This is a genomic window from Flammeovirga agarivorans (assembly GCF_012641475.1).
Classification (GTDB): Bacteria; Bacteroidota; Bacteroidia; order Cytophagales; family Flammeovirgaceae; genus Flammeovirga; species Flammeovirga agarivorans.
On sequence record NZ_JABAIL010000010.1, the window covers coordinates 1 to 115343 of the forward strand.

82 protein-coding genes (1 of these 82 running past the window's edge) are annotated in these 115343 nt (G+C 34.1%); 35 read left to right on the forward strand and 47 right to left on the reverse strand.

The window, feature by feature from the left end; translation table 11 throughout:
• Positions 1-11: 11 nt before the first annotated feature.
• Positions 12-6290: a T9SS type A sorting domain-containing protein gene (locus tag HGP29_RS23075; RefSeq protein ID WP_211093391.1), complete on the forward strand. Its 6279-nt coding sequence runs from the start codon at positions 12-14 to the stop codon at positions 6288-6290.
• 37 nt (positions 6291-6327) lie between these two features.
• Here the strand turns inward: HGP29_RS23075 and HGP29_RS23080 are convergent, their stop codons facing one another.
• Entirely contained in the window at positions 6328-6474 is a 147-nt protein-coding gene (locus tag HGP29_RS23080; protein WP_168884820.1) for a hypothetical protein, read from the reverse strand.
• A gap of 249 nt (positions 6475-6723) precedes the next feature.
• Here HGP29_RS23080 and HGP29_RS23085 point away from each other — a divergent pair, with 249 nt between their 5' ends.
• Both HGP29_RS23085 and rfaD read left to right on the forward strand, forming a co-directional pair.
• On the forward strand, positions 6724-8694 hold the full coding sequence (locus tag HGP29_RS23085) for an OmpA family protein (RefSeq protein ID WP_168884821.1): 1971 nt from the start codon (positions 6724-6726) through the stop codon (positions 8692-8694).
• Positions 8695-8784: 90 nt separating this feature from the next.
• The gene (gene rfaD / locus HGP29_RS23090) at positions 8785-9756 is read left to right on the forward strand and encodes an ADP-glyceromanno-heptose 6-epimerase (RefSeq protein WP_168884822.1); all 972 of its coding nucleotides are present in this window, start codon (positions 8785-8787) and stop codon (positions 9754-9756) included.
• Between the two features lie 41 nt (positions 9757-9797).
• On the opposite strand, the gene HGP29_RS23095 is transcribed toward rfaD, so the two are convergent.
• From HGP29_RS23095 to HGP29_RS23120, 6 genes are all read right to left on the reverse strand, one after another.
• Complete coding sequence (locus HGP29_RS23095) at positions 9798-11630, reverse strand: glycoside hydrolase family 13 protein (RefSeq protein WP_168884823.1); 1833 nt, start codon at positions 11628-11630, stop codon at positions 9798-9800.
• A gap of 120 nt (positions 11631-11750) precedes the next feature.
• The gene (locus HGP29_RS23100) at positions 11751-12590 is read right to left on the reverse strand and encodes a SusF/SusE family outer membrane protein (protein ID WP_168884824.1); all 840 of its coding nucleotides are present in this window, start codon (positions 12588-12590) and stop codon (positions 11751-11753) included.
• Between the two features lie 257 nt (positions 12591-12847).
• Complete coding sequence (locus tag HGP29_RS23105) at positions 12848-16309, reverse strand: alpha-amylase family glycosyl hydrolase (RefSeq protein ID WP_168884825.1); 3462 nt, start codon at positions 16307-16309, stop codon at positions 12848-12850.
• Between the two features lie 200 nt (positions 16310-16509).
• A complete protein-coding gene (locus tag HGP29_RS23110; RefSeq protein ID WP_168884826.1) occupies positions 16510-18489 on the reverse strand; it encodes a SusF/SusE family outer membrane protein in 1980 nt (659 codons plus the stop codon).
• A 33-nt stretch (positions 18490-18522) separates the two neighbouring features.
• On the reverse strand, positions 18523-20175 hold the full coding sequence (locus HGP29_RS23115) for a RagB/SusD family nutrient uptake outer membrane protein (RefSeq protein WP_168884827.1): 1653 nt from the start codon (positions 20173-20175) through the stop codon (positions 18523-18525).
• Positions 20176-20186: 11 nt separating this feature from the next.
• Positions 20187-23168 (reverse strand): SusC/RagA family TonB-linked outer membrane protein, encoded by a 2982-nt coding sequence (locus HGP29_RS23120; protein WP_168884828.1) that lies wholly within the window; start codon positions 23166-23168, stop codon positions 20187-20189.
• 633 nt (positions 23169-23801) lie between these two features.
• Between HGP29_RS23120 and HGP29_RS23125 the strand changes: the two genes are divergently transcribed.
• The 6 genes from HGP29_RS23125 to HGP29_RS23150 all read left to right on the forward strand — a co-directional run bounded on the left by HGP29_RS23125 (position 23802) and on the right by HGP29_RS23150 (position 34792).
• On the forward strand, positions 23802-24830 hold the full coding sequence (locus HGP29_RS23125; protein WP_168884829.1) for a LacI family DNA-binding transcriptional regulator: 1029 nt from the start codon (positions 23802-23804) through the stop codon (positions 24828-24830).
• A gap of 194 nt (positions 24831-25024) precedes the next feature.
• On the forward strand, positions 25025-28243 hold the full coding sequence (locus HGP29_RS23130) for a two-component regulator propeller domain-containing protein (RefSeq protein WP_168884830.1): 3219 nt from the start codon (positions 25025-25027) through the stop codon (positions 28241-28243).
• Entirely contained in the window at positions 28191-28856 is a 666-nt protein-coding gene (locus HGP29_RS23135; RefSeq protein ID WP_168884831.1) for an ABC transporter ATP-binding protein, read from the forward strand. Before HGP29_RS23130 ends, HGP29_RS23135 begins: the two co-directional genes overlap by 53 nt.
• A 21-nt stretch (positions 28857-28877) precedes the next feature.
• Complete coding sequence (locus HGP29_RS23140) at positions 28878-33713, forward strand: hypothetical protein (protein ID WP_168884832.1); 4836 nt, start codon at positions 28878-28880, stop codon at positions 33711-33713.
• Positions 33714-33715: 2 nt separating this feature from the next.
• Positions 33716-34087 (forward strand): DUF1523 family protein, encoded by a 372-nt coding sequence (locus HGP29_RS23145; protein WP_168884833.1) that lies wholly within the window; start codon positions 33716-33718, stop codon positions 34085-34087.
• Between the two features lie 12 nt (positions 34088-34099).
• Entirely contained in the window at positions 34100-34792 is a 693-nt protein-coding gene (locus HGP29_RS23150; RefSeq protein ID WP_168884834.1) for a YceI family protein, read from the forward strand.
• A 61-nt stretch (positions 34793-34853) separates the two neighbouring features.
• Here the strand turns inward: HGP29_RS23150 and HGP29_RS23155 are convergent, their stop codons facing one another.
• From HGP29_RS23155 to HGP29_RS23165, 3 genes are all read right to left on the reverse strand, one after another.
• The gene (locus HGP29_RS23155; protein ID WP_168884835.1) at positions 34854-35309 is read right to left on the reverse strand and encodes a CBS domain-containing protein; all 456 of its coding nucleotides are present in this window, start codon (positions 35307-35309) and stop codon (positions 34854-34856) included.
• 224 nt (positions 35310-35533) lie between these two features.
• The gene (locus HGP29_RS23160) at positions 35534-36283 is read right to left on the reverse strand and encodes a LytR/AlgR family response regulator transcription factor (RefSeq protein WP_168884836.1); all 750 of its coding nucleotides are present in this window, start codon (positions 36281-36283) and stop codon (positions 35534-35536) included.
• Positions 36283-37350: a sensor histidine kinase gene (locus tag HGP29_RS23165; protein ID WP_168884837.1), complete on the reverse strand. Its 1068-nt coding sequence runs from the start codon at positions 37348-37350 to the stop codon at positions 36283-36285. Before HGP29_RS23165 ends, HGP29_RS23160 begins: the two co-directional genes overlap by 1 nt.
• Positions 37351-37582: 232 nt before the next feature.
• On the opposite strand from HGP29_RS23165, the gene HGP29_RS23170 reads away from it, so the two are divergent.
• The 3 genes from HGP29_RS23170 to HGP29_RS23180 are packed head-to-tail and all read left to right on the forward strand — an operon-like array spanning position 37583 to position 43345.
• Positions 37583-38710, forward strand: coding sequence for an efflux RND transporter periplasmic adaptor subunit (locus HGP29_RS23170; RefSeq protein WP_168884838.1), 1128 nt, complete (start codon positions 37583-37585; stop codon positions 38708-38710).
• A gap of 30 nt (positions 38711-38740) precedes the next feature.
• Entirely contained in the window at positions 38741-41959 is a 3219-nt protein-coding gene (locus HGP29_RS23175) for an efflux RND transporter permease subunit (protein WP_168884839.1), read from the forward strand.
• A 54-nt stretch (positions 41960-42013) separates the two neighbouring features.
• Entirely contained in the window at positions 42014-43345 is a 1332-nt protein-coding gene (locus tag HGP29_RS23180; RefSeq protein ID WP_168884840.1) for a TolC family protein, read from the forward strand.
• A gap of 277 nt (positions 43346-43622) precedes the next feature.
• Here HGP29_RS23180 and HGP29_RS23185 read toward each other — a convergent pair whose 3' ends face one another.
• A complete protein-coding gene (locus HGP29_RS23185) occupies positions 43623-44975 on the reverse strand; it encodes an MATE family efflux transporter (protein ID WP_168884841.1) in 1353 nt (450 codons plus the stop codon).
• A 61-nt stretch (positions 44976-45036) separates the two neighbouring features.
• The gene (locus HGP29_RS23190; protein ID WP_168884842.1) at positions 45037-45615 is read right to left on the reverse strand and encodes an NUDIX domain-containing protein; all 579 of its coding nucleotides are present in this window, start codon (positions 45613-45615) and stop codon (positions 45037-45039) included.
• A 132-nt stretch (positions 45616-45747) separates the two neighbouring features.
• Between HGP29_RS23190 and HGP29_RS23195 the strand changes: the two genes are divergently transcribed.
• Both HGP29_RS23195 and HGP29_RS23200 read left to right on the forward strand, forming a co-directional pair.
• The gene (locus tag HGP29_RS23195; RefSeq protein ID WP_168884843.1) at positions 45748-46191 is read left to right on the forward strand and encodes a PH domain-containing protein; all 444 of its coding nucleotides are present in this window, start codon (positions 45748-45750) and stop codon (positions 46189-46191) included.
• Between the two features lie 25 nt (positions 46192-46216).
• Positions 46217-46711: a hypothetical protein gene (locus HGP29_RS23200; protein ID WP_168884844.1), complete on the forward strand. Its 495-nt coding sequence runs from the start codon at positions 46217-46219 to the stop codon at positions 46709-46711.
• A 62-nt stretch (positions 46712-46773) separates the two neighbouring features.
• Here HGP29_RS23200 and HGP29_RS23205 read toward each other — a convergent pair whose 3' ends face one another.
• Positions 46774-49107 carry an amylo-alpha-1,6-glucosidase gene (locus HGP29_RS23205; RefSeq protein WP_168884845.1) on the reverse strand — a complete coding sequence of 778 codons (2334 nt, stop codon included), beginning with the start codon at positions 49105-49107 and terminating at the stop codon, positions 46774-46776.
• Positions 49108-49554: 447 nt separating this feature from the next.
• On the opposite strand from HGP29_RS23205, the gene HGP29_RS23210 reads away from it, so the two are divergent.
• Positions 49555-52857, forward strand: a complete 3303-nt coding sequence (locus HGP29_RS23210) for a glycoside hydrolase family 38 N-terminal domain-containing protein (protein WP_168884846.1) — start codon at positions 49555-49557, stop codon at positions 52855-52857.
• 163 nt (positions 52858-53020) lie between these two features.
• Positions 53021-53686, forward strand: coding sequence for a DUF2461 domain-containing protein (locus tag HGP29_RS23215; protein WP_168884847.1), 666 nt, complete (start codon positions 53021-53023; stop codon positions 53684-53686).
• A gap of 62 nt (positions 53687-53748) precedes the next feature.
• Here the strand turns inward: HGP29_RS23215 and HGP29_RS23220 are convergent, their stop codons facing one another.
• Positions 53749-54051: a hypothetical protein gene (locus HGP29_RS23220; protein WP_168884848.1), complete on the reverse strand. Its 303-nt coding sequence runs from the start codon at positions 54049-54051 to the stop codon at positions 53749-53751.
• A 475-nt stretch (positions 54052-54526) separates the two neighbouring features.
• On the opposite strand from HGP29_RS23220, the gene HGP29_RS23225 reads away from it, so the two are divergent.
• Entirely contained in the window at positions 54527-55369 is an 843-nt protein-coding gene (locus HGP29_RS23225; protein WP_168884849.1) for a 1,4-dihydroxy-2-naphthoyl-CoA synthase, read from the forward strand.
• Positions 55370-55448: 79 nt separating this feature from the next.
• On the opposite strand, the gene menD is transcribed toward HGP29_RS23225, so the two are convergent.
• The 3 genes from menD to rsmG are packed head-to-tail and all read right to left on the reverse strand — an operon-like array spanning position 55449 to position 58782.
• On the reverse strand, positions 55449-57146 hold the full coding sequence (gene menD, locus HGP29_RS23230) for a 2-succinyl-5-enolpyruvyl-6-hydroxy-3-cyclohexene-1-carboxylic-acid synthase (protein WP_168884850.1): 1698 nt from the start codon (positions 57144-57146) through the stop codon (positions 55449-55451).
• 17 nt (positions 57147-57163) lie between these two features.
• Complete coding sequence (locus HGP29_RS23235; protein WP_168884851.1) at positions 57164-58138, reverse strand: polyprenyl synthetase family protein; 975 nt, start codon at positions 58136-58138, stop codon at positions 57164-57166.
• A gap of 5 nt (positions 58139-58143) precedes the next feature.
• Positions 58144-58782, reverse strand: a complete 639-nt coding sequence (gene rsmG / locus HGP29_RS23240; RefSeq protein ID WP_168884852.1) for a 16S rRNA (guanine(527)-N(7))-methyltransferase RsmG — start codon at positions 58780-58782, stop codon at positions 58144-58146.
• Positions 58783-59231: 449 nt separating this feature from the next.
• On the opposite strand from rsmG, the gene HGP29_RS23245 reads away from it, so the two are divergent.
• On the forward strand, positions 59232-59630 hold the full coding sequence (locus HGP29_RS23245; protein ID WP_168884853.1) for a hypothetical protein: 399 nt from the start codon (positions 59232-59234) through the stop codon (positions 59628-59630).
• A 134-nt stretch (positions 59631-59764) separates the two neighbouring features.
• Complete coding sequence (gene ruvC / locus HGP29_RS23250; protein WP_168884854.1) at positions 59765-60340, forward strand: crossover junction endodeoxyribonuclease RuvC; 576 nt, start codon at positions 59765-59767, stop codon at positions 60338-60340.
• Positions 60341-60363: 23 nt separating this feature from the next.
• On the opposite strand, the gene HGP29_RS23255 is transcribed toward ruvC, so the two are convergent.
• A complete protein-coding gene (locus HGP29_RS23255) occupies positions 60364-62916 on the reverse strand; it encodes a SpoIIE family protein phosphatase (RefSeq protein WP_168884855.1) in 2553 nt (850 codons plus the stop codon).
• A gap of 14 nt (positions 62917-62930) precedes the next feature.
• Positions 62931-63767, reverse strand: a complete 837-nt coding sequence (locus HGP29_RS23260) for a PstS family phosphate ABC transporter substrate-binding protein (RefSeq protein WP_168884856.1) — start codon at positions 63765-63767, stop codon at positions 62931-62933.
• 196 nt (positions 63768-63963) lie between these two features.
• Between HGP29_RS23260 and HGP29_RS23265 the strand changes: the two genes are divergently transcribed.
• Positions 63964-64524, forward strand: coding sequence for a 1-acyl-sn-glycerol-3-phosphate acyltransferase (locus HGP29_RS23265; RefSeq protein WP_168884857.1), 561 nt, complete (start codon positions 63964-63966; stop codon positions 64522-64524).
• A gap of 44 nt (positions 64525-64568) precedes the next feature.
• Here HGP29_RS23265 and HGP29_RS23270 read toward each other — a convergent pair whose 3' ends face one another.
• Together HGP29_RS23270 and HGP29_RS23275 are read right to left on the reverse strand one after the other, a co-directional pair.
• Entirely contained in the window at positions 64569-64748 is a 180-nt protein-coding gene (locus HGP29_RS23270) for a hypothetical protein (RefSeq protein WP_168884858.1), read from the reverse strand.
• A 177-nt stretch (positions 64749-64925) separates the two neighbouring features.
• Positions 64926-66542, reverse strand: coding sequence for an ABC-F family ATP-binding cassette domain-containing protein (locus tag HGP29_RS23275; protein ID WP_168884859.1), 1617 nt, complete (start codon positions 66540-66542; stop codon positions 64926-64928).
• A 311-nt stretch (positions 66543-66853) separates the two neighbouring features.
• On the opposite strand from HGP29_RS23275, the gene HGP29_RS23280 reads away from it, so the two are divergent.
• The gene (locus HGP29_RS23280; RefSeq protein WP_168884860.1) at positions 66854-67108 is read left to right on the forward strand and encodes a hypothetical protein; all 255 of its coding nucleotides are present in this window, start codon (positions 66854-66856) and stop codon (positions 67106-67108) included.
• Between the two features lie 7 nt (positions 67109-67115).
• On the forward strand, positions 67116-67436 hold the full coding sequence (locus HGP29_RS23285; protein ID WP_168884861.1) for a DUF3467 domain-containing protein: 321 nt from the start codon (positions 67116-67118) through the stop codon (positions 67434-67436).
• A gap of 39 nt (positions 67437-67475) precedes the next feature.
• On the opposite strand, the gene HGP29_RS23290 is transcribed toward HGP29_RS23285, so the two are convergent.
• The 3 genes from HGP29_RS23290 to HGP29_RS23300 form a co-directional block, all read right to left on the reverse strand.
• Positions 67476-67808 carry a tRNA-binding protein gene (locus tag HGP29_RS23290; protein ID WP_168884862.1) on the reverse strand — a complete coding sequence of 111 codons (333 nt, stop codon included), beginning with the start codon at positions 67806-67808 and terminating at the stop codon, positions 67476-67478.
• The gene (locus HGP29_RS23295; protein WP_168884863.1) at positions 67808-68713 is read right to left on the reverse strand and encodes a hypothetical protein; all 906 of its coding nucleotides are present in this window, start codon (positions 68711-68713) and stop codon (positions 67808-67810) included. Before HGP29_RS23295 ends, HGP29_RS23290 begins: the two co-directional genes overlap by 1 nt.
• Positions 68714-69187: 474 nt before the next feature.
• Positions 69188-69973, reverse strand: a complete 786-nt coding sequence (locus tag HGP29_RS23300) for a tRNA pseudouridine synthase A (RefSeq protein WP_168884864.1) — start codon at positions 69971-69973, stop codon at positions 69188-69190.
• A gap of 138 nt (positions 69974-70111) precedes the next feature.
• On the opposite strand from HGP29_RS23300, the gene HGP29_RS23305 reads away from it, so the two are divergent.
• Positions 70112-70633: a GNAT family N-acetyltransferase gene (locus tag HGP29_RS23305; protein WP_168884865.1), complete on the forward strand. Its 522-nt coding sequence runs from the start codon at positions 70112-70114 to the stop codon at positions 70631-70633.
• Here the strand turns inward: HGP29_RS23305 and HGP29_RS23310 are convergent.
• Both HGP29_RS23310 and HGP29_RS23315 read right to left on the reverse strand, forming a co-directional pair.
• A complete protein-coding gene (locus tag HGP29_RS23310; RefSeq protein WP_168884866.1) occupies positions 70619-71497 on the reverse strand; it encodes a MaoC/PaaZ C-terminal domain-containing protein in 879 nt (292 codons plus the stop codon). The two genes, HGP29_RS23305 and HGP29_RS23310, sit on opposite strands and share 15 nt — an antisense overlap.
• Positions 71498-71576: 79 nt before the next feature.
• Positions 71577-71840 carry a rhodanese-like domain-containing protein gene (locus HGP29_RS23315; RefSeq protein WP_168884867.1) on the reverse strand — a complete coding sequence of 88 codons (264 nt, stop codon included), beginning with the start codon at positions 71838-71840 and terminating at the stop codon, positions 71577-71579.
• Between the two features lie 209 nt (positions 71841-72049).
• Between HGP29_RS23315 and HGP29_RS23320 the strand changes: the two genes are divergently transcribed.
• Positions 72050-73267, forward strand: a complete 1218-nt coding sequence (locus HGP29_RS23320) for a hypothetical protein (RefSeq protein WP_168884868.1) — start codon at positions 72050-72052, stop codon at positions 73265-73267.
• A gap of 97 nt (positions 73268-73364) precedes the next feature.
• Positions 73365-73907: a sugar O-acetyltransferase gene (locus HGP29_RS23325; protein ID WP_168884869.1), complete on the forward strand. Its 543-nt coding sequence runs from the start codon at positions 73365-73367 to the stop codon at positions 73905-73907.
• A gap of 56 nt (positions 73908-73963) precedes the next feature.
• Here the strand turns inward: HGP29_RS23325 and HGP29_RS23330 are convergent, their stop codons facing one another.
• The gene (locus HGP29_RS23330; RefSeq protein ID WP_168884870.1) at positions 73964-74860 is read right to left on the reverse strand and encodes a Dyp-type peroxidase; all 897 of its coding nucleotides are present in this window, start codon (positions 74858-74860) and stop codon (positions 73964-73966) included.
• A 316-nt stretch (positions 74861-75176) separates the two neighbouring features.
• Here HGP29_RS23330 and HGP29_RS23335 point away from each other — a divergent pair, with 316 nt between their 5' ends.
• On the forward strand, positions 75177-76061 hold the full coding sequence (locus HGP29_RS23335; protein ID WP_168884871.1) for a lysophospholipid acyltransferase family protein: 885 nt from the start codon (positions 75177-75179) through the stop codon (positions 76059-76061).
• Between the two features lie 60 nt (positions 76062-76121).
• On the opposite strand, the gene HGP29_RS23340 is transcribed toward HGP29_RS23335, so the two are convergent.
• The 14 genes from HGP29_RS23340 to speD form a co-directional block, all read right to left on the reverse strand.
• Positions 76122-78152 (reverse strand): glycoside hydrolase family 97 protein, encoded by a 2031-nt coding sequence (locus HGP29_RS23340; protein ID WP_211093392.1) that lies wholly within the window; start codon positions 78150-78152, stop codon positions 76122-76124.
• Between the two features lie 43 nt (positions 78153-78195).
• Positions 78196-79035: an endonuclease/exonuclease/phosphatase family protein gene (locus HGP29_RS23345; RefSeq protein ID WP_211093393.1), complete on the reverse strand. Its 840-nt coding sequence runs from the start codon at positions 79033-79035 to the stop codon at positions 78196-78198.
• Positions 79036-79207: 172 nt separating this feature from the next.
• Positions 79208-80278: a putative glycoside hydrolase gene (locus HGP29_RS23350; RefSeq protein ID WP_168884872.1), complete on the reverse strand. Its 1071-nt coding sequence runs from the start codon at positions 80276-80278 to the stop codon at positions 79208-79210.
• A gap of 33 nt (positions 80279-80311) precedes the next feature.
• Positions 80312-81400 (reverse strand): carbohydrate-binding family 9-like protein, encoded by a 1089-nt coding sequence (locus HGP29_RS23355; RefSeq protein WP_168884873.1) that lies wholly within the window; start codon positions 81398-81400, stop codon positions 80312-80314.
• Between the two features lie 64 nt (positions 81401-81464).
• A complete protein-coding gene (locus tag HGP29_RS23360; protein WP_168884874.1) occupies positions 81465-82889 on the reverse strand; it encodes a glycoside hydrolase family 125 protein in 1425 nt (474 codons plus the stop codon).
• Positions 82890-82893: 4 nt separating this feature from the next.
• Positions 82894-85482 carry a beta-mannosidase gene (locus HGP29_RS23365; RefSeq protein ID WP_168884875.1) on the reverse strand — a complete coding sequence of 863 codons (2589 nt, stop codon included), beginning with the start codon at positions 85480-85482 and terminating at the stop codon, positions 82894-82896.
• Between the two features lie 50 nt (positions 85483-85532).
• Positions 85533-86774 carry a PNGase F N-terminal domain-containing protein gene (locus tag HGP29_RS23370; protein ID WP_168884876.1) on the reverse strand — a complete coding sequence of 414 codons (1242 nt, stop codon included), beginning with the start codon at positions 86772-86774 and terminating at the stop codon, positions 85533-85535.
• A gap of 41 nt (positions 86775-86815) precedes the next feature.
• Entirely contained in the window at positions 86816-87559 is a 744-nt protein-coding gene (locus tag HGP29_RS23375) for a copper homeostasis protein CutC (RefSeq protein WP_168884877.1), read from the reverse strand.
• Positions 87560-87609: 50 nt separating this feature from the next.
• Complete coding sequence (locus tag HGP29_RS23380; protein ID WP_168884878.1) at positions 87610-89862, reverse strand: GH92 family glycosyl hydrolase; 2253 nt, start codon at positions 89860-89862, stop codon at positions 87610-87612.
• A 276-nt stretch (positions 89863-90138) separates the two neighbouring features.
• Complete coding sequence (locus tag HGP29_RS23385; RefSeq protein WP_168884879.1) at positions 90139-92028, reverse strand: SusD/RagB family nutrient-binding outer membrane lipoprotein; 1890 nt, start codon at positions 92026-92028, stop codon at positions 90139-90141.
• A 17-nt stretch (positions 92029-92045) separates the two neighbouring features.
• Positions 92046-95129, reverse strand: coding sequence for a SusC/RagA family TonB-linked outer membrane protein (locus HGP29_RS23390; RefSeq protein WP_168884880.1), 3084 nt, complete (start codon positions 95127-95129; stop codon positions 92046-92048).
• 361 nt (positions 95130-95490) lie between these two features.
• Positions 95491-96279, reverse strand: a complete 789-nt coding sequence (locus tag HGP29_RS23395) for a DeoR/GlpR family DNA-binding transcription regulator (RefSeq protein ID WP_168884881.1) — start codon at positions 96277-96279, stop codon at positions 95491-95493.
• A gap of 211 nt (positions 96280-96490) precedes the next feature.
• Entirely contained in the window at positions 96491-97384 is an 894-nt protein-coding gene (locus tag HGP29_RS23400; protein WP_168884882.1) for a 4-hydroxy-3-methylbut-2-enyl diphosphate reductase, read from the reverse strand.
• A 102-nt stretch (positions 97385-97486) separates the two neighbouring features.
• The gene (gene speD, locus HGP29_RS23405; RefSeq protein ID WP_168884883.1) at positions 97487-97888 is read right to left on the reverse strand and encodes an adenosylmethionine decarboxylase; all 402 of its coding nucleotides are present in this window, start codon (positions 97886-97888) and stop codon (positions 97487-97489) included.
• A 25-nt stretch (positions 97889-97913) separates the two neighbouring features.
• On the opposite strand from speD, the gene HGP29_RS23410 reads away from it, so the two are divergent.
• The gene (locus tag HGP29_RS23410; protein WP_168884884.1) at positions 97914-98660 is read left to right on the forward strand and encodes a M15 family metallopeptidase; all 747 of its coding nucleotides are present in this window, start codon (positions 97914-97916) and stop codon (positions 98658-98660) included.
• A 215-nt stretch (positions 98661-98875) separates the two neighbouring features.
• On the forward strand, positions 98876-99286 hold the full coding sequence (locus HGP29_RS23415; RefSeq protein ID WP_168884885.1) for a hypothetical protein: 411 nt from the start codon (positions 98876-98878) through the stop codon (positions 99284-99286).
• A 59-nt stretch (positions 99287-99345) separates the two neighbouring features.
• Here the strand turns inward: HGP29_RS23415 and HGP29_RS23420 are convergent, their stop codons facing one another.
• From HGP29_RS23420 to HGP29_RS23430, 3 genes are all read right to left on the reverse strand, one after another.
• Positions 99346-99915: a chalcone isomerase family protein gene (locus HGP29_RS23420; protein WP_168884886.1), complete on the reverse strand. Its 570-nt coding sequence runs from the start codon at positions 99913-99915 to the stop codon at positions 99346-99348.
• Between the two features lie 122 nt (positions 99916-100037).
• Positions 100038-103094 (reverse strand): ATP-binding cassette domain-containing protein, encoded by a 3057-nt coding sequence (locus tag HGP29_RS23425; protein ID WP_168884887.1) that lies wholly within the window; start codon positions 103092-103094, stop codon positions 100038-100040.
• A gap of 180 nt (positions 103095-103274) precedes the next feature.
• Entirely contained in the window at positions 103275-104183 is a 909-nt protein-coding gene (locus HGP29_RS23430; protein WP_168884888.1) for a hypothetical protein, read from the reverse strand.
• A 178-nt stretch (positions 104184-104361) separates the two neighbouring features.
• Between HGP29_RS23430 and HGP29_RS23435 the strand changes: the two genes are divergently transcribed.
• Positions 104362-104955 carry a hypothetical protein gene (locus tag HGP29_RS23435; protein ID WP_168884889.1) on the forward strand — a complete coding sequence of 198 codons (594 nt, stop codon included), beginning with the start codon at positions 104362-104364 and terminating at the stop codon, positions 104953-104955.
• On the opposite strand, the gene HGP29_RS23440 is transcribed toward HGP29_RS23435, so the two are convergent.
• Positions 104952-106034 (reverse strand): complex I subunit 1/NuoH family protein, encoded by a 1083-nt coding sequence (locus HGP29_RS23440; protein ID WP_168884890.1) that lies wholly within the window; start codon positions 106032-106034, stop codon positions 104952-104954. The two genes, HGP29_RS23435 and HGP29_RS23440, sit on opposite strands and share 4 nt — an antisense overlap.
• Before the next feature lie 248 nt (positions 106035-106282).
• Here HGP29_RS23440 and HGP29_RS23445 point away from each other — a divergent pair, with 248 nt between their 5' ends.
• Together HGP29_RS23445 and ispF are read left to right on the forward strand one after the other, a co-directional pair.
• Entirely contained in the window at positions 106283-108850 is a 2568-nt protein-coding gene (locus HGP29_RS23445; protein ID WP_168884891.1) for a DUF5686 and carboxypeptidase-like regulatory domain-containing protein, read from the forward strand.
• Positions 108851-108899: 49 nt separating this feature from the next.
• Positions 108900-109379 (forward strand): 2-C-methyl-D-erythritol 2,4-cyclodiphosphate synthase, encoded by a 480-nt coding sequence (ispF, locus tag HGP29_RS23450; protein ID WP_168884892.1) that lies wholly within the window; start codon positions 108900-108902, stop codon positions 109377-109379.
• Positions 109380-109420: 41 nt separating this feature from the next.
• Here ispF and HGP29_RS23455 read toward each other — a convergent pair whose 3' ends face one another.
• Both HGP29_RS23455 and HGP29_RS23460 read right to left on the reverse strand, forming a co-directional pair.
• Positions 109421-111235: a MutS-related protein gene (locus tag HGP29_RS23455; protein WP_168884893.1), complete on the reverse strand. Its 1815-nt coding sequence runs from the start codon at positions 111233-111235 to the stop codon at positions 109421-109423.
• Between the two features lie 105 nt (positions 111236-111340).
• Complete coding sequence (locus HGP29_RS23460; RefSeq protein WP_168884894.1) at positions 111341-111673, reverse strand: hypothetical protein; 333 nt, start codon at positions 111671-111673, stop codon at positions 111341-111343.
• Between the two features lie 212 nt (positions 111674-111885).
• Between HGP29_RS23460 and HGP29_RS23465 the strand changes: the two genes are divergently transcribed.
• From HGP29_RS23465 to HGP29_RS23480, 4 genes are all read left to right on the forward strand, one after another.
• Positions 111886-112293 (forward strand): hypothetical protein, encoded by a 408-nt coding sequence (locus HGP29_RS23465; protein WP_168884895.1) that lies wholly within the window; start codon positions 111886-111888, stop codon positions 112291-112293.
• Between the two features lie 82 nt (positions 112294-112375).
• A complete protein-coding gene (locus HGP29_RS23470; protein ID WP_168884896.1) occupies positions 112376-113707 on the forward strand; it encodes a porin in 1332 nt (443 codons plus the stop codon).
• A 140-nt stretch (positions 113708-113847) separates the two neighbouring features.
• Positions 113848-114924: a BamA/TamA family outer membrane protein gene (locus tag HGP29_RS23475; protein WP_168884897.1), complete on the forward strand. Its 1077-nt coding sequence runs from the start codon at positions 113848-113850 to the stop codon at positions 114922-114924.
• A 124-nt stretch (positions 114925-115048) separates the two neighbouring features.
• On the forward strand, positions 115049-115343 hold the 5' portion of the coding sequence (locus HGP29_RS23480; protein WP_168884898.1) for a hypothetical protein. The gene runs 179 nt beyond the window's last position; the window shows 295 of its 474 coding nt (coding positions 1-295); it begins with the start codon at positions 115049-115051; the stop codon falls past the right edge of the window.

A 115343-nucleotide genomic window follows, 5' to 3' on the forward strand; every position in this document is an offset into this window, starting at 1 on the left:
GTAGTTCGTCATTGTTCGCTTCAAAAGATATCAGTTTCTCTGACTTCCAACCTGCTGATGCCGGTACATATGATTTATATGTGACTTCTACGACACATGCAGGACAAGAATACAACTTATACCAAGTCAACCTGACTTATACGTTAGGCGACAGAGATTCCGCTTACATTAAACAAGTCATTGCTGATTTAGGGAAAACGATTGATAATCCTTCTGATGAATTCAGAAACTGGACTATCGATGGAGTAAGTTATGTAGTAAATGATTATGGTGAAGTTACTTCATTAGACATTAGTGGTAATGACCTTACTTCTACTCCATCAAGTTTACTAAATCTCACCAACTTAGGCACTTTAGATGTAAGTGATAACCAATTGTATTTTGACGACTTAGATGTTCTAAATGCAATGGGTGTGGCTAGCTTCATTTACAGTGGACAAACAATCGATCCAATCCAAGAGTTAGATGAAACTGTTAAAGGCGGTGAAGGCTATACTTCTTCATTAACTGACGCTCCAACATATTCAGACATATCATACCAATGGGTATTTAATGAATCTGGGTACTCGAATGTACTGGACTTAGATATCGAAACAATGACAACTGAAGACGTTGGTAACTATCAGTTATTTATCTCATCTACCAACTACGATGGATTAGAGATTAAATTTGCTGATATCGATATCATCTTCTCTAATGGTAATCTAGATTCAACTAAGGTTCATGATTTACTAACTGAATTGGGAATCTCCTTCAACGAAGATGATCCATTCAGAACATGGAATAACGATGGAATTATCACAGGAATTGATAACAATGGTTATGTAACTGATATCGATTTATATGGTAAAGGTTTAACAGAAGTTCCTTCTACTTTAGCTGCTTTCGACAATTTACAAAACTTAAATCTTGAGGATAACAATATCTACTTTGATGAATTAGATGTTTTACTAAGTTACAGTGGGGATATCAACTTAACGTATACTGGACAAAGTGTTACACCTTCTGTGATCAATGAAGTAGTAAAACATGGTGACAACTACAATTCATCTATTACTCAAGATTACGTGGATGTCTACTACGATTGGAAAAAAGGTGGTTCTTCTGTTTACTCTACAAAAGACATCACATTTACTGATTTCCAATCTGCTGATGCTGGAACATATGACCTATATGTCACTTCGATGACACACTCAGGGCTTGAATTCAACTTATATCAAATCAACCTTACTTACACATTAGGCGATAGAGATTCAGCCTATTTAGAACAAGTAATTACAGATTTAGGTAAAACGATAGATAATCCTTCTGATGAATTCAGAAACTGGACAGTCGACGGTGTAAGCTATGTAGTGAACGCTTATGGTGAAGTCACTTCATTGGATATTAGTGGTAACGACCTTACTTCTACTCCATCAAGTTTACTGAATCTTACCAATCTTACTACATTAGATGTTAGTGACAACCAGTTGTACTTCGATGATTTAGATATTCTTAGTGCAATGAGTGTAGCAAGTTTTGTTTATGATGGTCAAAGTATCGATCCTATTCAAGAACTTGATGCTACTGTTAAAGGTGGTGAAGGGTATACATCTTCATTAACTGATGTACCTACTTACTCGGATATTACTTATCAGTGGGTGTTTAATGAGTCTGGATATTCAAATGTTCTTGATTTGGATATAGAAAGTATGACAAGAGAAGATGAAGGCAACTACCAATTATTTATCTCGTCATCTAACCACGATGGACTAGAAATTAAATATGCTGACATCGATATTACATTTGCATTAGGAGACCGAGATTCGACAAAAGTTCATGATTTATTGACTGAACTTGGAGTTTCATTTGAAGAAAATGATCCGTTCAGAGATTGGTTAACAGGCGGTATTATCGATAATATTGATGACAATGGTGCCGTAGGTGATATTAACTTAAGTAATCTTACCTTAACTCAAGTTCCTTCATCATTATCAGCATTTGAAGATTTACAGAACTTAAGCCTTGATGACAACAATATCTACTTTGATGAATTAGATGTATTACTTGGCTTCAGTGGTGACATCAATTTGACTTATGATGGACAAAGTGTTACTCCAACTGTGATCAACGAAGTTGTAAAACATGGTGACAACTATAATTCATCAATTACTCAAGATTATGCTGATATCTATTATGATTGGAAAAAAGGCGGTTCTTCAGTTTACTCTACAAAAGACCTCTCTTTCACAGATTTCCAACCGGCTGATGCTGGTACATATGATTTGTATGTAACATCAACCACTCACTCAGGACTTGAGTTCAACATATACCAAGTTAACCTTACTTACACATTAGGTGATAGAGATTCTGTTTACCTAGAACAAGTAATTACAGATCTTGGTAAAACTATCGATAACCCTTCTGATGAGTTCAGAAACTGGACAGTCGACGGTGTAAGCTATGTAGTGAACGCTTATGGTGAAGTCACTTCATTAGATATAAGTGGTAACGATCTAACTTCTGTACCTTCAAGTATTTTGAACTTAATGAATCTTGAAACTCTAGATGTTAGTAGCAACCAATTGTACTTCGATGATCTGGATTACCTAGGTACTATGGGGGTAACGAACTTCTATTATGGTAGTCAATCTATTGATCCAATTCAAGAGTTAGAAGAAATTGTAAAAGGTGGTGAAGGTTATACTTCTTCTTTAACAGCAGCACCTACCTACTCTGATCTAACATATCAATGGGTATTTAGTGAATCAGTACATTCAAATGTTCTTGATTTAGATATCGAAAGTATGACAAGAGAAGACGCAGGTAATTACCAATTATACATCTCTTCTTCCAACTATGATGGTTTAGCAATTATGTTTGCTGACATTAATATTACTTTCGCACTTGGTGATCAAGACTCAACAAAAGTCCATGATTTACTCACTGAACTTAGTATCTCATTTGAAGAAAATGATCCTTTCAGAGATTGGAATTCAGATGGTGTAATTGTAGATATTGATGATAATGGTTTAGTATTAGATATTGATTTGTATGAAAAAGGTCTAGAGACTGTACCTACTACATTATCTGCTTTTGAAAACCTTCAATATTTAAGTTTAGACAACAACCACCTTTACTTTGATGAGTTAGACAAACTAACTGGTTATGAAGGTGCTTATGTTACATATGAGAACCAATCGATAAAATCAACAACAATAATCAATGAAACTATTAAGCATGGTGATAGCTATAACTCTGCTATTGTTCAGAACTATAGTGATGTTGATTATGACTGGAGAAAAGGAGAAGGTACACTGTTTACTTCTAAAGATATCTCAGTATCTGATCTACAACCTGATGATGCCGGTTCATACGATTTGTATGTAACTTCAAGTACTCACCCAAGTCAAGAGTATTACTTATATCAAATCAACCTGAATTATACATTAGGTGATAGAGACTCTGTGTACTTAGAAAACTTTATTGCTGATTTAGGTAAAACAATATCCAACTCGTCTGATGAGTATAGAAATTGGATTGTAGAAGGTGTTACTTTCTCGGTTGATGACTATGGTTATATTACTGCTCTTAATGTAAGCGACAATAACTTGTATGAGATTCCAAGTAGTATTGAAAACTTCATGAATATAGCAACTTTAGACGCAAGTAATAACAAGTTATACTTCGATGACCTAGATTATCTTAATGGATTAGGTATTGCAAGCTTGAATCATTCAGGACAAACATTCGATACTGTAAATACAACTGAGACGGTTAAACATAGTTATGACTTTACTACTTCTGTTTCTCAAGAATATGGAGATGTTTATTACCGTTGGACTAAAGATGATGAGAATATTGTAACTGAAACATCAAAAGATATTTCAATTACTGATATGAGGTTATATAAAGCAGGTGTTTACGCAGTGTATGTTACTTCTAGCATTCATGGTGATCAAGAATATAAAATTGCAGAATATACCATCAACCATGAATTAGGTGATAGAGATAAGAGCAACCTTGCAACATTGATCGATGCTTTAGCAGTTAGTTACGATAACACTCAAGATTTCAGAGATTGGTTAGGTAATGAAACTACATTTGATTCATCTGGATATGTTCTTGGCTTAGATTTATCATCATTGGAAATCGAAAGTCTACCAAATGATTTAACTCAATTTATTAGAATTGAAAGTGTTGATCTTAGTGACAACTACTTCTTCTATGATGATTTAGATATTCTTTATACTGTAGATTACGAGGTGACTTACTCTCCTCAAAACTACGTACAACAAGAAGCGTCTTATGAAGTAATCCAATATTCTGCTCTTTCTAATGATGAAATGGCTGTTACGGATTATGAAGGTGAATTAAATTACCAGTGGTATTTTGAGGATGAAGTTTATGGTGAAAGTGGTACTTTACTTGAAGTTGAAAACTTTGATTCATCTAAAGAAGGTCAATATCAATTAAAAGTAACATCACCTACATCATGGGATGGTTTAGAAATCCATGTAGCTAATATTAATCTTCAGTATAAATCATTAATCTCAGAGGCTGATTCGTTAGCATTATTTGAGTTATATACTGAAATCAATGTAGATTTTGATCCTAACGAAAGAATCGTCAACTGGCCTAGAATGGATTATGAACCATCAACAGGTGCAATTATTGAATTGAACCTACATGAATTAGAAGGATTAACAACACTTCCTTCTATTATTGGTCAGTTTACATCACTTAAAACATTAAAATTATATGACAATGAGTTAGTCTCATTACCACAAGAATTGTGGAGTCTAACTTCATTAGATTACTTAGATTTATCAAATAATAATTTAGGTGATGAAGATATCTCTAGTTTAAATAATTTATCTGCTTTAAGAACTATTTGGTTAAGTGGTAACTCTTTCACTAGCATTCCGAATATTTCTAGTCTGAATGATTTATTATTCTTTATTGCGGATGATAACAACATAACAGAGATTGATAACGAGTTCACTTCAAATACAAATTTACTGCACTTATCACTTGCGGGTAATGGTATTCAGGTGATTGACATGGACTTCTCAGGTATTTCTAACTTGAAGAAAATTGATTTCTCAAGAAATGAAATCACAGAATGGAATAACAGTCTACCAACCAACTTAGAAGAATTGATTTTATATAGTAACCTATTAAATGATATCTCTTCTATTCCTTCGAATCTACATATCGAAATTGCAGACAATTACTTATTCTATAATGATTTGGAAGGTTTAGATTCTTCTTACGTAAGTTACTCTCCACAGAATTATGATATCTATTACGAGAACATCGCTTTAGTTGAAGGTGGTCAGTACAGCGTAAGTCTTCCAATTGCAACTACATCAGACTTCAGTAATTATATCTTTACTTGGTATAAAGATGGTGTAATCCAAGAGCAGTTTACTTCTAGTGACCTTGAATTCACTAATATGTCTCAGGGTGATGTGGGTATCTATTCTTGTTTCATTACTCATACTTACTGGGAAGAACTAAGTATTAAAGTAGCTGAAATAGGTATTGGATTTGACTGTGGTAGTGAATTGAATGTGGAGGTATCTCCTACTACTGAAACTCTTTTCTGTGCTGGTGATGATATAGTAGTTACTATTGAAGCCGGTTCTTCTGACACTGATGTTTCTTACTCTTGGTATTTAGGAGACGAGTTACTACCTCTATTAACTTCATCTAACATTACTATTCATGAAACAGGTATGTACTCTGTAAGAGTAAGAAATAGCAATGGTTGTGTTGCTTTCTCAGATAGTATTCAGGTGGTTCAAACATCTCCATTGATTGCTCCAGAGATTATTGCAGTAAATGATTCATTAGCTATTGCCGAAAGTGATTCAACACTTTCTTATTACTGGTACTTAGATGGTGAAATTATGGAAGAAACATTCACACAGATTTTACCTACTACATTTGGTAGTTATACTGTTGAAGCAGTGAATGAAAGTGGTTGTTCAATCTTCTCAGCAGAATACGTAATTAATAATGATCAGATTACGGATCTTGAAGATGAACTAATCGAAAAAGTACTTCCTTTTAATGTTTATCCTCAACCTGCTAATGAGTATCTGTTTGTACCAATTGAAGGTATTGGTCAAGTAGAACAAGTAGTTGCATTTGACCTGACGGGTAATCGTATTGAATTAAGTACTGATATTCTTACAGATAAGATGAAAGTAAATACTTCTAGATTAAATAATGGTGTTTATGTTATTACAATTAGCACCACTGATCATGAAGTCTATCATAAAAAGATTCTAATCAACGAATAACAAAAAAGGCTCAGTTTAAACACTGAGCCTTTTTTATTTATTTTGAATTTTGAAAAGTAATCGGCTTAACCGCAGAAGACTTTTGTACTGTTATATTAGCATCTTCTCCATGCTGCATTGCGTTGAGCATCGAAACTAAACCGATAAGAAAAAGAAGGCCTAATATTTTAAGTAATGTCTTCATGCTGAATTTTAGAAAGTTTATTCTTTACTGTTAATACATTTATGTACGGGACATTGACATAAAACATTTAAGATTTTAACAAATTATTTAAATACCCCTATTTTATTCTTCATAAAGTACAATTACAGTCTTTATAATTTTCATATATTATATAAATGAATAAGACGATAAACATTATTCTTATAGTTTTATTCAACACATCTTATTAAATTGAAGGTTAAAATTTAGTTCAGCATTAGACTTAGAAAAATGCATAAATATTATTTCAGCACACTGTTATTCCTCATTCTTTCAGTCACGTCATTTGCTCAAAACATCCCATTTGATAAAACACATTATCCCAATCAGAAGAAAGAATTACGTAATGCTCTAATGAATATTGACATTGCCGATGCATATCGTCAACAATACCATAAATATGACAGTGCTTTAAAGTATTATTATCTCGCTAATAATTTTAATGATCGGAATGCTGTATTAAACCAAAAAATTGGGATCACTTTCTCACTATTAGAACAATTAGATAGTGCTGATATCTATCTATGTACTAGTTTATCATTAGATAAAAATAATTTAAGAAGTATTTTCATTGCTGCTGATATTGCCCATAAAAATCAGAATTGGGATAAAGCGATCGAACTATATGAGCGTTATATTAATGAATATGATAATATTGCGTTTCCTACTAAAAAGGAGGTAAACGTACTTTTGCAACAAGCTAAGAATGGAAAAGTCGATAATAAAAATGTAGACATTATTAATTTAGAAGAGCTAAACTCTAGATATAATGAACTTAACCCACTCTTACTACCCAATACAAATCAAATATTTTTCACTTCAAACCAACCTTCAAAAAATTCTGTATTATCAAAAGTAGATGGATCATACTTTCAAAATATCTTTTATTATAATTACGATAAGAATGATTCGGCTACAGTAAAGATTGTTGATAATTCGATTATTAACCCTGAAGGTAACAGTAGTGTAAGTAGTATTTCTAAAAGTGGTAAAACGATGGTTATCTATCATGGTTTTAACACAGGCGTTGTCTATTACTCTAGGTTTAAAGATTTTAATGGCGAATCCTTACCCTATAATAAAACGAAAATGCCCAGTCCAATAAACTCTTACTTTCATCAACAAGGAGAAGGTACATTCACTCCAGATGGTAAAGGGTTTTATTTTTCAGCAAAGCGAGATAAGAAACAGAAGCATTACGACCTTTATTATACTACAAGAGAAGGGAAAAAGTGGAAAACACCACAACCACTTTCTACTATTAATTCAACATTTGATGAAATTGCGCCCTATTTTTCAAATAATGGCGATACATTATTTTTTGCTTCCAACTCAGAAAAGAGTATTGGTGGGTATGATATATTCTATAGTGTATTAAAGAATAACAACTGGTCTTCCCCACAAACATTACCAACTCCAATTAATAGCCCATTTGATGAGGTTTTCTATTCAGCCGATACTACAGGAGAAACCGTTTATATTTCATCAAATAGAATTGGTGGTAAAGGTGGTTATGATATCTATAAAATATCACCCAAAGTGGAAGAAATGGTTTCAGAAGAACTTAATGACGTTTTTGATCATCAACTGATGTATGCTCAATTAACTATCATTGATATTGATACCAAAATGCCACTTTCTGGAGTTCAATTACAATTATATAATTCAGAAAATAACAGCTTATTAAGGAATAAAATCTCAGATCAAAGAGGTATTGTGCAACTTGTTGATCTCCCAAAAAATGTAAGCTTGGGAGGTAATCTCATCAAAAAAGGATACAAATTCTTTTCTAGAAATTTCATCATTACTGAAGATTCAGCACTAAGGGTCATTGAACTTGAAAGTATTAAAATGGATCAAAAGGTTGAACTTGAAAATATTTTCTTCGATACAAATTCGAGTGTCATTAAAGAGAATTCCTTTTCAGAATTAAATGCTTTATTGAACTTCCTGCAACTTAACCCTTCTATCAATATTCAGATCGAAGGTCACACTGATAATACCGGAACAGATAATGGTAACATTCAACTCTCAAATGATAGGGCTTCTGCTATCTTAAGGTATCTAGAACAAAATGGTATTCAAGCCAACCGATTAACTTCAAAAGGCTTTGGAGACAGCATGCCTATTGCTGATAATTCGACCGAAGAAGGGAAAGCACAAAATAGAAGAACAGAATTCAAAATCATTAAAACGAATTGATATAAGAAACTTTATCCTTTTTTGGTATCTTCGCGTTGAAAGCAAAACAATTGTTTTCAATCACATTATAGCAAAATAAAAATATACATCATGATTGTAGTAACAGGTGCTGCCGGATTTATTGGTAGCTGCATGATTTCTAGATTAAATCAAGATAATTTCAATCATATTATCGCTGTTGATGATTTTTCATTCCCAGAGAAGAATAAAAACCTTGAAGATAAAACAATATTAGAAAAAGTTGAAAGAGAAGAATTCTTTGAATGGTTGGATAAAAACCATTTGGAAGTAGAATTTATCTTTCACTTAGGTGCAAGAACTAGTACAGCGGAATTTAATAGAGATATCTTAGCTCATTTAAATACTGAGTATACTAAGAAAATGTGGGAAGCAACTATAAAATACGCTATTCCATTAGTTTATGCATCTTCTGCTGCTACTTACGGTTTAGGTGAACTTGGCTATGAAGATAGTGAAGAGATCATTCCAAACCTTAAGCCTTTGAACCCTTATGGCGAATCAAAAAATGATTTTGATATTTGGGCACTACAACAAGAAAGAAAACCAATGTTCTGGGCTGGATTGAAATTTTTCAATGTATATGGTCCAAACGAATTTCATAAAGAAAGAATGGCTTCTGTTGTTTTCCATGCATTTAATCAAATTGGAAAGACAAATGCAATGAAGTTATTCAAATCTCATAATCCTGATTATAAGGACGGAGAACAGCAAAGAGATTTCGTTTATGTAAAAGATGTCGTTGAAATGATGATGTTCTTAATGCATGATAGAAAATCTGAGCATTCAGGTATCTATAATGTTGGAACAGGAGAAGCTCGTACTTTCCTAGATCTAACAAAAGCTACATTTAAAGCTATGGGAATAGAAGAAAATATCTCTTACATTCCTACACCGGAAGATATCCGCGATAAATACCAATATTTTACTGAAGCCACAATGGAAAAGATTCGTAAAATTGGTTACGATAAGCCATTCACTTCTTTAGAAGATGGTGTCGAAGATTATGTCAAGAATTATTTAATGTCTACAAAAAGATATTAAAAGATGAAGCCTGGTACTTTAAAGATGAGTACCAGGCTTTTTTATTTCAATTCGATAATCATTCCTGTTTTAGGTTGTATTGTCAATATAGGTAAATCGTCAATATTTCGATCACTTATCACATCATAGCCCTTCTTAGCCCCTTTTATCATACTATTAAAATTAGCTGTAGATACAGTTATACTCTTTGTCTCATTATTATTTAATAAAACCATCACTGTATCATCTTTAAAAGCTCGGAAGTACACATATACATCGTTTTCAGGAATAAAATGTACCAGCCTACCATTATGAATAACCTGACATGTTTTCCTCCAGTGTAAAATCCTTTTTATATAACTGAACATTTCCTCTTCAGATTTTGTTCTTCCTTCTTTTGTAAAGGCTGAACGTTTATCCCCCTTCCATCCACCTGGAAAATCCAAGCGCAAGGAGGAATGATCTGATTCCAACCCCTCAAATAACAGTTCAGTTCCATAATAAATCTGAGGGATTCCTCTTGTGGTTAAAAGAAACGTCAAAGCCAATTGAACTCGTTTCGGATCTTTTAAATTTGACATGACCCTATTCACATCATGATTATCTAAACATGTCATTAAGTTATAAGGGTTTTTAAAAAGATGGTCTTGTGCCAGGTGATTTGCCAACCGTCGCATCGGAGTATCCCATTCTGATTTTGAATCCCCTTTTGCAAAGGATTCATTTGCCATAAAAGTTAATGGCATATCAGTCACAGAAGGCAAAGAAGAATCATATCCATCAAAGTTCTTGGCTCCTCCTGCAAAATAAGCAACAACTGGAGTTTCTCTTACCAAAACTTCCCCCACAATATTAAAATTAGGATATTCTTCAAGTATTGCTTTTGTCCAAGTGCTAGTAAATGCCTTGAAGGCATAACCGAAAGTATCCATTCTAATACCATTTATCCCTGAAAATTCAATCCACCATATTGAATTTTGAATTAAATATTCTGCTAAAAATGGATTATTTTGATTAAGATCGGGCATATCTTTTGTAAACCAACCTTCAACATTTGCCTTAAAATCTTCGTCAGAAGTATAAGGATCATGTTGTTTAGTAACTTGATAATTAGTTCCAAAAAATGAACTATCCTTTTGTCCTTCGTCCCAATAATACTGGTGATTTAACCAGTCTAAAGAAGGCAAATCAGACATCCACCAATGATCAATACCAATATGATTGAAGACCAAATCCATGATTACCTTCAGACCCAATTGGTGACATAAGCTTACAAGACTTTTATATCCTTGATTTGTACCTAGCCTAGGATCTACTTTATAAAAATCAGTGATACCATATCCATGATATGAATATTTCTGAGCATTATTCTCTTGAATGGGATTTAGCCATAGTGCAGTTACTCCCAAGTCAACAAAGTAATCGAGATGATTTCTTATACCTTTTAAGTCCCCTCCATGCCTTCCAAATGGTGCATTTCGGTTTACTTTTTCTTTCATCCCATCTACATTGTCTATAGAAGGGTCTCCATTAGAGAAACGGTCTGGCATAATCAAATAAACTACATCAGATGTATTGAACCCCACATTTTTGCACTGTTCCTCTTGCCTATCTTTAAGATGATATTCTTTCTGGTCAACTTGTTTCCCATTTTTACTAAAAGAAATAAGAAAGGTATCAGGTAAACGATGATGACTTAAATCTAAATACAGCAACAAGTAATTGGGGTTATCTAGTTTTTCAATTTTAGATAACAGAACGTTACTTTCTTCAATAGAAGGAGATGTGTTTGCTATATTTCTCCCATATATCATGATTTGAAGAGATGAATTCTTCATCCCTTTCCACCAAAAAGGTGGTTCTATCTTTTCTATTGCATTACATGGAGTTGACATAATATTGAATATAGAAAATAATCACTAGAATAATTATGTTAATCCATGTACTTGAGCATCAAATTAGAAATAAAAAAGCCCATGTTTCCATGAGCTTTCTATTTATTAATTTATCAAAAATTAGTTTTTCACAATAGTAAAAGTACCTACAGCTGAATCACCTGATTCATCTACAGTTAAAGTAATAGTATAATTTCCTGCTTCAGCTACAGCAATGTTATCTCCATTATGTACTAGACTTTCCTCTGTACCACCTAAGTTTACATCCCAAGCATCATCTTTTCTAAACTTAATATCACCTACAACAAGATCTAAAGTAATAAAGTAATTTTCACCTTCTGCATCATACAGTAAATCTTGGTCAGCATCCCAACCATCTGGTGTTGCAGAACCAATAAGTCCCCAAATACCATCATTTTCATGTGGAGTTCTATCTGCAGGTTCTTCGTCAACTGGCTCCTCATCAGCTGGCTCTTCGTTCGCTGGTTCCTCATCAACTGGTTCTTCTTCAACATAAATTGGAGTTACCATGATATCATATTTATCAGATTCCGTCTCAATACCACCTTCAAAAGTACTAATTACTGAAATTTGTAATGCAGTAGCTCCTGGCTCGCTTCTCATTTCTTTGATAGCAGCATCCATTTCTCCAACTGTTACAGCCGCAGATAATTCAGAAGTTTCCTTTAATACAGTATAATCATCATTGTAGTACAAAGTTAGCTTATAGCTCGATGCATCAAGATCTCCATATTTAGCTGCTGTCCAAGTATACGTCTCAAATACATTATCTTCTTCACCGGCAACAAGTTCTGCAAGTGTAGTTGAAGGTGCATTCAATTCAGGTGTTTCAGGTAATAAACTCTCTAAAACATCTTCGACTTTATCTTCTGAACAAGATGAAAAAATAGAAAGAATTGAGCATAGTAGTACAGCCGAAAAAAAGTTTAGCTTTTTCATTTTCATATTATTTTGTATAAATAAAAAGTAGTAAATAATAAATGTTAGTGCGCACAAAAAAAGTGAAAATATATAGCAATTGCCATCACCTTTATATGTAAATATATATAAATAACACACGCAAAACAAGTGCAAAAACAACTGATTAACAGTGTTATATGAATAAAATTATTTCAACCGGTTGCATAGAGTAAATAAAAAAAATCCCAATAATATATCAATATACTACTGGGATTTTATATACATATTAATAAGAATTATACTCTCATTAACTTCTTCACTATTCTACCTTTTGAAGTAAATATTTCGATATAATACATTCCTTTTGAATAATATGAAAGATCAAAATTCAACTCATTATTATTCACAATTTGAGCACCTTTTGAAAGGACTCGACCCGCATTATCTCTAATTTGGAATTCTACTTCTCCGTTAATTGCTTCTCCTCTTACTGTAGCTATTGAAGTTGTAGGATTTGGAAATGCAACAACAGATTTACTTAATTCATCTTCAACAGAGGTTACTTCAAACTCAATGCTATAAGTTAATGCATTAACATTTGCTCTGATCGTTGCCGTTCCTGTTTTAGTCACTTCAATATTGTCTCCATAAGAAGACTCCTTTAACTTTCCCTCAGAGGCGTACCCCCATTGACCACCATTCCAGCTTTTGTCATCAATGAATTTAATAAGTTCCCCTTTAGTTAAGGCAGCACCTTCGTATATGAATCCACCATTTCCATCGGAAGTCATTTCAATCGCCTGACTAGGCTCCCATCCGATTCCCAAAACATCACCTACAATGTATAGTGTTCTATTATTATCTTCGAAATCAAGGTAAAACGGTCCTTCAGAAGTGTTGTTATTATCCTTAACAGTTAAAGCTAATTGATAAGGAACATCTGAAGATGATAAACCAAAGAATTCTACAGGAGTAAAAGACGCTACATATTTATCTCCTTCTTTTGTCATTGTAGTGGTTTTCTTATTAGAAATATTACCACTACCATGACTATCTAATACAACACCTGCTTCTAATGTGATAGTCGCACCAAAGCTTTTATCACTACCGCTTGGATCAAAGATCACCTCGATTTCTTCGTCTTCTTTAAAACCGTAAGGGTTTACTTCAATAATACGGCTAAATCCTTTTACAAGGCCATCTGCAGGCACTTCTACAGCTCTAGAAGTTAATACCTTAAATTCTGATGGCTTCAAAACAAAAGTTCCTTTAGCATCTACTTGCTCTCCATTATTAAAGTAGCTATACCAGTTACTTCCGTCTCCTGAGTAATCGTAAGTATAAGACTCTTCACCTAATGAGAAGTTACCTACAACTTTAACCGTTAAACCTGAAGTAACGCCTTTCAAGGAGATTGTTTTAAGATCGCCAGATAAAGATAAACTTACATTATCACCTTCAAGTGATGATAAATCATAGTCATGTCTTAGTTTAAGCAATGCTGCATATACATCATATAGTTCTTTACGAATAGCATCATTCTTAGTATCAAATTCAGAGATTAAAGGCTTCTCTGATGTTCTATGACTATCACTTACCTCACCTTCATACTCATATTGATTAATAGATACATTATATCCTAATTCACCAAATTGCCAGATTAACTTAGGGCCAGGTACCATAAAGAAGAAAGCAGAAGCTAATTTTGCTCTATCAATACCATTTTCTAGTTCAGTTAAGTCATAAACCTGTGATACGGTACCATAATTTTCAGAATCATAGATAAGTCTTTCCTCATCATGTGATTCCATATATGACATAACACCATGAATAGGCATTCCTCTTGATGCAGGAGATTGCCAATTTAAATCTTTATTTCCACCTTTAACTACGTCTCTAAAATCATGGTTCATATTACCCCACATAGAGATATCTTCAGCAACTAGTACTTTTTCTTCTTCGTTATCGGCAAGATGTTCGAAAACCACAAGAGCGTTAGGGTTTCTCTTTTTGATTTCAGTGTTCATACGTAATAATAGATCAATTCTGTCTTGATCGTAGTTACTACCCCACTCATCGTCACCTGTCTTTACGTTATTACCAAATCCTTTGGTAAAGTCAAAACGATAACCATCTACCTTATAATATTGCATCCAGTGAGCATTTACACTATCAACAAGTGCTTTAGTATAGTCACTTTCATGATCAAAATCTGCACCCCATTGTAAACCTGGGTTTGTAAAGTTTGATTTCTCATTGAACCAAGGGTTCTCTGCACTTGGGTCAGCATAATCACCTTCTTTATTGTACATTCTAACCATTGGTGATGAATGGAAAGAGTGGTTTAATACCAAATCAATAATTACACTGATACCTCTTGAATGTGCTTCATCAATAAATTCCTTTAATTTATTTTTTGGTCCATAATATTTATCTGGAGCAAAATAAAAGTTAGGGTTATAACCCCAAGAAGAATTACCTTCAAATTCGTTTACAGGCATTAGGTGAATTGTATTTGCACCTAACGATTTTATATAATCTAATTCAGCAATTGCTGATTCATAAGTAGCTTCAGTAGTAAAATCTCTAAATAACAACTCATATACTACAGCATCTTCGATTGCCACTGGAGTAAAGTTTGTTGTTTTCCAAACATATTCTTCTTCATTGATAATAAATGTAGATGCTCTAAATGATGTCTTGCCAGTTGGGTAATCAATTAGATTGGGGTATCTATTATCATCAATGTATTTATCATCAGGATCTGAAACTTTTTCAGTATATGGATCGGCAATAATAATTGTCCCGTCGATAAAATATTGATAAATGTATTCAGTATCTGGATCAAGATCTGTAAATGTATACCACCAGTAATTCTCATCACCTTTTTCTACTTTCATTGGGTAAGCTGTTTTATCTCCCCAATTGTTAAAGCTACCAATTACGTTTACAAACTTCTTAAGTTTTGCTGGATCTTGAAGTACCAAAGTCACTTCAGAACCACTCTTATTGACACCTAAATTAGTTGCATAGTCTGGTCTATCTTGAACTGTTGGTGTAGAACCTACATAGAACTCTAATTCTTTTGTATCCACAAGCCCATCAGAAGATGCAGAGGCTTCGATTGTCAATTCACCTGCAGCCGCTGATGAAATTGTATAAGACAATGAAGTTCCTGTTTTTGAGATTTTCTCAACTCCATTTACTTTAATTTTTAAAGCAGTGCTTGTTGGTGATGAAATATTGATGATAACTTTATCACCTGACAAAAATACGTCACTTGCTTTAGGAGAAGTAATTTCAACAGATACACCAAGCTTTTTAATTGGGATAACTAGGTCTCCTGTCTTACTTCCTCCATCTTTTGTTTTGATTAAGCAGCCAATGGCATCAATAGCAGTTGGAGCTGATGCACTGTTTAATAGCTCTGCAAAATTGTTATAAGTCGATGATCCTTTTGTAACAGGAAAAGAGTAAGTAAAAATATTATCTGATTGCTTTGTTAGTTTAGCAGACTCATCAGATGCGGCCCATTCACCGTTTGTTAAGAAATCTCCAACATCTTCACTCCATCCCCAAAGATAAAGATCAGAAATGCCGGCAACATCAGTACCTGAAACATCAAAAGTTACAGTTACATTTTCAGTCAGTACATCTGCTGTGCTTGGATCTAAAGTCACTTTTTGTGCAAAAGTAGAACTACAGATCAACAAGAAGCTTACAACGAAGCCAAATGTTTGTAGTAGAAGTTTCTTCATAAATTTAAAAAAAGACGGGGTTTTCATTTTCATATTCCTTTAAAAGTACAAAGTACACTACAGAAAACAAAATTATTAAATAGCTGATTTTAAGCGATTTAATTGCAATCCATTGCGCAACCGGTTGAATTTTTATTAACAAAAAAGCCTTTTCCAGATTTCTCCAGAAAAGGCTTTAATATTATTTATTAAGATTCTTCTTAATTTGATACTCTTGAGTGTGTACCACTGTCAGTATTAGAATCAAATGTACAAGTAATTGTATAATTACCAGGTGTATCAATTGTGATACTTGCTTGGTTACTACCACCAACTAATACATCATCATCACTGTCAGATTTACCCATTTGGTAATCCCACGAATCATCCGCTCTAAACTTGTATTCACCTTGTGCTAAGTAGCCAGTGTAAGTCCAAGTTCCAGCACCAGAGTCATATACCATATCAGTATCTGGATCCCATCCGTTTGGAGTTGCTGATCCAATGATACCCCAATATTGATCATTTGGTAAAGTCATCTTAACTACTGAGTAAGTTAAAGCACTGAAGTCTGCGATGATCTCATACCAACCATCCTCTGAAACAGGAATGTTTGATCCATCTAATACAAGGTTACCACCTGATCCACCGTAGTTACCAGCCCAATCATAGTTTGGTCTAAACTTGATCTCACCTGAAACTAGTTTCACTTGGATTTTGTATTCTGAACCAGAAACTAATGTCATTTCTGTATCAGCATCCCATCCTCCAGGAGTAGCAGAACCGATGATTGACCAGATTTGGAATGGATTTACAGAAAGTGTCACTTCATCAGAAGCGCCAGTATCACCATCACCAAATACAGCTACTACTTTAATATTCACATCACCAGCAGTACCAGGAGTACCTCCTGAAGCTAATGCACCTTTGTTTAAGTCTGAAGTTTTTAATACTGCTTCTAAGTCAGTACCTCCTACTTGAGCAAGAACATTATCACCAACTTGAACTCTATAGTTAATTGGAGTTTCAGTACCTCTTACAGAAGCAGACCAAGTAACTGTTGTAGCTGGAGCATTGAAATCATCAGCACTTAACGTAAATGAATCGCCAGTACCAGGGCTTGAGATCACTGGAGTTGTGATAGGCTCTTTACCTAAGATTGAATATACAGGTTCAGCTGGGTTGATCAAAGTCATAATCATTTTTACTGAACCGTCACCTGTCATACCAGTAGATCCTTTAAACTCAAGTAAGTTACCTTCACCTGCACCAAAGAAGTGATCGTCATTACCTTTAAAGAAATATTGTTTAGCAGGATCCATTGTAACAGCAGCTTCCCATCTTACCTTAGATTTAACATAACCTAAAGTTGCAACTTCATTACCGTCTCCATCAACAACCATCCAAGTCATTGGAGTAATTGAATATGTCAACCCTGTAGAGCTCATTGATACATAGTAGTCACCTGCAGCTGGAGTTTCGATGTTACCTGCCGTTGGCTCAGTATCTAATTCTCCTGATAATTTATCAGCAGCAGCAGTTTTCAAACCATAATTTGTACCATCCCAACCTGGACCAGTTGCAAATTTGAAGTTATTATTCAAGTTAAGGTAGGCAATGTAAGTACCTGAGTTAGCCTCAACTTCAACCACTACAGTCTTTTCGTTATCAGGGTTCCAATCTTGGTGGTCACCAGGAACACCTAGTTTGTTACCAGTAATAACTGGTTGGTAATATGGAGTTGCTTTAAAAGCAATTTTCTCAGAAACAGTTGTATAAGCACTCTCTGTAGAGTTATTATCTGACATATATGCTGAAATCCAAGTTTCAACATCATGCTCCACTTCTGGAGTTAAACCTAATGAAGCCATCGCTCCATTTAGCTCTTCTACTTTTGGAGCTCCTGTAGTGTCACTCTTAGTGATTGTTGCAATCACTTCTTCACCATCTGCATCAGTTGCTTTTACTAAGATGTTATATTTAACTTCTGTAGTAATACCAAATTTTGCTGGAGTCCATACATAGTTAGCAAATACGTTTGCTGCTGAATCTTCAACTAAAAGATACTGTGCACCTTCAGTTGGACCATCTGTAATAACTGGAGAGGTAAAAGTAGACGAATCTCCTAATACTGGTTCTCTCAAATCTTTACAACTAAATGCGATAGTTAATAAAGATATATATAAAAATATTTTTCTCATTTTTCTATAACAAATTAGAAATTGATGAATTTCTTAATAACCAGGGTTTTGCTCTAAAGTTGGGTTTGCTCCAATCTCGTCAGCAGGAATTGGGAATAAGTTTTTGTAAGAACGTACACTTGTACCTGCCTCGCTATTTCCTTTATAAGGCCATACATATTCAGATGAAGTTAAAAGACCAAATCTGATTAAGTCTGTACGTCTATGGCACTCCCAATATAATTCTCTAGCTCTTTCGTCGATTACATCTTCGATAGCCCAGTTAGTACCAATATCTCCTTGTCCTGATCTTTGACGGATGTCGTTAATATAACCTGTTGCAACTGTAAGGTCACCAGTACCTCCTCTTTTCACTGCTTCAGCATACATTAACATTGCATCAGATAATCTAAACATTGGAAAGTCAATATCTGGGAAAGATTTATCTGAACCAATAGTACCATCAGTAGTAAGGTTCTTGTATTTAACAATACCTACACCACTCTTGAAATCAAAGATATCGTCATTCTCAGGACGCATTAACTCTCTATTGAAAAGAGCTCTTGAATCTGTAGTAGCGAATTTAGCTGCAAATTCTTCAGTAGTTCTATGACCACCCCATGCACCTGATGTACCATAGTTAGTCTCTAAACCAGACCAGTCAGTCCAAAGAGAACCTGATAAGATAAACGTCATTGCACCCCAAGATTGAGTACTTCTACCATCACATGGAATTGAGAAAATAATCTCGTCAGATAAATGGTTATCTGCTCTAAAGTTAGCAGTGTAATCTGCGTTTAAAGAGTACCCTCCATTATCAATAACTAATTTTGCATACTTTGCAGCTTCAGTATAATCTGCAGCAGTACCTGATGGGTATCTATCAGGAATAGTTGAAGAGTTATCATAGTCAAAAGTATATACATTTTTGTTTAAGTATAACTTTGACAATAACATATATCCAGCGTACTTACCAGCTGTACCATAAGGAGCTTGTTCTAATAACTTCTCATCACCAGAACCATCAGTCACTTCCAATAATTCATCAACGATGAATTGGAATACTTCAGCTTTCTTCTTTTGTGGAGGGTTAAAGCTACCTACAGGGTCTGCTTCAGTAACAAATGGAATGTTACCAAATAAATCAATCGCATGCCAGTAAGATAAAGCTCTTAAGAATCTTGCTTCAGCTCTATATTGTTTTACTTGGCTAACAAATGCAGCATCAGCAGATAAACCTCTTGCTGATAACTTTTCATCTGTAGTTTCTCTTAAGAATTCATTAGCATAAGAAATTCCTAAGAAAATTCTACTGTACAATGCTGATACATACGTATTTGAAGCAGCATAGCTTAATGTAGTATAACCAAATGATAAGTCATACTCATTTTGCCAACAGTTGTTTGCTTCATCAGTAGGATATTCAGTAGCATAGAATAAACCTCTTAAGTATTGACCGTGTCCTTCGTCAATACCTTGAATATCACCATCACCAGCAGGACCTTTTTGACCAGATAAAGCTAAGTTGCCATAAACTTTACCTAATACTTTGATATAGTTGTCAGCATCTTTATAAACGTTATCACTTACTTCGATACGATCATCGATTGGTGTAGTATCTAGGTCATTTACACAAGAAGTAGTAAATGCAGAAGCTACCAATACAGAGCCGACTAATACTTTATTAAATATATTTTTAACTTTCATTTTTGTCTATTTTAGAAACCAAGGTTTACACCTAATAAGAATGTTGTTGGACGTGGATAAACGTTGTTGTCAATACCACCATCAACTTCTGGGTCTAAGCCGTCATATTTTGTAGCTACTGCAATGTTGTTTACAGTACCATACACACGAAGGTTGATGTTACCTTCTGCAACATTTTTGAAGTTGTATCCAACCATTAGGTTATCTAATCTTAAGAATGATGCATTTTGTACATAGTAGTTAGAGTACTTCTGTAAAGTTGTACCAGTCTGGAAACCAGTATATAATGCATCTCTTGTTACGTTGTTCCAAGTACCATTTTGGAATACTCTATCTAACACACCATTTACAGAGTTAACGTTGTTATAAACGTAGTTATCTAATCTGATTCTACCGTTTAAGCTAAAGTCCCACTGTCCGTATGATAAGTTAGTATTGAAGCCCATGAAGATATCTGCATTTGAATCTTTGTAACGGTATCTATCACCTTCAGTAATTTGACCATCACCGTTTCTATCAACATAAACACCTTCTAATGGCTTTCCTTCGCTGTTGTAAACTTGCTCTAAGACAAAGAATGAATTTGAAGGATAACCTACGCTATGTACTTGAATATTAAGACCTGTACCACCAGCGATACCACCTGTATAAACACCATCATAATTTGGATCATCAGATGCTTGAAGCTTAGTAATTTTGTTTTGGTTATATGTAACATTAAATCCTAAGTTCCAGTTTAACTTTGAGTTGCTGATTACTTTTGCATTGAAGTTGAATTCAACACCTTTGTTTTCAAGGTCACCAATGTTAGCAAGTACTTGGTTGTTCAAGTTTGAACCTGCAGGTACTGGTGTTACGTTAAGTAAGTCAGTTGTTTTACGGTAGTAACCGTCAATGCTACCTGTGAATCTATCATCAGAGAAACCAAAATCGATACCTGCGTTGTAAGTAGTTGTTGTTTCCCACTTGATGTTTGCGTCATAACCATTTGGTCTATAAGTCTGTGAGAAAATTGGAGAACCGTCAGGGTTTGTACCAATTTGAACGTTAGCAGTTGCTGTACTTTGAGTGTAGATTGGTAAATATGGGTAATCACCTTGACCAATGTTTTGCTGACCAGTTTGACCATAACCTAATCTAAGTTTCATTGAACTAACAACATCTGAAGTTTCTAAGAAACCTTCTTTCTTCATGTTCCAGCCTAAAGCTACAGCTGGGAATAAACCCCATCTAGTATCAGGAGAGAATCTTGAAGTACCATCATTACGAACTGTAACAGTTAATAAATATCTATCAGCATAAGAGTAGTTCAAACGACCAAAGAAAGAAACTAAGTAGCTTTCAGTTTTGTATGGAGTTAATGGAGTTTTCTCAATTGTACCATCACCGTTTGTAGCATAATCACTACCCTCTCTGTAGAAATGTTGCCATGAGTAACCTAACATCACATCTAATTTTGAATTGATTGACGAAAGGTCTTTAACATATTGTAAAGTAAAATCTAATAATTCGTTCTTTTTAGTTTGATCAAATTGAGATCTGTATCCGATGTCTGGGTAAGTCCACTTAGCACTATCAGCTTGGATGTTACTACCATCTGACCAAGAGTAGTCATAACCAACATTTAAGTTCGCTTTTAATTCTGGTAAGAAAGGTAATTTGTAATCTAATTGTAAGTTACCAATAGATCTCTTTACATCTGATGTATTGTTAGTTAAATCTAACATTGCAACTGGGTTACTTGGAGCAAGTACAATTGGGTTATCTGATGCATCTAACCAAGTAAAATAACCGTAATCCCAAGGTGAACCATCTCTAACTGGTCTTGTAGGGTCGAAACCAACAGCTGATCCTACAGCACCTGTGTCTGCAAATTTGTTTTTGATGTACATACCTTTCAAGTTTAAGTTTACTGAAAGCTGATCATCAAAGAATTTTGGAGTTAATGAGATGTTACCTGTGAATCTCTCCATTTTAGAAGTTTCAAGGATACCATTTTGATCTGTGTAACCTACTGATACTCTATAAGGAAGAACATCTTTTGCAGTAGTACCTGCAACACTAATATTGTGATCGGTAGAAACAGCTGGCTTTAAGATTTCACTTTGCCAATCAGTATTTGCTTCTCCTAAATCGTCAGTTCTTGAAGGTAAGATTTCACCTACTAAGTTTGCGTATTCACCTGCATTTAAAACATCAATTTTACCTCTTGGAATAGCTACTGAAACGTTACCAGTGTAATCAATTTTCATTTTTCCACTTGCACCTTTCTTAGTAGTAATGATGATTACACCATTTGATGCTCTTGAACCGTAGATTGCTGTAGCTGAGGCATCCTTTAATACTGTGAATGTCTCAATGTCATTAGGGTTAACTGAGTTTAATGGGTTTTGCATACCTGCAACACCATCGTTATCAATTGGCACACCGTCAATTACAATTAATGGATCATTTGATGCAGCTAAAGATGAACCACCACGAATACGGATAGTTGATCCTGCACCTGGAGCACCACCTGATGAAGTGATGTTTACACCAGCAACTTTACCATTAAGTAAGTCTTGTGGTGAAGTAATTGCTCCTTGGTTGAAGTCATTTGCATTTACAGTTTCAATCGATCCAGTAGCATCTTCTTTCTTTACACTACCATAACCAATTACAACTACTTCTTCTAGTTGTTCAGCATCTACTTCCATGAAAACATCGATTGTAGCTGCATTTCCAACGTTGATTTCTTGAGACTTATAGCCAATGTAAGAAACCACCAAATAATCTTCACCTTCTCCAATTGTAATTTTGAATTTACCATCGAAGTCTGTTGTACCACCTTTAGTCGTACCTTTTACTAGAACAGCCACACCTGGAAGAGGATCGCCGTTCTCATCTACTACTGTACCGCTAACAGATCTCTCTTGTGCAAAAGTTACAAGAGAAAACAATAGAAGCAGCATAGTTGTAGCTAAACGCCATGTAGAGTTAATGCTCATTTTCATACTTAAACAGTTAGACAAATAGACAAGTATTTCTAAGACAGACCTAGTAGAGTTGATTGATTAATAAAATTTGAATCTTTTTCATTTTCATTTTAAATACGCTTCATACAATTACTACAAAGCAATCTTAGAATAATACAATTATCAACTTTTTATTTTTCTTCGTTGACAATGCAAAATAATCACTTCTGTTATACTTACAAAGAAATATTTTTTCACTTTCATTAAATTTTTGACTGTTAATATGAGTTTCAAACCCTTAAATCTTTTAACAGTTTAAATTTAACGATCAGAATCTTAATATAAATTATTGCGATTTTTATAAAATATAATTTCATAATTTATGATTTAATCAAAATAATAATCTTAACAATGAAAGTTTCCATGCTTAACACAATTTTAATTAATAGTAAATAATACACATCCTGCAATAGAAATAAGGGTGAAAATTACAGTCAAAAAAAAATTCCATCGAAACTAAAAAAAACACAACAAAAAAATCAAAGTGCAATTTTCAATCGGTTGCGCTATTTTTTGTGAAAAATTGAAAATAAGTAGGGCATTTCGTTAGTATTCCATATATTTTCAAAAAACAATACAATTTTCAACTCAACTTTTTGAGAAAAGCATAGCATGAGAAAAGCACAATACACGATGCAAGACATCGCTAACCAACTTGGCATTTCGAAATCTACTGTTTCTAGAGCTCTAAAAAATCACCCAGACATTAGTCAAGAAACTAAGGACGCTGTTAATAAACTTGCTGAAGAAATGGATTATCAACCTAACTCTTTGGCATTAAGTTTAAGACATAAAAAATCTTTTGTTTTAGGTATCATTGTTCCAGAGATTGTACATGACTTTTTCGCAAATGTAATTTCTGGTGTACAATCTGTTGCTTATGAGGAGGGGTACAATGTAATGATATGTATTTCCAATGAGAGCCCAGAGCAAGAGAAAGTTGATGTTAAAGCCATGTATTCTAGTAGAGTCGATGGTTTACTCATCTCGTTAACTAAAGAAACAAAAGATTTAGCTTCACTTCAAAGCATTATCAATAAAGGTGTTCCTACAGTAATGTTTGATCGAGTAGCTGAAGAGCTTGAAGTAAGTAAAGTGATTACTGATGATTTCCAAGGCGCATTTATGGCTACAGAACATCTCATTAATCAAGGATGTAAGAAAATTGTACATCTTAGTGGGCCAAATAACCTTGCTATTAGTAAATTAAGACTAAAGGGCTATATGGCTGCTTTAGACAAAAATAATATTGCTGTTGATGAATCTCTGATTGTTCCTTGTCCGAAAGGCGACCTCGATGAAGGAAAGGAAGTAACTAAAGGCATTCTCAATAGTGGTTTAGACTTTGACGCTATCTTCGCTAATAATGATGTAAGTGCAATTGGAGCAATGAATGCTCTTAAAGAAGAAGGTAAAAAAATACCAGAAGATGTTTCTGTTGTAGGATTTGGTGACTGGAGATTATCTCAATTATTAGACCCACCTTTATCATCAATTGAACAGTCTGGCTTTGATATTGGCCTTCAGGCAGCAAAATTATTATTTGAACAGATTAAAGCAGAAGAGAAAGACATAGAGTTCTCTCCAAGAACGGAAGTCGTTCAAAACAACCTTATAAAAAGAGCATCAAGTTTACATTAATCAACTTGATTTACTCGTCAAAAGTCTTGTAGATATCTATTCTGCAAGACTTTTTTTATTGATAAAATTAAGTATAATTTAGTCTTTATTCCACTTTATGCAATAATCAATTATCTTAGATGTTTAGAGGAGATCTTTACTTAAATAGCGATAAATTGCTTTCCTCTTCTATTCATTGATGATCTGTATACATTATGTATAAATATATTTTTATAGTATTACTTTTTGGATATTACGCTACATCTGCACAACAATACAATATTACTTCTTTCAATATACATGATGGATTAAGTCAGAACTATTGTAAAGTATTAGAAAAGCTAAGTAATGGTGCTATCCTTATTGGAACAAAAGATTCAGGAGTCAATATAAACATTGGTACAACCTTTAAGTCTTTTGATGTTAGTGATGGACTTTCCAATAATCATATTAATGACCTTGTGGTTGACCCTCAAGACAATATTTGGGTAGCCACCAACAATGGCATTAGTTGTGTGAGAGACAGAGAAATTTCTTCTTACTTAGAAGATGACATTGAATCATATATTATTGAAGACATTACTTATGATAACCATCTAGAAACTATTTGGGGTATAACTGTCAATAAGAAAGTTATCCGACTAAGTAAATACTATAAAAAAGATGAGTTAAAGATAAATGATAGGGTTGCATACACAGCGATAGAAGCTGATGAAGATGGACATGTTTGGATTGGTTCAAAAAGGAATGGCATCTATATCTATAAAGGAGACTCCTTAGTAGACAAAATCGCTCTAAAATCAACTATTAACTGTATAGAACATTTATCAAACAAAAGAGTTGCAGTTGGTACAAATAATGGCGTAATCATCTTTAATAAAAGAAATCTTAAAAAAGGTGCATTTAAAATCCTAAATAACATAAAGGTTAGTGCATTAACAGAAGATAGCGATAAAAACCTATGGGTCGGCACTCCTTATAATGGAGTTTATAAGACCAAAGGCATTAAAGTTTTACAAAGTATTTCAACAGACAATGGTTTAAGTCGTCAGATTTTTGATATTCAAGAAGATGATGATGGCGGGATGTGGTTTGCAACTAATAATGGACTTTTTAGATACAACAACGATATCTATACCCTTTACAGTAAAAACTTTACCATTAGTACTGATATCCTTAAAACTTATCAAACACGTGACAAAACCACTATTTTAGGTTCAGAAAGAGCATTGCATTTCATCAAAAATGATAAGCTTATTCGAAAAGAGATCTTACCCTTAAATGTCCGCCATTTAGACATTATGGAAGATCACAATAACCATTTATATATTGGTACTGAGCATGGTGTCTATGAATTTAAAAATGATAAATGGGAGAAGCTTACCTCAAACTATATCAATAAAAACTTCCACTACCCTTCTACATTTTTTGAAAGAGACAAAAAAGTATTTGTTGGTGCTCTTAATCATATATTTGAGATCGATGGAGATTCACTGATTGAAGTCACAAATTATGAAGATAAATTAGAGAACTATCAAATCACAAAGGTCGTTATTTCGCCAGTAGACTCGACAGCTTGGATTGGTACAGCAGGTAAAGGTCTTTTTCATATAGACAAAGAATGGAACCTAATTAAAGCATTCCAAAAAAGAGATAAATCTATACCAAGTTTAGAAATCAATGATTTGGTTTTTGATCAAGAAGGTAATCTTTGGATCGCTACTACTGATAGTGGTTTATGTAAAATCAGTAATGGTTTAGATAGAGCCATTAGTTTTCAAGATCAAAAGCTATCTATTACCAATATCCGTACTATTCAGATTGACAAACAAGGAAATGTTTGGGCTGGTAGTAACAGAGATATCAATCACCTAATTAAGATTGATAATGATATTGTTAGAGTGGAAAGGTATGGAACAGATGAAGGTTTTAATGCCTTGGGCTATTCAGAAGGAAGTGCCTCTAGAGATTCAGAAGGAAATTTATGGTTTGGCACTCAAGATGGCGGTGTAAAGATCACTCCTTCCCATCATGTTTATTCTGAGAAGACCCCACAGATTGTATTTGAAAATGTAAAGGTATTTTCAGAAGATATTCCATGGACTGATTATTCTGAAGGGATTGCAGCAGGTAGTCATTTACCTATCAAAGCAGTTTTACCAACTGAATACAATCACTTAACTATTAATTTTGTGGGCGTCTCTCAAAATGTCCCCAAAAAGATTAAATACCAATGGAAACTCGTTGGATTTGATGATATTTTCTGCCCTCCTACTTCTAGTAATGTTGCTATTTATCCTAAACTCCCTCCAGGGGATTACCAATTTATAATAAGAGCTATCAATGCCGGAGGTATCGCTTCTCCAGATAACACTGAGTTTACATTTACTATAGATAAGCCTTTTTACAAGAAAAGAGGTGTAATAGCGCTGATCTTACTTCTAATTATCGCCTTAAGTGTATATGTTTTCTATTCCTACATGAAAACAATCAGGATTCAAAAAGAAAACTTACAAAGAAAGGTTGACGAAAGGACTTCTGATATTCTTAAACAAAGAGAAAAACTTGAGACCGCAAAAAATGAGATAGAAAAGAAAAGTCAAGAACTTACCGAAGCTAATGAAAGAGTTTCTGACAGTATCAAATATGCTGCAACCATCCAAAATGCTTTAATTAGTTGTGATGAGCAGTTTGTGCATCTTTTCCCTAAATCATTTAATTTAAGCATCACAAAAAGTGAGGTAACAGGTGACTTTGTTTGGATGCATGAAAACGATCAATTCATTTATCTATTACTAATAGATTGTACCAATCATGGTGTCCCTGCGGCATTAATTTCTATCGTAGGAAATCAACTTTTAGAACAGTTAATTATTGAGAATCCATCTATCAAAGGTGCAGAGTTATTAATGAAATTAGACACTTCACTGAAAGATGCTCTGAAAATCTCTGAAAACACCTTGATTAGTGATGGAATGGATATCGCATGCTGTAGATTTGAAAAGGGAACGAGAAACTTGAACTTTTCGGGGGCAAGACGACCATTAATTATAATTGAAGATGGTGAATTACAAAGCATTAAAAGTAATTTTTGTAGTATAGGAATAATATTTAATGATGTTACGCCATCTTTTGATAACTTTGACTTTGAATTAAACGAAAACGCGATTATCTATCTTTTCTCTGATGGTTTTGCCAATCAGTTTAACGCTGCAGGAGAAAAGTTTAAGAAATCAAATTTCAAAAAATTGTTGACTGAAGTATCTCATCTTCCTTTGGCAGAACAATGCTCAAAGTTATATCAGGTATTTCATGAATGGAAAGAAGGTGTTGAACAAGATGACGACATGATGGTTGTCGCTTTCAAATACGAAACAAATTATGCTGAAAGTAAAAGGGATCACAAAATCATACGCGAAGTTGAGCGTCCTTAAAGGGATTGATTTAGAGATTCATAATAACGAAATCGTATCTATTATGGGAGCATCAGGTGCCGGTAAAAGTACTCTTTTACAAATTATGGGCACTTTAGATACACCAAATGATGGAGCTGTATGGATTGATAACACTGAAGTGACCAAACTAAGCGGCGATGATTTAGCAAAGTTTCGTAATGAGAAAATAGGATTTGTTTTTCAATTTCACAACCTCTTACCTGAATTTACTGCATTAGAAAATGTATGTATGCCTGCTTTAATCGCAGGAAAGCAATTGCATGAAGTAGAAGAAAAAGGAAAACAGCTGATGAGGCAATTGAACGTTGGTGATCGTTTTGATCATAAACCAACGGAAATGTCAGGTGGTGAGCAACAAAGATGTGCTATCGCAAGGGCATTGATCAATGACCCTTTAATCATTTTTGCTGATGAACCAAGCGGAAACCTGGATTCAAATAATGCAGAAGGATTACATCAGTTATTTATAGATCTTAGAAATAATTTTAATCAGACTTTTGTGATTGTAACACACAATCATGAATTAGCTAAAATGGCCGATCGTCAACTTTGGATGAGAGATGGAAAGATAGAGTTGATGGAACAAGAATAAAAAAACATCTCATCTGACTTAATGAGCAACGATAACTCAAAAAATACTCAACAAAACACAGAAGAACCAGAAAAAACGGTTACTAAAAAGAAGAAGTCGATCGGAAGAATGATCGCTAATGCTTTGCTATACCTTTTTGTTTCTATCATTGGGTTATTAATGCTGTTATTTGGTGTTGTACACTATGCCTTGAATCACTATGCCGAGCAGATCGTTGGAGAATATCTACTCCAAAAGGGTATACCTCAGGCGACAAATAATAAGTATTCTGTAGCATATGAAGACATTAATGTTCAACTTATCGCAGGATGGTCTATTCATGACTTTTTATCTAGTGGTTCTATCACATTAAACGATGTAATACTAGAAGCAGATAGTGCTTTCTTGGTAAAAAATGACAGTTTACCCATTGGAAAAAAAGATAATGTAGTTGGGATTAATGCAAAAAGAATCACACTTCAAAATATTTCATTACTAAGAGCTTTATTTCAAGAAGAAGTTTATATCGGAAATATCGTATTTGATAGTGTCACAACAGAAATTCATAAATACAAAACTGAAGAACAAGCCAAAAACAAACCTAAAAAGCCGGAAGGAGAAAAATTTAAAGGCTTACAAGATTTTTTTGACAAGGAGAAAAAACAATTTAAAAGGTATCGTATTGGCAATATTGAAATCAATAAATCACATGTTCAATATTACGATCATACAAGAAAATCTGACCAAGAAATAACGATTGGTGAAATCAATACCAATATCAATGATATTTACTTAGACTCAGCAACTTTAAGGCAAAGGTTGTTACCTATTCATATCGGTTCCTTTGTGATTAATACTAAAGACGTTCGTCTCGAATTAGATAATGCTCCCTTAGGAATCAGTTTAAGAAAATTAGAGTTTTCTACGTTAGATAGTTCGTTTACTGTTTTCAATACCTCCTTATATAAAATCAATAATAGTGATCCTGCACTTCAAGGAGCAACTATACCTTTAATTTCGTTAGAAGGTATTGACATTCCTGCTTTCTTCGATGATAGTACCTTCTACGCTCGTAGATTCAATATTTCTCAACCAAGAGTAAACCTTGATCTTACAAAGAGTACTACAAAAAAGAAATCTTCGAAGAAAACAAAAATTAGTCTACCCCCTATCCTAAAAAGCATCTCTATAGATCAATTTTATTTAGAGAATGCCAATGTACCTTTTGAAACCACAAAACTTGGAAAAAGGGAGGTTCATGATTTTAGTACAAGCCTTAAATATCTATACCTAGACAATTACACCTTAAACCGTACAATTCCTGCCGAGTTTGATTTCTTTGATGTTCGATTAGGTTATCAGAGCTGGCGACTACCAAATGATCATTACGCCAAGGTTGGCGGCTTATATTATCATTCCAAAAGGCAGAAATTATACTTGTACTCACCGGCATATAAACCAAGAAGACAGGTGCCAGACTCCACTTATCATGCTTATGTCAATGCCAACGCAAGAAAAGCTACTCTAAAAAATTTAGATTATAAGAAATTCTTAAAGCAACCTCTTGATAGTATTTTTCACTATCAAAATTTTATTGTGGATGCACCTAGTGTAGAATATTGGGTACCTACTCATCCACAAAAGAAGAAAACAAAAACAAAAGAGGCTAGTCCTCTATATTTGGGTTTAGATAAAGCTCTATTTACTAAAGGTCGTTTTAAATTATATTCAAATAAGGATAGTGTTTACAGAAATAGTGTCTCTGTTGAAAATATAAATTTCAAATTAGACAGTCTTTATCTCCCATTACATGATCCATTAAAATTTGACATCGCTAATGCTGATCTTAAGTTTTATGATTTACAGTTAAAGAATTTAGGTGGATATAATTTTTTATTGGAAGAGACGAAATTCTCTACTTCTGATAGTAGTGTAAGCTTACACCACATCAATATTGCCAACCATGATGTTCAATCAAAAATCTTACAAATTGATAGTCATATTGATGATATTGAGATCAATGATATTGGTTGGAGGAACTATTTAGCAACAGATTCACTTGTCCTTGGTACTTTATTTATCGATATACCAAGTTCAGAAATGCACCTTCCTCTGAAAGAGGTGAATGATCAATTGGAGAGTGTTTCAAAACAAAAGGCAAACTCTAGTGACGTCACCAAAAAGAGTCCTTTAAAATACCTAAGAGTTAATGATTTTGTTTTCAGAAAAGGTCCAATCTCAGTTTATAAACCAGATAACTCGCTTCTTGTAAAGAGTACTTCTACCGCTTTAGAAATAGAAGACTTCGAATTAAAAGATAAAAAAGTAGATTGGGAAGAATTACATTTCGTCCTCAATGGTCTATATGTCCCTATTCCAGAAATCCATCACCAAGCAAGAATTAATGAAATACGCATCAACGCTGAAAAACAAGAGTTGATTCTTGATGCTTTAGCCATTGTTCCTACTAGAGAAGAAATAAAAAGAGAAAATCACATTCTCTGTGGTATCAACGAAATTAAAGTAACTGGCTTGGACTACCATATGCTTCTAGATATCCAACAAATAGATGCCGATAGCATAAATATTGAAGGGTTCAGAGGTATTGTCTCTATAGATAATAGTTTAAATCAAACAGAAGAAAAAGTTGAGGAAGAAATCAAAAAAGACTCTACTCAGAACAACAAAGAAACGCTAAAATATGTCGGAATTAAATCTATAAATCTTAATGCCGATGATCTATCTGTATTGATAAAAAATAAAGAAGGAAAATCAAGTTATGCTACTTTCTATGGCGGAAAGTTTATTCTGAGTGATGTAAAATCACAGCCTTCTCCTACAAGAAATATAGATAAAATATTACCAGAAGATGTATTTATAAAATTTAAAGGGTTACAATTAGAGGGTGAAAATACCTCTTTCAAATTTACATCCTCTTTAATCATTGCCGATACTAAAGGTGATAGCTTGATCTTAAAAGAAACGAATATTACTCCACAGCTAGGCTATCAAAATGTGAGTCAATTGGATTCTGCCATGGCTTTACAAGTTGGTGATTTGGCAATAAAAGGTGCAGGCTTTAAAGATCTGATCTACAATAAAAAAGTAGATATTGATTCTGTTTTAGGGAAGAATATTTATGTAATGACTCCCGCAAAATCAAAACAAAAGAAAGTAGTTGAAGGTGAAAGTATTGCCGAAAGAGTTTTTCCAAAAGAACAAATCAATGAACTATTGGAAAAATTCACCTCTATCCACATTGGCTATATTGATATAGATCAGAGCCAGGTGAGTTTTAGAACTCCAAAGAAAGAAAAGTCTTTCTCTCGACTTATGAAAAGACAAGAACAGTCTGAAGTTTTAAAAAGAGCTAAGGTCAATGAGAGTAAATTCAATAGAAAATACGAACGTATTTTAGGGAAGAAAAAGCTGAGTAATCAAGAGAAAAAAGACAGAATAAACAGTCTTCTACAAGACACCTTAGGCTTCACGGTCGAAGTCTACCCTCTAGTCCCATCCATTGTTGATACTAGTTTAGTTAATAAACAAAATAAGTCATTACTAATTCGTTCAAATGAAAATGACATAAAGGATATTCATCTGACAATAAAGGAAATCAATGTCAATGAGGAAACAATGCAAACGGATAATCAGTATATTCAAATTGAAAATATTGATGCCTCATTAGGGAAAAATAATGTAATGTTGGGGAATGGGATGTATTCTATCGCATTTGATTCCTTGAATTTCAACACACATTATGAAAACATATATCTGAAAAACTTTGGTCTTATCCCTGCATATTCAAAAAAGGATTTTGGTGTCTATAGTGAATTTCAAACGGACCGTATTGAGATATCTATTCCGGACCTTTTATTTAGAGGCTTCCATATTCAAGAATTTCTATATGGAGACACTTTACACTTAAATGGGTTAGAAGTAGACCAATTGTCTTTATCAGCTTATCGTGATAAATCGGTACCCATCGATCCGTTTAAGAAAGACCCTAAAATGCCTCATGAAATCTTCGAGGACGTACCTATGATCTTTAGTTTGGATACTGTAACGATCACTGATAGTAGTATCGATTATGAAGAATTTAAAGGGGATATCGGCGATTCCAGAGTAGCCACTGATTCTACAGGCGGTAAATCAGGGCAATTCCAACTGAACGACTTTACAGGACAAATTTTCAATATCACTAATGATACGGCAAAATTAGTAAAGCAACCTTTTACAGAGATGTTTGTAAAGGGTACCTTAATGGATCAAGGAGGCGAATTAAAAATGTATTTTAGGATTCCTCCTCTCGACTCTTTGGGCACATATTACTATGAAGGTCAAGTAGGTGAAATGGATTTGATTAAACTGAATCCATTAATTGAAAGGTTAGAATTAGTTAAAGTAAAAGATGGACATCTAAAAAGGATGTATTTTAAAGTACTTGCTAATGATTCTATCGCTCTTGGTAACATGCAGTTTAGGTATAAAAACCTAGAAGTGGATGTATTAAAAGACAAGGAAAAGAAAACTGGTGAGTTAAAAAGAAATGCATTTTTCAGTTCAGTTGCCAACCTGTTAATTAGAGAAGAAAACCCACGTTTTCCTTCCATGAAGCAGGGGCATATTTATTTTGAAAGAAATCAGAAAAAGTTCATCTTTAATTATTGGGTGAAAACAGTATTATCTGGGATTGCTTCTACTCTATCTCCACTAATGGAACCTAATTTAAAGTACGAAACAGATGGTTCATCTAAAGATGTACTTCGAAAAAGAACTCCTGATGAGATCAAAGAGTTGAAGATGGAAATCCGTTATATAGAGAAAAACACAAAACGTAAAAACCGTCTTAAAGGACCTTTAAAACAAGTTTACTAACAATGAAAAAATATCTTTACATTGGTATAGCCGTAATCGGTTTATTATTTCTAATCTGGATCTTTCCTAAGGTAAACAGAAGAACTATTACTGCAACTGTTACGAAAACGGAGAGAAGTATTGGTAACCTCGATCAAAATAAAGATCGATTAGGTAAGTACTTAGTTTATACAATGGATGACAAAGGTAAAGCTCATGTATTTGAAAATGTAGATACATGGCTTTGGTTCAAGTTTAATTCCTCAGATGTATATGCCAAAATCCAAAGTAATAAAAAATACAACTTCAGTGTTGTAGGATTCAGAATTCCTATTTTTTCTATGTATCCAAACATTATCACAATTGAAGAAGTGTCTGGATTACCAAACAACTAAATTAAATTACAAATGAAAAATCAGTTCAACGTTATCGCTATTGCCTTCCTTATCGCATTAGGAATGGTGGCTTGTGGTGAGAAAAAACAAGCAAAAGAAGAACACAGCCATGATCATGACCACGCACATGCAGGTCACACTCACAGCCATGATGCAGTAACATTTGCAGATGGTAACTACTCTGTAGATTTATCAAAAAGTTATATCAGATGGGTAGGTTCTAAAATAGTTGGAGATGAGCACTATGGTAAACTAAGCCTAAAATCTGGTGAAGTAGCAGTTGCTTCAGGCAGTATGGCAAAAGGATCATCTTTTGTGATTGATATGAACTCTATCGTAGTAGAAGACATCCCTGCAGACAATAAATTAAATGGTAAATTAAAAGGCCATTTAGAAGCTGACGATTTCTTTGGTGTTAAGAAATTCCCTACGGCTCAGTTTGATATTAAAGAGGTAAAATCTGTTCAAAAAGGTAAAGTTGAAGTTACTGGAGATTTAACAATCAAAGGAATTACAGAAACAATTACTTTCCCTGCTCAATTAATGTCTCATGATGGCTCTATCCATGCTATGGCTGATGTTACTTTTGATAGAACAAAATATGGTATTAAATACAAGTCAGGTTCTTTCTTTGATGGTTTAGGTGATAAGGCAATCAATGATGAGATCCAATTAGAAGTTCACTTGTTTGCTGATAAAAAATAAGTAACAGAAAAAATTCTAAAATAAAAAAGGGAGTAAGTGATTAACTTACTCCCTTTATTTTTTACCAGGTTGTTGACTGTAAATCACAAGCCGCCCTTAGAATATCGCGTCTTGAAACTTGACCAATCAGTTTCCCACCTTTAACAATTGGATATCTTCTAAACGATGAGTTCTCAAAAATCATTGCTACTTCTACCACATCTTTATCTGATGATATGGTTGTTACAGCTTTTGTCATGTAATCTTGAACAAGGCCTTGACTAGCTGGATAGTTTAAGTATCTACTTTCTAGGATAATATGCAAGCAATCTTTTTCTGAAAGCATCCCTACAAGATCTCCACTTTCATTCACCACTGGAGCTCCAGAAATCTTCTCTTCTACCAATACTTGCATGGCTTCTTCGATGTTTTGTTCTGGTTTAAAGACAATTAGCTTTTTTGTCATGTACTTCTCCACCGATGGATATGGTTTTACGTCATGTGGATCTTCAATTAAGCGTTTTGGAGTAAAATTCATAATGTTTTGGATTTACTGAGTATAGTTAATTAAGAAATAAAGGGTAAAAATTTCCCTCCATTTAATATTATTTATTCTAGTAATATACACATTATCAAGGAATAATACTAACATACATAAGAAATCATCACATATGTAATAAAAGCAGAATCTGTAAAAAGTTTGATTTTAGACTAAGGAAATTTGATATCACCGAATACTAACCATCTAATTTTTATGTGTGATTATTCAAAGATTTTCATCAGTTGTGCCTTGTAACTTTGCCCCACAGGCAACTCCACATCACCTAATCCTAAAATATTACCTTCCAATGTTTCGATTTCTTGTACATTGACAATGTAAGATTTGTGAATTCTAATAAAGTCTTTCGATGGTAACTCATCTTCTAACTTTTTTAATGACGTTAACGCCATAATTGTTTTATCCTGGGTATGAAAAGCCACATATTCTTTTTGTCCCTCCATATACCTTAGCTTATCGTATTTAACTCTATATAGTTTATAGTCAGCTTTAATACTTATACTATCAGATTTAGTTGTTACTACATGAGAACTTATTTCAGGATTGGGTTCCATTTGTAATATTCCAGATGACTGGGTATTCAATAACTCAAACTGATCACTGACTTTATTTACGCATTGAAGGAATCTTGGAAAAGTAATTGGCTTTAATAGATAATCGAAGGCATTTAGTTCGTACCCTTTTAGTGCATACTCTGAATACGCTGTTGTAAACACAATCATTGTGTTTTTTAATTGCATGCTTTCCACAAATTCAATACCTGTAAGATTAGGCATTTGAATATCCAAAAACATTAAATCCACATCATTCGATTGGATAAAGGTCATAGCTTCCAAGGCGTTTTTAAAAACACCGAGAAGTTCTAGTTGTGGAACCTTAGACACATAGTTTTGGATAAGACTTCTCGCTAAGTGTTCATCATCTACAATGATTGTTTTTATCTTATTCGCCATTATTGAAACGATATCTTTAGTATAATTTTGAATTCATCTCCATCATTGACAATATCTAAAGTATGCTGATTCTTATAGATCAAGCTTAATCTCTTTTTGACATTCTCAATACCGATCCCACCTCTTGATGGGTCATTATTAGGTATTACTTCAGGAGATATCGAATTATGAACCTCAAAGATTAATTCCTTATGATCTTCTTTTAGATGAAGATTAACAAACCCATCATTGTGCTCTTCTAATTTACTGTATTTAAAAGCATTTTCAACAAATGGTTCTAATAACACAGGTGATAATAGTCTTGATGGATTCTTAATATCTATATCAAATTGTATATTTTGTTCCCCTTCAGTCTTTAAATTCTGAAAATCTATATAGTTATGAAGGTAAGAGATCTCTTTACTTAACTCTACCCGATCCTCATTGCAATCATATAGTAAGTACCTTAGCATTTCTGATAGCTTTGCGATGTTATCTGGTGCTTGAGGCATTTGCATATAAGACATCGTATAGATGTTGTTCAAAGCATTAAAGAGGAAATGAGGATTAATTTGCGAGCGTAGAAATTTCAATTCTGCTTGCATTTTCTCTTCTCTTAAGACCATCTCTTTTTCTTTACGCTCTTCATCGTACTTACTGACTGTTAAAACAGTACTGATCATAATGCTCATCAGTATAAAAACACTACCAAAACCAAAAGGGTAAATCCATTGGTACTCTAATTTGCCTGATAGCTTTTCTCTTAGGTATTCGTATTCTTGAAAAAAGGATTCTTGATCGAGGTAAGGAAAAATAAACTCACTGATTGCCAAATATGCTTTAATTGAAATGATATAAAGAAAGATCAATGAGATGACATAAAAAAGCTTATTACGTCTTTCTATAAAAAGCTTTGGTATTAAGACGAGACTATTGGTCAATATTACAAAAAGAAACACAGAGATGGACAAAGTTGCTCTTAGTAATGCAAACCAAGGTCCTATCCAATAATCAAAAAAGAAGAAGAAGGCAAATAGACCTATTGTTATAAGAGGGAATGAATAACTATTCTTTATTTTTTCTAGCATGTTCAATAAACTTTCCTCAAAAAAAATAAGACTAAAATTAAAAAAATAACTCTATCAACATAGATAGCTTTTTCATCTATGAATAGCCTTATTTTATCAATAAACTATAAAATTGAGAAAAAAACACTGTTGATTGAAGATATAAATCCATTCGTTGAAAAGATTATTTGATAGGATATATGTTTCGTTATTTCACCATTGAAAAATCAAATCATTAATTTATCTATCAATCATGTCTCGTAAGCACATTGTAACGGTCGTTGGTATCATTCTCTTAATTGGAGGTACAACTTTTATATCCAAAACATTAATCGACAACAAACCCAAACCTCAGAAAGCAGAGAAAAAAGAGAAAGTGATCTCTATAAAAGCTGAAAAGGTTCAATATGCTGATGTAAATAATAACCAAGTATTTCATGGTAGAGTAAATGCTGCTCAAACGTATATCCTTTCATCTGAGGTGGCAGGCAGAATATTACCTACTAAAGTTTTATTAAAAGAAGGAAATACATTCTATAAAGGTCAACAGCTTGTACATGTATTTGATCAAGATATTAAAGCCACATTAAAATCTCAGAAATCTAGCTTTATGAATACAATGGCTAGTGTTCTACCCGATATTAAGATTGACTATTCTAACGAATATGACAAGTGGTATAGCTTTTTTACTTCGGTGAAAATTGATCAACCTCTTCCTGAATTACCAAAGATCAATTCTGATCAAGAAAGATTTTTCCTAGCTTCTAGAAGTCTTATTACAGAATATTTCGCTATTCAACAGGCTGAAATCAACTTAAGAAAATATGCTGTCTATGCTCCTTTCAATGGTACATTTAAAAGTGTAAGATTAGAATCGGGATCTATCGTTTCTCCTGGTTCTGAAATTGGCGTAATCTCAAGAACAGATTTATTGGAAGTAGTTGTTGAAGTAGAGCCAGTAAATGCAAAATGGATTAAAAAGGGAGATAAAGTTACAGTAACTACTGAATCAAGAGATCCCTCTAATATCATAGGTATTGTTAGTAGAAAATCAAAGATTGTTGATCCTCAATCACAAACGATTAAGGTATTTGTTCAAGTAAGACCAAAGTCTACTTCAGAAATTTTTGAAGGACAATTTGTGAAAGTTGAATTTAAAGGAAATACCATTGAGAATGTTGTTGAGTTACCAAGAGAAGCAGTCATCGATGAGAAATTCATCTTTACAGTACAAGACAAAAAACTTCATCAAAAAGAGATCGAAGTGATCAAAATAAATGGCGATTCCTACTACATCAAAGGAATTAATGAGAACGAGATGATCGTTACAGAATCTGTATTTAATGGCAAAGAAGGTATGTCGGTAAATATCAGAAGCTAATCAAATTTTCAATTTAAAAAGTATTACAAAATGAGAAAACTTGTTGAAGCTTTCGTTAGAAGACCTTTTTATGCTCATATGGCTTTATTGCTTATCACATTATTAGGTGGTATTGCAATCTACAATATGAAAAAAGCTTCTTTCCCATTATTAGAATCAAGAATAATTACTGTTACCGTAGCTTATCAAGGTGCTTCACCAAAAGAAATGGATGAAGGGGTAACTACGCTAATTGAAAACCAGATCAAAGGTATTCCTGGTATAAAGGAAACCACTTCTGTATCTGCAGAAAACCTAGCTACAGTTACTGTTACAACAGAGGCAAAAGCAAATATCGATGAAGTACTTACTGATGTAAAGAACGCAGTAGATGGTATTTCTAACTTCCCTGCCGGTGCTGAAAAACCTGCTGTTTCTAAGAAAAGAGAAACAACAAGTGCTATGTATGTGGACTTGAAAGGTGATGATCTAAGAACATTAAAGCAATATGCTCAACGTATTGAAGATGATTTTCTTGCTTCTGGAAAGATCTCACAAATAGCTATTTCGGGTTACCCTAATACTGAAATCTCTGTAGAAGTAAATGAAGATTTATTACGTAGATATAATATCTCAATTAATGATATCAAGGATGCTATTTCTAATAACAACTTGGATATCACTGGTGGTACAATTAAAAATTCTAGAGAAGAAATTTCTGTACTTGCAAGATACCGTTCTGCAAAAGCTGAAGATATTGAAGATATTGTTGTTCGCTCAACTACAGATGGTAGAGTAATCAAAGTTCGTGATTTAGCAGAGGTTAAATTTCAATTTGAGGATGTTCCTAACGCTGTTTGGAATCAAGGTCAGCGAAATATTTCGATTGCACTTTCGAAATTAAATACTGAAGACCTTCAAGAAATTTCTAAATATGTACATGAATACATTGATGAGTTTAATGAAAAACACGATGATGCAGAGTTGTATGTAAGTTTCGATTTCTTATCAGTAGTAAATACTCGTCTTGATACACTGATTGAAAATGGTTTAATGGGTATTGTCCTTGTGATCATTACACTTTCATTATTCTTAAGTTTTAGACTTTCGTTATGGGTAGCATGGGGTATCCCTAGTTCATTCTTAGGAATGTTTATTTTCGCTTCGCTTATGGGAGTGACCTTAAACATGATCTCCTTGTTCGGTATGATCCTGATTATTGGTATCCTTGTAGATGATGGTATTGTTATCGGCGAAAATATATTTACCCATTATGAGAGAGGTAAGTCTCCTATTAGAGCCGCTATTGATGGTACCATGGAAGTAATTCCTGCCGTTTTAACATCAGTATCTACAACCATTATTGCTTTCTTCCCATTCCTTTTCCTAGAATCAGGATTAGAGATGATGTCTGAAATGGCCTTAGTAGTTATTCTATGTTTAGCATTCTCATTAGTTGAAGGTATGTTCTTACTACCTGCCCATGTTAGTAATCCTAAAGTATTAACACCGAGAAAAGATAAGAGCAAGTTTAATGCTGTCCGAGAAAAACTTGATAAAATCATCTTCTCTTTTAGAGACAAAGTATACGTTCCTGCATTAAGATTCTTATTGGATCACAAATGGTTTGGTATTTCTATTCCAATTGCTGCCATCATAATCACAGCAGGTTTAATTGGAGGTAGAAAAATTGAAATGACTTTCTTCCCAGCACCTCCGGGTGATTTCTTCAATATTGATTTAGCTTTAAAACCAGGTATTCACCAAGACTCTACTAAGGCATATTTAATTCGATATGAAGATGCTGTTTGGGAGGCTAATGAGACATTAAAACAAGAATATGATACTGATTTCAACTTTATCAAATCTTCGTTTGTAAGTATTGGTAATGCATTCAACGGTGCTGAAAGAGGTACACATACAGGACAAGTTTTCGTCATTATGGAGGATCTGACAGACTCTCCTATTGATGCCAGTGCGATTAAATCTAAGATCCATAATATTATTGGTGAGGAACCGACAGCAAGGAAACTCTCAGTGGGTGCCAATAATATGTGGGGTGCTCCAGTATCAATCTCATTACTAGGATATGATTATGATGAAATTGAAGGTGCATCAGAATTCTTAAAAGATAAACTAAACGAACATGCTGCCCTTTACAATGTAATGGACAACAACCAAATTGGTGGACAAGAAATTCGTTTAGAATTAAAACCTAAAGCATATGCACTAGGGTTCACAGAATCATCTCTTATGATGCAGGTTCGTAATGGTTTCTTTGGTGCTGAAGCACAACGTCTGCAAGTCAATAAAGATGAGATTAGAATCTATGTTCGATATAAAAAGGACAACAGAAATACTTTAGGTGACCTTGAAAGAATGCGTATCAGAACAGCAGATGGAATGTATCCATTGTCTCAACTGGCTGATTTCAATGTTACTAGAGGACCTGTTGCTATTAACCATTACAATGGTGAAAAAGAAATTAGAGTAGAGGCCTTCCTATTGAATGCGGGTGATCCTGTAGTTCCTATCATCGAAGACATGGAAAAAGAGGTATTACCTCAATTAAAACAAATGTTCCCTGATGTAAGAACAGAGTATCAAGGTCAGCTTAAATCTTCTAAGGAAGATTCTGAAGAACTAGTAAATACTTACCTAGTGGCTTTCCTTTTGATTATTATGATACTTATGCTTCACTTTAGATCATTTACTCAAGCAATTATGATCTTAATGATGATTCCATTAGGAGTAATTGGTGCGATTTGGGGTCATGGTATTGAAGGGCAGACTATCTCAATGTTCTCAATGTTAGGTATGGTAGCCTTATCGGGTACAATCATTAATGATGCGGTAGTATACCTATCCAAATTCAACCAAGATTTATTGGACGGTTATACATTTGATGATGCCTTAGTTAATGCCGGTAAATCTCGTTTCAGACCAATCTTACTAACGACCTTAACCACAACAATTGGTTTATACCCAATGATCTTAGAGACATCAGTACAATCTCGTTTCTTAGTACCTGTTGCTGTATCATTAGCTTATGGTATTCTGATTGGAACTATGTTCATTCTACTGATCATGCCTGTATTGGTAAAAGTGGTCAACGATATCAGAAGAGGTAAGAAATGGTTATTCACTGGTAAAAAACCATCAAGAGAGGAAGTAGAGAATGTTTTTACTGAAATCGCTGCCGAAAAGGCAATGGAACAAGTAAATGAAGCATTATCAACAGATAAAAATGATCTAGTGTCATCAAATTAATTTGCATTGGGTGGTTGAAAAATACTGCCCAATGTTATAAAAGATACATCAATAATGAGAACTATATATTTAAGTTTGTTGCTTCTTGTTCTTCAAGTCTTTCCTTCATTAGGGCAAGAAAAAGAAGAGGACACAACAACAGCTAAACAACAAATTACTTTAAGTCTTGCTGATGCCATCAGTATGGGACTTGAAAACAACTACGACATTAGAATTGCAGCTCAAAATGTCGAGATCTCAAAAACAAATAACACTTTAGAAAATGCGGGGCTCTACCCAACAGTTTCTACAGATGTAGACTGGAACCACAACTGGTCCCATGCAGCTCAGTCCAACTTAGGTATCTTATCTCCAACGGTAAATTCAAACTTTACTATTTTTAATGGTTTTCAAGTTTGGATTACTAAAGAGCAATTAGAAGAGCTTCAACACTATTCTGAAGGGAATGCTCAAGTAGTGATTGAAAATACCATTAAGGATATTATTGTGGCTTATTTTGAATCCCTTTTAGAACAACAAAGGTTAGATGTAGCCAATCAACTTGCTGAGTTATCTAAAGAAAGATTTGATTACACTGAGACACAAAAATCTTTAGGACAAGCTGTTACTTATGATGTTCTTCAGGCACAAAATGCTTGGCTAGAAGATCGAAGAACAGCATTGGAGCAAAAGAATAAACTTCAGGTGAAACTTCGTGATTTAAACTTTATCATGGGTGTACCAGAACCAGAGCAAGTAATGTATAACCTTACTGAATCATTCGAAGCTGTAGAAAAGGACTATATTCTTGCTGATCTTATTGAAAGAGTGAATGCTGATAACACTACGTTAAAGAATAACTATATCAATCAGATTATCAAACAAAAGGATATTGAGTTAGCTAAGGCTGCATTTTTACCTAGCTTAAAAGGTTCGGCGAATATCAAATATACAGAGAACTATGGTGGAGCTCAGGGTATTCCAAACTTTAACATTGACGGTATCAGTGGTATGGTGGGTGCTACATTATCTATCCCAATATATATGGGTGGAAGTAGAAGAAGAGCGAAACAAATTGCTGTAATCAATACTCAAATTGCTGAGATTGAAACACAACAAATGTCTCATAGTCTGAATAACCAAATGATGCAGGTTTATGACACTTATGTACTACAGAGAGAAATCCTTGAATTAACTGTTGAGCAAGTAAATACTGCACAGTTGAACCTACAAATGTCAACAGAAAGATATAGAACTGGTCAGATCAATTCATTTAACTTAAGAGATGTCCAAATACAATACCTTGATGCTCAAAATTCAAGGTTAACAGCCATCTTTAATCTTATCTCTACAAACACTGAGATAGTTAGGTTAACAGGAGGTATAATTGATGCTTATTCTGAATAGTAAGTGGTCCACACCAATAAAGAAAAAAGGAATAGTTTTTACTCAACTATTCCTTTTTTTATGCGTATAAATAATTAGTGAAGAGTCTTTATATTTATTCTTAAAATTAGAAAACATGAAATATAATCATGATATTTTATAATAAGCTCAAAATTGATTGCTCCTAACACTAATAAATTGTATATTTATCAATAAGACATTTAAAGGCAGTCTTGGATGTACAGGTGCATAGTATGCCAAGTGCTGTTTTAAGCCATTCTATTTTGAATGGCTTTTTTTATTGCTCATTCACAAGGTTCCTAGCCCACTTTCCAGTTCTTTTTCTCCAAAGATATAAACCTAATCTGACGTACTCTTCTATTGATACAATTACATATACCCACTCTAAAGGAAGTTCTAAATAGAAGGCTGCAAACACTCCTAATGGAATTGAAAAAAGCCATGTAGTAAACAGTCCTAACGTTGTGGTAAACTTTGTATCACCTCCACTTCTTAATACTCCTGCGGCAGTGATATAGTTCGTCATCTTGATCGGGAACAAAAAGGCAAAAATGTAACATAATATCTGCGTTAGATCTTTTACCTCAGGAGTCACCTCATATACTTTGATATATAAAGGACTAATCAGTACAACAAATAGTCCCATCAAAATACCTAGAAGGAATGTATTAAAGGAGAGCTTATCACCATATATCTTTGCTTTTCTTATGTTATTCTGCCCCAGCTGATATCCTATTACAATTGAAGCAGCGGAAGCTAAACCTGTAAAGAAACCAAAGAACAGAACTTGCAATGGTATGGTCATTGTCATGGCGGCAATATCTACAGTTCCCATTTGGCCGTAAATCATTGAATAACCTGTTTCTCCTGCAGCCCATGAAATTTCACCCAATACTAATGGTGCGCTCACACTAAGTAATGGCATCAGTGATGATTTGTCCCAATGTAAAATATGCTTCCATCGAACATCTCCCGGAAAACCTTTAGAACGCACAATATAGATTAAAGCAAAGGTCTCAAACCACATAGCAATAATCGTTGCCCAAGCAGCACCTTCCATGCCTAAACCTTCAAAACCTAGTCCTCCAAAGATCAATATATAATTGAGGATTGTGTTCATGACAATCTTCCATAAACTAATCTTTAAAACCAGTTTTGCCTCACCGATAGATCTTAAAGATGAACTATATGCAGCACTTAGCATTACTGCAGGAAAACCTAATGCAATAATTTGTTGATATATCCCTCCTAATGCAATTACTTCTTTATCGGAAGAAAATAAACTTAAGATTTCCGATGGGAAAGCAATACTTAAGAACATCCCAAGTACTGTAACTAGTGTGCCTATTTTTATTAGATCACCCAACAAATAACTGATTTGCTGCTTCTCTCCTTTGCCCCAAAATTGGGCAACAAAAACTCCCGCACCATTGGCTGTTCCTATAAGGGCCACCATAAATATAAATGATAAACGGCTCCCCAAACCAACAGAAGCAATTACGGTTTCACCAAGTTGACCCACCATAATTTGGTCTACCATACTTAGTGCATATTGTAATACACTTTGTAAAGAAATCGGCAATGCAACTTTCCAAACTTCTTGATAAAATGATTTCTGCGATCCTTTCAATTGACTACTATTTAATATGCGGCAAAATTAAAAAGAATGTATCGATACTAAATCTAGTTTTTCAATTATTAAGAGTAGCTTCCAATAATAACCACTGCACTCCAATCAACGTTTTGGCATCATCAATCTCTTTATTGGAATACATTTCTTTTAGCTCTGAAAAAGAATATTTTACAATTCTTATATCTTCTCCTTCTGTAAGCAGTCCACCACCTTCTGCTACTTTCTCTTTCAATTCACTATAAAACATCACTACTTTTTCAGAACATCCTCCTGGCGTAGAATAAAAGGTAGAAATGTATTTTGGAGTTGTAATGCTGTACCCTACTTCCTCTTCTACTTCTCGAATCGCCGCTTGTTCTGCTGTTTCACCATCATCTACCAAACCCGCTACACATTCGGTTAGTACTCCTTTACCATTTCTAATAGTAGGAATTCTTATTTGTTCAACAAACCAGTAATTATCTTCTTCTGGGTGATATAAAAAAATTGCAATTGCATCGTTTCTTTCAACTACCTCTCTCGTTAATATTTCAGATGTTGACCCATCAAATTTAGTATGTTGAAAAGTAACTTTATCTACACTTAAAAAGCCATTGTAAGCTCTTTTTCGGTCAATTACATTAATATTTATCTCCATAATTTTTCAATTCAATAACACAACAGACAATAATTCCTTAAATATTTAAAAATTGGTTCTCAGAAAACATCCTTGATCGTAAAACTCAACGTTTAATAAATGTAAATACTATCTCACATAACCTTAAAAACCATGAAGTTCAAAAGTAAAATAGATATTTATGCTAAACTATTTTGGAGTGTAATTTTCGCTTTAATTTTATTCTCTCTCGCAGTCGTAATTGATAAAGGAAGAGGAGCACCTATAATCTATACCCTTATTCCTATAGTAATTATCGGCCTATCGGCTGCACTTTGCATATGGATTCTATTAACAAGCTACATGAATATATATAAGAGCAATCAACTATTATCATATAAAGCGGGTCCATTAAGTGGAAATATTGATATTAAAACCATAAGAAAAATTAAATTAAATACTCGATTATGGTCAGGTATCAAGATTGGATTGTCATTTAAGAAAGGATTAATTATTTATTATCAGAAATACAATTATATTTATTTTACCCCTAAACAGGAAGATGAATTTTGTACTATGCTAAAGGAGATTAATCCTGATATAGAAATCATCCATTAAAAACATCTAATAACTTATTATTCAAATGAAAAAAATTATAGCAGTACTGTCTGTATTCTTATTGTTTTCCTCGTCTTTGTTCGCTCAAAATCTTCTATTAGACAAAGAATATACCTATAAGATGGATTATAAGGCTTTCAAAAAGCTTTACAAAAAAGAAGAAGACCGTGATAAAAAGAATTTTATCATCTATAATGGTCTAAAAGGATATAAAAAGAACATGGCTAACTATTATGTAGCTTATAAATGTAAGTTCGATTCTCAGAAACGTTTAGTAGGTTTTGATATTGAATTCATTGGTAAGAGCAAAGAAGGCGTAAGAGATGCTTCTGTATCTTATATGCAAGAATTAGTTAGTGCACATGGTTACAAAGAAGTAACTGCCGGTAGCAATAAGATCAATTATAACAAAGATAACTTTTGGTATAAGCAAAAGACTTTAGGTTATGATTACATCGACAAGCGTAAAAAAGCTTGGGTAGCAAAATACCAGATGTCTGTTTATGGACAAGGAAAATAATCTCAAAAAAACACCCCTCACAAATAGAATTGTGAGGGGTATTTTTTTATAGACAAAATCAATTACTGTTTTTGGAATGTTTGTTTCATACATTCATATTCTCTGTCCATATCAGGCTTACAAAACTCGGTACCTTTAAATATTTCATCTGAAGTCTCCTGACGTTTTTGCAAGGTCTCGTCAAGATGTTCTTTTTTCAGTTCTCTTTGCTTACCATCTGGGTTGAATACTGTTAATGTAAGTTCTTTACCCTCTCTAGTAATTTCAACTTTCTCACCAGATTTTACATCTATATCTACAGGCTGGAATAATGCATGATCAAATTTGATTGTCACATCTTTTCCATCCAAAGTATAAATGTATTTTTCAATGCCATTTTTAGTGTAATATACACCATCTAAATAGGCATTTAAGATTTTCTCCTTGTATTCAATTTTATTGATTTTTGATGGGAATCTAGGAGCCAAAACTAAAGTATTTTCAATGGCATTTGGTCTAATACCTAAGAAGTATTGATACCACACTCTCAATTGTTCTGCATTTGACCAAGCTTGCATATACGTACCCGTTAATTTCGGGTAAGTCTCTCCTTTATGTGGGAAAGCATCTGCATTTTCATTCATAGAACCTACAGCACCCATATCTAATGATTGAGCGTTCATGTTCTCAAACAATTGGAAAGCAATATCAGGTTGTCCACTTTCAATCATACGTTGCATAGCGAAACCGTTGTTCCATTGCCAAATAGTACCGTTATGGTATGCCGCATCTTTATGGTAATGTTCCCAAGCCAAGTGATATGGATGGAAATTAGGATCTTCTTGTGATAGAGAAGCTACACCCCAAGGATAAACTAAATGTTCCCAGATTTCTCTTGTCAACTTCATTTTTGCAACATCATCCGTCATGAAGTCCATTGCAAATAATTGGTTGGGTCTAAATTGGAAGTCTGGTTTATCATCATGGTCGATACGGTCTGCCATATAACTATGCTCCTTATCAAAGAAATCATGGTTAAAATTAGCTCTCATTTTTTCAGCTAATTTAGACCAACGCTCACTATCACTCTTATGATTTGTTACTTTGGCAAAATAAGCCGCTGCATTTAATTGTTGATACCATAGTGCTTGAATATCATTTGCAAAGCTACCTCTTGGTGAATACGGCTGATGATCTGGTTCTCTTCTAGCATCCATCCATGTATCAGCATCTTCGTGAGTAAGGTATCCTTTCTTGTTTACCCAGTTCTTAATTGCTCCGTCAACAGAACGTTTTACTGTAGGATAAATCGTTTTAATCAGTTCATTGTCTCCTGAATATTTAATGTAATCCAACATCTGACCAATAAACCTAGGCGTACCATCTGTAGTATGATAATTTAGGGATTCCATTTTCACAATATTTGGAATTCTACCATAGTACTTAGAATTACGTTTGGTGTCTTGAACTTCAGAGAAAGACAATAAGATTTTTTTAGCAACTTCTGTTTCCCCTAGAACTAATGTACCACCAGGCATTGAAATAAAAGTATCTCTACCCCAATACTCATTAAACCAAGGAATACCCGCATAGATGCCATATCCTCTCTGATGAGTTACCAATTCATCCATTGTTAGAGTTAACCACATCAATGCCTTATCAAAGTGAGCATCATCTGTTTTTACATATGTATTTGAAGTAACTAAAGATGTCATACGGTCGGCTCTTAATTGGAACCACTCTCCATGACTAACTCTTGCATCCTTAATCAATTGCATTGCATTCTCTTTTGAGTCTGCTATAGAGATATAGAAACCTCCTCTACCCGATGCTGTTACATTTGCTTCCCCCTCTTTAGTGATAGTTTCTTTATGAGAAGGAGCTACAGCTAGAATCATATCTTTCGCTTCTGAAGAAGTATAATACGTCGCTTCTCCATCTGAACTTTCAGCTTTAATTTGTTCACCTAAAAGAGTCAACTTAGTTCTTTTACCTTTAACATGATCCAATGAAACATAAATCACATCTTGGTCATCAAAAAGGATTAATTTTTCTACAGCTGCCTCTGTAGCTCTTTGTAGATAATGTGGATAAGCAATAACATCTGCATTTGCTCTATCAAAAGCTTTTCCATCAATTTCTATTTGATAATCTGAGAAAATTCTCTTTTGTCCTACATTCCAACCGTCGAACCAATTGTATAATTCACTGTTTAAAACATGACTTTGAGTTTGAAAATAAGCACTTCTTTTATTGGTATATGTTACCACCCTATTTTCCTCTTTGGAAACAGGTACAGCTAGTTCTTTTAATATTTGATCTTTGATAGCTTCTTTGGATACATATTTTTCTTCTGATTCACAGCTTATAAGTAAAGCAAAAACCAGCACACCTAGTATGTAACGAGTGATTTTCATAAAAAGAATTTTTTGATAATTGTTGAATCTATATCCTCTATTGAGACAGCTCTATTCTATTTAGTCAAGGACTAATTAATAAGTCTGCTAAACGTGAGTACTAATATAAATGTTATTACAATGTAAAAAACATAATCATTATCAAATAGGATATTTATCTCTATACTAGGTTATTAACATATTCAACAATTTGTTTGTTATACATTAATCCTAGAAAAACTCAAGAAAGTAAATCACTTATTTTCAGTACAATAAAAATATCGAATTTGATAATTCTGATTCGATAAACTACTAATTGCAATCGGTTGATTCTTCGATTGTTAACAATTGTAGTTTAACAATTAATAAATGTAGAATAAACACAAAATTACTGACCTTTACCATTGACTATATAAATAACCAGTGAAACAATTCACTAACCTTACTACAACTAAATACGATTGTTAAATGAATCAACTTATTACTAAGAACTGGTGGATGATATTAATCTTCCATTTGAGCATTATCGGTCCAATATCAGCTCAGAACCAACTTTTCCTAAAAGGATATACCAATTATCTCCATGGGGATATTATGCCCTACAAGTCTCCACAAGAAGATGCCAACCAAGCCATGCTCGTACGTTGTGAAAACGGAAAAGAAGTGATGGAATGGGAAGCAGAAGCTGTACCTTCTTCTTTTAAGGGGGAGTTTGTTGAATATGGAGTAATTATGGGTGTTGATATTGATAGAGCACAATACAGCTACGATATTTATATCAACGATAAAAAATATTTCACATTTACTGCCCCTGAAGAAAGCATCCTACAAGATGTTATTACAGAAGGTCCAAATCAATCTAAGTTAACTTTTAAAGGAACTATGATTGACGCTTATAGCGATTTATTTGGTTACGGCTTCTTAAAAATCAAAGCAGAAGATTTACCAAAAGACCAACCTATCCGTATGAAAATCGTTGCTCCAACGATTGGTAAATCCAGTTGGATGATGCTTTTTAAATATGGTGTTGATGGCAATGTCAGCTGGAAACAAGAACCTGCCGTAGTAAAATCCTCTAAAGGACCACAACAGCTTTTAAGAACTACCATACTTCATTATGGAAACCCAACGAATGCAGTAATAACTGCAGGAAAACAAAAGGAAAAAGTAACGTTAAATGTAGGTGCCAATGTTTTCAGAATCAAAGTGCCCAAAGTAACTGAAAATACAACCGTTGATGTTGCAGTTAAAGTTGGCAAAAAGGTATTAGATGAAAGAGAGATTACACTTACTCCAGTTAAGCCTTATGACGTTTATCTCTTACACCATTCTCATGTTGACATTGGGTATACTCATACACAAGATGAAGTGGAGAAAATGCAATGGCAAAACTTAGATGATGCTGTTATGATGAGTGAGAAAACAGCCGATTATCCAGAAGATTCTAAGTTTAAATGGTCTGTAGAAGTGATGTGGGCTGTTGAAAGCTACCTTAAAAACACAACTCCTGAGAAAAAAGAAGCATTTCTTAAAGCGGTAAAAAATGGCTCGATTGAACTAGATGGTCTTTATGGAAATATGCTTACAGGCTTATCTAACCCACAGGAGCTAGTCGAGTCTACTTTTGATGCATTACAAGTTTCCGATGAAGTGGGTGTTCCTTTAGAGTCTGCAATGATTACCGACGTACCAGGTTATACATGGGGGTTAGTACCTGTTTTAGCACATTCGGGTGTAAAATATTTATCTGCGGGTACCAACGTATTCCATAGAATCGGCGGAACGATTTCTACCTGGGGTGATCGTCCTTTCTACTGGAGTTCTCTATCTGGAGAAGAAAAAATTATGGTTTGGGTACATGAAAAAGGTTACTCACACTTTCATACTGGTCTAGGTTTTACAGATTTAAAGGTATTATTAACTCCAAAATCTGTCTTTGATTACCTTAACGAATTAAATGATAGAAACTACCCTTATGATATCACAACATTAAGATATACAGTAGGTTCTGATAATGGTCCAGTAGATCAGGGAATTTCAGAGACAGTAAAACAATGGAATGAAACTTATGAAACTCCAAGAGTAGTACTATCAACGACAACAGAATCATTTAAGGCGTTTGAAAAACGTTTTGGAGATGAATTACCTGTAGTAAAGGGAGATTTCACTCCTTATTGGGAAGATGGTGCTGGATCAACTTCCAAAGAAACAACTTTAGTTAGAAATGCTTCTGAAAAGTTATCACAAGCTATGACTTTATTAAGTTTAAATAATAGTGATATTCCTAACGAAACTTTTGAGCAAGCATGGAGATATGTTTTATTATACAATGAACATACTTGGGGAGCTTACAATTCAATTTCAGAACCAGAAGCAGATTTTGTTCATTCTCAATGGGCAGTAAAACAATCTTTTGCCTTAAAAGCGGATAGTATTGCTAGTGAGCTATTGGAACTGGCATTAAATACTAAAAAAGCATCTAGCGGTATTGAGGTTACCAATACGTTGAGTTGGGAAAGATCTAATCTAATTTATTTATCAAAAGAACAATCAAAAAATGGTGATTTAGTCATTGATGAGACTGGGAAAAAACTCCCATCACAAAGATTAAATAATGGAGAATTAGCTGTTTGGATTGAAAATATGCCTGCCTATTCAACAAAATCATTGACTGTAAAAGAAGGAGATGCCTACACAGTAGAGAAACTTATCACAACAAATTCTTCCATTGAGAATAAAGACATCAAATTAAATATTGACCAAGTTAATGGTACTATTGTTTCATTATTTGATAAGAAAAGACAGAAAGAATTAGTTGATAAAAGCACACTTAAAGGACTGAATGATTTTTACTATGTAGCGGGTAGAAATCCTAAGGCTCCACTAACTACAAAAGGAAATATTGAAATTGACATCGTTGAATCGGGAGATCTTCTTACGGTTTTAAAAGTTGCTTCATCAGCTCCTGGTACAGAAGAATGGGTGAGATTCTTTAAGATTAATGCTTACAGTAATGAAATTGAGATTGATAATCAGATCAATAAAAGTAATGTTTATGATCCAGAAGGAGTTCATATTGGTTTCCCATTTAATGTAAAAAATGGAACTGTTAGAATTGATGTTCCTTTTGGAGAATATATTCCGGAAAAAGAACAACTTGATGGTTCTTGTAAAAACTACTTCACTGTACAACGCTATGTAGATGTTTCAAACATAGACCATGGTATCACATGGGCTTCTCCTGATGCTCCAATGATTGAGTTGGGTGAAATTACTACAGATGCATTATCTTATGGTTGGGTTCAAGAAGTAAAACCTACACAGACTATTTATGCTTACCTGATGAATAATTATTGGGAGACAAATTATAAAGCAAGTCAAGAAGGATGGCATTCCTTTAGGTTTGTATTGAAACCACATGGTAGTTATGTTTCTAGTGATGCGAAACGTTTTAGTACTCAAGTTTCTCAGCCATTATTAATTAGTGAAACTCAAAGTGAAAGTTTTGCTGGATTAATCACACCAAAATCAAAGCATATTTTGGTAACGGCATCTAGACCAATGGGTGAAAACAAAGTGTTGGTTACCTTATTAAATGCCTCAGCTGCAGATCATATTTTAGAATGGGAAAAATCGGATAAAGTGAAATCTATTTCTCTTTCTAATATCCATGGAGATCAGCTATCTGAATATTCAGAAAAAGAAAATATTACCGGATGGGGTATTCGTTTCTTACTAATTGAAACAACCAGCAAAGTATCGTCTAAATAATTATTGTTGAATTATTTCACAAAAAAAGCCCATTTAAAGCATTTACTTTAAATGGGCTTTTTTATATGGTTTCTAATCAACTTGAATTATTATAAAGTTACTGTCAGATTTAGAATTTTATAAAAACAACGCTTATATTCCTATTTCAAATTAGAAAAACTATATGATCACTACATCACTTTTAGACTTTCTCTCCGAATTAAAGGAAAACAACCAAAAAGATTGGTTTACTGAACATAAAAAGGAATATCAGGTACATTTGGGAACGATGAAAGAGTTGTTCAATGAACTTCAAGTAAAATTGAATCAAACGGACCAAATTGATGCTCATAAAATCTATAGAATTTATCGCGATGTAAGATTCTCCAAAGATAAAACTCCTTACAAAACATGGTTCTCTGGTTATTTTTCTAGAGTGAAACCACAGTTAAGAGGAGGATATTTTCTACATATCGAAAATAATAATTCTATGGTTGGTGGTGGATTTTATGGCCCCAACAAAGATGATTTAAAAAGAATTCGTCAAGAATTTGAGTTTGGTGCAGACGAGATGAGAGGAATCATTAATGATCCTGTATTCGTAAAGAACTTTGGGACACTACAAGGTGATGAAGTAAAAACAGCTCCAAAAGGTTTTAGTAAAGAAGATCCTGCAATAGACCTTATTCGTAAGAAACAGTTTATCGCGATTAGAAAATTCTCTAACGAAGAAGTTTTATCACCTACATTCCAAGATGAAATTATTTCTACATTCCTAGCTTTAAGACCATTCTTCGATTATATGACGGATGTTTTAACGACAGATTTAAATGGGGAAAGCGTGATGTAACGGGTAAATACTACTACTCATAAAAAATTTAAGCCGATAGCTTTCACTATCGGCCTTTTTATTTAATAAATTTCTTCTGCCAATTCTTGCTCTTCTATGTCAAGCATGGCATTAAGTGCTGCGATATTTGCAACATGTGAAGCGTTTGTCTGATTCTCTTTGAAAGTAGTCTGCATTTCTTTTACAGCTCTTTGAAGTTTAACCAAATTATCCTGACGACGCATTATTCTTTGGTTTAAGAGATCATAATAAGCTTTATTCATGGTAGAACGATTTGTTGTTGTAGTAGATTCAGTTACAGTAGTAGTCAAATCGTTGTGTTCGTTACCATTTAAAAAATGTTTAATTGCTCTGATAATTTTCATTCTTCGATGGATCTTAGAATTATAACAATTCCTTTAATAAGTAGAAAAATTTAGTGATGCTTTGTAATCAAAAGGAATAATTTTTTTTGGTCTCCTCCAAATATTTCTTCACTTAACACTGTGCAAAATACCATAATTGCTAATTTTATTGAAATAATCCAACAACTAATAACGGATAATTCATATTCTTTACCACCACTCTATTAAATCAGTAGATTTATAATGTTAAATTAATTCTTGAAATAATCACATAAACTACTGAATAATATAAACTTACAGCGATATTCCTGTATAAAACTATGTTTCACTACTACAATTCAATAAGGATCGCAACCTGTTGCTACTACTCTTAAAAAGTTCCCTATATATAGATATAACAATTTTCAAAAACCAAACTGAAAAATGATTAAAGGTATACTTAAGTATGAGTGATAGTTATTACATTTGTGGAACTTTGAATACAAACAAAATAGGAATGGCAGAACTAGAATGGAAAACTGAGAAAGAATACGAGGAAATCACCTTTAAGTCATTAAATGGTGTAGCTAGAATCGCATTCAATAGACCGGAATGTAGAAATGCATTTACTCCAAAGACTGTAGATGAATTATGGGAAGCTTTAATTATTTGTCATGAGAGCCAAGAAATTGGTGTAGTACTTATTACAGGTGAAGGTCCTTCTGAAAAAGACGGTGGATGGGCATTCTGTTCTGGTGGAGACCAACGCGTTAGATCAAATACAGGATATAAAGGTTCTAACGGCATCAATAGATTTAATATTCTTGATGTACAACGTCAGATCCGTTTTATGAATAAAGTTGTTATCGCTGTAGTTCCAGGATGGGCTGTAGGTGGTGGTCATAGTTTACATGTAGTTTGTGACATGACTATTGCAAGTAAAGAACATGCGAAGTTTAAGCAAACAGATGCTGATGTTGCTAGTTTTGATGGTGGTTTCGGTTCCGCTTACCTAGCACGTCAGGTAGGACAAAAAAGAGCAAGAGAGATTTTCTTCTTAGGAGCTGAGTACTCTGCCCAAGAGGCCTATGAAATGGGTATGGTAAATAAAGTTGTACCTCATGAAGAATTAGAACAAGTAGCATACGATTGGGCACAAGAAATTATGACAAAGAGCCCTACGGCAATTAAAATGCTTAAGTTTGGTTTCAACTTAATCGATGATGGATTAGTAGGCCAACAAGTATATGCTGGTGAGGCTACGCGATTAGCTTATGGTACGGAAGAAGCTGTTGAAGGAAGAAATGCTTTCTTAGAAAAGAGAAAACGAGACTTCTCAACTTTCCCTAAGTTTCCATGATATAATAGTATTGATATAACACAAAAAAGGGCGTTAATTGATTGGTCAATTAACGCCCTTTTTTTATTGAAAGAATATTTTATTTGGAATATAAACCTTCTCTTTTGAATGCTTTAAAGGTATTCTTACTAATATTTTTGTCTGTGAACACTTCAAAGATACTGACGTTCTCCAATTCATTTAGGAAACTATCATATGAGAAATAAAACTCCTCTCTAGAATTTGCTTCCCAATATTTACATTGAAACTCTTCTGCTAAGAATTTGGCTGATGTTCTTTGATGAGTTTCGAAGTATTCTTCTAATTCTGGTTGTCTCGTAGGGCCATCGATCATCCTAAAAATTACTCCTCCTTGGTTATTTAATAACACCACTTTAAGGTTTTTAGGTAAATAGTTATTCCAGAAAGCATTTCTATCGTAAAAGAATGCCAGATCTCCAGTCAATAGGAAGTGTGTTCTGTCTGGATCTGATATAGCATGTCCGATAGCAGTAGAAGTACTTCCATCTATACCACTTGTTCCTCGATTGGCATAAACATCAACATCATCTCGTTCTAACCCTAAAAAGTTAGCATACCTTACTGACATACTATTTGCCAAATGCAGTACTGAATTTTCTGGTAGTTCCGATAATAAATGGTTGACTACCTCCAACTCAGAAAAAGTAAGTAGTTCAAAGAAATCGATTCTATTGGCTTTTACCTTTTCATCTGCACTTTTCCATTCTTCTAAATACTCTTCATCAAACTCTAATTCAGATAGTTGATCAAAAAAAGCATCTGGAGTTGAACGGACAACTGTAGATAAAGCCATAAAAGGATCTGGAACCTCTCCTCCTTCTTGAAGATGTATATGGTATTTTGGTGGATTCTTTCTTAAGAAGAGCTTTAAGTTTTTAGAAATTACAGACATCCCAAAAGTGATTAACACATCGGGCTGTAGTGCTTCAATACATTCTGCCTTAAGAAAAACATCTTGATGAATTATTGCCGAAGTAGCATTTCCATAATTGGAAATAATATCAGATACTACAGGAATATTTAATTGATTAAAACTCTCTACTATTGAGTCTTCTCTTTGTCCTTGCCCTGCCACAATAAGAATCTTCTTAACCGACTGTACTATTGGAAGTATTTCTTCTTCCCAAGTATCCTGATCAAGGTAAGTTTCAGATTTTATTACCTTAACAGCTTTAGCATTCTCCGAATCATAGACAAACTCCTCACCTTCCTCAGGATAAAAAGGTTCTCTTAGAGGCCAATTAATTTGTATAGGGCCTTGAGGATAATCAAGTGCTTTTTGTAAAGCCTCAGCGCCTATCCTTCTTCTATACCATTTTGCTTCATCATGAGTTAAATCGACTGGCATTTGGAATGACTTTTTAACATGTCCCCCAAATATATTTTGTTGTCGAATAGTTTGTCCATCCCATTGATCTATCCATTCTGTTGGACGATCGGCGGTGAGTACAATAAGTGGAATACGTTGATAAAAAGCTTCTGCCACTGCTGGAGCATAATCCAATGCTGCAGTTCCAGATGTACATGCTATAACAACGGGAGAATTAGTTTGCTGTGCTATACCCAGTGCAATAAATGCAGCTGATCTTTCATCACTAACGGTTCTAGTTTTTATATGAGGGTGACGAACAAATGCCAATGCCAATGGAGCGACACGAGACCCTGGCGATAATACCACTTCTCTAACACCCATTTGGTAAACTTGTTCTACAAATTGTCCGACTTCAACTAATAAATCCTTTCGGTGTTGACTCATTTTAAAGTTGTCTAGAGTTAGATCTTACGTTCTACAACGTAAGTGATTAATTGGTGTAAAGCTGCTTTATATTCAGAATCTGGAAGTTCATCCAAGATATCTCTACCTTGTTTGATGTATTCATGCATTGTTTTTTCTGCATACTCTAAACCACCAGAAGACTTTACAAACTCTATAATCTCTCGTACAACCTTTTGGTTTGTATTCTGAGTTTTAATTTTGAAAATAATCTCTTTTTTCTTTAACCAAGTAGCATTATTTAATGCGTAGATTAAAGGCAAGGTCATTTTCTTTTCTTTAATATCAATACCTAATGGTTTACCGATTTCATCAGTACCATAATCAAAAAGATCATCTTTAATTTGGAAAGCGATACCAATCTTCTCTCCCATTTTATGCATCTTTTTGATCACTTCTTCTGAAGCTCCTGATGATGAAGCACCAACAGCTGTACAAGCAGCAATCAATGTTGCTGTTTTCTGACGAATAATTTCGAAGTAAACATCCTCTGTAATATCTAATCGGCGAGCCTTTTCAATTTGCATCAGCTCACCTTCAGACATTTCTTTTACTGCAGTAGAAACAAAACGTAGTAGATCAAAATCGCTATTATCCACAGAAAGTAATAACCCTCTAGATAAAAGGTAATCACCTACTAATACAGCAGTTTTATTTTTCCATAGTGCTTTAATTGAGAAGAATCCACGACGATAATCTGCATCATCAACAACGTCGTCATGTACTAGTGTGGCAGTATGTAGTAATTCGATTAGAGCTGCTCCTCTGTAAGTTTGGTCTTGAACTTCACCAGTTGCACCTGCGGTAAGAAACACCATAATTGGACGCATCTGCTTACCTTTGCTTTTCACAATGTAGCTCATAATTCTATCAAGAAGTGCCACATCAGATTTCATATACTGACGGAACTTCTTTTCAAATTTGAGCATATGCTCTTGCACAGGACGCTGGAAGTCGTGTATTTTTTTTGACATATCCTCTATCTTGCTATCGGAACGTAGGCTACTTTTTTCGTTTCGAAGAAATCTTCTTCAAACATATCCGACATATCCATTAGCTTATATTTTTTCTTGTTAAGCTTTGAGAATTCTTCCGTTAGATCACCACCTTTTAAGCAGATAATTCCATTATTCCACTCATGACCTTGTTGGTGGGAAACCTTTGTTCTAACCCAACGATATAAAACGTCGATTCTAGTTACTGCTCTAGAAACTACAAAGTCATATTCGCCATCCACTTTTTCTGCTCTTACCTGTTCTGCTACAACATTAGTTAACCCAACTGCTTTTGCAATTTCGTTCACTACGTTGATTTTTTTCCCAATAGAATCAACAAGGTGGAATTTCACTTTTGGGAACATAATCGCTAAAGGTATACCAGGGAAACCTCCACCAGTACCTACATCCAAAATTTCACTTCCTGGCTTAAATTGGATCACATTTGCAATACTTAATGAATGTAGTATGTGACGTTCATATAAGTTTTCAATGTCTTTTCTAGAAATTACATTTACTTTCTCATTCCACTCCGCATATAAATCTTGAAGTTGTGAGAATTGATGTTTTTGTACATCTGTTAAATCTGGAAAATACTTTAATAAGATATCAATATTAGCCATTCTATGAAGTATCTTTTTTTCTGCCTTAGTGATTACTTTTATTACTAAATATTTAAGGAAGATGTTTTCACATCTCTTTTTCTCAAATATCTTCCAAAACTAATATTTTTAACTGATGTACCCCTAACTTTTTCCAATTCCTTTAAATACATTTTCTATTTTTTTCAGATTAAGGATCATATTCTTCCTATTTTCCTTGAAATAATACTACAATGTCAGATTCTTCTTAGAATATCTACTCAAATCTAATTTTACTTCTTTCCGTTACAATGTCACTTTGATTAATCATATTTTCGTTCGAGTTCTCCATATATTCCTATTCTAATAAAATTAGATTTTTTTCATTTTTAGTATTTTCATTACGTCTACCTGTACATTTAGAATGAACAAAAAAAGACGGAGCGGTGTAATAAGGGCAAACAATTACTCGAATTAATGACCTATTGTATATGACCAACTTTACCACAGATATAAATAGCAGAACAGGAGTAATGACTATCAGAATGCGTGGATTTTTCCAACCAACAAAATTCACTGAGTTCTTAGAAGAGTCTTTAAAAAGTGTTCAATCCAAAAAACCTAAAATTGTTGTATTAGACGCAAGGTTTATTGAATCAGGTTGGATGAGTTCTAACCCTTGGATTGTAAGCTGGTTTTTACCAAAACTTGACCTATTAAAAGTAAAAAACTTTGGAATTATCATTGAAGATGAATGTGACCCTTTTACCCGTTTCTCTGTAATTAACTTAGAAAATCTATTAGAAAACGAACCAAGTATAGCATTAAAAATATTTGAAACACCAGAGGAAGCAACTGTTTGGCAGAGAAATGCATCGAAGGTTGCATAAAAAGAAATTGAGTCATTAATAATTTTGGGTGGTTTGTTCACAGTTGCAAAAAACAGCTGTAAGGGATCTTCGGTCGGAGATCCCATTTTTTTTGTCTATTTTTGGCTACTCAACCATCTATCAAAATCAAACAAATGAAGAGTACGCCTACTGAGAAACTGATATTAGGAATTGACCCCGGAACGCAAGAAATGGGATATGGACTTATATTGGCTAAGGGTTCAAAACTTAGTTTGGTACAGTATGGTGTGATCCACTTGAAAAAATATGCTAACCATGCGATAAAACTTAGAAAAATCCATGAACGCATCATTAGTATTCTTGATGAATATGCACCTGATGAAGTAGCATTAGAAGCTCCTTTTGTTGGTCAGAATATTCAATCTGCTTTAAAACTTGGTAGAGCTCAAGGAGTTGCCATGTCGGCAGCACTTATTCGAGATATTCCTATTACAGAGTATGCTCCTAAAAAAGTAAAAGCTGCTGTAACCGGAAATGGCAATGCCTCTAAAGAACAAGTGGCCAATATGCTTATGAGTATGTTGAAATTTAAGATAGATGACAATACGCTACTAGATGCTACTGATGCATTAGGTGTAGCTGTCTGCCATGCGTATCAGAAAGGAAACAATATCAATAAAGCGAAATCATGGAATGCTTTTTTAAAAGAAAACCCCAATCGAATCTCAAAAATAAAAAAGCCCCGATAAATCAACTTATCGAGGCCATTGCTTTATACGTTTAATATTTCATCGATGGATGAAAAATCTATTGTTGTTGACCTTGGTCTTGTAGGTTTAAAACCAATAACAAGAATATCATCCGTCTGTTTGTGTTCTGCACCCATCCATTCATCAATTTTCATTGCAATCAATGACTTTTGCTCATACATTGGTTTTTTAGCAATATCAGTCATAAGGTTTCTAAACGATTTCTTGTAGAATTTACGTCCTTCTTCTCCCCCAAACTGATCTTGGTAACCATCTGAAGACATATAGAATGAAAGTATTTCAGGAGAATTATTAAGATCAATCACATGTTCTTTAAAAGGTTCATATTGTTTCTTTTTGAACAGGTGACCTCCGATAGATTGTTTGTTTCCATCGATAGTCTCAATCGTATTTACTTCTTCAGATTCTTTCACTACATATAGAGGGTGATGTGCTCCAGCAAACTTCAACTCATTTGTTCTCTTATTGATGACACACATACCGATATCCATGCCGTCCTTATTATTCACTCTATCCTGTTTCAAGACAATACGAATACGAACATGTAGCTCATCCAACAATTTGCCAGGTGAAACTATTTCTTGTGTATTGATAAGGTTTGATAGGATTTCCCTACCTAAAATCGACATAAAAGCACCAGGAACTCCATGCCCTGTACAGTCTGCTACAGCCATATAAGTAAGGTCTCCTTTTTCTTCAAACCAATAAAAATCACCACTTACAATATCTTTAGGTCTATAGAATACAAAAGCATCGTCAAACCTAGATCGTATTAAAGATATATTGGGCAACAAGGCCTGTTGGATTCTTTTGGCATATTGAATACTACTTGTTTGTTGTTGGTTTTTCACCTCTAGCTCTTCAAGGGCACCTTCAAGTAATGCATTCTTCTCCATTAATTGATTCCTGTGATCATGAAGCTGAACGGTCTTTCTATCCACCAATTCTTCCATATTCTGATAGTTAATTGCCGTATCTAATGCATTTACTGCATATACTACAATACTACCCAACATATTGATCTGTACATCTGAAAATGCATTAACATCTTCACTATGCACTGCTAAAACACCAATTTTACTTGATGAAGAAATCAAAGGAAGATAAATTAATGAGCTAATTTTTTCAGTCGTTAATACTGGTAAGAAGTGTTTCAACTCATTAGAATTCATATAATCATTAGAAATGATCGGTTCCTGACGTTCGAAACACTGTACTCCTAAATGTGTAGATTCTGAAAGATTTCTTGAGAAAGCCATCTTCTCACCACTTGCACTAAAGCCTTGATAATGCATAATACCATCTTGATGAATACCAATTAGGAAAGAGCTAAAATCAAGTGTATTCAGTAAAGAGTGATAGAACTCTTGAATAATACCTTCTACTTTCAAGTGTCTACTTAATTTAGATCCAATCTGACGAATCTGATCAATCTTTTCGTATGTCTCCGTAAGTTCAACTTGCTGTTCCTCTATCTCAGTTCTTCTTTCATTCATTTTATTAATCATGAAATTGAAATCATCTGATAGATCACCTAGTTCGTCTTTAGTTTTAATAGTATATAGCTCTCCTTGGAAGTCTTCTTCTACAATTTTTTGTATAGATTTCGAAAGTAAATTAATTGGCTTTCCTAATCTGCTTAATAAATAGAAAAGTAATAGTGCATTTACTGTTAGGATCGTTAGAGCAAAAGAGATTAAGACCACAATGTTTAACCTTTTCCAATATTGATCATATTCTTTAATCACTTCATTGATATTCACTAGCTGATCTTCTACTCTAGCTAACTGATCGTTCAGGTTATCTTTAATTCCTGTTTTACCATAAAAGCCTAGTTGTTCATCCAATGATACTAATTTCAAGAAGTTCGTTTTGTATTTCTCCAAAGCACCAATAATGAATACTTTTCCATATTTATCTCTAACAGTTCTATTGATATCACTTTTTAAATCGTCAAGAACATCTACTAATTTAGACACATAACGCTTATCCTTTCTTAGAATATAATCTTTCTCATGTCTTCTTAGAGATAGAATCTTTACTTGATCTAAATCATAGCCTGAATTCATTACACTATAAATAGATCTACGCATTTCACCTTCCGTACCATAACTTTTGAAGCCTCGCTCCAATTGCACATGGATCAAAGTATCGAAACTTTCTCTGTAAACAGCTAATGATTTCTCTAATTCTCTAAGGCTAGGAATGATGTCTGCATCTTGCACATAAGAATTCACATACATCTTCTCTAATCTTTCGTCAATTGCTTCAAGTGCTTCTTTATGACTAGTGATGTACCTGTTCTTTTTAGACTCATAAAATTTAGGGTTGATCGTTTCTGTCAATAAAAATGACTTTTGATCCGATTTTACTTCTTGAATTTTAGAAGTCATCCAACTTAAATCCGTTGATACTTGCTCTGCATTGATTGTAATATTTCTAATTGAAGCATACACTACAAACAATAAAAAGATAATAACAATGTTTGCCGCAAAAGACCAAATCAGTCTAGTTTTGATACTTTTTGCTTGTCGTTTTTGAGGAGTAAGTTTCATATAGCTAGTATGATTTATAATACTGGGATATACCCTTTGTGTGCAATTATCTGCTGTCCTTTATCTGATAATGCGAAATTGACAAAGTCTTGTACTTTTCGTTTATCAGAACCTCTGTAATAGAGGTACAGTGGTCTAGAAAGTGGATATTGCTTATTTAATGCATTTCTAAAAGATGGATAGACAAAATTTGATGGCTGGGAGCTGATAGATAGCGGTTGTACCACTTCTTCTACATAGGCGATACCACAATACCCAATAGCACCTCGAATTTTGCTAACTTTATCAACAACACCTGCATTGGAGTGAACCTCTTTTACATCGGCAGGTGATTTTTCTGATTGAATAACAACTGATGTCATAAACCCATAACTTCCTGAGTATTGATCTCTCGTTACCACTTGTATAGGTAAATCCTCTCCTCCTAATTCTGACCAATTTTTAATTTCTCCAGTAAAGATCCCTTTCAACTGTTTCATCGTTAATTTGTTGATCGGATTGGAAGGGTGAACAATAATAGACAGAGCATCGTAAGCGATTACTTTTTCTATCAATTGATCATAATTATTCTCTATATCAGTTTTCTCATTTGATCTTACTTTTCTAGATGATAGGGCAAACTCTGCTTGATATTCATCAAGACCTTTAAACCCTAATGAACTACCACCACCTTCAACCTCTAGTACTTGCTCTTCTGGAGTACCATAGTTGCTCGCTAAAGCTGCCATTAATGGAAGCATTGTATCACTGCCTAAACCATTTAAAGTATCCTTCTGTGCTATTGTAAATTGAACATTTAGGAGTAATAAGATAATCGTAGTAATGAATTGACGAGATAATTTAAGATTCATTGTCTTAGTATAGTTTGTTGTTCATCACAAAAATGGGCTATAAATATTAAGTTAATAAGAAGGAAAGTTTACGTTTTATTGATGTTTTCAGTACACTAATTGCACTATTGGAAGATAAAAAAGTAAAAATTTTAGCTAAAAACGGTATTTTTGTTACTTTAAGACGTGTAATTACATTAATTCAATATTAACAGAAATGAAATCTCTTTGGGTTTGGTTGTTTAAACTTTTTGGGTGGAAGATCGATGGGACGGTTCCTGAGGATGTAAAAAAATGTGTAGTAGTAGTGGGGCCTCATACCAGTTTTTGGGATTTTTTAGTGGGTGTTCCAGCAAGAGAGCTTCTAGGTTTTGAATCGAAATTCTTTATCAAAAGCTCTTTATGTGTTGGGCCGTTAGGATGGTTTCTATTAAAATTAGGAGCAATTCCTGTTCACAGAAAAAAAGGCAATACAAGATTGGTTGATTTGGCAATTGAAGAGTATAATAAAAGAGATGAGTTAATTATTGCTGTAACACCAGAAGGCACTCGCTCTTATAATCCAAAATGGAGAACAGGGTTTTATCACATTGCAAATGGAGCAAAGGTTCCGATTGTTATGGCAGGCATGTGCTTTAAGACGAAGAGAGTGGTTATTGGTGAACGTTTCATACCGACGGGTAATGTGGATGATGACATTATAAGAATCAAACGCTTCTTCTATAACTTTGTAGGAAAACACCCAGAAAAAGGAATTAGAAAAGAAGAAATCGAATAGTAAAAAGGTTGCATACTCTTAAGAATATGCAACCTTCTTTATTTTTAGTTAGATGTCTTAGACTCTTCTTCCTCAATAACATTGTAAGGATAATAAATATCATCTGGATCGTTTGGATCATCTCTAAAGTCAAACTCCTCATCTGGAGTTGGGTCTTCTTCTTGACAAGATGAGACAAAAGTGAATGTCATGATCAATAATAATAACTTAAAAATGAATTTCATCGGTAGTTTAAAATTAGTATTCGTATAAATCTTTATCTATAGACACACTTCTGAAACATTGTGACATTATACTTAACAACCTATACAATTCATTAAGGTATTTAAAGAGAATAAAATCAAATAAAAAAGCCATCCTGTGTAGACAGAATGGCTTGATATATTCTTAGAAAAGAAGCTTTACTTTGCGTAAAGCTTCTCTCTTAATTCTTTAATTTGTTCTGAATTGATGTACTCATCATAAGGCATATGACGGTCGATAATACCATTTGGAGTTAATTCAATTACTCTATTACAAACGGTATGGATTACCTCGTGGTCATGTGATGACATTAAGATATTTCCAGGGAACTTCATCAATGAGTTGTTCAACGCTTGAATCGACTCTAAGTCCAAGTGGTTGGTAGGTGAATCTAAGATCAAGCAGTTGGCATCTGACAACATCATCTTCGACATCATACAACGCATCTTTTCACCACCTGATAATACAGATGATTGCTTGAAAATTTCTTCACCTGAGAATAACATTTTACCTAAGTAACCTCTGATAAATGCTTCTGAAGTATCGTGAGAATATTGACCTAACCAATCTACTAAGTTTAAGTCATTTTCGAAGAATTCACCATGCTCTAAAGGTAAGTAAGCCGTAGTGATTGTAACACCCCACTTAAATTCACCTTCATAATCTGTGTCATTCTCGTTTAAGATTTCAAATAAAGCCGTCATCGCTCTAGGGTCTCTAGAAATGAAAACGATTTTATCATCTTTCTGCATATTGAATTCAACATCCTTGAAAACTACGTCGCCATCAATTGACTTCGTTAAGCCTTCTACTTCTAAGATGTTATTACCTGCTTGTCTTTCTGGAGTGAAGATAATACCAGGGTATTTTCTTGATGAAGGCTGAATTTCTTCAACGTTCAATTTCTCCAACATCTTCTTACGCGAAGTTGTTTGCTTTGATTTAGCGGCGTTAGCTGAGAATCGAGCAATGAATTCTTTCAATTCTTTGATTTTCTCTTCAGCTTTCTTGTTTTGTTGTGCTTGCTGACGCGATGCTAATTGAGATGACTGGTACCAGAATGAGTAGTTACCAGAGAACAATGAAATCTTTTGGAAGTCGATATCTACAATCTGAGTACAGATTGAATCCAAGAAGTGACGGTCATGGGAAATTACCAATACCGTTCTGTCAAAGTTTGCCAAGTAATCCTCTAACCATGAGATTGTCTCTTGGTCCAAGTCGTTGGTAGGCTCATCAAGTAATAAGTTATCTGGCTTACCAAATAATGCTTGTGCTAAAAGAACACGTACTTTTTGCTTACCACTAAGGTTTGACATTGTTTGATAATGCAAGTCCTCTGAGATAAACAAGCCACTTAATAAGTTGGCTGCATCAGATTCTGCGTTCCAACCATCAAGATCTTCGAATCTTTCTGTCAATTCAGAAATACGAATACCATCTTGCTCATTGAAATCCTCTTTAGCATAAAGTGTTTCCTGCTCTTTTTTGATATCCCATAATTCATCATGACCCATCATAACAGTATCCAACACTGTACAATCATCAAATTCGTGGTGATCTTGTTTTAAAACAGAAAGTCTTTCACCTTTACCAATAGATACACTTCCTCTAGTAGGATCTTGTGCACCATATAGAGTTTTCATGAAAGTCGACTTACCTGCTCCATTGGCACCAATAATACCGTAACAGTTACCTTCAGTAAATTTAAGATTGACATCTTGGAATAAAACACGTTTACCAAATTGAACGCCTAAGTTTGATACTGTAATCATTATATAATTATGAGATATTCAAATATTGGTGCAAAAGTATGTTTTTGTCCTTTGGTTTAAAAATTTGAGGTACAAATACTTTTGAATAAAATGTAATTATTTTTTTTAGTCAATAAATTCAGACTGACAATATTATGTAAAAACGGCCCCTTCAAAAGAATATAATTCTTAGTATAATCCTTATTAATAATAGACTAAACCAAGATTATTCATGTAGATTATGTTATCTGTAACCCTTTTAAAATATAAATTTTATAAGGTTTTGAAGTGGTAAACTTGGGTTAATCAATTTCAAACACCTAAATTGCCATATGAATGAGCAAATTGAAGTATTAATAAAAAAGTACAAAGACCTTTCTAAAGAGTCTGAGCATGAAGCTGCCGCAAAAATTACTAAAGAATTTGTCTCTGGTAAATATAGAGAAAGAGTAATTGAAGCTGCTTTTGAAATGTTAGCCGAAAGTGATAAATATGATGAAGACCATCCCCTAGGTGGTTACTATTATGTAATTTACGAGATGCTACACGCTGGTGCTTATTTATTAGCTAAAGAAGATAAAAGTTAAGAAAAAGATGGATCAAGAAAAAAAACCTGAAAATCAGATTAATATTGAACTTAGCGACGAAGTTGCTGAAGGTACTTACGCAAATCTAGCCATGATCGCACACTCAAACAGTGAGTTCGTGATTGACTTTATTCGTATGATGCCAGGTCTTCCAAAAGCTAAGGTAAAATCTAGAATTATTCTTACTCCTGAGCATGCTAAAAGATTATATATGGCATTACAGGATAATCTAAAGAAATATGAAGCACAGTTTGGCCCAATAGGTAAAACTGAAGAAGCTCCTAAGTTTCCAATGAATTTTGGTTTAAGTAACCAAGATCCTCAATAAATAAAAAAGGGACATCCATTTTAAGGTGTCCCTTTTTTATTAACTCACTGGCAAACCATTTTTTACTGGTTTATCTGTGGTGAGTAATATAACATCCTGTCCGTCTCCTAAAGCCCCCAGTAACAATACTTCAGACATAATACTTGCAATTTGCTTTGGAGGAAAGTTAACCACTCCTATTACTTGTTTCCCAATTATATCCTTTGGTTCATATAAGGCTCGAATCTGAGCTGATGTTTTTTTAATTCCTATTTCTGGCCCAAAATCTATTTTAATTTTCAGGGCAGGCTTTTTTACCTCTTCGAACACTTCGGCTTCAATGATTGTCCCTACTCTCATATCTACCTTTGAGAAATCATTCCAATCAATCATTATTTCCTTATTATTTTTTTGATGGAACCATCTTCATTTAATTTTGCTTCCACCTTGTTTAAAACTTTAGCTCCATAAGTATTTACCTCACGGTACTCCATACTGACTTGAAGATATTTTCCCTTTTCAAATACTGTTGTTTCAATATGTTCAAAAGAAGCTGGGTCGTTCATAGAAGTCTTAAATTCATCAACAAAGGCGATAATTGAACCATCATCATCTAATAGGTTGACAATTTTTTCTTTCTGATTTATTTGCTCTGATAATTCAGCGACCATTTTACGGTTAAACTTCTCATCAACCTCAGCAATTTTATCTCTAGCATCATCAAATTCCTTTTGATCGATCAGGTTTTCTACTTCCTCGAGTTTTAATTCGTTTTCAAGAAGGTAGATTTTATCTTCTAATTGTTGTCTTTTCTTTTTGTTGTAAGTAGAATCAATTTTAGCAAAATAGACCTTAGATTTATCTAGGTTCCTTTCTTTTAGGTAAGTTTTCGTTTTGGTTACATTTTTTTCGATAAGAGCCTTGTCAAGTTTACTTCTTATCCCTGCCACTTCGTTGGGTTTATAATCTGCCGATACTAAACTTAAGTATTCTTTACAGGCTCCATACCATTCTTTGGACAAACATACTTTCGCTTGTACCATTGCGGTTTCGTTCAACTGATTTGTTAGTATAACAACACTATCTTGTTTGAAATCACTTGATATAACATTGAGCTGAAGTTTTGCTTGTTGTAAACTTTCAATCTTACCTTGCTTGATAAATTTCTGGATACTCACAAATCGATCCTCATCAAATTGAAGCGTATTTTTTATCTCACCAGCAAAGAAAAAATACCCAAATATCCCTATTAGTATAAGAAATGAAACTAGAAAAAGTCTAATAATGAACTTAACCATTGATTTGTTCTTTTAGTATTAAAATTGATGCATGTTTTTAGTTTTCTGTAATATACATCTTTCAAAATACTTTAGAAAAATGGACTTTTTAAAATTACACCTTGCTGCATTTTTTAATGATCAAAGTCACTGTTTAACTTATTTTAACTTATAATGAAATCAATAAAAATGTCATCAAATTTAATTTTACAAATATTAAGTTATGACAAATAATATTATTGAAGACAAGATAAAGTATCTGTATATTTATATTATTTCTTCATATTTTCATATTATTAACCAAATTTTCTTAAAAATTCAAAAACTACTCATAACACTGATCACACCTCTAATGCATGAATAATTCGACCTTAAACTTTGGAAGTTCCAATAAATTCCCCTTATATTTATAACATAAAGCAGCAATAAGAAATAGTTTTTGGGTTATTAAAGGAATTAAAAAGTTATCCGCGATGTGGATAACTTTTTTTGTTTTTACTCAAATGTGATCTTATGTAAGTTCAATGCTGAGGCTGGAGCTACATACCCCAACTGAGTTTTATCTTCTGATGGTTTTAATGCTTTTTTGATATCCTCTAAAGTTAACTCTCCTTTTCCTAACATAAACAGAGTCCCTATCATAAGCCTTACTTGGTTTCTCATAAAACCCTTTCCATGTACATAGAAGATATAGCTCTTTTCAGGAAAGAAAGAGGCTGTAATATGATGGTTTTCTTTTATCTCACAATAATCAATCGTTCTTTCCAGACTAACCCCTTCTTTGGGATGCTTACAAAATCTCCCAAAATAATGAGTCCCTTCATATAACTTTGCTCCCTCTTTCATTAATTCTAAATCTAGATCATGTTGAATACTCACCATGTAGGGAGCACAAAAGGGATGGATCTTTTCATTAAAAGTGAATAAGTATTGGTACTCTTTTGTTTTTGGGTCTTGAATGATATTAAACTTATCATCCACTTTTTTTATAGATAATGCTCTGATATCCTGAGGTAGATTATGGTTGAATAATGTAAAAAACTCTTCTTCATCTAACTCTTTCCATACGAACAGCTCAAATGCAGAATGATTAGCAGAAACATAGGTGTCAGTTCTGGATGTTCCCAAAGTTTTAAATTTTACTTCTCCACCCAATACAAAATTAATGGTCTTATTAATCATGCCTTGAACCGTTTTGAAGCCAGGCTGGATCATCCACCCATGAAACCTGTAACCAACATACTGAACCTCAATTAAATAATTATGTCTCTTATTTTTCATAATTTTTTGATTTTTGATGACCAAAATTATCAGAATTATTTCACATAGCATGGTATCTTAAACAAACTATTTAAAATCATTAACCAACTAAAAAACTAATCAATCGTTCAATAATATAAACCTTATATTTAATTCACTATGATTACTATAACTGATGGAAATTTTGACAGACTATGGGAAATTTATACTTCCTCTTTCCCACTTGATGAACAGCGTTCACAAAAAGATATACTCCAACTGATATCTCATGGTCAACTTCAATTTAAAGGAATCGAAATTGACAATAATATTGTAGGTCTCATTGCCTTTAGAGTATTAGATAAATTCGTATATATAGAATACTTAGCGATTGCTGAAGAAGCCCGAGGAAATGGTTTTGGAAAGAAGATCATGAGCTACTTTACACAGATGTACAAACATTACTGTATTATTCTTGAAGTTGAAGCTCCAAGCAATGAATTACAAAAGAAGCGTATCTCTTTTTATGAGCAATGTGACTTTCATTATAATGCTACTCATTTTGTCCAACCTCCACTACAAAAAAATGGTCGGGAAGTAGACATGAGATTAATGTCTTGGCCTATAAAAATCGAAGATACGGGGTTTGATATGGTAAAAGAAACCCTACTAAATAGTGTCTACAACTTAGTAGCAGAATGATCCTACCATTAAAGTTGTTCCTTTTTGATCTTGAAGTTCTAAGTGATATCTGTTGTTGGCGTCAACACTTTCAGAACGTAAAACCTTAACTCCTCTATTTGGTAGTTTAACAGGTTTAATAAATTTGATACTAATATCAGATATCATTTTCCCTTCTTTAGTTTGAAGGAGTTCGTAAGTCTTAGCCAATTGTCCAAAACCATGTAAAATTGTACTTTTAAATGGTGTTGCCTTAGCGATAACATCCACCCAATGTAATGGATTCAGATCCCCTGTAAGTACGCCAAAATTAAACCCATCATTTTTGGCTACACTCCACTCTCCTACTTCAATTAAATTCTTTTCTACTTCTTCCCTTTTCGTTTTTTTCTTTTCTCGTTTGCCAATAATAAAAGCCGTATATAAATGTACTTCTAAAGCGATTGAAGACGAATCAACACCAGCAACCAATTTCTGATGTACCCTTGCTCTTCCATTGTCTTCTTTTATATCTACAATCTCCGTTCTAGCAAAAATGGGTTGGTTATCTTTTAACTCACCTAAAACCTTGATATCTACACCTTGGTTAATCACTTTTGCCAATTTATAAGGAGTTTTTTCTAATAAGCTTAATCCAAAAGGCAAAGCATATTGGCTAAAGATATGCGGAGGTAATATTCCTTCATAATTTCCGGCAATACCACCACTCCAAGTAATATAACTTTCAATAAGTTTCTTTGATGGAGGATTTAGTAATGTTTCTTGTGGCAATAAATCATGTTTCTTACTACTAGCTAAGAATGGTAATATTGTTTGTAAAAATGTTTTACCCACAATTTTCAACATCGGCTTCTGTTGAAGCAATAATGATTTATCGACTTTCATAGAGTTTTTTTTTCGTAAATATAAAAAAAGCATATGCTGAAAAACAACATATGCTTATCTATCCGACATCTATATAGTATTACAGAAGACTCTCCCAGCCTCCTGCATTATACACTTCTTTTACTCCAGCAGCTTCAATTAATGCCTTGGCCACTCCTGCTCTACCTCCAGAAAGACAACAAACAATTAGTGGTGAACCTAATTTTTTTACTTCATCCATTCTTCTTTGTACATCATTAACGGGTATATTCACTGCACCTTCTATATGTCCTTCATTAAACTCTGCGTCCGATCTTACATCTAATAATGGTGTACCGTTATTCACTAACTCTCTATAATTCATGTTTTTATATATTTTAATAGTATACTTCAAAGATAATTGAATGCTTTTTCATTGAGTGTAACAATTATCACATTGACAAAATTCCATTTTCATTTATTGATAAGTATTTACTTTCATAAACAGAAACATTGTTACCCTATTTATACTTTTGTGTGACTTATCACATTTATCATTCACTCATTAAAAGTTTACAACCTTTTTTATTCTTTATGATTAAACGACTTATTCCTAGCTTCATTTTGGTAACACTGTACTATTTCAATGGTATAACAAACGCACAAATCATCAACAAAACGTCAGAAAATATTAATAAAATAAAAACTGACTCTTCTTCATCTTTAATCGAAATTCAAAAAGAAGTTTATCCTTACCGATTCCCTATTTGGGGACAAAAAGTATATGATAGAGGGTATTCACTCCCATTGCCAATTGGTTTTAGTGCAGGTTATGTGAATAGCTCCATGGGTATGCACATTACAGATCTTGATGTTGGCTTTAAACCTGTCAATGAATTTCAACAAGATGAAAATGGGCAACCTATATTAGATAAAGATGGCAACCCCAAAAAAGCACCTTATTTTGGTAAAAACCTTCCACAAGAAACTGTTGATAACATTGTAAAAGGTCCTATTTTAGATCAACTAAAAAATGATGTTACATTAGCTACAGCTACGGGTATGAACTATAGAATGGATATGTATATCCTTCCATTTATGAATGTTTACGGTATGGTGTCTGATGTAAAATGTACTACAGCCATTGGTTTAGGCGATATCTCTACAGAAACTTTCGATGCTCTTGCTTTTGGTGGTGGTGTAACGATGGCCTATGGATTTAAAGGATGGTTTGGTACTGTTGACGTGAACTACTCAACTACAGAAACAGATTTACTAGAATCGAACGTAATAGTAAGCACATATTCAGTAAGAGTTGGTAAAAGAATTCCATTAAACCACGGAAAACAAAGCATTGCTTTTTATGTGGGTGCAATGAATAGAAATTTTGTATCTGATGAACCAAGCCCAGGTTATATCCACTTAAGTTCTGTGTTGCCTGGAGATAAAATTCCTGATGAAATACCATTAGGTCCAATTAATGACGGTATAGAAAATAAGATTGCAGAAGTATATGATGGACTTCCAATGCCTATAAAGAGAAAAATTGAAAAAGAACTTGGGCGAGTACCAGATGGTTCTCAACTCAATAACTTCTTAAATGAAACTGTATCAAAAGAATTTAAAGACAGAATTAATAATACGGCTGTTGAATACAGTATCAAAAAAGAATTAATACAAGCTTGGACTGTACAATGTGGCTTTAGTCTGGAAATCAATAAACATTTTGCTATTAGAGGTGAATATGGTATTGCAGACAATAATAAGTTTCTGATGACAGGTATTAATTACAGGTTTGGTATCAAAAAATAATTAATAAATGTGAGAGCTTCTATTCTAGTAGAGGCTTTTATTTTTAGTAAAAGTTTAATTCTTTAAATTGATTGGTAAAATAACCTAACTAGTTACCATGACTGAAAAAGAAAAAATGATATCTGGTGAACTGTATAATGCAGATGACCCTACCTTAGTTCAAGATCGTAAAAGAGCAAAAATATTATGTAAACAATACAATGACTCCCCTATAGATTTGAATGCTAAGATTTTGGAAGAATTATTTCAACAAGATCAATTGAATGTCAATGTTGAAGCACCATTTAGATGTGATTATGGTTATAATATTACTGTTGGCGATAATTTCTACAGCAATTTTAACCTAACGATTTTAGATGTTGCTCCTGTAACAATTGGAGATAATGTTTTTATTGCACCAAATGTATTAATCGCTACAGCAGGACACCCTATCGATCCAATACAAAGAACTAGAGGAGATGAATTTGGAAAACCTATTACTATTGGGAATAGAGTATGGATTGGTGGAAATGTTGTAATACTACCAGGCGTATCCATTGGAGAAAATGTTACCATTGGTGCCGGAAGTGTTGTTACAAAAGATATCCCTGCCAATACTGTTGCAGTGGGAAACCCTTGTAAAGTAATTAAGCATATTTAAATAAAAATAGCCCAAGACTTACGTTTTGGGCTATTTTTATTTATTTTTAATTGCACTTATTGAAGTGCAGTCGTTAAATCCTCAACAGAAGGTGCAAATGAATATCCACCCGTAACAGCTTCAGAGTAATTCATAATCTGATCTGACACTCCATCTTCGGTATTACCCAACATTCTATCTAGTTGAATATCTACTCTGAATGGATCACATGCATACGAAATAAAGAACAAACCTCTTTCTTTAGCATTACCATAAGGGAAAGACCGTCTCCATATTTTCATAGCCACCCCATCATGTTTGGCGTCTGTTCTAGATACATGAGAATCTTTTGGCATATCATCGCCTTCCAACTCTATAGAATCTGGCTTCGTTCTACCAATAATTTTCTCTTGAACAGCTTGAGGAAGCTCATTAAATTTAGCCAGGTTATGAATCCATTTCTGATGAAATACATAACTCCCTCCTGCTCCAATTTCTCCATCTGCGATTAATGCTGCAGGATACTTCTTTTCTTCTTTTGGATTAGCAGAACCATCAACAAAACCTGTCAAGTCTCTATGATCTTTATAAATAAATCCATTTTCCGAGATTGCTACTTCAGCCACTTTCGCTACTGCTTCCTGAATGTGGATCGTTTGGTCTAGTACTAATGCAGTATCATTACCGATAATTCTAAAATAAAGATCTGCTTGTGTAGCAGGCATGCTGTATCCATTTTTTCCTTGTAGAGTAGCAAAATCCTTTAACTGAGCTGGTTTAATTGCTGGATTTAGTGTTTCCCAAAGCTTTTTACCAAATGAAACTACAATATCAATATCATTAGATGTTTTCTCTAATGCTTTTTTTATTGATCCCTTTAATACTTGTACATTACTCCAATCAGTGATTGTGAATTCTGTTACATTAAAGGTATTTGTTGTTTCATTAAAAATTGCCTTTTGATAATTACTCATGGGTAGTAGTTTTATTATTTTGATTGATGACTATTTTAACGTATTAGTCTTAGAACAGGTTAAAGATATCATACAATTATTGTAAATAAGATGACATATATCTCTAATCATTGAAACAGGTAAATACAATATGCTAATACTTAATATATTAGAAACGTTATTCTTTATCTAATAAATGAAAAGGGAAACCAATAAAGGTGAACACTCATTCATCATTTTTTGTTTACACAATACTATTTCCTATATTAAGATCCGTTAGCAGACAGGCGTAAAATCTGTCTAACTTCAATTCAATATTTACTTACAACTATAACTAATGACAAAAATATTGTATGGTCTTTTCATATGGCCAATAACTATACTTCCATTCAGTGTACTGTACAAAATATCAGACTTCTTATATTTTGTTCTTTATAAACTGATTGGATATAGAACTACTGTAGTAAAAGCGAATTTAAAGAATTCTTTTCCCGAAAAAAGCGATGAAGAAATTAAGGAAATTGAATCAAAATTCTACCGACACCTATGTGATCTTATATGCGAAAGCTTTAAGATGTTCAATATCTCTGAAAAGGAGTTGTTAGAAAGATGTGTATATGATGATATGGACTTGATCAATAAGTACAAGGATAGAAACCTTTGTATCATTGGTCATCATTACAATAATTTCGAGTATGCTGCAACTTCAGCTACTGCTAGTGTTGGAAGACAGATTTCATGTTTGTTCTCTAAGTTGAGTAATGATTTCTTCAATGAGAAAATTACAACTTCTCGTTCTCAATTTGGAATGAATATGATACAAAAGGATTACGCAAAATCATTTTTTGAGTCGAAACATGAGAAGCCTATTGGATTAATTTTCGGAGCAGATCAATCTCCAACTTACAGTAAGAAAGTAATTTGGACCAATTTTCTAAATCAAGAAACTGCATGTTTCTTTGGACCAGAAAAGTATGCCAAAGAGAACGATATGGTTGTTATTTTTACTAAGATTACCAAAGTAAAAAGAGGTTATTATCGACTAAACTTTGAGTTGGTAACAGATCAGCCATTACTAGAAGAGCATGGTTTTATTACAGAAAAACATACTCGAATGTTAGAGAAAGAAATTAAGAAGCGTCCACAATATTGGCTTTGGACTCACAAAAGATGGAAAAGAACTCGTGAGAAACATGAGGAGTTTGTTCCAGCAACAGCATAAATATAAAGGGGATGATATAATGAAATATCATCCCCTTTTTATATCTTATTTTTTGCTTTTCTATTGTAATACTTGGAAGTGGATAGCCTCTCCACCACCAGCATTCATTTGAATTAGCATTGTCTCATTGGAGGTCACGTTCTTCTCAACAATCTCATAATTCTTAGGATTATTAAGATAAGTTGTTCCTTGAGCATCAGTATAAATAATTGCTTTATACACCTTATTTGGCTCTAAGAAATCTAAATTAATACTTACTGCTCTACCTTTTTCATCTGTAGCAGCTCCAATAAACCACTCATCACCTGTTCTTCTTGCAGTGATCGCATATTCACCAATTTCACCTGCTAACATCTTACTTTCATCCCAGTCTGCTGTAGAAGATGATAAGAATTTAAATGCATCTAGGTGCTTTTCGTAGTTCTCTACTAAATCAGATGCCATTTGTAATGGTGAATAAAGAATAATTGACAATGCCATTTGTTTCACTAAAGTAGTATGGACTCTCGCTTCGTTCATGATCTCAGCAGTAGTATTCCAAGCCACTCTATTTGGTGAGTTCTCGTATTTCACATCAAAAATACCTGGAGTATAATCTAAAGGCCCACCTAACATCCTTGTAAATGGCAAAATTAATGTGTGATTTGGAGGGTTACCATCTGACCAACCGTTCCATTCCATACCTCTTACACCTTCTCTGGTCATCATATTTGGCCAAGTTCTTCTTATTCCTGTAGGCTTTATAGGTTCATGAGCATCCAACATAATTTTATGCTTTGCCGCTTCTTCTACCACCTTTCTATAATGGTTCACCATAAACTGACCATGATGGTGTTCTCCTCTTGGGAAAATCCCTCCTGCATAGCCTGTTTTTAGAGCATTAATACCTAGTTTTTCATACAGGTTAAACGCTTCATCCATATATTTTTCGTAAGATGGAATATCACCACCAGTCTCATTATGCATTATAAGAGCTACATTATTATCATTTGCGTATTTTGCAACCGCTTCTAAATCGTAACCTTTAGCTGGAGTGATGTGGTCAAAAGCATCCTTCTCTCCCCACTTGTCCCATCCTGAGTTCCAACCTTCAACAACTACACCACCAATATTATGCTTTGCAGCAAAATCAATGTATTTCTTTGCTTCTTCAGTAGTTGCTCCTTGTCTTGGGCCTTCTTTCCATTCTTTGGTACCAATATGAAATTCCCACCAAATACCTAAATACTGCATAGGCTTAATCCAAGATGTATCTTCGATCTTATTCGGCTCGTTAAGGTTGATGATCATATTCGAATTGACAAGATCACTTGCTTGACGTCCTACTTGAATTGTTCTCCAAGGCGTTTTACTCGGTGCAGTTGTTCTTACTTTATCGCCATTTGCCCAAGGCACTAATGCCGATTCATAAGTATATTTTTTGTCATCAGACAGCTTAAGCGTCATACCAGCATAATCGGTTAAAGCTGCTTCATGTAAACTAATAAAATAGTTTTCCTTCGTTTGGAAAGTTACAGGCGTTGCCACCCAACTTGCAGAATCTACATCTGTATGGTTGTAAAGCTTTTCGTAAGTATCATAATCAGCCCAAATCCACCAAGTATCATGGTTATTTGATAACTGGAATTGTGTTTTTTCATCCATAATAACAAATTCCTTCAGGTTATCTTGTTCTGGGAATTCATATCGGAATCCTACACCATTATTAAATACTCTAAAAACTAAGTTCATTTTACGTTTTAAACCATCTTTCTCCCTTAAGTTTACTGTAAGTTCATTATGATGATCTAATACCTTTTTATTTTCACCCCATGGTTGTTCCCATGTTTGGTTCATTGTATTTCTAATCTCACCCACAATTTCAAAATTGTTGACCATTGCTGGTTGATCTTTTAACTCAAAACCTAAATATGATTTTTTGATGATAGGTTCACCTGCCCAAGTAACCGAATACCAAGGAGCCCCTTTATCATCTACCGATACTTCTACAATTAACTTTTCATCTGGAGAATTGGCCACCATATAATTTGGTGTACATGAGAAAGATAAAATTGATAATAATAGAAAAACAAATAGTTTTATAATCTTCATTTTAATTAAGTATAATATCCTAATGAGTTAGGTTGGTTTTTGTTTATTGTAATTCTACAAATACAGGTAAGTGGTCTGAAGGAAATTTCTGACCTCTAGCTTCTGTAATGTGTGCATATCTTAACACTTTAAAATATCCATAAGTGAAAATGAAATCAATATGGGTATCTAAAGGACTGTTGTAATCAAAAGCTTCCCAGGTTCCTATTGGACCTAACGGATTTGTTAGACTGATTTGTCTAGTGTTTTGATAATATTCATTGAGAATCTGAACAGGCTTATCTTGAGGTTGAGTATTAAAATCTCCCATTAAAATAACTGGGTATTTACCATTCTGTGATAACTCCTGTGATTTCTTAATTAATAGCTTTGATGATTCTACTCTAGCTTCCTGACCTATATGATCATAATGTGTATTCATCACCACAACTGTTCTTTTTGTACTTTTATGTTTAAGAATGGCCCAGGTACATATTCTTGGTAATGCAGCATCCCATCCTGTTGATGGTTTTTCAGGTGTTTCTGACAACCAAAAAGTACCAGAATTCAACATTTTATATTGTTGAGTATCAAAAAAGATTGCTGAAAATTCTCCTCCACTTTTACCGTCTTTTCTACCAACTCCAATTTGTGTCATGTGCGGTAGACCTTTCTTTAAGTCTTCTAATTGATCTGGTAATACCTCCTGTGTTCCAAGAATTGACACTTGGTAAAATTTGATCATATCCACTACCCAACCTTTTCGATTTGGCCAAGCGTTATCACCATCTGATGGAGTATTTAAACGGATGTTGTAAGACATCACATTCATACTATTATGCTGTGCTATGGAGGTGAAGTTGGATAAGATAAACAAGGTTAATAATGCGAGTATTTTTCTCATAATCTGAATAGCGATCTTTTAGGATTTCTTTTTGTATAACAAAGGTATTTTATTTTCCTGCTTAGAAAGATGATGTAAATATCTCAGCCGTGTTAAACTCTGTTATATTGCCATAAAACGATGTAAAGGAGTAAAATACCTTTGACAAATACTTTACTCCATTACTCTTAATTTACTTCTTCAAAGCTTCCCAATGAGGATCTTTCATTCCTCCTAAATCAAAGATCGCAAAACCTTTTGCTCCTCCTTTTTTTGCTAAAACCAATGCTTTTTCAAGATCTTCTTGTTTAGGCAATGCTGGAAGGAAAAGACCAGTGTATAATGGTTCTTTATATCTAGATTTTAGATCTTTTACTCCTTGTTCTGTAGCGAACTTAATCCAGTCGATCGGCTCTTCATAGAAATTATTGTAAATCATTGGGAACACCATATCTAATTTAAAGTCATCCCATGATTGTCTACATATTTTTCTTGCCAATTCAGGATAAGGAAAGACAGCTGCAGACAATAATTTTCCTTCTTTATGTACCGCATCATAGATTCTATCTACCAAATGTGTCACTGAATCATATCTAAACTGACGCCAATCTGCAGATTGTGTAGGGTCTTTCATATCATAGATATCTTCACCGTATTCCGCTAGAAACTTATCTCTACATGTCTGGCAGTAACAGAAATCATATTCAGGGTACTCTTTATCCTGAACGATACCATATAAAGGTTGTAGAGATGAAGCTAAAATCACATCAGAATAACGAACATAATCTAAATGTACTCCTTTTACTCCTTCAATTTGGGCTAATTCTTTTGCTTGTTTGATGATATGATCTTGAACAGGTACTTGCGAAGGACATACCCATTGGTAATAATCTACATATGGATGGTACTCATGACAAGACCTTCCGTCTCCGCTTACTGTATACCACTCCGGATGCTTTTGTGCTTCTTTATCACCGTTTCTATTCAAAGTCCACATCCAAGCATGCATTTCAATATCTCTTTTTTTCAATAAAGGATACATCCTCTCAAATGTTTCTTTGGTACCTCCCAATAGAACAGCTTCTATATTAATTTCTTTAAGTTGAACTAGTTTTTCTTCCCATTGGGCATCACTCCAATCATCATGAGCATGTAACCACATCCATCTTTTGGGTAATTTTATATTTTTCCCAATGGCCGGAAGCCCTAACATTACTCCTGTTGTTGTTAATCCAGCTAGTTTTAAAAATTCTCTTTTTTTCATATCAAGTGCTTAAGTAATAATTCTTTATTTAATCTATGGGTGAGTAATTACTTCACCATAACTATCGTATCTTACCATTAATGTCTTCTTCTCCTGAGGTATTTCTAGAGAAACAATATACCCACCAGGGATTTTAGTTATTAAAGGAATAACTTCTGTTCCCTTGTAGAGAAATGGAGTCTTCCACCCCAATTGATCTAAACTATAGGCATACTCTCTATATTTCAGCCAATAGGTTTTTTGTGCTCTATAAATATCAAAAAGTTGACGGTATAACCTCTCACTTTCTGTCTCAGAAACATCAATATCTTTTTTATCCCCAACCTTATTTTCTGTGAATTGGATGTATCCCCATTGTTCTGGCATATGCATGGCTATTTCTCCCTGTGGAGACCATACCCAATTGTATTCGGGAAAAGAATTACCTGTATTAGGGTCGATCTTCTTTGTATACTTCCCATCAACTATTTCATGTTGCCATTCTACTCTAGAGAAGTTAATTCTCCACCTTCTACCTTCTTCAGGATAAATCAGTACTGGTTTTTCCTGTGCTAAGACTGCCCATGGGAAGGCGATTTCCAAGGTCCACTTATCATCAATATCAGAAGGATCATTAATTGTTCCATACAACTTCACTGCAGACTTGAGTCCTTCAATATGCCAAGCATTCATGTAGGACCCACCATCTCTGTATGGTTTAGTCATCATTAAATCCCAGACTGTATTAAGCAGATTCATCTCGAATTCATAATATTGATGGGAATTCGGGTTTGGATTTATAAATACCTCGAAATCATTATCTTGATATATCACAGCATCTCTTTCTTCAATCGTACTCCATAAGTGGGGTTCTATTAATTCTGCTGCGATATAAAGATAATCTTTGTCCCAAAGCATTTTCATTTTTGTTTCAAAAAGAGGTGCAGGTTGTTTATCCCCTTCAATATCAACAAACAGTTTACTCCATTCTGCTTTTTCCCAATCTTCCTCATCTAAAACTCCGTCCACCTCTATTGGTTCTGAAGTTGAATAACATAAATAACTTTCAGGTGTAGGATAAACCTGAGCAAAAGTAAAAAGTGGAAGAATGACTAATTGTATAATTAAGAAAGGTGTTCTCATCTTCTTATTGAAAGCATTTTAATCGAAGAAGTATCATGAAGATACCTCTCCGAAAAAATTTAATTTATAATAACTCTGGGTGCTGTTGATAAACCTTATAGACTAGTTCTCCAAACAAAGTATTTGTCCAGGCGAACCAAGATCTAGTAAATTTCTTAGGATCATTTTTATGGAAAGATTCATGCATAAAGCCTGTATCTGCATGTGTTGCTTTTAATTGTTCTAAGCACCACTTCACCTCAGTTGCATCTGTTGAGGTTAACCCTTTTTGAATGATCGACATTGGCCAAACATAATCCAACCCAACATGTGGACCACCAATACCCTCAAATTTTCCTTTAAAGAAATACGGGTTATCTTCACTCCAAACAAACTTACGCGTAGCCTGATATAATGGATCTTCTACATCCATACAATCTAAATAAGGCATTGATAATAAACTAGGCACATTGGCATCATCCATAAAATATTGGTTACCAAAGCCATCTACTTCAAATGCTAATATCTTACCATATTCTAAATGATCTTTAGTAGCATATTTTTTTAATGCTTCTGACACTTCATCTGCTAATGCTGCACACTCTTTAGCAAAAGAAGAGTCTCCAATTACATTCGTATAAATATCTTCTAGTTGTCTTAAAGACGCAACTGCAAAGTAATTCGATGGGATCAAGAATGGTAATAAAGTTGAATCGTCTGAAGGTCTAAACGCTGATACAATCAAACCACATGGTTTTAAAGATGCTCCAGCACCCCAATTGGCCATGGTATCTTCATATTTCTGTGTTTTTCTTGAGAAAGTATAAGGTCCCACACCATCTTTTCTCTGTTGTTCTTTAAAAGTCTTTAAGATAAGTTTTGATGCTGTTTTCCATTGATCATCAAAAATAGAAGTATCGCCCGTTTTTTTCCAATATCCATTGGCTAGCCTTACTGCATAACATAATGAATCGATTTCCCACTTTCTTTCATGAGTACCTGGTTTCATATCTGTTATATCAGAATCAGCCCAATGTGATTTTACAGTTTCATCTTTTTCAAAAGCATTAGCATATGGATCCAGTAAGATGCAAGCCGATTGGCGATTCACCAATCCCTTGATCATTAACTTCAACTCATCGTCCTCATTAGCTAAAGGTAGATAAGGCCACACTTGTGCTGTAGAATCTCTAAGCCACATAGCAGGAATATCACCTGTGATGACAAAGGTATCTGGCCTTCCATTTTCGATACTGAACTCAATGGTTGTATCTAATGTATTAGGATAGCAATTCTGGAACATCCATCTTAATTCAGGATCAGAAATTTTCTTTGCTACCTTCTTTATTACTTTCTCCACTGCCTCCGATGTGAATTTTCTTTCATTTAACGGAGGTCTATTGGATACATATTTATCTTTTAATAACTCAGATGCTAAAGCACCTGAACCTGTCATAGTTAAACCTGACGCTACTAATCCAGTTGTCTTTAAAAAACTTCTTCTTTTCATGGTTCTAGTTTTCTAAATTATTTAAACACTTGATCTGTAACTGACTTTTAATATCAGCTGCTGTTAATTTAGTTCTACTTACTTTAATCACTTTCTCTACTCCCGCATCTAAGTGAAAGTAGTTATCAGAGAAATGTGCAATTACATTTCCATCTAAAGTGAGAGCTACACTTTCAGCAAAAACATCTGATGATAACTTAATCGTTACCTCTCCATTAATATCTTCTACTGATGATATAATGCTTGCTTTTGGTAATTGTTGATTTTTTGGCTTCACAAAGAAAGCATAATTAAGTGCTTTTACTTCTTTGTTTTCACCTACGGATTTCAACAATAAATAATGAGTTTTCTTATCATTCGAAGAGAATTTCTTCCCAAAGAAATCTTTCAACGATTGATGAACAATCTCAGTACTTGAATTCTTTTTAACAGAAAATTCTACTGATTTCGAAGAGATTAACCCTTGTTCGAAATCCCTTAACTCTACAATTAATTTAGAAGTATCTCCTTTCCAATGATCATTGACAAAATCAACTTTCAATGAATCGTTCTCAACATCTGTAACAATAATTTGTGGCTCAAAAGATCGCTTTACAGTATAATGTAGAGCCTTCCACTCTCCATAATAATCTATTGACGACCATGAAGCAGCTGGCCAACAATCATCTAATTGCCAGTACAATGTACCCATACAATATGGCATATTACTTCTGTGAGCTTCAAAGCCCTGACGCATACCGTCTGCTTGTAGTAACTGCCCTACATAAACAAAGTCTTCAAAGTTTTCTGGTACTTTAAAGTCACGTTCCATATATACTTTAATCAAGCCGTTACCAGTGTAACTTTTTTGATGGGTATTCATCACTTCTGTTTCTAACCCCCAGTCTTCTTCTACAGTAAATTTCTTAATTGATTCAAAAGATGGGAATGATTGGAACCCATATTCACTCATAAATCGAGGAACATATTCTTTAAAGCTTTCGAAAGGATATTTACCATGCCACACCCCCCAGAAGTGATTGTCTCCAATAGAAAAATCTTCTATTTTACCCCAATTTGATATTGGAGATGAAGGATAATAGAATCGGCCTTTATCTAATGAGTTCACCATTTTAGGAAGTAATTCATCAAATAACTTTTTATAATCCTCTTGTAATTTATCTTGAACGTCTTGACTCCATTTGTAACTATCTTGCCAACCCCAATTATCCCAGGCAACACCAACTTCATTATTACCACACCATAATGCTAAGGAAGGTCTATTTCTTAATCTTTTGATATTGTATGAAGCTTCTTCTTTAACCTTACGAAGGAAATCTTTATCTCCTGGGTACATTGTACATGCAAACATAAAGTCCTGCCATACCAATAATCCCTTTTCATCACATTGGTCGTAGAAATAGTCACTTTCATAAATACCTCCACCCCAAATACGCACCATATTCATATGTGCTTGGGTCATGCTTTCAATCATCCAATCATAACGATCCTTTGTAACAGAAGGTAAAAAGCTATCCTGTGGGATATAATTTACCCCTTTCATAAACACTGGCTCGCCATTAACTTTCACATAGAAACTTTCCCCTAGGCTATCTGGTTCATTGATTAACTCTACAGTTCTAAATCCAATTTTATTCGATTTTTCATCTACTAACTGTCCTTCCACCATTACTTGAGCTGTAATGTTATAACGGCGTTGTTCACCTAAGCCATTCGGCCACCATTTTTCTGGATTTGATACTTCTGCATCTAAGTAAACTTTATTGATCCCTTTTGATAATTGGATTGATCTAGCTTCTCCCGAAAATGTTGTTTCCTCTGATGACAATCTAACTTTAGCTTCAGTATCTACTTCTGAATACACCTCGATACTTGCAGATAAAGTTGCTTTTTCGTCTGTTAATGATTGCTGAACGATATGAACATCATTAATTTTTGCATTGTTCCATACCACCAAATTGATGTCTCTCCAAATACCTGACGTCACAAACCTTGGACCCCAATCCCAACCAAATGAATAGGGAGCTTTACGTGAATAAATACTGAACTTTTCTGCTCTTGCATCATTATCTGCTGGGTATTCAAAACCTGCCTCATCGCGTAAGGGTTTTGTAACTTTGATAGGAGAATGAAAATACACTTCAAGTATATTCCCTTTTTGTTTAAGTAAACGAGTTACTTCTTTTTCATACCCCACAAACATATTGTCTGAAGAAAGAATTTTTTCTCCATTTAATGTTACATCTGCATAAGTATCTAAGCCATCAAACTTTAATGAAAATTGTTGTTTATCTAGGTTTACAGGAAGGTCGAACTTGGTCTTGTATACCCAATCTTCTTCCTCAATCCATTGTAAATCTTTTTCATTTTGTCTGTAAAAAGGATCTTCAATAAGTTTGTTTGCCAATAAATCAGTATGTACCACACCAGGTACTGTAGCTTTATACCACTTACTTTTGGAAGCTTGTTTAAATTCCCAATTTTCTTGAATGGGGTATTGTTGTTTAGTGGTTGTGTTTCTTTCCCAGTTCTCAGTACAACTGAACAATCCAAGGAATACAACTAGTGATAGATAGTAAGTCTTTATGTTCATGATTTTTGATAGAAAACTGCCCATAACATATTGTCATGGGCATATTTATATTACTCTAGCTCACCAAACAAATAAGTAGAAACAAACCAGAAGTTTTGTTCATCTTCTTTAAGTTTCTGTGCTGTTGGCATATTCACTGTAATTTCATGTTCACCAGTAATCTTTTCCATAGGGAAAATCATTGGTGGAACGTCAGAACCAGGACACCAATTTGATCTTGAAAGATCTGATGAAGCTTCAGGCTCTTCAATTTTTTTAGTCTTATATTTTTTAGCTTCCCAATCGATGTAATCTACATTTCTAGTTTTTAACCAAACACCAGATGTTGGATTAAATCTTCTAAAAGAAGCACAATCTGTTCTCCAAGGAGTAAACTTAAATAATTCCTCCCCATCTAACTTTATTATATTCTCCGTCGGTACGAACTCATCTCCACCACTATGGCCTCCATGACCTGTAGTAATGTAACCTAAGTTTACAGATTTTGCGTTTTGAGGAATGCTCACTTTAGCTCCAATATCTGCTCTTTGGAATTTATCACAACCTCTTTGAGGTGGAATATATCTCACAGAGTTCAATACCGGTGCGATCCAGCGTTTTTTTGCTGGTTCATAGGCATTCTCTGATTCATCAAATCTTAATTTCACATCAACATTATAACCTTCTTTTGTCCAAGTATCGATATGAACACCAACATATACTTCACCTTCTAACAATGGCAAAAGATGTGTAATATCTTGCTTCCATTTTGCTTTCTTGGCCCAACCATCAATGTATACAGGCATTCTATTAGGGTACTTCACTGTATCTTCAGAATAGAAACCTACTCCAAAAGGTGTCATGAAACGCATCAGTTCAACTGCGGGTTGATATTCACCCTCTGCCACCATACCTGGGAAGTTATCTGTCTTTTCTGCATCTTCAGAATGCTGTAATGTAAATTGACCTTGAACAACACTCAACATATTTACACCATTCACTGGCATTACAAAAACAGACCCGGCCTTATCCCAGCGGTCTCCTGCAGATGTTTCCTCAACGATAATACTCACCTTCGTTTCTCTCTCAAATTTGGGAATGCTTATTTTACGGAGCATAATTCTCCCAGATTCGATATAAAAAGGTTGAGTATCGCTTACATTAATACCATCTTTTGTAAGGTTAGGATCAAAATACAGATGTTCGTTGTCAAATACATGATAAGTCTTATCGCCGATACTTGCGATTTCTTTTGGTCCACACCCGATCACTAAGATGGCCAAAATTAAAGAGGAAATAATGTTGTTTTTCATGATCATTCGTACGATGTTTTTTTGCTAATTGTATAATAAAATCAGGCAGGTAATTGACTCTTTAATGCTACAACGGTATCCATGGAAGTAACACTCCTTTGATACTCAGCATCAAGGTTTTCCTTGCTCATTGCTACTTTGTCGTTTTTAAACTGCATCAAACTATTTATAGTCATGGATGCACTTGAATGCACTGCATGTACATTCGACTTTTCTATTATTTCTTTGACATTGGAAGGTAAAACACCACTCCCTGCCATTATTTCAATTCTTCCATTAGATTGATCAACCAATGTTTTTAAAGTACTCACTCCTTCAAGTGCTGTCATTTTTTGTCCGGATGTTAGTACTCTATCTACACCTAATGCAATCAAATCTTCTAAAGCCTCTTTTGTGTCTCTTGCCATATCAAAAGCTCTATGAAAAGTTACTCCCATAGGTTTTGCTGCTTCAACTAAGGGTCTACACCTATCAACATCAATTCTTCCTTCTGCAGTAAGTGCTCCAATCACTACACCGTCCATACCTAGCTTCTTTGCCATTCTCACATCTTCAAGCATTTCTTCAAATTCTAAATCTGTGAAAAGGAAGTCACCACCTCTTGGTCGTATAATGGGAAAGATATCAATAGTCACTTTTTTTCTAGCCGTAATCATGCAGCCTTTGCTTGGAGTTGTCCCTCCTTCAAGTCTTCCTCCACAAAGTTCTACACGATCTGCTCCACCCTTTTCAGCGGCTATAGCAGAGTCTACCGTATAAGCACAAATTTCTAAAGTCGTTTTCATAATTGGTTGGGCAGGACTACTCCTGCCCTTCTTTTTTCATCCTCGTTTTACTAGATATTAATAGCAATGTTTGATGGTGGAGGTGTATTTATTCCTAAAGATTTATTTGGAGTTTCTGACATTTCAAAAACTAATTGCCCACCATTCATTATCTCTTCGTGTGTGATATATAATCTATCCAATTTTTCACCATTCAATGTGATCGATTGGATGTATTTATTCTTCTCTGAAACGTTATTTGCAGTTACAGTAAATGATTTACCATTTGATGTGTTTATGGTTGACTCTTCAAAAATTGGAGAACCAACTACGTATAATCCTTGAGCTGGATTTACTGGGTAAAAACCAAGTGCACTAAATACATACCAAGCTGAAATCTGTCCACAATCTTCGTTTCCTGCAATACCCTCTGGTGTATTATCGTATTGGGTATCCATAATTTCTCTTACTTTCTCCTGAGTTTTCCAAGGCTCACCGGCATAATTATATAAATACGCTATATGGTGTGATGGCTCGTTACCATGAGCATATTGACCGATTAAACCAGTAATATCAGGAGATACATTCGCACCTGTCAATTCAGATGATGCAGTAAACAACTCATCTAATTTTTTAAGGAAAGCCTCTTTAGAAGGATACAAATCAATTAACCCTTGAACATCCTGTAATACAAACCAAGAATGTTGATAAGCATTTCCCTCCGTATAATCTGTATTTTCTCTATGATTTGCCTCAGCAGGATCAAACGGTAATCTATATTTACCTTTTGTAGATAACCCTCTCATAAATTCCGTTTCTTTATCGAACAATGGTTTGTAAGCTTCAGAACGCTTCATGTATTTCATATAGGTTTTCTCATCACCTACTTTTTTAGCTACTTGTGCGATACACCAATCATCATAAGCATATTCTAATGTCTTAGTCACGGATTCATTTCCTTTATCAGAAGGGATAAAACCATATTTTTTATACGCTTGAAGATCTCTTTCATCCTGCATAGAAGTTTTCACCATCGCTTCTAATACTCTATTCGGATCAACACCTTTGATGTTTTTCAAAACAGCATCTGCTAACACAGGCATAGCATGATATCCAGTCATACAATTTGTTTCATTACCTGCTAAAGCCCATACAGGTAATAAACCTGTTTCGTCAAAATGAGCTAACATTGAATTAATGAAATCAGCATTTCTTTTTTCTGATTCTACAATCGTTGCCAATGGATGAACCGCTCTAAAAGTATCCCATAATGAGAATGTACTGTAATAAGTAAACCCGTCCGCATGATGTAATTTATGGTCTGCTCCTTTATATTCACCCATAGCATCTGAGTGAGTCACAGGAGCAATTTTAGTATGATATAAAGCAGTATAGAAGATCTCTCTTTCCTTCTTATTCTTGGTTGTTACCTTAATTTGACTTAATGCATTTTCCCAAATATCTGACGCGGCTCTCACTTTTTGATCAAAATCGTAAGCTTTTGCTTCTTGATTGATTGCTGCTGCTGCTCCTTCTAAAGATGCTGAAGAAATACCCACAGCTGCATTCACTTGTTGTTGATTATCAACTTTATCAAAAATTATTTGAGCTACTAAACGTTCTCCTCTTTTTTGAACTTCAATATTTTTGATTCTTGAAGAAAACTTCATCTCAAAATACACTCTCTGATCTTCTGCCCATCCACTTGAAAGACGGTAACCTTTAATTGTATTTTCGTTTTTCTTTTCTAATGCTGATTTCTGAACTCCATCCCAATTGACCGCAAAACCTAAGTTAATTACAACTGACGGTTCTTTAATGCTTTCTGGATAAGTCCAACGATGAAAACCTGTATGTAAGCCTGTTGTTACTTCTGCTTGTATACCACTATTTTGTAATAGCACTGAATAATAACCCGGCTTGGCAGTTTCTTGATCGTGAGAATATTTTTCTGTGTATCCTAATTGGTTTCTATCTTGGATATTGGCGTCTAATCTATATTTCTTATCTGTTGGTAAAATCAAGATATCATTAAGGTCTCCTATTCCTGTTCCGCTTAAGTGTTGATGACCAAAACCAACAATTAATGAATCGGAAATATGGTATCCTGATACCCAATCCCATCCACTTACCCCATTTACAGGACTACATTGTACTCCCCCATATGGTAAAGTGGCACCAGGAAATGTATGACCATGTTCTCCCGTACCTATAAATGGATCAACATAATCCACTAAACGTTCGGTATTTTTAGTCTCATTTATGGTTTGAGAAGTTTTTGTACACGCTATATTCACAATACCAGCGGCCAGTATTAGTGACATTCTTTTTAAGTAGTAATTGATAGACACTGTGTTAATAATTTTAGATCGTTGTTAATACACTAGTTAAGTGTTTTTTCTACAGCAAAAATAAGAAATATCAGTCATTATCACGCATTAAAACACGCACAAACATGCACATCAAGTCATAACTTTTGTAAATACAGTGAAAAATCAAATAATTCTTCTTTCAAACCGAGTGAAAACAGTATAATCTAATTGAAAAAGAAAAAGCGTAAAGACTCAATTACAAGACTTTACGCTTTCAATACTTTTTTATTAATTACTTTGGTTACTATACCACTGTTTAATTGCAATAAAATTGGTCGATTCTCCTACTCCACCTCTTTGTCTCTGCATTGCCTCATTAGCATTTGCAGCATTAACATTTAGCTCTCTGTTTGGATAAGGAAATCTACTTGGTCTAACCCAATTGGTTACGCCACCTCTATGCAATGGTACTTCTTGTATTCCATCTTGTACTACTGATGGGTCTACAAGTGGGTCTGATGGGTATTTAGGCAAATCATAATCTCTATCAGCTTCAGGAATCACATAGTCTACAATCGATGGTAAATGTGTTCTATTCCATAGAGCAAATGAGTTATAACCATCACCAAGTAATGAAATCCATTGCTCATAAACCACCACATCTCTTCTTGCATCATTATCTACTGCTGCATTATATCTTGCAACTGCAGCGGTCACATAATCTGTTACGGCTGCTGTGTGGTCATAATTTGTATCTGTTTGTCTTTTATACAATTCAACAAACATTGATTCATAATCTGCCCCTGGAAAATCCAGAGAATTATATTTTGACATTGCGAATTCAACAGCTCTTTGGAATGCACTTGCATCTGCTACTCCATAAGAAGGAATTGTTGATGCTTCAGCGATCATAAACTGAACTTCATCTGCACCAATAACAATACTTGGAGATAATTGATTAAAAGTGGCAGGATTCAATCCAGCAAGGGTAATAAACTGCCCATCATTATTAAATTGATAAGGATCCTCATCAGGGGCATCCTCAGCTAAATTTTGGTTCACCCAGTAAGCAGCTTGCTGAGCTCCATTTTTTTCAACATTAAAGAAAACTCCTCTATTTCCATCTCCATTATCTCCAAGACGAACACCTCGATAATGTGCTTTTACAAAAGTACCTTCATCTCCTGCTTTTAAGAAGGGGTTAAAGTTTGTGTATTGAGTTGTATCAGACATTGCTTTGCTAATACCTCCTGTATAGTCCAAATGAGAAACAACTCTAAACATTCTTGGATCTAGATTGTCTTGCATTGATTTTAAAGCCAACTCTGATAAATAGGTATATGAAAAACCACCTACTTGACCTTCAACAGCTATTCCGGTACCATTAACATGCTCACCCCAAGGTCCACCATCAGAAACGTGTCTAACATATACCGCCTCGGACCAATTAGAAATATATCCACCACTATGGCTATAACCATCATTAAAAACAGTTGCTCCAGTTGATGGATCAGCTTCAGACATCATCAAGCCAATCTTCATTAATAATGAGTTGGCAAGTTTCACATATTTCGATGGGCCGCTGATTCCTGCATCATAAAGATCGTATGTGATAATATCTCCTGTACTTGCATTACTTAATACATCTCTGGCAGATTGTAAATCTGAAACCATTGCTTTTAAAGCATCTTCCTGTGCATCATATTTTGGATAATAAACAAACTCTGAAAAACCTTTACCTGCTTCAGAATAGGGTATATCTCCATAAATTTGTGTGGCTCTTAATAAGTTTACCACTTTTATGATTGTAAATTGTGCTACTTGCGCCGTTTTACCCTCGTTAGTTAATCGATCCACAGCATCTGTTATATTTCTAGTTACATCTCCATAGATTAAATCAAAAGTTGGTGATGTATGACTATCATCAATAGCAAAACCCTGACCTGTAGTATATAGACAAGCTGTATTTTGAGCTATTGGTCCTGATGTAATAATATTTCCCCTCCATGCTTCGGCTCCATTAGAGAACATCTTTAATTGAGAGAAAGTCATTAGGTGTTGTACATCGAGGTTATTTGAAGTCCAAGGATTGGTGTTCATCTCCTCAAACTTTTCGGTACATCCTATCAAAGAAAGAGTAGCGACAGCAGTACCTAATATATATCTTTTTAAGTTCATTTTAATCAAATTTGAGATTAGAAGTTAGCACTTAATTTCACTCCATAAGTTCTTGGAATTGTAAGGTTTGACACCTCAATACCCTGTCCATTTCTTGATGTAAATGAGCTTTCAGGGTCAATATTATCTGTATTTTTCCACAGATAAACCAAGTTAAACGCATGTCCTGTAATAGAAAGGTTTCGAATAGGAGTGTTACCGATAAGATTATCAGAGAATTTATAAGTAAGAGTAATCTCTCTTAGTTTAATAAATGATGCATCATAAATAAAGAACTCGCTAATTCCTGCAATTGATGGATAATAAAGTTCAGGATCTACTGAATTTGTATAAGGTGTAGAAGTACCTTGATCATCAACATTTACTAGATTACCTGGATTCCAACCTGCTCCACTATAATAATCATCTCTTCCTGTTAGAGTTTCTTCATGCTTACCTAATGAATACATTGAAGCTTCAGTGTTAGAGTAAATATCACCACCGAATTTACCATCAATTAGGAAAGAGAAAGATAGATTTTTATAATTTAAAGTATTTCTCCAACCTGCCATCCAAGGTTGAACTCCATTACCAATAATATGATTACCATCTTGCTTTTGGACTCTTCCGGCATCATCAACTACTAAATTACCATCAGCATCTCGTAGGGCTTTAGAACCTACAATAGCACCATATGGCTGCCCTGGAATTGCCTGTACTGATACTCCCCCAATACTAATCAATTGGAAGAAATCAACACCTTCTGTCAAAGAGACTACTTCATTTTGATTGTAAGCAGCGTTAATATTCATCTCCCAAGAGAAGTCATCCTTTTGAATTGGTGTATAGTTGAACATAAACTCCCAACCACTATTATCAATCTGACCCGCATTAATAATTGCTCGTTCATAACCAGAACCTTTAGAGATATCAACCCCTAGAATCTGATCCACTGCAGATGATTTATAGTATGCTACATCAAAACCAAAACGGTCTTCAAAAAATCTTAGGTCTAAACCTATTTCATACGATGTTTGTATTGATGGCTTCAATGTTCTATTTGGAATATTATTCCCCTCTACTCTACCTATATTAATTCCATTATGGTTCCAGTTATCCAATGAATACTGAAGTGCCAAGCTATACGGATCAGTATCAGACCCAACTTGCGCCCATGATGCTCTTAGTTTACCAAATGACATCCAATCTGGAGTATCCCAGTCCATATCTGAGAAAATCCAAGAAGCACTTACTGATGGATAGAAAAATGAATTATTATTGATAGGAAGTGTAGATGACCAGTCATTTCTAGCAGAGACATCTAGGAATAAATAACCTTTGTAACCAATAGATGCTGTACCATAGATGGAAGCGATTGCTCTTTCATATGTCGAATAATCTGAAAACAGTTGAGAACCTGCTTTTGGATTTTGGAAATCAACAGAGTTAAAGTTTGATGAACCTACATCTGAATATTGTCTTATATCATGCATGTATGATCCTCCAAAATTGGCTGTAATATCAAAATTATTGACTTGCTTATTGAACATCAATAAGAAATCTGAATTGTTCTCCATTGAAAGGTTTGTTCTCTGAAATGCTCTACCTTGTTCGTAGAAAGGTGTATACAATGGCTGTAAAACATCTTGACGTAAAGCATTGTAATCAACCCCTGTTCTAGCTAATAGCTTTAGATAATCCGTGAACTCGAAAGTTAAGCTCACCATACCCGTCACTCTATTCAACTCATCTTGATTGACTACCTCATTCATAGTCCAATAAGGGTTGGTCTCTTTATCGTTGTAACCTTTTGGTCTTCCATCTACCGTTTTATAATCTTTCAACCAATTATGATCAATCGTAGTAGGCAAGGCCACCATCATTCCCATATAGTTGTTCACAGAATTACCCATTTCCATTCTGTTGAATGCTTTCTGGTTGACATAGGTAATTTTTGAGTCTAATGATAAAATCTTTAATAATTTAGTAGAACCTCTTAGGTTAAACGTATTTCTTTTGTACGTTGAGTTATCCACCATCCCTTTATTATCCATATTGGAATACGAAAAACGGATGTTTGAATTTTCATTGGCCCTATATATACCGACATTGGTATTCCAAGTCACACCAGTTTTAAAGAAATCTCTATAATTATCAAAAGCCGAAACTACTCTTTCTACCCCATCATAATAAGCTGAAGAACGCTGTCCTGTGATTTTAGGACCCCACATTGAAGTTTGAGCTTTAGGGTTAGTAGGCTCGTTACCTAATGTACCCATCGCATATTGTTTTTGATCTTTTGGTGTGATACCCACCATATCAAAAGTAACACCTGTATTAAAATCTAAACCTGCTCGGTCACTTCCTTTACCGGATTTTGTAGTAATAAGTACTACACCATTGATCGCTCTCGATCCGTAAAGTGCTGTGGCTGAACCTCCTTTCAACACTGACATTGATTCGATGTCTTCAGGATTTATCGATGAAAGTCCATCACCAGTATTTACATCTCCATTGTCTGCACTATCACCACCATCTTTTAATGTTTCATTGGATATCGGTACACCATCAACAACATATAAAGGTTGGTTATTCCCGCTCAAGACTGCATTACCACGGATGACCACCCTAGAGGATGTCCCCGCTCCAGATACTGGAGCAACCTGTACACCGGCTACTTTTCCAGAAAGAGAGTTCATTACATTTGAAGTAGATCCAGCATCACCTAATTGTTCAGAATCAACTTCTGACATGGCATATCCTAATGATCTTTCCGATCGTTCGATACCTAATGCCGTCACAACAACCTCTTCTAATTCTTCAGCATCAACATCTAATTTTACTGAAATATTGGTAGAGTTTGTGACATCCACTTCTTTAGAAGCATATCCAATAAATGAGAAAACCAACGCATTTTGTCCGTCTTCTAAATTAATATTGAAATTACCATCTAAATCTGTAACTGTACCTGAAGAAGTTCCTTTAATTAGTACATTCACTCCTGGAAGAGGAGCATCGTCTGTAGCATCTTTCACAGTACCCGATACTGTTCGGCCCTGTGCATAAATGTTATTAAGCATTAGAAAGAGAGCACTTAATAACAAGAGTAAGTGTTTTTTCATGATGTAGAAAAATGAATAGTTTTTGGATTTTGAAAAACTTTTTAACCCAGATAAGAACAACAATTAATATTGTATGACTCAAATGGTTATTGGCATCCTCAAATCAATGGTTATTACCAGTTCCAACAAAAGAGATAGTAAAGTTTATTTAATAGACAGAGGAACCAACTGAATGACGAGAAAGATCTATAGTTTCATTTTTGAGTTTTCACCTAGTTACAGGCTTTTATTCTTAAAATGGCTTTATTTAATATAATATCAATACCTATTCAAATAGGTGTAAGTGAAATAAATTATATGTTATACGATAATAATTTTTGGGTTAGATAATTTAATTTGGTAACTAATATAGCCTTTTTTCTTAAATAATTTCCATTCCTAAGTCCTTAAATGGTTTTAATATTGGTTCGTTGGTATCTAATTCTGTAATAAGTACATTTACTTTATCTACAGAAACACATAAAAATGGTTGTGCAGTGTTTAATTTATCAGAAGTAGCCACTGAAACTACTTTGTTTGCCGCCTTGCTCATTGCATTTTTCACTTCCACCTCTTCTCTATCGATATCCGTAATTCCTCTTGAAGTATCTAAACTACGGGTACCTAAAAAGCACACATCTGCTTTAATTTCTTTCAACTCATTCATCACAGAATAGCCTACAGTAACTAATGCGTTTGGTAAGATTTTACCACCTAAGAAATAGACATCAACAAATCGGTGCCCTACCAATGAGGATGCAATAGGAAGACAATTGGTGATAATGGTTCCTTTAAAATCTTTCGGTAATTTTTTTACTAACTCTAGGTTAGTCGTACCGCCATCAATAAGAATCACAAAATCATCGTTAAGCATTGAGATTGCTTTTTCAGCAATGATTTCCTTTTTTGCTTTACTGTACACCTCACGGTCCTCATAGCTAAAAGGAATATAAGAAGAAACCTCAGAATGTTCTTCCAAGTTAATTTCATTTTGATGCTTCACAGCACCACCATGAACTCTACGAATTGAGCCAAGATCTGATAATTCTCTCAAATCTCTACGAACAGTATCCTCAGAAACATTTAAACGTTGACTAAGCTCAGATGAAAGTACTTTGTTATTCTTTCTGATCTCTGCCAAGATATATTGATGTCTCTCTTCTTTTAACATAATGATTTAAAATTAATATGTGATATGTTCTATGCTCTTTAACAAACATACACGAACACGCACAAACACGCAAAAATTCAATATCTAAATTTACGAACAAATGCTAACGATTGAAACATTTATTATTTTCTTTATATTTCCTTAGATATGTCCAACAAAAAAGCCTTAAACGATATTTCATTTAAGGCTTTTTGCTGAAGTCTATGAGAGTTTATGCAGATGCATGCACATTTTCCTCCAAATATGTTTTCACCTGTTCCATTAGCCACATTGGTGTAGAAGTTGCTCCAGAGATACCTACATTATCCTCAGGATTGATCCATGATAAGTCGATTTCATCTTCGTTTTCTACAAAGTAGCTTCTTGGGTTGTGTTTTAGACAAACGTTATACAATGCTCTACCATTTGAAGATTTTTTACCACTAACAAAAATGATCACATCATTCTCTCCAGAGAACTTAACCATCTGCGGTTCTCTGTTGGATACTTGTCTACAAATACTATCGTTCGCATTGAACTCGTCTTTATGTTTCTCTTCCCCTTGAGCTGCATCAATTCTTTTTTCAATTTCAGCCTTCAGTTCATAAAAACCTTTCGTACTTTTTGTTGTCTGAGAAAATAGAGTTACGGGTTTATTAAAGTCCACTTTCTCTAAATCCTCAATTGAAGATACAATAATACAATTATCACCTGTTTGACCTGTCAAACCAATCACCTCAGCATGACCTGGCTTTCCATAGATTACTAACTGCCCTTCTTGTTCTTCTGATTTATCATAAGCATTCTTTACTCTGTTCTGTAGTTTTAAAACAACAGGGCAAGATGCATCAATTAATTCGATATTATTTTCAATAGCGATTCTATACGTTTCTGGTGGCTCGCCATGAGCTCTGATTAAGACTTTACAATCACGTAAATCTTTAAGATCTTCTTTATCGATAACAATCAGACCTTTTTCTCTTAACCTTTTTACTTCCATGCTATTATGAACGATATCACCCAAACAATATAACTTGCCTGACTCGTCCATCTCCTCTTCTGCCATTTGAATAGCAAACTCAACCCCAAAGCAATATCCAGATTTCTGATCGATTGTAACTTCCATTATTTTTTAGTGCGTTTGGTATTTTTAATACAATACAAAAGTACATTTTATTATGAAAATGTAGCAACAGTATATACTACAACATTTGCCTATATATAATTGTTATATCTCTTTTTTAGCAAATTGGTCTATTTTCTTAAGATCCCCCCTATTTACCTCTTTTAATTCATAAGAATTAGGAGCCAAAACATGTACTAAATATTCCATTGCTTTTTCTGGAAATGCCGTATCACCACAGGTATAAAAATCTACAGACACAAAATTATGTTCTGGCCATGTATGTACAGCAAAATGACTTTCCTGAATTACAACAACTCCTGAAACACCATGAGGGGAAAAATGATGAAAAACAGATTGTACAATGGTAGTATTAGCCGTAATCGCTGCCGCCTCCATAATCTCCTTCATTTTCTGAGGATCATTTAAAGCATCATGGTCACATGAATACAATTCACCTAAAAGTTGTTTCCCTAGAAAAATTTCCTCTCCTTTATAAAAACTCATATAACAATAAACAAAAATTGTCTGTATGTTCAGATATCTTCTACTTTTATTTGTCTTCGGGATTTTTAGCTGTTCTACCTCATCAAGTTCTGAGATCAATTTAGTTAAAACAGAAACCCTCCAAGCTCCAACTTTAAACAAAAGCATCGATAATATTATACACGCTATAGTTGATAAAAAGTTGGCACAAAGCAAATATCTTAAAGAGATTCAACCTTGGCCTGACTCTTCGTTTGTAGAATTAGACCGATTGGACAGCCTTTTTGTACTTGATATTCGATATGCAACAACTAATAACTTCACTAAAACAGTATTGTATGATTGCCCAAAAGCAATGCTTCGTAAAGTGGTCGCCTTACAATTAGTAAAGGTACAACAAGAACTCATTAAAAAAGGTTATAGAATTAAATTATTTGATTGCTACCGACCTTTATCTGTACAATGGAAAATGTGGAAAGTATATCCAGATAGAAGATATGTAGCAGACCCAAGAATTGGATCATGGCACAACAGAGGTCTTGCTGTTGACTTAACGCTTTGTGATCTTGATGGCAACCAAATCGAAATGGGTACACCCTACGATTACTTTGGCAAGGAAGCGTGGCCTGCTTACGAAAATTTATCTAAAGATGTATTACATCACAGAAAATTATTAGCTAAAACTATGTGGAAGTATGGATTTGGCCCTACAAGTACTGAATGGTGGCATTATTCTTACCAATCCGTTCGTTTTGGTGTCTCTAATTTTCCTTTTAGCTGTCAAAAAAATTAAATTTCACTTAAAAAATTACTGTAAGATACTTATTAACAAAGTTTTACCCTATATTGAAATTATGATTTATGGACATCATTGATGGCCTTGAATTACAAATCCATTTAATCGAAATTTTAATATGTTTATTCTAGTAACGTAACTGATTTGTATTAATCTAAGTGATGGATTTAACGTCCTAAATGAATAGTTTTCTTACAACCCATGCTTTCAACATGATAATATTTAAAAATGACGCGGCCGTTGTACAATGGGACATTGCGACTGACAGCATTGTTTGCCATTGGAAAAACCAGTTAAACAGTCAACCAATTCAAGAAGTTGTACAAGCAATTATTGAATTACAAGAAGCCAACGGTATTTCATTTTATATTTCAGACCGATCAGAACTAAATTTCTTATGGTCCGGTTATAATGAGTGGTATGCCTTTGATTTATTACAGTTTGACCTAAAAAAAGAGTTTCACACAACTTTAGTTTTAGATCCTAATAACCAATTAAATCAGAAGTTATTAAGATCTTGTGATGAAATTGCCTCATTACCATCTATGAATCATATTCAAACTTTCCGACAGAGGAAAAGCCTGGATATGTTCCTTGAACAACAACATTTAAATAAGATCTAAAACAAAAAAGCCATGTAACAATTTTGCTACATGGCTTTTTTATCTATTAGGACTAGTGATTAGTTCGCTTTACCTAACATTTTATTTTTAAGCTTCTTATCTGCTGGCTTATTTCCTAACCAAATACCGAATAAAACTTTTTGGAATTCTTCGTTCTTGATTGTCGTTAACTCTTTGCCATTTTTGTAAGCTTTTAGAATAGTTCCTTTGTCTACAAATTGGAATTTATCACCTACTTCTACTTCATCTGAAAATACTGCGATAAAACTATCGATTTCTGATTGTAATGAAGAAGTATCTCCATTCATTGAGTTTTTGAATCCTTCTTTGATTGTCTCTTCCATTTTCTCTTTAGAAATTAGGCTAGAGATAATGTCCAATTGGATCATCTTATTGTCAGTGTTATAAAGCACTTCGTTAGCATCTGTCGATTTCTTCGGTAAGTATAAACTACCTACATATAATGAAAGGAAATACTTAGAACGTACCCCTGCTCCATTAAGGTCAAGAGATAAACCATTGATCTCAACTTTGTTTTCTAGAGTTACGTCTGAAACCGTAGTAGTTTGTGCGTTTACTGAAATGATTGAGGCAATCATTACTATGATAGTATATAGTACTTTCTTCATGCTTATATTTAGTAAATAAAATAAATAGGAGTTGTAATCTTCATTAAAATGTTCTTTAAATTCAATTACAACCTTTAATTATAATAATAATTTATGAATACACATTCACAATAAGTGAATTTTTATGCTCGAATATTGTCTTTATCTGCAAATTTAATCTCAACCCAGTAAATAAATCTAGCAAGTAAACGATAATACAGTGCTAAAAACAATAGAGCAAACATTCCCCAAAGGACTACAATATTAAACCAGAAGGTATTGTAAAACCCTCCCATAAAATACTTCTTCGGAGCAAAAAAGTGGGTTCTAAAATCTAAGAAGTTTTCGTTCTCTGTTGGGTAATTGTATATAGGATAAATTTGCTGAATTAATTTATGCCCATACTCAACAATTCTTTTCTCTGTAAGTATGTTAGTCACAAATTCAGAAATTCTATCATTGGTATATACATCTTTATAATGCAAATACTTTTCTTTGCCATAAGTTTTTAAAAGCTCCTGAATTTTGGCTTCTTTTCTTTTTTTCCAATAGATGTACACCATATTGTAATGCTGCCTAGCATCTTTGAAAGTTGAATACAACTGGCTGACTATTGCCTTAGAAAACTTTTCAGTATTACTATTCAATACAATGGGTTCCATCTCAAGTTCTCCCCAATCAACCGTATTTAATACTTCATTTCTGATTAATTCAACATTATCAATATAAGTCTCCGTAGAAACCTTTATATCATCAGGATCATTTAGATAGATTTTCACTTCTTCCAACTTACTAATAAGCGTTGGGTAATAATAGGTTCTTAAGTAATCTGCCTTATAGATTTCTGTATCCAACTCGAAGAAGTTTCTTTCATACCTATTCCCCGAAAATTGCTCTACCATTAACCCCTCAAAAGCCCATCTAGAAGCCATAAACTCGCCTACTAAAGGAACTGTTCCGTTCGTATTTTTAAAGATTGGATTGATATTCTCATACTGTACAACCACACCTCCTAATAACAACTGTGGTATAAGTAAAATCGGAATCAAGATATAAACTGTTACTACCGATTTAAATGCACTTGAGACATTAAGACCTATCATGTTGGCAACACAGGCTGTCGAAAACAACATCAAGAAATACTCTAAATACAAGCCTTGGATTCCCATAATTGTATTACCAATCAATACAAAAACCAAAATTTGTATCGCTGACATCCCTGATAAAATGGCTACTTTAGAATATAGGTATGCTTGATTACTCAACGAAAGATAAACTTCCCGTTTCCGTATCTTTCTATCTTTAATGAGTTCTTCGGCACTTATCATAAGACCTAAGAAAAGAGCAACAATAACCGCCATAAAAATATAAGATGGCATATTCATGTTCTCTCTAAAAATATATTCCGCCCTTCTTTTCAACTCATCGAAATGATAGAAATACACGATCAAAGACAACATCAAAGCCAAGAATGGTGCTTGAATCAAGTTCACCATCATATATTGCTTATTGTTGAACTTTGTATTTAAGTCTCTTAGAACAAAGATTTTAAACTGTTTCAGTTTTGAAGGGATCTCCAGTACATTCTTCGGTTTTGTAGTGACCGTTTCTATCACTGGAATATCAATACTCTCTTTATATTTCTCGGACCAGAATTCTGGCTTCCATTTTCTTTTTCTTGTACGACGACCATATTCGTCTAATACTTTCGATTCGATGATCTCAAAGACCTGTTCTGAATCAACATTACCACATTTCTGACATTCACTTTCAGTATCGGCGTAATTGGCCTCACCTTTAAAATAAGAGACTGCAGTAATAGGGTTACCATAATACACCGGATAACCACCAACATCCAAGACCAATAACTTATCAAACATTTTATAGATGTCGGATGAGGGCTGATGAATTACGACAAAGATTAACTTTCCACTATAGGTCAGTTGTCTCAATAAGTCAATTACATTTTCAGAGTCTTGTGATGATAAACCAGATGTCGGCTCATCAACAAATAGAATAGACGGCTCTCTAAGTAATTCGAGGCCTATATTCAAACGCTTCCTCTGTCCTCCACTAATGGTTTTTTCTAGTGGATTCCCCACTTTAAGATCCTTTACACTATACAAACCGAGATTTTCAATGGTTCGCATAATGATCTTATCTACTTCCTCAGGAGTTGATTTTGCAAAACTAAGTTTAGCTGCAAAGTAAAGGTTTTCATAAACGGTCAATTCCTCAATCAACAAATCATCTTGAGGGACATAACCTATAACACCTTTTACTTGCTCAGGTTTTTTATGGATATCAATGCCATTAATTAATACTTCACCATTCTTTGGTTTATTTGTACCATTAAGAACATTTAAAAGAGTTGATTTTCCGGAACCACTAGCTCCCATCAACGCTACCATATTTCCCCCTTCTTCATTAATATTAATATCATGAAGACCTTGTTTCTTCCCGAAGAAGTAATCTATATTTTTTGCTTCAAATGAGATAGGATCACCAGTTTCACTGCCAACAAAAACAGCTGAAATTTCAGAGTGATACAAATTGGCACCCAATTGACCATTGATTCGAATTACACCACCAACATCAAGAGGATAACATCTATCGAGTTCCATTCTTTCCCCATTCAGTACATAAGCATGAGTCTCTTTTGTGGTTTTCACAAAGTACATTCTAGCCAATGGCATATAAAGTACAGAAAGAGGAATTTTGATATTTGCTTTATATAGGTGTCTTTTCCCTCCATACCCCTCTTTGGAATTGGAGATCGTAAGACAGTTTTTAATTTGCGCTAACTCCGTAATATCGTTAGTCGTTAAGAATTGCTGCATTCTGTTCAGCCTATCAAACTCAATATTGAAAGCGTCACAAATGATCCTCATAATACGTTGTTCCTCCTCAGAGAAGACATCGTTTACATAGGCCAATTCTAATAATTCTATTACCGTTACAATTCTTTGACGTAGTGTTAGTTCAGCTGCGGCATCATGTGCAATTTCTCTAAGCATTGCATCATCTGTATTTATCCTTGCCTGTCTCTCAAAGATTTCAACATACTTATTGATGTTGCTTTCGTGTAGGGTATATTTAAGGTATTCTTCTAAAATCTCTAAGGCTTCATCAATAGAGCCATCTGCACAAGCCATTATCGCAAACAGCTGTGTCAGAGATTTTAATACTTTTTCGTTCATAAATTAGAAACTTTGTCACAATACTAGTCTGCAACTAATATCTGAGTAATTGTAGTATATGTAAATTACCGGTCACATATCAATAATTATTGACTTGTGATGAAAGATTGTTAGAGTAAAGAAACAAAAAAAGTCCTGTGTTTCAAACACAGGACCTTGATATATTGTGATAATCTAAGATTACATATTTACAGTTTGTGATCTTAATTTCTCAACAGCAGATGTAATACCGCTTAAATCTTCAGCTGTTAATTGGTAACCACCTTTATTAGATGATAACTTCTCAGCAAAGTTTAATGCTTTGTATTGATCTTGTAATTTTTTGAATTCATCAAAATAGATCTTAGCATTTTCATTTCCGTCTTTTAATGGAGTAAGAATAGAAACGATAGCGTCTACAGATGCTTCTTGCTTAGCAATAGCAGTCATTAAGTCTACTAATACAGCATTTCTAGCTTCAGCAGGAAGATCTTTTGGAGCATTTTTCACTAAACCACAAGATACGTGTAATGCTTCAAGAGTTGAACCTGTAATGATCAACGCTGCAACATCGTATTGAGAGTTTGTATTTAAGAATGCTTTTACTTTACCTTCAGAGTCAGAAATTACTTTCAACATTGCATCTTTATCAGATAAAGCTGCTTCAAGTTTTTCACTTACATCTTTACCCATTGCTTGTGAAACACCTAACTTATCTGATAACTGCTTAGCAGTTGTGAAGTAATCAATCGCTTCTTGTGATTTATTAGAAGCTGAAAGGTATGCGATATCAGAAATATAAACACCAAAGTTTAAAGCTGATGCTGCTTCTGATAATGTATATGATTTTACTTTATCTTTTGAGTTCAGTAAAGATGCATCGAATTCAGCACCACTTCTTTCTAATAATACTGGAATAGAAGTTGGGTCTGGAGCATTATTTAAGATGATATTAAAATCTGCAGAAGCCGCTTTTTGTGCTGCGATTTCCTTTTTTGCTTCTTCTTTTTTTGACGAATCAGAAGCACCGCCACATGCCACCATTGTAGTAGCTAAACCACATGCCAACGCGATCTTTCCAACCTGCTTTAATTGAGCACTAAAAGTCATAATCTAATTTTTCGATTAGGTTTCTAAAAAATTTCAGACCAAAAATAATTGTAAATATTATATATCAAAAAAAATAGGAAAGATTTTAGGTAATATTATATAAATATTAGGAAGGCGGGATTAATTCTTACAGAATATTTCAACCTAATAAATTAGAAAATTCTTTACCTTTGAGGTTATGGATAAAGAAAATGAATTAGGATTTTTATCACAGATGTTCGATACACTATACCTCTTCCCTGAAGAATTAGAGGATATAGAAATTCCTGAAGAAGAGTTAGATCAACTAAACACTACAGGAGATGAACAAGAGATAAAGGAGAAGAAAACATCACCTACTCCTGTTGTTGCTACACCTATCAAAAAGGCAATTAAGAAACAATTACCTACTGATTATTATGGTGAAAATAAGCGATATATCACTATTTTCATTGAGCATAGCGGTGTGGATATATTTAGAAGCAAAGAATTTCAACTTCTGTTAAAAATAATTGGTGCACTGCAATTAACACTACAAGAAGTAGCTGTTATCAATGTTTTAGAACAAAAAGACAACCTTCCTAAATTAATAGAAAAGTTGTCTCCTCAATATTATTTATATTTTATCAATAAGAACGAGAGTCCACTATCCAGTGAGTCTGTACCTAAATATGTCCCTACAGAGATTGATGGAAAACCTGCGGTTGCAGCCGACAGTTTAACCAAGCTCCTTTTGGATGTAGAGAAAAAGAGAGACTTATGGATGGCTCTAAAAACCTTATTTGAAATTTAGATCATCAATAAACGCCATACTCCGGTAATAAATACAAGTATTAACCCTGCCGGAGTAAGGTATTTCCAACATAGGGACATCAGCTGATCCACTCTTAACCTTGGGTATGACCAACGAATCCACATTTGTACAAAAACAAGAAAGATGGTTTTACTCATTAACCATACAAACCCCCAAAGATAACCTGACATTTCTCCCGCTACACCAGTAGTCCAATCTGCTAATTTCACGGGGCCTATATTAATAAATGGTGTGTTCCAAGAACCTAAAAACAATACCGTTGCGAACACACAGCCCAGTAACATTACACCATATTCTGCCAACATCATAAAGGCAAAACGCATTCCTGAGTATTCGGTATGATAACCTGCAATAATTTCTGATTCAGCCTCTGGTAAATCAAAAGGTGCTCTATTCGCTTCCGCTAGAGATGAAATATAGAATATCACGAAGGCTACCAATAAGAACGGGCTCCTGAAAATATTCCAATTCAAAAAGCCTCCAAGCCCAGTCACATCAATACCCAAGGCTTTTATTCCAAAAAGATAATTAGTATCTGGAGATAGAATTCCCTGTTGAAGAGAAATTACTTCTGTATTTAAAGTCTGTGCAGTCATTACTACACACAATACAGCTAAGCCTAACGGGACTTCATAAGAAACCATCTGGGCGGCAGAACGCATTGCTCCGTACAATGAGTATTTGTTATTTGAAGACCAACCTGCAGCTATAATTCCTAAAACTTCTAGAGATAAAATTGCAAGAATGTAAAATACACCTACGTTAGAATCTGACCCATAAATACCATTGGTAAAAGGCATTACAGCAAATGCTGAGAATACAGGCATAAAAATTAAGATGGGTGCAACTTTAAATATTGGCTTATCTGCAACTTTCGGAATTACATCCTCTTTCATCATTAGCTTAAGGATATCTGCCAATGTTTGTAATAGACCTTTTGGTCCAACATTTACAGGCCCCATTCTATCTTGCATCCATGCAGATACTTTACGTTCTGCATAAACTCCAACAAGAGCAAATACTAAAATGAAAGGAAGATAAAAAATAAGTGCTAGCATAGTTTCTTTTCAAAAATGAAGCGGCAATTTAATCAATCCTCAACATTATCCCTAAAAGAAAGAGAAAAGTGATAATAAATAGAGGGTTTTAATGAAGATTTAAAAAAGTAAAGACATATTCTTTTGTTCAAACATACTTTTTGATATTTTGCATATATACCTCAACAATTTGAAGGTACATCATTCTATTTCAAGATTCTATTTATCAAATTATCAAACCTCAGTAATTGATTTTACTGATTTTTTTCATGAGATTCAACTTACAAAGCCACTTTTTACTCACTATTCTTCTTGGTTGGTTGTTTTCATTTCAAGTCACTTTTGCTCAAGAGTTTTTCATTAAAGGGCAAGTGATCGATGCAAAAACAAACGATCCTATTCCTTATGCCAGTGTGTTTATTGAAGGAACTACGAATGGTTCTCTCACCGATATCAATGGTCTATTCACAATTAAAGTAAAAGATGTTTCAGCAAACAATACTATAGTTGCAAAATTTACTGGATATGAATTATGTAAAAAGAAAATTGCCAAAGGAGGAAAAGAGAAAAAAATCATAATAAAACTCAAAGAGTCTGCAACTGAATTAGAAGAAGTAGTTATTAAGTCAAGAAAATGGGAAAACCCTGCTTGGGCAATCTTAAGAAATGTACAAAAGTATAAAAATAGAAATGATGTAAGAGACTTAAAGGCTTATCAATATGGTAGTTATACAAAGACTGATATTTGGGTAGGCAATGTCAATGAAAATTTCAAAAAGAAGAAAGTTGTTAAAGACATTCTAGATTCATATAAAACATTTGAACCGATCAAAGATAAAAACGGAAAACCCATTATCCCTATTTTCTCCTCTGAAACCCTTTCTGATGTTTATTATATAAGGAATCCAGATGCAAAAACTGAAGTCATCAAAAAATCGAGGATTCAAAGTTTAGGCCCGGATGATGATGAAATGGTATCACAAATTGTTGGATCGTCGTTCGTCGATTTTAATTTATATCAAAATTCCTTCTCCTTTTTGAATAAGCAATTCATTTCTCCTATCACTTCAGAATGGAGAAATTATTATGATTACACGCTTCAACCTAAAAAAGTAGAAGTACAAGGAGTACAATGTCATAAGATAGAATTTGAACCAAGAAGAGAAGAAGATTTAGCATTTAAAGGAGCCATATTTATTGCAGATTCAACACATAACTACGCTTTAGTGAAAATGGATGCTATTCTTGGGAAAGGAGCGAATATCAACTTTATTGATAGTGTACATATTGATCAAGAGTATTTACCTGTTGCTTATGATGACAGTAAATTAGCCTGGCTACCACAACAACAAAACTTTATCATTTCAATTGGTAAAATAGCTGACCGTTGGGCAAAAGTAAAACTAAAAATCAAAATCAATAATCAAGATTTTATCGTTAATCAGCCCAAATCTAGAATATTTTACGAACAACCTACGTCCTTAGACCCTGATGCACTTATTGAGACTAAAGATGAGGCTTACTGGCAACAGCACCGACCCAACCAGCTTTCTAATGAAGAAAGTCAAGTCTACGCAATGATCGACTCAGCGGAAGCTACACCTCGAGTAAAACTAATCTCTTCTGTCGGGGATATGATTGGCTCTGGACACAAGAAATTTGGGCCAATAGAACTTGGACCTATTCCTTTTCTATATGCATATAATAGTGTTGAGAAGCATCGTTTTCAATTGGGGTTTCAAACGAATAATGAATTCAGTAAAAAGGTGGCTTTTAGTGGTTTTGTAGGATATGGAGCAAAAGACAAAGCTTGGAAATATGGAGCAACAGCTCGCTTTATATTGAACCGAGATTCATGGAGTATTTTAGGTGTCTCTTATTATAATGATCTAAGGAGAGTAAGTGTCAATCAGGCTAATTTTAATAGTAGACCTTTGTTTATTGCTGCCTTACGATGGGGAGATATGCGTTACCCCTACATGGAAAAAAATGCATCAGTATGGTATGAAAGAGACCTTACCAGAGGTTTGAATATTGTTGGAAAATTTAGTCACAGAATAATCGACCCATTATTCCCTTATAAGATAGACGGCTCCTTTGAGAATAATATGCCGGAATACGATCGCCTCATAGGAAGTGAAATATATATTAAGCTAACTTATGGCCTAGGACATAGATATGTGGCCAATCGATCTCATCACAGAAAATTAGTGGCGCAAGATCGTAGACCAAGACTTACTTTCGATTACACTACAGGAATTCCTGATTTATTCGGTAGTAATTATTCTTACCATCAAATACGAGTGGGTATCGACCAAAAAGTAACTTTAGGTAAGTTTGGCAATACTGCTTACTTCCTTACTGGCGGGTACATCCCTACAAAAGCACCATTTCCATTTTTAGCTATGCCTTTTGGTAATAACGTCCCTATTCTTTATAACAAATTTGCTTTCAACCTTATGGATCTAGGTGAATTTGTTGGCGACAAATGGGCCTCACTACAGCTAATGCACCGTTTTGAAGGGAACATATTAAACAGGATTCCATTAATTAAGAAACTTGGGTGGAGAACTGTAGGAATTTGTAATATCATGTATGGTGAATTAAGCAGTCAAAATGAAAATCAAGCGGTCCAACCTCAATTACTTGAGGGGGAAACCTACGATCCGAACAGACAGGCAAAAGCTTTAAATTCAAATACACCATATGTGGAAATAGGAACAGGTGTAGAAAATATTTTTAAAGTATTAAGAGTCTATACTATTTGGAGAACTACCTATCACACACCTTCATCTAGAAACTTTGGTGTATACTGTGCTTTTGGTCTTTCATTTTAATGGTTGATTTCTTTATTGAAAGAGATATATTTGCAACAAAAAAAGAACTATGAAAATTAGAGTTGGACAAGGTTACGATGTACACCGTCAAGGTGAAGGTGAAGAATTATGGCTAGGAGGTATCAAGTTTGATCATACTCACGGATTAATTGGACATTCTGATGCCGATGTTCTTATCCATGCAATTTGTGATGCTGTCCTTGGCGCTGCAAATATGAGAGACATTGGGTATCATTTTGCAGACACTGACCCTCAATTTAAAGGAATTGACAGCAAAATTCTTTTAAAAGATGTCATGGAAATTGTCAGAAAAGAAGGTTGGGAATTGGGAAATGTTGATTGTACCATCGTTGCAGAGAAACCAAAAATAAACCCTCACATACCTGCCATGAAGAAATGTATGGCAGAAGTGATGAATGTGGATGAAGAAGATATTTCGATTAAAGCAACTACCTCAGAAAAAATGGGGTTTGTAGGAAGAGAAGAAGGAATGGCTGTTCATGCAGTTGCATTAATCACAAAAAGCTAATAAAAAAGGAGTAAGCAACAAATCAGCTTACTCCTTTTTTATTATGTGTTTAACCCAAGTTCTTTTAACAGTAAGGAAGCATTAAACTTCTCACAAACACCTTCTTTCAATTTATAGTCGAACTCAAATTCATTATGAGAATAATCAAAATCAAAATGATAATTCTTTGAAAATACTGCATTCCCATTTTTCTCAAAATCGGATAACTGTAAATCATGCGTGGCTACTATAATATTGGCTTCCGCATTGGCTTGCAATTTTTCCAATAATGCAAAAGATCCTTTTAATTTATCTATAGAATTAGTACCTCGAAGCATTTCATCCACTAAGAATAAATGCGGCTCATTGGTTTCTATTGCTTCAATAATAAGTTTTATTCTTTCCAGTTCTGCTTTAAAAGTTGATTCACTTAAATGTAAAGAATCTGCTATTCTCATAGAGGTAATAAGTTTCACCCTCTTACCCACTTTAAACGATGTAGCACAAACTGCACTTCCTGCAAATGCCAATAGTAAATTGATACCAACAACTCTAATGAAAGTACTTTTCCCTGACATATTCGATCCTGTAATAATCGATACTCTATTGTTCGTATCAAGCTTATATGAGTTTTTCACACCTCCATCAAATTCTCCATTTGCCCCTTGAAAAATCAACGGGTGGCCCATATTTTCTCCATCAAGAATTATATCTTCTTCAACAAAAACTGGTTTTGTCCAATCAGGATGATTACGTTCTAGAATCGCTAAACTATTATAGGCTTCTAACTCACCAATAATATGAAATAATTTCTCGAATAGGTCAGGGTTCTTTTTAAACCACTTTCTAATTCTTCCTACAACAAATATATCAAACGGTATAATTGAATACAGTACAACTAAACCCATCATGTTTTTTCTGATATCCAATTGTTGAATTAAAGTAGAGAGCTTCAAAATAGGTTTGGAGAAGTGTTGAGATGAAATATCTTTGATCCCCTCTTGAAGTAGAGAACTCTTAAAATTAGTCGTACCCAATAAATCAGTCACTTTTGCAAGACGTTCTAAAGCTGTAGCACTACTATTTAGATGATGCATAAATTCAGCTACATCACCACCTACTCTACCCATCACTAAAAAGTTTAAAAGGATAATAGTAGCTGTTAGACCCATTGTCCAATCGGCTGAATTCAGAAAACCAAAAATGATGACACCCCATAGAAATGGAACTAATGAGGCATATATCTTATAGATCCCTTCCTGTTTTATTTTAAACTTCCCTAATAAATCACTATCGATCTGGAAATTTGATTTTTGCTTTTGTTCACCAAATAGGAATAACTGAAGTTTCTCTGAAAAAGAAACATTATCGCTCAGCTCTTTTACGGCCTCTTGCCTATCTATAATTGTTTGTGATGGTACTTGATAAGCATTTTCATCAAAGAAAGAATTCAACTGATTCTTCCCCCAATGAGTTGATGTTCTATTAATGAAGTGAAATAATGACTGTGGTCCATAAAGATCCATATCATGTGCAAACAACTGGTTTACTTGTTTTAAGTCTTCACCATCATCGTACAAGTTCGCTCCTCCTCCCAAAACAGTAATCTCATTTTCAAGTAATAACTGTTTAATTTTAAGCTCTTCTAAATTTTGTTGTACAGTAGAATGTCTTCTAACAATGAGAAAAAAGAGAGCTAACCCAAGGATTATTGTGGGGAATATAAATTGATTAAAGTTACCATATAACAATACACAGCAGACGATAACTCCAATAATTGTGATTAATCGTAGTAGTGAGAATTTGTTTGATATACTTTCCTTATCCTTAATATCTTCTAAAATCAACTGTAATTGTTGATTATAATTCTGAATCATGATTATTTAATAGGTTAACACACACAAGGGAAGATGGCTGTAAAGGTATAAAAAAAGCACAATGAATAAACATTGTGCTTAAAATTTCTTTTAAGTAATCAATTACTAAATACAAGGTATTAGTAATGCTGCTTCAATAATTTTAATACCTGCTTCTAGTTCAGTTTTAACACTGTCTGCAGCTGCTGCATCTCCAGGATAAGAAATTTCTACAGCCTCTTCAATACAACTTTGATTAGAGTTGTAGAAATCTACCAATTCTTGGAAAACTGCCTTCTCATCTTCACAAGAAGTATCCTCAGGTAGTTCTTCAATTTTAGTAGAAATTTCTAGTAGTCCAGTTGCTGTGTCTTCAGCGTTACATGGCTCCGCTTCGTCATCAGAACATGAAGTGAATACAAATAGTCCGATTAAGAAAGAAAAAAGTACCTTTTTCATTAAAAAATTTAGTTAGGGTCGAAAAATATAAATAATGAAATCAATTTTAAATTTCATTAACACAATGATAATAAAAAGTCTTAACATCAACAAATCATTCAATCAAACTGCTTATTAACCAATAAAAACATTTTTCACATTTATTTAGTTGACCTCAACATCAATTTATACGTTACTTTGTTGTATAGAATCTCACTACACAATTTATATACTTGAAATTACAGTTATCATATAAGAAAATCATACGACCTCTATTAACAATTTGGGTCGCTCTCCACACACTAAATTACAGTGTGGATATTGATGCTGTATTGGTTTCACAGGCGAACTACTCTCCTGAAACCCTAATTGTTCAAGATGATAAAATTGAAAGCTTTGTAGAATTAATCTGTCAGATCATTTTCGAAGACAACTTCAGTGATTTTAATGACAACCCATTCTCCCAGAATGAGTCGAAGAGTTTCTCCCCAATAGTTTGCTTATCCTATCCTGTATTTGATATTATCCATGAAGGTATCGAAAGAGAATTTCATGAATCAATAACTCATACATTTTACTTAGATAAAAACTACCCTACCCCAATTAAGGACATAGTTCCTCCCCCTCCACGTATGAGCTAATTTTTCATCACTAGTACTATACTTTTGATGAAATCATTTCACTGTATAAGAATACTAGTTAAATCAGCTCATATATATTCAAATGAAATTATTTTACAGTGTTCTCTTAGGATGCTTCTTTATTGTTGCAAATAACAATTTATTGTTTGCTCAAGAAGATTTCCAACAAGAAGAAGAGGAACACGAGACAAAATTCAAACAGCAACCAGGCCTTGCAAAAGCAGCTTCAAAAGTGTTTTTCTCAGAAAAACCTTGGAGTGTTTCAGGTTTTGGTGAGGTGTCATTCGTCAATAGAAATGACGTTCCAATAGGAATGGAAGATGACATCGAGCTTTCTTATAACAACCTATACAGGTTCTCTACATTCTTTGGTTACAGATTTACAGACAAGATTATTTGGAACTCTGAGATTTTAGTAGAATATCTTACCGATCCTAATGGAAATAGCCATTTCGAATTTATTGTTGAAGCTTTTATGGATTTTTCTATTCATAAATCATTCAACCTTAGAACTGGTATTTACCCATTAAGTATTGGCTACATCAACAATAATGACGAACCCGTAATGTTTGCATCAGTAAATAGATCTGATGTTGAACGAATGATTGTCCCTTCTACTTGGATGGGTATGGGTGTTAGTTTTTATGGTCTTATTTCTCCAAGTTTCAACTATACTTTTGGAGTTTCACAGGGCTTAGATGGTAGTTCGTTCCTTAGTGGTACATGGATTCGCCAAGGTAGAGAACCTCGTTTTGATGGAAATTCTTTCACTACTTATTCCATCAACCCTCAAATCAATTATGTAGGATTAAAAGATTGGACATTAAGTGCTTCTGCGTTTATTGGACAAACTGGTAACAACCAGGAAATCACTGATTATAATGGCAACAAGAGAATAGCTAATTCTGTTGCTCAATTATATACCGCCTATGTAAAACACACGAAAAAGAATTGGGAATTTATGGCCTTAGCCTCAACTGGGTATATGTCAGGTACAGAAGACCTGTACTATCTGACTGCTCAAGAAAATGGAGGTGTAGGACAAGTAATTGCCAACCAAAATATCGGTTATCTGGTCGAAGGAAGTTTTGACCTGTTATCATTATTCAATAACCGTAGCTTCCTTCGAAAGAAGAATGCATTAATAGATCCACACGATGTTAAAATCCCATTATTTGTTCGATATGAATATATCAACACTCATAAGAACTATAATGAAAAACTACTAATGGCTGATACTAACGCCAACATGGTTCACTTTAACTCTGACATCATAACTGTGGGAGTGAACTTTAAACCAAGGGAAGAGATTGCTTTTAAAATCGATTATCAATTTAGAAATAATCGAGCAACCGGCCCTTACGCCGCGAAAGAAGACAACTTACTAGAACTAGGAATTGGCTTCATTTTCTGATCTTTAACAACTTTAACGAAACTAAAAACCAATGGAAGAACCTCTGTATGTTTACAGAGGTTTCTTTTTTTTAATTCACAAAATTTTTGAAATGCATAATTGTTTCTCTAATTTCAAAAAGACATTTCAAATCACAATTAATGAAAAAATTACTCTTTCTTTTATTATTCTCTTTTACATTCAGTCTTCAACAATCCATAGCTCAAAGCTTTAGTACAGGTGGTGGAGGCAGTGCAGAAAGATCTGATAAGAACTTCCAATTTATGCCAGTGCCATATATCAACTATGATAGAACTTTGGGCCTATCTGTAGGTGCACTTCCAATGGCCATGTATAACTTGAGTAAAACAGATACCATATCTCCCTCCTCAATTTCAGGTGCACTTGGGCTTTACACTACGAATAAGTCTTGGTTTACTTTAGGATTTTCAAAATTTTACTTTGCTGAAGATAGATATAGAGTAACTGTTGCCGGAGGCGTTGGAGATTTCAATTATCAAACCTATGTAGGTTTTCCTTTAAATGGATTTCTTCAATATGCCACAGGGGTTAATTTTATTAAGGGTGAGATCCAACGAAAAGTAATCAAAAACTTGTACGCAGGTGTGAATTATATGTATACGGATTTTGAGAATTCTTTTGATATTGTACCTGACACCACAAGTACCGTTCAATTACAAACCCTTGGGTTTATAGTATCCTATGACCATAGAGATGATGTTTACTACCCTACCAAAGGTGAAATAGGCAATGTAAATATTGATGTAAGCCCTGATTTTTTAGGGAATGATCAACCTAATACGAAAATCACAATTGATTTTAATAAATACTTCGCCTTTAAAGAAGGTCGAGATATTTTGGCTACTCGAATGTATGTCGGTTTTGGGGTCGGTGATCTTACCTTCAACCAACAATTCATCGTCGGACAAAGTGATATCAGAGGTTATACTCAGGCTAAATACAGAGGTAATGCTATGTATAACATTCAAGGAGAATACCGTTGGAATTTCCATAAGAAAATGGCTGTCAATTTCTTTGCAGGGTTGGCAACTGTTTCAGGTGCTAACGACAGTTCTCAGAATGGTATTTTATTACCCGGTGTAGGTGTTGGCTATAGATATAATGTGTTTCCTAAAAATCATATGAATGTAGGCTTAGACGCTGCTGTGGGTAGAGATGATTGGGGTATATATTTCAGAATAGGCGAAGCATTTTAATCTTAATCACTATTGATTCTCCTTAAAAGATGGTATCTTATTATCAATTATTTGATTTTCATTTAAACCTCTGTCCAAGTACTACGTTTATTAACCAGATACTACACTTTAGAAATGAATTAATATGTGGGAAACATTTGATATACAATCACTCTTTTTTGGATTAATTGCAGGATTGATCGTTGCAGGACTTGTTCAAGTCAAAGATTGGATCAAACAATCTGGAATGAAGAAAGAAATCAAACGTCTCAAAGCACATTTACATGACAAGTTGGAAATCGATGCTGAAGCTATTTCAAGTAAAAAAGGTGAAATAGAACGTTTGAAAAGAGAAAACGAAAATTTAAGAGTGACCAATAAAGCTTTATTGAACAAGCCAGGTCGCCAGGAAATGATGAGTTTCCATGTTTACCAGTCTG

What these genes read in the sequence shown, in the direction of transcription:
- HGP29_RS23080 (WP_168884820.1), bottom strand. Translation starts at nt 6,474, where the DNA reads ATGAAGACATTACTTAAAATATTAGGCCTTCTTTTTCTTATCGGTTTA.
- HGP29_RS23085 (WP_168884821.1), top strand. Translation starts at nt 6,724, where the DNA reads ATGCATAAATATTATTTCAGCACACTGTTATTCCTCATTCTTTCAGTC.
- rfaD (WP_168884822.1), top strand. Translation starts at nt 8,785, where the DNA reads ATGATTGTAGTAACAGGTGCTGCCGGATTTATTGGTAGCTGCATGATT.
- HGP29_RS23095 (WP_168884823.1), bottom strand. Translation starts at nt 11,630, where the DNA reads ATGTCAACTCCATGTAATGCAATAGAAAAGATAGAACCACCTTTTTGG.
- HGP29_RS23100 (WP_168884824.1), bottom strand. Translation starts at nt 12,590, where the DNA reads ATGAAAAAGCTAAACTTTTTTTCGGCTGTACTACTATGCTCAATTCTT.
- HGP29_RS23105 (WP_168884825.1), bottom strand. Translation starts at nt 16,309, where the DNA reads ATGAAGAAACTTCTACTACAAACATTTGGCTTCGTTGTAAGCTTCTTG.
- HGP29_RS23110 (WP_168884826.1), bottom strand. Translation starts at nt 18,489, where the DNA reads ATGAGAAAAATATTTTTATATATATCTTTATTAACTATCGCATTTAGT.
- HGP29_RS23115 (WP_168884827.1), bottom strand. Translation starts at nt 20,175, where the DNA reads ATGAAAGTTAAAAATATATTTAATAAAGTATTAGTCGGCTCTGTATTG.
- HGP29_RS23120 (WP_168884828.1), bottom strand. Translation starts at nt 23,168, where the DNA reads ATGAAAATGAGCATTAACTCTACATGGCGTTTAGCTACAACTATGCTG.
- HGP29_RS23125 (WP_168884829.1), top strand. Translation starts at nt 23,802, where the DNA reads ATGAGAAAAGCACAATACACGATGCAAGACATCGCTAACCAACTTGGC.
- HGP29_RS23130 (WP_168884830.1), top strand. Translation starts at nt 25,025, where the DNA reads ATGTATAAATATATTTTTATAGTATTACTTTTTGGATATTACGCTACA.
- HGP29_RS23135 (WP_168884831.1), top strand. Translation starts at nt 28,191, where the DNA reads ATGCTGAAAGTAAAAGGGATCACAAAATCATACGCGAAGTTGAGCGTC.
- HGP29_RS23140 (WP_168884832.1), top strand. Translation starts at nt 28,878, where the DNA reads ATGAGCAACGATAACTCAAAAAATACTCAACAAAACACAGAAGAACCA.
- HGP29_RS23145 (WP_168884833.1), top strand. Translation starts at nt 33,716, where the DNA reads ATGAAAAAATATCTTTACATTGGTATAGCCGTAATCGGTTTATTATTT.
- HGP29_RS23150 (WP_168884834.1), top strand. Translation starts at nt 34,100, where the DNA reads ATGAAAAATCAGTTCAACGTTATCGCTATTGCCTTCCTTATCGCATTA.
- HGP29_RS23155 (WP_168884835.1), bottom strand. Translation starts at nt 35,309, where the DNA reads ATGAATTTTACTCCAAAACGCTTAATTGAAGATCCACATGACGTAAAA.
- HGP29_RS23160 (WP_168884836.1), bottom strand. Translation starts at nt 36,283, where the DNA reads ATGGCGAATAAGATAAAAACAATCATTGTAGATGATGAACACTTAGCG.
- HGP29_RS23165 (WP_168884837.1), bottom strand. Translation starts at nt 37,350, where the DNA reads ATGCTAGAAAAAATAAAGAATAGTTATTCATTCCCTCTTATAACAATA.
- HGP29_RS23170 (WP_168884838.1), top strand. Translation starts at nt 37,583, where the DNA reads ATGTCTCGTAAGCACATTGTAACGGTCGTTGGTATCATTCTCTTAATT.
- HGP29_RS23175 (WP_168884839.1), top strand. Translation starts at nt 38,741, where the DNA reads ATGAGAAAACTTGTTGAAGCTTTCGTTAGAAGACCTTTTTATGCTCAT.
- HGP29_RS23180 (WP_168884840.1), top strand. Translation starts at nt 42,014, where the DNA reads ATGAGAACTATATATTTAAGTTTGTTGCTTCTTGTTCTTCAAGTCTTT.
- HGP29_RS23190 (WP_168884842.1), bottom strand. Translation starts at nt 45,615, where the DNA reads ATGGAGATAAATATTAATGTAATTGACCGAAAAAGAGCTTACAATGGC.
- HGP29_RS23195 (WP_168884843.1), top strand. Translation starts at nt 45,748, where the DNA reads ATGAAGTTCAAAAGTAAAATAGATATTTATGCTAAACTATTTTGGAGT.
- HGP29_RS23200 (WP_168884844.1), top strand. Translation starts at nt 46,217, where the DNA reads ATGAAAAAAATTATAGCAGTACTGTCTGTATTCTTATTGTTTTCCTCG.
- HGP29_RS23205 (WP_168884845.1), bottom strand. Translation starts at nt 49,107, where the DNA reads ATGAAAATCACTCGTTACATACTAGGTGTGCTGGTTTTTGCTTTACTT.
- HGP29_RS23210 (WP_168884846.1), top strand. Translation starts at nt 49,555, where the DNA reads ATGAATCAACTTATTACTAAGAACTGGTGGATGATATTAATCTTCCAT.
- HGP29_RS23215 (WP_168884847.1), top strand. Translation starts at nt 53,021, where the DNA reads ATGATCACTACATCACTTTTAGACTTTCTCTCCGAATTAAAGGAAAAC.
- HGP29_RS23220 (WP_168884848.1), bottom strand. Translation starts at nt 54,051, where the DNA reads ATGAAAATTATCAGAGCAATTAAACATTTTTTAAATGGTAACGAACAC.
- HGP29_RS23225 (WP_168884849.1), top strand. Translation starts at nt 54,527, where the DNA reads ATGGCAGAACTAGAATGGAAAACTGAGAAAGAATACGAGGAAATCACC.
- menD (WP_168884850.1), bottom strand. Translation starts at nt 57,146, where the DNA reads ATGAGTCAACACCGAAAGGATTTATTAGTTGAAGTCGGACAATTTGTA.
- HGP29_RS23235 (WP_168884851.1), bottom strand. Translation starts at nt 58,138, where the DNA reads ATGTCAAAAAAAATACACGACTTCCAGCGTCCTGTGCAAGAGCATATG.
- rsmG (WP_168884852.1), bottom strand. Translation starts at nt 58,782, where the DNA reads ATGGCTAATATTGATATCTTATTAAAGTATTTTCCAGATTTAACAGAT.
- HGP29_RS23245 (WP_168884853.1), top strand. Translation starts at nt 59,232, where the DNA reads ATGACCAACTTTACCACAGATATAAATAGCAGAACAGGAGTAATGACT.
- ruvC (WP_168884854.1), top strand. Translation starts at nt 59,765, where the DNA reads ATGAAGAGTACGCCTACTGAGAAACTGATATTAGGAATTGACCCCGGA.
- HGP29_RS23255 (WP_168884855.1), bottom strand. Translation starts at nt 62,916, where the DNA reads ATGAAACTTACTCCTCAAAAACGACAAGCAAAAAGTATCAAAACTAGA.
- HGP29_RS23260 (WP_168884856.1), bottom strand. Translation starts at nt 63,767, where the DNA reads ATGAATCTTAAATTATCTCGTCAATTCATTACTACGATTATCTTATTA.
- HGP29_RS23265 (WP_168884857.1), top strand. Translation starts at nt 63,964, where the DNA reads ATGAAATCTCTTTGGGTTTGGTTGTTTAAACTTTTTGGGTGGAAGATC.
- HGP29_RS23270 (WP_168884858.1), bottom strand. Translation starts at nt 64,748, where the DNA reads ATGAAATTCATTTTTAAGTTATTATTATTGATCATGACATTCACTTTT.
- HGP29_RS23275 (WP_168884859.1), bottom strand. Translation starts at nt 66,542, where the DNA reads ATGATTACAGTATCAAACTTAGGCGTTCAATTTGGTAAACGTGTTTTA.
- HGP29_RS23280 (WP_168884860.1), top strand. Translation starts at nt 66,854, where the DNA reads ATGAATGAGCAAATTGAAGTATTAATAAAAAAGTACAAAGACCTTTCT.
- HGP29_RS23285 (WP_168884861.1), top strand. Translation starts at nt 67,116, where the DNA reads ATGGATCAAGAAAAAAAACCTGAAAATCAGATTAATATTGAACTTAGC.
- HGP29_RS23290 (WP_168884862.1), bottom strand. Translation starts at nt 67,808, where the DNA reads ATGATTGATTGGAATGATTTCTCAAAGGTAGATATGAGAGTAGGGACA.
- HGP29_RS23295 (WP_168884863.1), bottom strand. Translation starts at nt 68,713, where the DNA reads ATGGTTAAGTTCATTATTAGACTTTTTCTAGTTTCATTTCTTATACTA.
- HGP29_RS23300 (WP_168884864.1), bottom strand. Translation starts at nt 69,973, where the DNA reads ATGAAAAATAAGAGACATAATTATTTAATTGAGGTTCAGTATGTTGGT.
- HGP29_RS23305 (WP_168884865.1), top strand. Translation starts at nt 70,112, where the DNA reads ATGATTACTATAACTGATGGAAATTTTGACAGACTATGGGAAATTTAT.
- HGP29_RS23310 (WP_168884866.1), bottom strand. Translation starts at nt 71,497, where the DNA reads ATGAAAGTCGATAAATCATTATTGCTTCAACAGAAGCCGATGTTGAAA.
- HGP29_RS23315 (WP_168884867.1), bottom strand. Translation starts at nt 71,840, where the DNA reads ATGAATTATAGAGAGTTAGTGAATAACGGTACACCATTATTAGATGTA.
- HGP29_RS23320 (WP_168884868.1), top strand. Translation starts at nt 72,050, where the DNA reads ATGATTAAACGACTTATTCCTAGCTTCATTTTGGTAACACTGTACTAT.
- HGP29_RS23325 (WP_168884869.1), top strand. Translation starts at nt 73,365, where the DNA reads ATGACTGAAAAAGAAAAAATGATATCTGGTGAACTGTATAATGCAGAT.
- HGP29_RS23330 (WP_168884870.1), bottom strand. Translation starts at nt 74,860, where the DNA reads ATGAGTAATTATCAAAAGGCAATTTTTAATGAAACAACAAATACCTTT.
- HGP29_RS23335 (WP_168884871.1), top strand. Translation starts at nt 75,177, where the DNA reads ATGACAAAAATATTGTATGGTCTTTTCATATGGCCAATAACTATACTT.
- HGP29_RS23340 (WP_211093392.1), bottom strand. Translation starts at nt 78,152, where the DNA reads ATGAAGATTATAAAACTATTTGTTTTTCTATTATTATCAATTTTATCT.
- HGP29_RS23345 (WP_211093393.1), bottom strand. Translation starts at nt 79,035, where the DNA reads ATGAGAAAAATACTCGCATTATTAACCTTGTTTATCTTATCCAACTTC.
- HGP29_RS23350 (WP_168884872.1), bottom strand. Translation starts at nt 80,278, where the DNA reads ATGAAAAAAAGAGAATTTTTAAAACTAGCTGGATTAACAACAACAGGA.
- HGP29_RS23355 (WP_168884873.1), bottom strand. Translation starts at nt 81,400, where the DNA reads ATGAGAACACCTTTCTTAATTATACAATTAGTCATTCTTCCACTTTTT.
- HGP29_RS23360 (WP_168884874.1), bottom strand. Translation starts at nt 82,889, where the DNA reads ATGAAAAGAAGAAGTTTTTTAAAGACAACTGGATTAGTAGCGTCAGGT.
- HGP29_RS23365 (WP_168884875.1), bottom strand. Translation starts at nt 85,482, where the DNA reads ATGAACATAAAGACTTACTATCTATCACTAGTTGTATTCCTTGGATTG.
- HGP29_RS23370 (WP_168884876.1), bottom strand. Translation starts at nt 86,774, where the DNA reads ATGAAAAACAACATTATTTCCTCTTTAATTTTGGCCATCTTAGTGATC.
- HGP29_RS23375 (WP_168884877.1), bottom strand. Translation starts at nt 87,559, where the DNA reads ATGAAAACGACTTTAGAAATTTGTGCTTATACGGTAGACTCTGCTATA.
- HGP29_RS23380 (WP_168884878.1), bottom strand. Translation starts at nt 89,862, where the DNA reads ATGTCACTAATACTGGCCGCTGGTATTGTGAATATAGCGTGTACAAAA.
- HGP29_RS23385 (WP_168884879.1), bottom strand. Translation starts at nt 92,028, where the DNA reads ATGAACTTAAAAAGATATATATTAGGTACTGCTGTCGCTACTCTTTCT.
- HGP29_RS23390 (WP_168884880.1), bottom strand. Translation starts at nt 95,129, where the DNA reads ATGAAAAAACACTTACTCTTGTTATTAAGTGCTCTCTTTCTAATGCTT.
- HGP29_RS23395 (WP_168884881.1), bottom strand. Translation starts at nt 96,279, where the DNA reads ATGTTAAAAGAAGAGAGACATCAATATATCTTGGCAGAGATCAGAAAG.
- HGP29_RS23400 (WP_168884882.1), bottom strand. Translation starts at nt 97,384, where the DNA reads ATGGAAGTTACAATCGATCAGAAATCTGGATATTGCTTTGGGGTTGAG.
- speD (WP_168884883.1), bottom strand. Translation starts at nt 97,888, where the DNA reads ATGAGTTTTTATAAAGGAGAGGAAATTTTTCTAGGGAAACAACTTTTA.
- HGP29_RS23410 (WP_168884884.1), top strand. Translation starts at nt 97,914, where the DNA reads ATGTTCAGATATCTTCTACTTTTATTTGTCTTCGGGATTTTTAGCTGT.
- HGP29_RS23415 (WP_168884885.1), top strand. Translation starts at nt 98,876, where the DNA reads ATGATAATATTTAAAAATGACGCGGCCGTTGTACAATGGGACATTGCG.
- HGP29_RS23420 (WP_168884886.1), bottom strand. Translation starts at nt 99,915, where the DNA reads ATGAAGAAAGTACTATATACTATCATAGTAATGATTGCCTCAATCATT.
- HGP29_RS23425 (WP_168884887.1), bottom strand. Translation starts at nt 103,094, where the DNA reads ATGAACGAAAAAGTATTAAAATCTCTGACACAGCTGTTTGCGATAATG.
- HGP29_RS23430 (WP_168884888.1), bottom strand. Translation starts at nt 104,183, where the DNA reads ATGACTTTTAGTGCTCAATTAAAGCAGGTTGGAAAGATCGCGTTGGCA.
- HGP29_RS23435 (WP_168884889.1), top strand. Translation starts at nt 104,362, where the DNA reads ATGGATAAAGAAAATGAATTAGGATTTTTATCACAGATGTTCGATACA.
- HGP29_RS23440 (WP_168884890.1), bottom strand. Translation starts at nt 106,034, where the DNA reads ATGCTAGCACTTATTTTTTATCTTCCTTTCATTTTAGTATTTGCTCTT.
- HGP29_RS23445 (WP_168884891.1), top strand. Translation starts at nt 106,283, where the DNA reads ATGAGATTCAACTTACAAAGCCACTTTTTACTCACTATTCTTCTTGGT.
- ispF (WP_168884892.1), top strand. Translation starts at nt 108,900, where the DNA reads ATGAAAATTAGAGTTGGACAAGGTTACGATGTACACCGTCAAGGTGAA.
- HGP29_RS23455 (WP_168884893.1), bottom strand. Translation starts at nt 111,235, where the DNA reads ATGATTCAGAATTATAATCAACAATTACAGTTGATTTTAGAAGATATT.
- HGP29_RS23460 (WP_168884894.1), bottom strand. Translation starts at nt 111,673, where the DNA reads ATGAAAAAGGTACTTTTTTCTTTCTTAATCGGACTATTTGTATTCACT.
- HGP29_RS23470 (WP_168884896.1), top strand. Translation starts at nt 112,376, where the DNA reads ATGAAATTATTTTACAGTGTTCTCTTAGGATGCTTCTTTATTGTTGCA.
- HGP29_RS23475 (WP_168884897.1), top strand. Translation starts at nt 113,848, where the DNA reads ATGAAAAAATTACTCTTTCTTTTATTATTCTCTTTTACATTCAGTCTT.